At 68.3% G+C, this 109,457-nt stretch carries 112 protein-coding genes, 2 tRNA genes and 1 pseudogene (2 of these 115 cut by a window edge); 56 read left to right on the top strand and 59 right to left on the bottom strand.

Translation table 11 applies throughout. The annotated features are described in order from the left end of the window. Positions 1-172, top strand: the final stretch of a protein-coding gene (locus AC6CR5_RS18480) for an aminotransferase-like domain-containing protein (RefSeq protein WP_498084803.1). The gene continues 1,070 nt to the left of window position 1, outside the view; only the last 172 of its 1,242 coding nucleotides appear in the window; its start codon lies beyond the left edge, outside the window; it ends in the stop codon at positions 170-172. Between the two features lie 101 nt (positions 173-273). Next, on the top strand, positions 274-1,290 hold the full coding sequence (locus AC6CR5_RS18475; RefSeq protein ID WP_006389907.1) for an amino acid ABC transporter substrate-binding protein: 1,017 nt from the start codon (positions 274-276) through the stop codon (positions 1,288-1,290). 121 nt (positions 1,291-1,411) lie between these two features. On the opposite strand, the gene AC6CR5_RS18470 is transcribed toward AC6CR5_RS18475, so the two are convergent. The 3 genes from AC6CR5_RS18470 to dprA all read right to left on the bottom strand — a co-directional run bounded on the left by AC6CR5_RS18470 (position 1,412) and on the right by dprA (position 4,167). Beyond that, positions 1,412-1,885: a hypothetical protein gene (locus AC6CR5_RS18470; protein ID WP_006389908.1), complete on the bottom strand. Its 474-nt coding sequence runs from the start codon at positions 1,883-1,885 to the stop codon at positions 1,412-1,414. A gap of 97 nt (positions 1,886-1,982) precedes the next feature. Next, complete coding sequence (locus tag AC6CR5_RS18465) at positions 1,983-2,891, bottom strand: hydroxymethylglutaryl-CoA lyase (RefSeq protein ID WP_006389909.1); 909 nt, start codon at positions 2,889-2,891, stop codon at positions 1,983-1,985. Between the two features lie 148 nt (positions 2,892-3,039). Next, a complete protein-coding gene (gene dprA / locus AC6CR5_RS18460) occupies positions 3,040-4,167 on the bottom strand; it encodes a DNA-processing protein DprA (protein ID WP_498084802.1) in 1,128 nt (375 codons plus the stop codon). Between the two features lie 256 nt (positions 4,168-4,423). Here dprA and def point away from each other — a divergent pair, with 256 nt between their 5' ends. Together def and fmt are read left to right on the top strand one after the other, a co-directional pair. Beyond that, positions 4,424-4,936 carry a peptide deformylase gene (def, locus tag AC6CR5_RS18455; protein ID WP_498084801.1) on the top strand — a complete coding sequence of 171 codons (513 nt, stop codon included), beginning with the start codon at positions 4,424-4,426 and terminating at the stop codon, positions 4,934-4,936. A 31-nt stretch (positions 4,937-4,967) separates the two neighbouring features. After that, positions 4,968-5,909: a methionyl-tRNA formyltransferase gene (gene fmt / locus AC6CR5_RS18450; RefSeq protein WP_020925995.1), complete on the top strand. Its 942-nt coding sequence runs from the start codon at positions 4,968-4,970 to the stop codon at positions 5,907-5,909. 47 nt (positions 5,910-5,956) lie between these two features. Here fmt and AC6CR5_RS18445 read toward each other — a convergent pair whose 3' ends face one another. The 4 genes from AC6CR5_RS18445 to AC6CR5_RS18430 are packed head-to-tail and all read right to left on the bottom strand — an operon-like array spanning position 5,957 to position 8,330. After that, positions 5,957-6,472, bottom strand: coding sequence for a class IV adenylate cyclase (locus tag AC6CR5_RS18445; RefSeq protein ID WP_024070651.1), 516 nt, complete (start codon positions 6,470-6,472; stop codon positions 5,957-5,959). 25 nt (positions 6,473-6,497) lie between these two features. Next, complete coding sequence (locus tag AC6CR5_RS18440; RefSeq protein ID WP_054446841.1) at positions 6,498-7,124, bottom strand: HAD hydrolase-like protein; 627 nt, start codon at positions 7,122-7,124, stop codon at positions 6,498-6,500. Positions 7,125-7,144: 20 nt separating this feature from the next. Further along, positions 7,145-7,705: a hypothetical protein gene (locus tag AC6CR5_RS18435; protein WP_006389918.1), complete on the bottom strand. Its 561-nt coding sequence runs from the start codon at positions 7,703-7,705 to the stop codon at positions 7,145-7,147. 22 nt (positions 7,706-7,727) lie between these two features. Further along, positions 7,728-8,330: an LOG family protein gene (locus tag AC6CR5_RS18430; RefSeq protein WP_006389919.1), complete on the bottom strand. Its 603-nt coding sequence runs from the start codon at positions 8,328-8,330 to the stop codon at positions 7,728-7,730. Between the two features lie 227 nt (positions 8,331-8,557). Here AC6CR5_RS18430 and AC6CR5_RS18425 point away from each other — a divergent pair, with 227 nt between their 5' ends. Further along, positions 8,558-9,118 (top strand): ferritin-like domain-containing protein, encoded by a 561-nt coding sequence (locus AC6CR5_RS18425; RefSeq protein WP_020925998.1) that lies wholly within the window; start codon positions 8,558-8,560, stop codon positions 9,116-9,118. A 55-nt stretch (positions 9,119-9,173) separates the two neighbouring features. Here AC6CR5_RS18425 and AC6CR5_RS18420 read toward each other — a convergent pair whose 3' ends face one another. Further along, positions 9,174-9,560: a winged helix-turn-helix transcriptional regulator gene (locus AC6CR5_RS18420; protein WP_047992072.1), complete on the bottom strand. Its 387-nt coding sequence runs from the start codon at positions 9,558-9,560 to the stop codon at positions 9,174-9,176. Between the two features lie 95 nt (positions 9,561-9,655). Between AC6CR5_RS18420 and AC6CR5_RS18415 the strand changes: the two genes are divergently transcribed. Beyond that, complete coding sequence (locus AC6CR5_RS18415) at positions 9,656-9,973, top strand: DMT family transporter (RefSeq protein WP_173000078.1); 318 nt, start codon at positions 9,656-9,658, stop codon at positions 9,971-9,973. Positions 9,974-10,027: 54 nt separating this feature from the next. On the opposite strand, the gene rimO is transcribed toward AC6CR5_RS18415, so the two are convergent. Continuing rightward, the gene (gene rimO, locus AC6CR5_RS18410) at positions 10,028-11,344 is read right to left on the bottom strand and encodes a 30S ribosomal protein S12 methylthiotransferase RimO (protein WP_020925999.1); all 1,317 of its coding nucleotides are present in this window, start codon (positions 11,342-11,344) and stop codon (positions 10,028-10,030) included. Between the two features lie 158 nt (positions 11,345-11,502). After that, positions 11,503-12,135 carry a LysE family translocator gene (locus tag AC6CR5_RS18405; protein WP_006389927.1) on the bottom strand — a complete coding sequence of 211 codons (633 nt, stop codon included), beginning with the start codon at positions 12,133-12,135 and terminating at the stop codon, positions 11,503-11,505. A gap of 130 nt (positions 12,136-12,265) precedes the next feature. Between AC6CR5_RS18405 and rsmB the strand changes: the two genes are divergently transcribed. The 7 genes from rsmB (at position 12,266) to AC6CR5_RS18370 (ending at position 21,787) form a co-directional block, all read left to right on the top strand. Then, positions 12,266-13,603: a 16S rRNA (cytosine(967)-C(5))-methyltransferase RsmB gene (gene rsmB, locus AC6CR5_RS18400; RefSeq protein ID WP_150101139.1), complete on the top strand. Its 1,338-nt coding sequence runs from the start codon at positions 12,266-12,268 to the stop codon at positions 13,601-13,603. A gap of 41 nt (positions 13,604-13,644) precedes the next feature. Beyond that, a complete protein-coding gene (locus tag AC6CR5_RS18395; protein ID WP_150101140.1) occupies positions 13,645-14,235 on the top strand; it encodes a DUF4390 domain-containing protein in 591 nt (196 codons plus the stop codon). Further along, a complete protein-coding gene (locus AC6CR5_RS18390; protein WP_024070648.1) occupies positions 14,232-16,553 on the top strand; it encodes a sensor histidine kinase in 2,322 nt (773 codons plus the stop codon). Before AC6CR5_RS18395 ends, AC6CR5_RS18390 begins: the two co-directional genes overlap by 4 nt. Positions 16,554-16,564: 11 nt before the next feature. Continuing rightward, a complete protein-coding gene (locus AC6CR5_RS18385; protein ID WP_006389931.1) occupies positions 16,565-17,254 on the top strand; it encodes a response regulator in 690 nt (229 codons plus the stop codon). After that, positions 17,251-18,630, top strand: coding sequence for a Trk system potassium transporter TrkA (trkA, locus tag AC6CR5_RS18380; protein ID WP_020926002.1), 1,380 nt, complete (start codon positions 17,251-17,253; stop codon positions 18,628-18,630). The genes AC6CR5_RS18385 and trkA overlap by 4 nt, the downstream gene beginning before the upstream one ends. A gap of 55 nt (positions 18,631-18,685) precedes the next feature. Beyond that, positions 18,686-20,155, top strand: coding sequence for a TrkH family potassium uptake protein (locus AC6CR5_RS18375; RefSeq protein WP_020926003.1), 1,470 nt, complete (start codon positions 18,686-18,688; stop codon positions 20,153-20,155). A 387-nt stretch (positions 20,156-20,542) separates the two neighbouring features. Further along, complete coding sequence (locus tag AC6CR5_RS18370) at positions 20,543-21,787, top strand: YbdK family carboxylate-amine ligase (RefSeq protein ID WP_049052980.1); 1,245 nt, start codon at positions 20,543-20,545, stop codon at positions 21,785-21,787. Positions 21,788-21,856: 69 nt separating this feature from the next. Here the strand turns inward: AC6CR5_RS18370 and AC6CR5_RS18365 are convergent, their stop codons facing one another. Continuing rightward, positions 21,857-22,789, bottom strand: a complete 933-nt coding sequence (locus AC6CR5_RS18365; protein WP_020926005.1) for a methyltransferase domain-containing protein — start codon at positions 22,787-22,789, stop codon at positions 21,857-21,859. Positions 22,790-22,840: 51 nt separating this feature from the next. On the opposite strand from AC6CR5_RS18365, the gene AC6CR5_RS18360 reads away from it, so the two are divergent. Then, on the top strand, positions 22,841-23,590 hold the full coding sequence (locus AC6CR5_RS18360) for a ComF family protein (protein WP_498084800.1): 750 nt from the start codon (positions 22,841-22,843) through the stop codon (positions 23,588-23,590). 131 nt (positions 23,591-23,721) lie between these two features. Further along, positions 23,722-24,192, top strand: a complete 471-nt coding sequence (locus AC6CR5_RS18355; protein ID WP_006389938.1) for a tRNA (cytidine(34)-2'-O)-methyltransferase — start codon at positions 23,722-23,724, stop codon at positions 24,190-24,192. A gap of 85 nt (positions 24,193-24,277) precedes the next feature. Here the strand turns inward: AC6CR5_RS18355 and AC6CR5_RS18350 are convergent, their stop codons facing one another. The 5 genes from AC6CR5_RS18350 to AC6CR5_RS18330 form a co-directional block, all read right to left on the bottom strand. Then, positions 24,278-25,273, bottom strand: coding sequence for a Bug family tripartite tricarboxylate transporter substrate binding protein (locus tag AC6CR5_RS18350; protein ID WP_498084799.1), 996 nt, complete (start codon positions 25,271-25,273; stop codon positions 24,278-24,280). Between the two features lie 72 nt (positions 25,274-25,345). After that, positions 25,346-26,395 (bottom strand): NAD(P)H-dependent glycerol-3-phosphate dehydrogenase, encoded by a 1,050-nt coding sequence (locus tag AC6CR5_RS18345; RefSeq protein WP_047992067.1) that lies wholly within the window; start codon positions 26,393-26,395, stop codon positions 25,346-25,348. Between the two features lie 18 nt (positions 26,396-26,413). Continuing rightward, positions 26,414-26,956 (bottom strand): protein-export chaperone SecB, encoded by a 543-nt coding sequence (secB, locus tag AC6CR5_RS18340; protein ID WP_026382145.1) that lies wholly within the window; start codon positions 26,954-26,956, stop codon positions 26,414-26,416. Positions 26,957-27,005: 49 nt separating this feature from the next. Then, positions 27,006-27,275, bottom strand: coding sequence for a glutaredoxin 3 (gene grxC, locus AC6CR5_RS18335; RefSeq protein WP_006389942.1), 270 nt, complete (start codon positions 27,273-27,275; stop codon positions 27,006-27,008). Between the two features lie 50 nt (positions 27,276-27,325). Beyond that, entirely contained in the window at positions 27,326-27,748 is a 423-nt protein-coding gene (locus AC6CR5_RS18330) for a rhodanese-like domain-containing protein (protein ID WP_006389943.1), read from the bottom strand. Positions 27,749-27,909: 161 nt separating this feature from the next. On the opposite strand from AC6CR5_RS18330, the gene gpmA reads away from it, so the two are divergent. From gpmA to AC6CR5_RS18295, 7 genes are all read left to right on the top strand, one after another. Further along, positions 27,910-28,662, top strand: coding sequence for a 2,3-diphosphoglycerate-dependent phosphoglycerate mutase (gene gpmA, locus AC6CR5_RS18325; protein WP_006389944.1), 753 nt, complete (start codon positions 27,910-27,912; stop codon positions 28,660-28,662). A gap of 5 nt (positions 28,663-28,667) precedes the next feature. Further along, a complete protein-coding gene (locus AC6CR5_RS18320; protein ID WP_421721693.1) occupies positions 28,668-30,257 on the top strand; it encodes a murein hydrolase activator EnvC family protein in 1,590 nt (529 codons plus the stop codon). Positions 30,258-30,318: 61 nt separating this feature from the next. Then, positions 30,319-31,764 (top strand): S41 family peptidase, encoded by a 1,446-nt coding sequence (locus AC6CR5_RS18315; RefSeq protein ID WP_006389947.1) that lies wholly within the window; start codon positions 30,319-30,321, stop codon positions 31,762-31,764. Then, complete coding sequence (locus AC6CR5_RS18310; protein WP_006389948.1) at positions 31,761-32,516, top strand: HesA/MoeB/ThiF family protein; 756 nt, start codon at positions 31,761-31,763, stop codon at positions 32,514-32,516. The genes AC6CR5_RS18315 and AC6CR5_RS18310 overlap by 4 nt, the downstream gene beginning before the upstream one ends. Positions 32,517-32,655: 139 nt before the next feature. Then, a complete protein-coding gene (locus AC6CR5_RS18305; protein ID WP_045952950.1) occupies positions 32,656-33,846 on the top strand; it encodes a GGDEF domain-containing protein in 1,191 nt (396 codons plus the stop codon). Positions 33,847-33,934: 88 nt separating this feature from the next. Next, on the top strand, positions 33,935-34,654 hold the full coding sequence (locus AC6CR5_RS18300) for a FadR/GntR family transcriptional regulator (RefSeq protein WP_020926015.1): 720 nt from the start codon (positions 33,935-33,937) through the stop codon (positions 34,652-34,654). Next, positions 34,651-36,063, top strand: a complete 1,413-nt coding sequence (locus tag AC6CR5_RS18295; protein WP_006389951.1) for an FAD-binding oxidoreductase — start codon at positions 34,651-34,653, stop codon at positions 36,061-36,063. The genes AC6CR5_RS18300 and AC6CR5_RS18295 overlap by 4 nt, the downstream gene beginning before the upstream one ends. Positions 36,064-36,261: 198 nt before the next feature. On the opposite strand, the gene thiC is transcribed toward AC6CR5_RS18295, so the two are convergent. Next, positions 36,262-38,175, bottom strand: coding sequence for a phosphomethylpyrimidine synthase ThiC (gene thiC, locus AC6CR5_RS18290; RefSeq protein WP_006389952.1), 1,914 nt, complete (start codon positions 38,173-38,175; stop codon positions 36,262-36,264). A 359-nt stretch (positions 38,176-38,534) separates the two neighbouring features. Here thiC and AC6CR5_RS18285 point away from each other — a divergent pair, with 359 nt between their 5' ends. Continuing rightward, positions 38,535-39,107, top strand: coding sequence for a SecDF P1 head subdomain-containing protein (locus AC6CR5_RS18285; protein ID WP_006389953.1), 573 nt, complete (start codon positions 38,535-38,537; stop codon positions 39,105-39,107). Positions 39,108-39,186: 79 nt separating this feature from the next. Here AC6CR5_RS18285 and AC6CR5_RS18280 read toward each other — a convergent pair whose 3' ends face one another. Further along, positions 39,187-39,636, bottom strand: coding sequence for a helix-turn-helix domain-containing protein (locus tag AC6CR5_RS18280; RefSeq protein ID WP_026382153.1), 450 nt, complete (start codon positions 39,634-39,636; stop codon positions 39,187-39,189). A 78-nt stretch (positions 39,637-39,714) separates the two neighbouring features. On the opposite strand from AC6CR5_RS18280, the gene AC6CR5_RS18275 reads away from it, so the two are divergent. Next, a complete protein-coding gene (locus AC6CR5_RS18275; protein ID WP_269877363.1) occupies positions 39,715-40,404 on the top strand; it encodes a response regulator transcription factor in 690 nt (229 codons plus the stop codon). Between the two features lie 168 nt (positions 40,405-40,572). Here AC6CR5_RS18275 and proB read toward each other — a convergent pair whose 3' ends face one another. The 4 genes from proB to rplU all read right to left on the bottom strand — a co-directional run bounded on the left by proB (position 40,573) and on the right by rplU (position 43,687). Further along, on the bottom strand, positions 40,573-41,709 hold the full coding sequence (gene proB, locus AC6CR5_RS18270) for a glutamate 5-kinase (RefSeq protein ID WP_006389957.1): 1,137 nt from the start codon (positions 41,707-41,709) through the stop codon (positions 40,573-40,575). Positions 41,710-41,767: 58 nt separating this feature from the next. Further along, positions 41,768-42,904: a GTPase ObgE gene (gene obgE, locus AC6CR5_RS18265; RefSeq protein WP_020926019.1), complete on the bottom strand. Its 1,137-nt coding sequence runs from the start codon at positions 42,902-42,904 to the stop codon at positions 41,768-41,770. 175 nt (positions 42,905-43,079) lie between these two features. Further along, the gene (gene rpmA / locus AC6CR5_RS18260) at positions 43,080-43,340 is read right to left on the bottom strand and encodes a 50S ribosomal protein L27 (RefSeq protein ID WP_006389959.1); all 261 of its coding nucleotides are present in this window, start codon (positions 43,338-43,340) and stop codon (positions 43,080-43,082) included. Between the two features lie 35 nt (positions 43,341-43,375). Further along, on the bottom strand, positions 43,376-43,687 hold the full coding sequence (rplU, locus tag AC6CR5_RS18255; RefSeq protein WP_006389960.1) for a 50S ribosomal protein L21: 312 nt from the start codon (positions 43,685-43,687) through the stop codon (positions 43,376-43,378). Positions 43,688-44,131: 444 nt separating this feature from the next. Between rplU and ispB the strand changes: the two genes are divergently transcribed. The 4 genes from ispB to AC6CR5_RS18235 all read left to right on the top strand — a co-directional run bounded on the left by ispB (position 44,132) and on the right by AC6CR5_RS18235 (position 47,326). Beyond that, positions 44,132-45,097: an octaprenyl diphosphate synthase gene (gene ispB / locus AC6CR5_RS18250; protein ID WP_006389961.1), complete on the top strand. Its 966-nt coding sequence runs from the start codon at positions 44,132-44,134 to the stop codon at positions 45,095-45,097. A gap of 161 nt (positions 45,098-45,258) precedes the next feature. After that, positions 45,259-45,335, top strand: a tRNA-Pro gene (locus tag AC6CR5_RS18245). Between the two features lie 115 nt (positions 45,336-45,450). Then, a complete protein-coding gene (locus AC6CR5_RS18240) occupies positions 45,451-46,581 on the top strand; it encodes a DUF3182 family protein (protein ID WP_327761215.1) in 1,131 nt (376 codons plus the stop codon). Beyond that, entirely contained in the window at positions 46,568-47,326 is a 759-nt protein-coding gene (locus AC6CR5_RS18235) for an alpha/beta hydrolase family protein (RefSeq protein WP_054485459.1), read from the top strand. The genes AC6CR5_RS18240 and AC6CR5_RS18235 overlap by 14 nt, the downstream gene beginning before the upstream one ends. A gap of 75 nt (positions 47,327-47,401) precedes the next feature. On the opposite strand, the gene AC6CR5_RS18230 is transcribed toward AC6CR5_RS18235, so the two are convergent. From AC6CR5_RS18230 to AC6CR5_RS18215, 4 genes are all read right to left on the bottom strand, one after another. Then, positions 47,402-48,217: a carbon-nitrogen hydrolase family protein gene (locus AC6CR5_RS18230; RefSeq protein WP_200221941.1), complete on the bottom strand. Its 816-nt coding sequence runs from the start codon at positions 48,215-48,217 to the stop codon at positions 47,402-47,404. A 12-nt stretch (positions 48,218-48,229) separates the two neighbouring features. Next, complete coding sequence (locus tag AC6CR5_RS18225) at positions 48,230-49,093, bottom strand: serine hydrolase (RefSeq protein WP_150101148.1); 864 nt, start codon at positions 49,091-49,093, stop codon at positions 48,230-48,232. A gap of 11 nt (positions 49,094-49,104) precedes the next feature. Beyond that, complete coding sequence (locus AC6CR5_RS18220) at positions 49,105-50,550, bottom strand: GntT/GntP/DsdX family permease (protein WP_150101149.1); 1,446 nt, start codon at positions 50,548-50,550, stop codon at positions 49,105-49,107. A 231-nt stretch (positions 50,551-50,781) separates the two neighbouring features. Further along, positions 50,782-51,789: a quinone oxidoreductase family protein gene (locus AC6CR5_RS18215; RefSeq protein ID WP_150101150.1), complete on the bottom strand. Its 1,008-nt coding sequence runs from the start codon at positions 51,787-51,789 to the stop codon at positions 50,782-50,784. A 252-nt stretch (positions 51,790-52,041) separates the two neighbouring features. On the opposite strand from AC6CR5_RS18215, the gene AC6CR5_RS18210 reads away from it, so the two are divergent. Both AC6CR5_RS18210 and AC6CR5_RS18205 read left to right on the top strand, forming a co-directional pair. After that, the gene (locus AC6CR5_RS18210) at positions 52,042-53,070 is read left to right on the top strand and encodes an alpha/beta hydrolase (protein WP_024070627.1); all 1,029 of its coding nucleotides are present in this window, start codon (positions 52,042-52,044) and stop codon (positions 53,068-53,070) included. A gap of 113 nt (positions 53,071-53,183) precedes the next feature. Continuing rightward, on the top strand, positions 53,184-54,047 hold the full coding sequence (locus tag AC6CR5_RS18205) for a LysR family transcriptional regulator (protein WP_498084798.1): 864 nt from the start codon (positions 53,184-53,186) through the stop codon (positions 54,045-54,047). Between the two features lie 15 nt (positions 54,048-54,062). Here AC6CR5_RS18205 and AC6CR5_RS18200 read toward each other — a convergent pair whose 3' ends face one another. Next, entirely contained in the window at positions 54,063-54,449 is a 387-nt protein-coding gene (locus AC6CR5_RS18200) for a MerR family transcriptional regulator (protein ID WP_024070625.1), read from the bottom strand. 90 nt (positions 54,450-54,539) lie between these two features. On the opposite strand from AC6CR5_RS18200, the gene AC6CR5_RS18195 reads away from it, so the two are divergent. After that, on the top strand, positions 54,540-55,445 hold the full coding sequence (locus AC6CR5_RS18195; RefSeq protein ID WP_498084797.1) for an alpha/beta fold hydrolase: 906 nt from the start codon (positions 54,540-54,542) through the stop codon (positions 55,443-55,445). A gap of 38 nt (positions 55,446-55,483) precedes the next feature. Here the strand turns inward: AC6CR5_RS18195 and AC6CR5_RS18190 are convergent, their stop codons facing one another. Beyond that, positions 55,484-55,918, bottom strand: coding sequence for a SecDF P1 head subdomain-containing protein (locus AC6CR5_RS18190; protein WP_020926034.1), 435 nt, complete (start codon positions 55,916-55,918; stop codon positions 55,484-55,486). A gap of 186 nt (positions 55,919-56,104) precedes the next feature. Between AC6CR5_RS18190 and AC6CR5_RS18185 the strand changes: the two genes are divergently transcribed. The 6 genes from AC6CR5_RS18185 (at position 56,105) to otnK (ending at position 61,354) form a co-directional block, all read left to right on the top strand. Next, positions 56,105-56,551: a hypothetical protein gene (locus tag AC6CR5_RS18185; protein WP_020926035.1), complete on the top strand. Its 447-nt coding sequence runs from the start codon at positions 56,105-56,107 to the stop codon at positions 56,549-56,551. Between the two features lie 186 nt (positions 56,552-56,737). Next, positions 56,738-57,376, top strand: a complete 639-nt coding sequence (gene otnC, locus AC6CR5_RS18180) for a 3-oxo-tetronate 4-phosphate decarboxylase (protein ID WP_498084796.1) — start codon at positions 56,738-56,740, stop codon at positions 57,374-57,376. A 51-nt stretch (positions 57,377-57,427) separates the two neighbouring features. Next, entirely contained in the window at positions 57,428-58,219 is a 792-nt protein-coding gene (otnI, locus tag AC6CR5_RS18175; RefSeq protein ID WP_049050810.1) for a 2-oxo-tetronate isomerase, read from the top strand. Further along, the gene (gene denD, locus AC6CR5_RS18170; protein WP_498084795.1) at positions 58,216-59,193 is read left to right on the top strand and encodes a D-erythronate dehydrogenase; all 978 of its coding nucleotides are present in this window, start codon (positions 58,216-58,218) and stop codon (positions 59,191-59,193) included. Before otnI (AC6CR5_RS18175) ends, denD begins: the two co-directional genes overlap by 4 nt. Then, a complete protein-coding gene (ltnD, locus tag AC6CR5_RS18165) occupies positions 59,190-60,095 on the top strand; it encodes an L-threonate dehydrogenase (protein WP_496572537.1) in 906 nt (301 codons plus the stop codon). The genes denD and ltnD overlap by 4 nt, the downstream gene beginning before the upstream one ends. Further along, positions 60,092-61,354 (top strand): 3-oxo-tetronate kinase, encoded by a 1,263-nt coding sequence (gene otnK / locus AC6CR5_RS18160; RefSeq protein ID WP_498084794.1) that lies wholly within the window; start codon positions 60,092-60,094, stop codon positions 61,352-61,354. The genes ltnD and otnK overlap by 4 nt, the downstream gene beginning before the upstream one ends. Positions 61,355-61,400: 46 nt before the next feature. On the opposite strand, the gene AC6CR5_RS18155 is transcribed toward otnK, so the two are convergent. Both AC6CR5_RS18155 and AC6CR5_RS18150 read right to left on the bottom strand, forming a co-directional pair. Further along, the gene (locus AC6CR5_RS18155; RefSeq protein WP_020926041.1) at positions 61,401-62,108 is read right to left on the bottom strand and encodes a FadR/GntR family transcriptional regulator; all 708 of its coding nucleotides are present in this window, start codon (positions 62,106-62,108) and stop codon (positions 61,401-61,403) included. A 67-nt stretch (positions 62,109-62,175) separates the two neighbouring features. Beyond that, positions 62,176-63,078 carry a LysR substrate-binding domain-containing protein gene (locus AC6CR5_RS18150; protein ID WP_223203263.1) on the bottom strand — a complete coding sequence of 301 codons (903 nt, stop codon included), beginning with the start codon at positions 63,076-63,078 and terminating at the stop codon, positions 62,176-62,178. A gap of 133 nt (positions 63,079-63,211) precedes the next feature. Between AC6CR5_RS18150 and AC6CR5_RS18145 the strand changes: the two genes are divergently transcribed. The 5 genes from AC6CR5_RS18145 (at position 63,212) to AC6CR5_RS18125 (ending at position 69,832) form a co-directional block, all read left to right on the top strand. Beyond that, positions 63,212-64,543 carry an MFS transporter gene (locus tag AC6CR5_RS18145; protein ID WP_498084793.1) on the top strand — a complete coding sequence of 444 codons (1,332 nt, stop codon included), beginning with the start codon at positions 63,212-63,214 and terminating at the stop codon, positions 64,541-64,543. After that, a complete protein-coding gene (locus AC6CR5_RS18140; RefSeq protein WP_498084792.1) occupies positions 64,543-65,634 on the top strand; it encodes a M14 family metallopeptidase in 1,092 nt (363 codons plus the stop codon). The genes AC6CR5_RS18145 and AC6CR5_RS18140 overlap by 1 nt, the downstream gene beginning before the upstream one ends. A gap of 212 nt (positions 65,635-65,846) precedes the next feature. Further along, positions 65,847-67,868, top strand: a complete 2,022-nt coding sequence (locus AC6CR5_RS18135) for a TonB-dependent receptor domain-containing protein (protein WP_223821518.1) — start codon at positions 65,847-65,849, stop codon at positions 67,866-67,868. A 74-nt stretch (positions 67,869-67,942) separates the two neighbouring features. Then, positions 67,943-68,728 carry a 2-oxo-tetronate isomerase gene (gene otnI, locus AC6CR5_RS18130; RefSeq protein WP_020926045.1) on the top strand — a complete coding sequence of 262 codons (786 nt, stop codon included), beginning with the start codon at positions 67,943-67,945 and terminating at the stop codon, positions 68,726-68,728. A gap of 120 nt (positions 68,729-68,848) precedes the next feature. Beyond that, entirely contained in the window at positions 68,849-69,832 is a 984-nt protein-coding gene (locus AC6CR5_RS18125; protein WP_047992045.1) for a Bug family tripartite tricarboxylate transporter substrate binding protein, read from the top strand. 42 nt (positions 69,833-69,874) lie between these two features. On the opposite strand, the gene AC6CR5_RS18120 is transcribed toward AC6CR5_RS18125, so the two are convergent. Together AC6CR5_RS18120 and AC6CR5_RS18115 are read right to left on the bottom strand one after the other, a co-directional pair. Further along, entirely contained in the window at positions 69,875-70,774 is a 900-nt protein-coding gene (locus tag AC6CR5_RS18120; protein WP_006389986.1) for an EamA family transporter, read from the bottom strand. Positions 70,775-70,796: 22 nt separating this feature from the next. After that, positions 70,797-71,441: a LysE family translocator gene (locus AC6CR5_RS18115; RefSeq protein WP_006389987.1), complete on the bottom strand. Its 645-nt coding sequence runs from the start codon at positions 71,439-71,441 to the stop codon at positions 70,797-70,799. Positions 71,442-71,634: 193 nt separating this feature from the next. Here AC6CR5_RS18115 and AC6CR5_RS18110 point away from each other — a divergent pair, with 193 nt between their 5' ends. Together AC6CR5_RS18110 and AC6CR5_RS18105 are read left to right on the top strand one after the other, a co-directional pair. Next, complete coding sequence (locus tag AC6CR5_RS18110) at positions 71,635-72,111, top strand: Lrp/AsnC family transcriptional regulator (RefSeq protein ID WP_150101152.1); 477 nt, start codon at positions 71,635-71,637, stop codon at positions 72,109-72,111. A gap of 78 nt (positions 72,112-72,189) precedes the next feature. Then, positions 72,190-72,798 carry a LysE family translocator gene (locus AC6CR5_RS18105; protein ID WP_238920542.1) on the top strand — a complete coding sequence of 203 codons (609 nt, stop codon included), beginning with the start codon at positions 72,190-72,192 and terminating at the stop codon, positions 72,796-72,798. A 112-nt stretch (positions 72,799-72,910) separates the two neighbouring features. On the opposite strand, the gene AC6CR5_RS18100 is transcribed toward AC6CR5_RS18105, so the two are convergent. After that, positions 72,911-72,986, bottom strand: a tRNA-Phe gene (locus AC6CR5_RS18100). A gap of 327 nt (positions 72,987-73,313) precedes the next feature. Between AC6CR5_RS18100 and hemA the strand changes: the two genes are divergently transcribed. The 5 genes from hemA (at position 73,314) to AC6CR5_RS18075 (ending at position 77,652) form a co-directional block, all read left to right on the top strand. Then, entirely contained in the window at positions 73,314-74,588 is a 1,275-nt protein-coding gene (hemA, locus tag AC6CR5_RS18095) for a glutamyl-tRNA reductase (protein ID WP_006391699.1), read from the top strand. A gap of 82 nt (positions 74,589-74,670) precedes the next feature. Then, positions 74,671-75,753 (top strand): peptide chain release factor 1, encoded by a 1,083-nt coding sequence (prfA, locus tag AC6CR5_RS18090; protein ID WP_006389996.1) that lies wholly within the window; start codon positions 74,671-74,673, stop codon positions 75,751-75,753. Positions 75,754-75,790: 37 nt separating this feature from the next. Then, positions 75,791-76,618 carry a peptide chain release factor N(5)-glutamine methyltransferase gene (prmC, locus tag AC6CR5_RS18085; RefSeq protein WP_006389997.1) on the top strand — a complete coding sequence of 276 codons (828 nt, stop codon included), beginning with the start codon at positions 75,791-75,793 and terminating at the stop codon, positions 76,616-76,618. 139 nt (positions 76,619-76,757) lie between these two features. Then, complete coding sequence (gene grxD, locus AC6CR5_RS18080; protein WP_006389998.1) at positions 76,758-77,084, top strand: Grx4 family monothiol glutaredoxin; 327 nt, start codon at positions 76,758-76,760, stop codon at positions 77,082-77,084. A gap of 4 nt (positions 77,085-77,088) precedes the next feature. Next, positions 77,089-77,652 (top strand): UbiX family flavin prenyltransferase, encoded by a 564-nt coding sequence (locus AC6CR5_RS18075; RefSeq protein ID WP_006389999.1) that lies wholly within the window; start codon positions 77,089-77,091, stop codon positions 77,650-77,652. A 111-nt stretch (positions 77,653-77,763) separates the two neighbouring features. Here AC6CR5_RS18075 and AC6CR5_RS18070 read toward each other — a convergent pair whose 3' ends face one another. Continuing rightward, complete coding sequence (locus tag AC6CR5_RS18070; RefSeq protein WP_498084791.1) at positions 77,764-78,837, bottom strand: DUF6817 domain-containing protein; 1,074 nt, start codon at positions 78,835-78,837, stop codon at positions 77,764-77,766. Positions 78,838-79,017: 180 nt separating this feature from the next. Here AC6CR5_RS18070 and AC6CR5_RS18065 point away from each other — a divergent pair, with 180 nt between their 5' ends. Both AC6CR5_RS18065 and AC6CR5_RS18060 read left to right on the top strand, forming a co-directional pair. Then, positions 79,018-79,815 carry a MetQ/NlpA family ABC transporter substrate-binding protein gene (locus AC6CR5_RS18065; RefSeq protein WP_020926058.1) on the top strand — a complete coding sequence of 266 codons (798 nt, stop codon included), beginning with the start codon at positions 79,018-79,020 and terminating at the stop codon, positions 79,813-79,815. 3 nt (positions 79,816-79,818) lie between these two features. Beyond that, positions 79,819-80,358 (top strand): annotated as a pseudogene (locus AC6CR5_RS18060) (1,2-dihydroxy-3-keto-5-methylthiopentene dioxygenase). A 96-nt stretch (positions 80,359-80,454) separates the two neighbouring features. Here AC6CR5_RS18060 and AC6CR5_RS18055 read toward each other — a convergent pair. The 4 genes from AC6CR5_RS18055 to AC6CR5_RS18040 are packed head-to-tail and all read right to left on the bottom strand — an operon-like array spanning position 80,455 to position 84,558. Continuing rightward, the gene (locus tag AC6CR5_RS18055) at positions 80,455-81,270 is read right to left on the bottom strand and encodes an SDR family NAD(P)-dependent oxidoreductase (RefSeq protein ID WP_498084790.1); all 816 of its coding nucleotides are present in this window, start codon (positions 81,268-81,270) and stop codon (positions 80,455-80,457) included. Beyond that, complete coding sequence (locus tag AC6CR5_RS18050; RefSeq protein WP_241116269.1) at positions 81,267-82,055, bottom strand: citryl-CoA lyase; 789 nt, start codon at positions 82,053-82,055, stop codon at positions 81,267-81,269. The genes AC6CR5_RS18055 and AC6CR5_RS18050 overlap by 4 nt, the downstream gene beginning before the upstream one ends. After that, on the bottom strand, positions 82,052-83,557 hold the full coding sequence (locus AC6CR5_RS18045) for a class I adenylate-forming enzyme family protein (RefSeq protein ID WP_498084789.1): 1,506 nt from the start codon (positions 83,555-83,557) through the stop codon (positions 82,052-82,054). Before AC6CR5_RS18045 ends, AC6CR5_RS18050 begins: the two co-directional genes overlap by 4 nt. An 11-nt stretch (positions 83,558-83,568) precedes the next feature. After that, entirely contained in the window at positions 83,569-84,558 is a 990-nt protein-coding gene (locus AC6CR5_RS18040) for a Bug family tripartite tricarboxylate transporter substrate binding protein (RefSeq protein WP_026382233.1), read from the bottom strand. A 102-nt stretch (positions 84,559-84,660) separates the two neighbouring features. Between AC6CR5_RS18040 and AC6CR5_RS18035 the strand changes: the two genes are divergently transcribed. Continuing rightward, positions 84,661-85,464 carry an IclR family transcriptional regulator gene (locus AC6CR5_RS18035; protein WP_024070597.1) on the top strand — a complete coding sequence of 268 codons (804 nt, stop codon included), beginning with the start codon at positions 84,661-84,663 and terminating at the stop codon, positions 85,462-85,464. A 50-nt stretch (positions 85,465-85,514) separates the two neighbouring features. On the opposite strand, the gene AC6CR5_RS18030 is transcribed toward AC6CR5_RS18035, so the two are convergent. From AC6CR5_RS18030 to AC6CR5_RS18020, 3 genes are all read right to left on the bottom strand, one after another. Then, a complete protein-coding gene (locus tag AC6CR5_RS18030; RefSeq protein ID WP_020926065.1) occupies positions 85,515-86,060 on the bottom strand; it encodes a DUF934 domain-containing protein in 546 nt (181 codons plus the stop codon). Further along, complete coding sequence (locus AC6CR5_RS18025) at positions 86,053-87,789, bottom strand: nitrite/sulfite reductase (RefSeq protein WP_024070596.1); 1,737 nt, start codon at positions 87,787-87,789, stop codon at positions 86,053-86,055. The genes AC6CR5_RS18030 and AC6CR5_RS18025 overlap by 8 nt, the downstream gene beginning before the upstream one ends. 159 nt (positions 87,790-87,948) lie before the next feature. Then, positions 87,949-89,478: an MFS transporter gene (locus AC6CR5_RS18020; RefSeq protein WP_498084788.1), complete on the bottom strand. Its 1,530-nt coding sequence runs from the start codon at positions 89,476-89,478 to the stop codon at positions 87,949-87,951. Between the two features lie 124 nt (positions 89,479-89,602). Between AC6CR5_RS18020 and AC6CR5_RS18015 the strand changes: the two genes are divergently transcribed. Then, complete coding sequence (locus AC6CR5_RS18015; protein WP_498084787.1) at positions 89,603-90,466, top strand: LysR substrate-binding domain-containing protein; 864 nt, start codon at positions 89,603-89,605, stop codon at positions 90,464-90,466. A 75-nt stretch (positions 90,467-90,541) separates the two neighbouring features. On the opposite strand, the gene AC6CR5_RS18010 is transcribed toward AC6CR5_RS18015, so the two are convergent. Both AC6CR5_RS18010 and AC6CR5_RS18005 read right to left on the bottom strand, forming a co-directional pair. Then, positions 90,542-90,733 carry a DUF2970 domain-containing protein gene (locus tag AC6CR5_RS18010; protein WP_006390012.1) on the bottom strand — a complete coding sequence of 64 codons (192 nt, stop codon included), beginning with the start codon at positions 90,731-90,733 and terminating at the stop codon, positions 90,542-90,544. Between the two features lie 84 nt (positions 90,734-90,817). Continuing rightward, the gene (locus AC6CR5_RS18005) at positions 90,818-91,738 is read right to left on the bottom strand and encodes a LysR family transcriptional regulator (RefSeq protein ID WP_024070593.1); all 921 of its coding nucleotides are present in this window, start codon (positions 91,736-91,738) and stop codon (positions 90,818-90,820) included. Positions 91,739-92,058: 320 nt separating this feature from the next. Here AC6CR5_RS18005 and AC6CR5_RS18000 point away from each other — a divergent pair, with 320 nt between their 5' ends. Beyond that, the gene (locus AC6CR5_RS18000; RefSeq protein ID WP_498084786.1) at positions 92,059-93,393 is read left to right on the top strand and encodes a DUF3100 domain-containing protein; all 1,335 of its coding nucleotides are present in this window, start codon (positions 92,059-92,061) and stop codon (positions 93,391-93,393) included. A 162-nt stretch (positions 93,394-93,555) separates the two neighbouring features. Here AC6CR5_RS18000 and AC6CR5_RS17995 read toward each other — a convergent pair whose 3' ends face one another. The 11 genes from AC6CR5_RS17995 to AC6CR5_RS17945 form a co-directional block, all read right to left on the bottom strand. After that, positions 93,556-94,140, bottom strand: a complete 585-nt coding sequence (locus tag AC6CR5_RS17995) for a hypothetical protein (RefSeq protein ID WP_241116202.1) — start codon at positions 94,138-94,140, stop codon at positions 93,556-93,558. A gap of 228 nt (positions 94,141-94,368) precedes the next feature. Next, positions 94,369-94,974 carry a glutathione S-transferase gene (locus AC6CR5_RS17990; protein WP_006390017.1) on the bottom strand — a complete coding sequence of 202 codons (606 nt, stop codon included), beginning with the start codon at positions 94,972-94,974 and terminating at the stop codon, positions 94,369-94,371. A 25-nt stretch (positions 94,975-94,999) separates the two neighbouring features. After that, positions 95,000-96,706, bottom strand: a complete 1,707-nt coding sequence (locus AC6CR5_RS17985) for an FAD-dependent oxidoreductase (RefSeq protein ID WP_498084785.1) — start codon at positions 96,704-96,706, stop codon at positions 95,000-95,002. A gap of 5 nt (positions 96,707-96,711) precedes the next feature. Then, the gene (locus AC6CR5_RS17980; protein WP_498084784.1) at positions 96,712-97,452 is read right to left on the bottom strand and encodes an SDR family NAD(P)-dependent oxidoreductase; all 741 of its coding nucleotides are present in this window, start codon (positions 97,450-97,452) and stop codon (positions 96,712-96,714) included. A gap of 8 nt (positions 97,453-97,460) precedes the next feature. Next, positions 97,461-98,216 (bottom strand): SDR family NAD(P)-dependent oxidoreductase, encoded by a 756-nt coding sequence (locus AC6CR5_RS17975; protein WP_498084783.1) that lies wholly within the window; start codon positions 98,214-98,216, stop codon positions 97,461-97,463. A 9-nt stretch (positions 98,217-98,225) separates the two neighbouring features. Next, complete coding sequence (locus AC6CR5_RS17970) at positions 98,226-98,945, bottom strand: ABC transporter ATP-binding protein (protein WP_024070589.1); 720 nt, start codon at positions 98,943-98,945, stop codon at positions 98,226-98,228. Then, positions 98,938-99,702, bottom strand: coding sequence for an ABC transporter ATP-binding protein (locus AC6CR5_RS17965; RefSeq protein ID WP_058665611.1), 765 nt, complete (start codon positions 99,700-99,702; stop codon positions 98,938-98,940). The genes AC6CR5_RS17970 and AC6CR5_RS17965 overlap by 8 nt, the downstream gene beginning before the upstream one ends. After that, positions 99,699-100,703, bottom strand: a complete 1,005-nt coding sequence (locus AC6CR5_RS17960; RefSeq protein ID WP_038504514.1) for a branched-chain amino acid ABC transporter permease — start codon at positions 100,701-100,703, stop codon at positions 99,699-99,701. The genes AC6CR5_RS17965 and AC6CR5_RS17960 overlap by 4 nt, the downstream gene beginning before the upstream one ends. Next, positions 100,700-101,602 carry a branched-chain amino acid ABC transporter permease gene (locus tag AC6CR5_RS17955; RefSeq protein WP_020926089.1) on the bottom strand — a complete coding sequence of 301 codons (903 nt, stop codon included), beginning with the start codon at positions 101,600-101,602 and terminating at the stop codon, positions 100,700-100,702. Before AC6CR5_RS17955 ends, AC6CR5_RS17960 begins: the two co-directional genes overlap by 4 nt. A 61-nt stretch (positions 101,603-101,663) precedes the next feature. Then, a complete protein-coding gene (locus AC6CR5_RS17950) occupies positions 101,664-102,875 on the bottom strand; it encodes an ABC transporter substrate-binding protein (RefSeq protein ID WP_498084782.1) in 1,212 nt (403 codons plus the stop codon). Positions 102,876-102,967: 92 nt separating this feature from the next. Beyond that, entirely contained in the window at positions 102,968-103,759 is a 792-nt protein-coding gene (locus AC6CR5_RS17945; protein WP_006390026.1) for an SDR family NAD(P)-dependent oxidoreductase, read from the bottom strand. Between the two features lie 226 nt (positions 103,760-103,985). Between AC6CR5_RS17945 and AC6CR5_RS17940 the strand changes: the two genes are divergently transcribed. Next, positions 103,986-104,642, top strand: coding sequence for a GntR family transcriptional regulator (locus tag AC6CR5_RS17940; protein ID WP_230846684.1), 657 nt, complete (start codon positions 103,986-103,988; stop codon positions 104,640-104,642). Between the two features lie 509 nt (positions 104,643-105,151). Here the strand turns inward: AC6CR5_RS17940 and AC6CR5_RS17935 are convergent. Beyond that, the gene (locus AC6CR5_RS17935) at positions 105,152-105,802 is read right to left on the bottom strand and encodes a carbonic anhydrase (protein ID WP_006390028.1); all 651 of its coding nucleotides are present in this window, start codon (positions 105,800-105,802) and stop codon (positions 105,152-105,154) included. A gap of 414 nt (positions 105,803-106,216) precedes the next feature. After that, entirely contained in the window at positions 106,217-106,552 is a 336-nt protein-coding gene (locus tag AC6CR5_RS17930) for an FxLYD domain-containing protein (protein WP_006390029.1), read from the bottom strand. Positions 106,553-106,930: 378 nt separating this feature from the next. Between AC6CR5_RS17930 and AC6CR5_RS17925 the strand changes: the two genes are divergently transcribed. Next, positions 106,931-107,299 carry a PsiF family protein gene (locus AC6CR5_RS17925; protein ID WP_024070582.1) on the top strand — a complete coding sequence of 123 codons (369 nt, stop codon included), beginning with the start codon at positions 106,931-106,933 and terminating at the stop codon, positions 107,297-107,299. A gap of 180 nt (positions 107,300-107,479) precedes the next feature. Here AC6CR5_RS17925 and AC6CR5_RS17920 read toward each other — a convergent pair whose 3' ends face one another. The 3 genes in view from AC6CR5_RS17920 to AC6CR5_RS17910 are tightly spaced (at most 55 nt apart) and all read right to left on the bottom strand, a layout consistent with a single transcriptional unit that may run on beyond the window. Next, entirely contained in the window at positions 107,480-108,520 is a 1,041-nt protein-coding gene (locus tag AC6CR5_RS17920) for a cyclase family protein (protein ID WP_498084781.1), read from the bottom strand. Between the two features lie 3 nt (positions 108,521-108,523). Beyond that, positions 108,524-109,303 carry a 3-oxoadipate enol-lactonase gene (gene pcaD, locus AC6CR5_RS17915; protein ID WP_155867591.1) on the bottom strand — a complete coding sequence of 260 codons (780 nt, stop codon included), beginning with the start codon at positions 109,301-109,303 and terminating at the stop codon, positions 108,524-108,526. A gap of 55 nt (positions 109,304-109,358) precedes the next feature. Next, on the bottom strand, positions 109,359-109,457 hold the 3' end of the coding sequence (locus AC6CR5_RS17910; RefSeq protein ID WP_024070579.1) for a YciI family protein. Its footprint extends 198 nt past the window's final position; only the last 99 of its 297 coding nucleotides appear in the window; its start codon lies off the right edge, out of view; it ends in the stop codon at positions 109,359-109,361.

Raw genomic sequence — 109,457 nt, 5'->3', positions numbered from 1 at the left:
CGTGCCGGGCAAGGCGTTCTACGCCGACCCGGCGCAGGCCGACCTGCATGCCATGCGCATGTCGTTCGCCACCATGAACGAAGTCCAGATCGCCCAGGGCATGCAGCGGCTCAGCCGCGCCCTGGACGCGTGCGAGGCCAACCAGCCGGTGTCGATCTCGCTGGCGGCGTGATATACCCAAATAAGCGCTGGTTATTTTGCGCGGGCGCTTCATGTCTATAAGCTTCTCGCCGTGGCGCGCTCGCGCGTCCCGGTACAACAGGAAAAACAGTCATGAACATTGCAAAAGGGTTGGTGGGCGCGGCGTTGTTGCTGGCCGTGGCACAAGGCGCGCAGGCGGCGACGTTGGACGTCGTGCGCCAGCGCGGGGCGGTGGCTTGTGGCACCACCACGGGTTTCGCGGGCTTTTCCGCGCCGGACGCGCAGGGCAAGTGGCAAGGGCTGGACGTGGACCTGTGCCGCGCGATCGCCGCGGCCGTGTTCGGCGATGCCAACAAGATCAAGGTGGTGCCGCTCAATTCGCAGCAGCGCTTCACCGCGCTGCAATCGGGCGAAGTCGACGTGCTGACCCGCAACACGACCGTGACGCAGCAGCGCGACACGGCGCTGGGCATCATCCACGCCGGCATCAATTTCTATGACGGCCAGGGCTTTCTGGTGCCCAAGTCGCTGGGCGTCAAGAGCGCCAAGGAAATCAACGGCGCCACGATCTGCCTGCAGACCGGCACTTCCAACGAGAACACGCTGGCCGACTGGGCGCGCGCCAACAACGTCACCTACAAGCCAGTGGTGATCGAGACCTTCAACGAAGTGGTCAATGCGTTTGCCGCGGGCCGCTGCGACGTGTTCTCCACCGACGCCTCGGGCCTGGCATCGATCCGCATCTCCAAGCTGCAGAACCCCGACGACTACGTGGTGCTGCCCGAGATCATCTCGAAGGAACCGCTGGGTCCGTTCGTGCGCCAGGGCGACGACGCCTGGCTGAACATCGTGCGCTGGTCGCTGTCGGCCATGATCGAGGCCGAGGAATATGGCGTCACCTCCAGGAACGTCGACGAACAGGCCAAGAGCAGCAATCCCAACATCAAGCGCATCCTGGGCGTGACGCCCGGCGGCGGCGCCAACCTGGGGCTGGACGAAAAGTGGGCCTACAACATCGTCAAGCAGGTCGGCAATTACGGCGAGAGCTTCGAGCGCAACGTCGGCCAGGGCAGTCCGCTGAAGATCAAGCGCGGCCTGAATGCGCAGTGGACGCAGGGCGGCCTGATGTACGCGCTGCCGATCCGCTGAGCGCGGCCTGGGTCCGGGCGGCGCCGTTCGGGCCCGCCAATGAAAAACCGATGCCGCGGCATCGGTTTTTTTTGGGGCCGTTGGTGGCGGCGGTGGCGGCGGTGGCGCCTGGTCCGGATCGTCAGCGGCGCCGGTACACCTCGGCAATCCGGGTGAACGCCGCGCGCAGTTCGCGCGTGCCGCCCTGGAAGATCACGGGCCGCCCGCGATGCGTGAACACCACCAGCCGCTTGGAAAAGATCATCGGCACGAAGCGGACTTCGCGCACGTCCTCCCAGGCGACTTCGCGCCGCGAGAACCAGGTCTGGCGCAGGCCGTGTTCGTCGATGGTGGTGATGGAGGTCTGCATGTGCCATGACACGAACAGCAGGCCGATGAAGCACAGGCCCACCACGACGGCCATCATGCCGTCCAGCGACTGGCCCGGGGCGCGGATGGCGGTGGTGACGACCTGGACGCCCAGCACGGCCAGGATGACCCAGGTCAGGATGCGCACCCAATCGGGCCAGGCCTGCCCCGACAGGGGCAGCGGGCCGATGGCGCGCAGCAGGGCGGCGTGATCCTCGGGCGAGGGGGAGGGGGCGGGGGACGTCATGCGGCTGCGGAGTTCCGGTAGCGTTGCGAGAAGACGTGCGCCGGGTGGCCCCGGCGCTCACGCGAAACGCGCGCAGCCATTCTACGAGTTTTTCGCGTCAGGCGGCCCGCTTGGCGGCAATGGCGTTGCCGGCGCGGCTGGAACCCTTGCGATTCAGGTTGGCTGACATCCATTGGCCGATGTCGACCACCGCGTCGAAGTCCACGCCGGTGTCGATGTCCAGGCCGCGCAGCATGTACAGCACGTCTTCGGTGGCGACGTTGCCGGTCGCGCCCTTGGCGTAGGGGCAGCCGCCCAGGCCGGCCACCGAGGCGTGGAAGATCGAGATGCCGGTTTCCAGCGACGCCAGGATGTTGGCCAGCGCCTGGCCGTAGGTGTCGTGGAAGTGGCCGGAGACGCGCGCCGGGTCCACCACGCGTGTGACCGCGGCCATCACGTCGCGCACGCGCTGCGGCGTGCCCACGCCGATGGTGTCGGCCACGTCGATCTCGTCGACCTGCATGGCCAGGTAGCGCTGCGCGACGTCGACCACGGATTCGATGGGCACCTCGCCCTGGTAGGGACAGCCCAGCGCGCAGCTGATGCTGCCGCGCACGCGGATGCCGGCTTCGCGGGCGGCCTGCACCACGGGCTCGAAGCGCGCGATGGACTCGGCGATGGAGCAGTTGATGTTCTTTTGCGAAAAGGCCTCGCTGGCCGCGCCGAAGATGACGATCTCGTCCGCGCCGGCGGCCAGCGCGCCCTCGAAGCCCTTCATGTTGGGCGTAAGCACGGAATAGATGGTGCCGGGGCGGCGCTGGATCCGCGCCATCACGTCGGCGCCGTCGGCCATTTGCGGCACCCACTTGGGCGACACGAACGAGGCCGCCTCGACGTTGGGGAAGCCGGCGGCCGCAAGGCGGTCGATCAGTTCCACCTTGATGTCGGTGGGCACGAATTCCTTTTCATTCTGCAGGCCGTCGCGGGGCGAAACCTCGACGATCTTGACGCGTGTGGGCAATGCCATGTCTCTTCCTGTATCGGTATCGGGGGCGGCCGCGATGGCGGCCCGGTGCCAGGGACAATATTAGCGCCATCGCATCCGGCCCCGTCCGTGGCCGGTCCCAGCCCTGTCCATGCCCTGGCCGGCGCGTCGGACGGCAGGGGGCCGCAGCCTATTTCAGGCGCTGGAAGCGGCCATCGTCCAGGCGCGCGACACGCGCGGCCAGTTCGAGTTCGAGCAATTGCGCTTGCAGCGTGGCGGTGTCCAGCCCGCAGCGTGCCTGCAGTGCATCCAGGTGCAGGGGGTCGAAGCCCAGGGCTTCGAGCACCGGATGGGTCGGGTTGTCGGCGTCGCCCGAATCGTCGGCCGGCTCGGGCGGTCGGCGCGTGCCCGGTTGGGGGCCGCCGCCAAGTTCGTCGGTGATGTCGGCCGCGGTCTCCACCAGCTTGGCGCCCTGGCGGATCAGCGCATGGCAGCCGCGCGACAGTGGCGAATGGATCGAGCCGGGGATGGCGAACACTTCGCGTCCGCTCTCGCCCGCCAGGCGCGCGGTGATCAGCGAGCCGCTCTGCCGGGCCGCTTCCACCACCAGCACGCCCCGCGCCAGGCCTGCCACGATGCGGTTGCGCTTGGGGAAATGCTGCGGCAAGGCGCCGGTGCCCAGCGGCAGCTCGGATACCAGCGCGCCCTGCGCGGCGATGCGGTGCGCCAGGTCGCGGTGGCGCGCCGGGTAGATGCGGTCGATGCCGGTGCCCATCACGGCGACCGTGCCGGCGCCGCCCGGGCCGGCGTCCAGCGCGCCTTCGTGGGCCGCGGCGTCGATGCCCAGCGCCAGGCCGCTGACCACGCGCCAGCCGCTGCCGGCCAGGTGGCGGGCGAAGGCGCGGGCGTTTTCCTGGCCGCCGGGCGTGGCGTTGCGCGCGCCCACCACCGCCAGCGCGGGGCCTTGCAGATAGGCCGGATCGCCATTCACGTAGAGCAGGATGGGGGGATCGGCGATGGTGAGCAGGCTTTGTGGATAACCCGGATCTGACAGCGTCAGGATGTGATGGCCGGGCGCGTCGACCCACTGCAGGGCGCTGTCGACCTGGGCCGCCATGTCGGCGGGCATGGGGGCGGCCAGCTGGCGGGCCAGCGCGTCTGGCAGCTGGCGCGCCAGGGCGGTGGCGCGCTGGGCGTAGATCTGTTCCGGCAGCCCCAGGGCGCCCAGCAGCGTGCAGGCGGTGGCGGAACCTATGCCCGGTTCCAGGGACAGGCGCAGCCAGGCGGACAATTCAGCGGCGGTATGGGTGAGCGGCATGGGCGAAGAGCGCGGGATGGGCCGGCGCGGGAAAGGCGCGGAGGCGGGGCGCGCGCGGCGCGCCGGACGTCCGAGAGTGTCTCATGACGGTGGGGCCGGGGCGGGCGGGGCGGACCGAATCGTCCCGGCCGCCATCGGGCAAAACGGTGCCGGACAGCGCTTCGACAATCCCGGATTTAGCCGAAAACTATTAGAAATCAAGACTCTAATGAATTAAACTGTTGGTCAGATACCAATTACCAACGATCCCTATTCAATGGCTTTACTTCCCATTCTTCGCTACCCGGATCCGCGCTTGCACAAGAAGGCCAAGCCGGTCGCCGAGGTCGATGACCGCATCCGCCAACTGGTGCGCGACATGACCGAGACCATGTACGACGCGCCGGGGGTGGGCCTGGCCGCGACCCAGGTGGACGTGCACGAGCGCGTGGTCGTCATCGACGTCTCCGAAGAAAGCAACCAGCTGCTGGTGCTGATCAACCCCGAGATCACCTGGCGCAGCGACGATTACAAGATCTACGAGGAAGGCTGCCTGTCGGTTCCGGGCATCTACGACGAAGTCGAGCGCGCCTCGCGCATCCGTTGCAAGGCGCTGGACATCGACGGCAAGCCGTTCGAGTTCGACGCCGACGGCCTGCTGGCCGTTTGCGTGCAGCACGAGCTTGACCACCTGGAAGGCAAGGTGTTCGTCGAATACCTGTCCAACCTGAAGCAGAATCGCATCAAGACCAAGCTGAAAAAGGCCGAGCGCGAAGCGCTGCGCGCCTGACGCCCGTCCCATCCTTCCCGGTCCGACCCTCATGCGCCTTGTTTTTGCCGGCACGCCGGAATTCGCCCGTATCGCCTTCGACGCCCTGCGGGCGGCAGGGCACGACATTCCCCTGGTCATGACCCAGCCCGACCGTCCGGCCGGGCGCGGACTCAAGCTGACGCCCAGCCCCGTCAAGCAGGCCGCGCTCGACGCCGGTATCGAGGTGGCCCAGCCGCGCAGCCTGCGGCTGGATGGCCGCTATCCCGATGAAGCCGCCGAGGCGCGTGCCCTGCTCGAACGCGTGGCGCCCGACGTCATGGTGGTCGCGGCCTACGGCCTGATCCTGCCGCAGTGGGTGCTGGACCTGCCGCGCCTGGGCTGCCTGAACATCCACGCCAGCCTGCTGCCGCGCTGGCGCGGCGCGGCGCCGATCCAGCGCGCCATCGAGGCCGGCGATGACCGCACCGGCGTCACCATCATGCAGATGGACGCGGGCCTGGACACCGGCGACATGCTGCTCGAACGTATCGTGCCAATCGGCGCCGACACCAATGCCGCGCAGTTGCACGACGCGTTGGCGCTGGCCGGTGGCGAGGCGATCGTGGCGGCCCTGGCCGCGCTGGCGCAGGGCGGCCTGGCGCCACGCAAGCAGCCCGAGGAAGGCGTGACCTACGCCGCCAAGCTCGACAAGGCCGAGGCGGCGCTCGACTGCAGCCAGCCCGCCGCGCTGCTGGCGCGCCGCGTGCGCGCGTTCAATCCGGTGCCCGGCGCCAGCATCCGCCTGCCCGGCCTGGCCGATCCCGTGAAGGTGTGGCGCGCCGAGGCCGTGGCGCAGGCCGTGACGGCCGCGCCCGCAAGCGTGTTGCGCACCGCTGCCGACGGCATCGACATCGCCACCGGCGATGGCGTGCTGCGCTTGCTGGAACTGCAGAAGGCGGGCGGCAAGCGCCAGCCGGTGGACGTGTTCGTGCGAGGCTGGCAGCCGGACTGACGCCGGCCGGTGCTATCCCGGCCGTGCCGCCGCCCTTGGCGCCGGGTTCAGCCCCGTTGGGCCAGCAGATCCAGATAGGCGCCGGACACCAGTTGTTCCGGGGTGATCCGCAGGCTGGCCAGCAGTTCCCGCGCTTCGGCCATGCCGGCCGCGGCGCTTTCCCCGTCGCGCAGCACCACTTCGAGTTCCAGGAATTCCCCCAGTCCCTCGACCCGGTCCAGATGGATGCGGGTGCGGCCGGCCATGAACAGCAGGCGCTGCTTGCGCACGCGGCCGATGACGCCGTAGGCCAGCCCCAGCGCATCGCGCAGCGTGTCCGGCGACGACGTCGGCGAGATGACGTAGAAGCTTTCCTTGGGCCCGGTGTCGTCGGCGCGGCGGTAGAAGATCAGTTCGCCCGTGCCGTCGCTGAAAGCGCGCAGCTTGAGACGGCCATCGGGACAGGCGAAGAAGGTGTCGTCCTGCGCGATGGCGACCGGCTCCTTGCCGGACAGCGCCGCCGCCAGGGATTCGACGGCGGCCAGGCTGGCCACCCGCGCCTTGATCTCGATGTTGCGTGCCATGGGTGCCTCCGGGGCGAAAGCCGCGTCAAGCGAGCACGGCGGGCAGATCGGCGACCTGCATGATCAATTCGTCGGGGCCGCGCTCGCGCAACGCGTCCACGTGGTTGTAGCCCCAGGCCACGGAACCGACCCTGACCCCCGCCTTGCGCGCGGCGTCGATGTCGCGCATTTCGTCTCCGACCAGCAAGAAACGTTCCGGCGCGGTGTCGTGGCGCTTGAGCAGCCGCTCGATCTTGGCCGCCTTGCCGAACAGGTCGGTGCCACATTCGTAGTCGTCGAACAGGGCCGCGGTGTCGGGCCCCAGCACGCGCCGCACGTTTTCCAGCGAATTGGAGCTGACCACCGCCAGCCGCACCCCGGCGGCCTTCAGGCGGACCAGCGCGTCGGGAATGCCGTCGAACATGTGCACGCTGGGATCGATCTCCTGCATCAGGGTGCGCACGTGCGCCATGATGGCGGGCAGCTTCCACAGCGGGATGCCGAGGAATTTGAGGATCTCGGCGGCGTCGCGGTGACGCAGCTGGTCGCGTTCGGCGGCGTCGATCTTGCGAAAACCGTACTTGTCCGCGACCGTGTTCAGGATGGAATTGAACCAGGGCATGGTATCGGCCAGGGTTCCGTCGAAGTCGAAGGCTGCGATGTCGTATTTCAAGTAAACAATCCGATGCCGAGCTACATGGGGTGAAGCAGATACTGCACCACTGGCGCCAGGTCTTCAAGCGGCGGGGCGCCGGCGACCACGCGCTGCGCGTTGGTCCAGGGGTAGTCCAGCGCCAGCAGCCAGCCGAAGACGGCGTCGGCGTCGCCGGGCGGCAGGGTCACCATGGTCTCGATAGTGATGGTCAGGCGCGAAGCGCGGTAGGGTTCGGGCTGGAACGTCCAGTCGTAGCGACCGCAACCCACGCGCACGTTGCCCGTGGCTTTTTCGGTCATGCCGACGATCCAGTCACAGGAATAGTCGGACAGACGCGCATCGGCGTCGGGCCGCGCCAGGTAGAAGGTGTAGACGTTGTCGTAGGTCTGGCCGAACTTGCGCACCAGTGTGTCGGTGATCGCGGCCAGGCCGTGGGATTCGGGCGGAAACGCGATGGCCTGCGTGCGCAGCGCCATCTTCAGCACGGCCTGCGGCGCGAAGGCGCGGGCCATGTAGTGCGGACGGTTTTCGTCCTTGGCGTGGAAGTAATCGCGCAATACGGACTCGGTGCTGGCGGGGAACGACGAACCGTTGGACATTGCGGGCTTTCCTTGGGGCGGGTTAGGGGGCGCGATGCTCGGGCTTGACCGGCTCGAACCACTTGGAGACGTTGGGCGGCTCGTAGATGGCGTAGCGGTCCAGCAGCGTGGCGGGATCGCTTTCCACCACCAGCATGTCGCGGTGCTGGGGGCGCATGAAGGCTTCGTCGACGGCGTGGTCGACGAACTGCATCAGCGCGTCGTAGTAGCCGGCTATGTTGAGCAGGCCGCAGGGCTTCTGGTGCATGCTGAGCTGGGCCCAGGTCCAGACCTCGAAGAATTCCTCCAGCGTGCCGGCGCCGCCGGGCAGCGCGATGAAGCCATCGGCCTTCTCCATCATCATGGCCTTGCGCTCGTGCATGCTTTGCACCAGGTGCAATTCGGTCAGGCCGCGATGGGCCTGTTCCTTCTTTTGCAGCAGTTCAGGGATCACGCCGATCACCCGGCCGCCGCCCGCCAGCACCTCGTTGGCGATCACGCCCATGATGCCGACGATCGAGCCGCCGTAGACCAGGCCCAGGTCACGCTTGACCAGTTCTCGGGCCAGCACGCGGGCCTGTTCCAGATAGTCGGGGCGCGCGCCGGGATTGGAGCCGCAATACACGCAGATGTTCTTCAGGGTCATATGAAGCTACTTATTGCCGGGCCCGTTACAGATTGCGTCACGGGCCGTCCGGGAAGCCGATAGTTTACGAGAAGCGCCGGACGCGTTTTTGCGCGGCGCGTGAAAGGCCGATCCGGGGCCATGGGCAATGTTTGGACACAGCATCTTTTTGCATGGCCGGTAGACTGGGTTGTTCGGAACGACTGGAAATCCAGCGTCGTATTGCTAACCCAAAAGGAGCTAACGATATGGAAAACACGACCCGTAACCGCGAACAGGCAAGCCGCCCCTTCGACATGGATGTGAAGGCGATCCGCGCCAAGGCGCGCCAGGACATCGAGTCCGGCGCCGTCACCGACACCTACCGCGCCGACCGCGAGACCGTGCTCAAGCTGTTGAACGAAGCGCTGGCCACGGAAATCGTCTGTGTGCTGCGCTACAAGCGCCACTTCTTCATGGCCCGCGGCCTGAACGCCGAGCCGGTGGCGGCGGAATTCGCCGAGCACGCCACCCAGGAACAGGAGCACGCCGACAAGCTGGCCGAACGCATCGTGCAGCTGGGCGGCGAGCCCAACCTGTCGCCCAAGGGCCTTCTCGAACGCAGCCATTCCGAGTACGTCGAGGGCAGCACGCTCGAAGAAATGATCAAGGAAAACCTGATCGCCGAGCGTATTGCCATTGACAGCTACCGCCAGATGATCGAGTACATCGGCGAGCAGGATTCGACCACGCGTCGCCTGCTGGAGGAAATCCTGGCGGTCGAGGAAGAGCACGCCGACGACATGTCTGATTTTCTGGCCAAGCATTAAGGCCGACGCCGGCCGAGGGCGGGCCGTCCGCCCGGGACGTGCCGGCTGGCTGTGATCAGCCGGCGCGCGCGGCCGCAGCGTCATGGCGGCGCGCCGCCGCGTCCAGTTGCGCATGGTGCCTTTCGGCCCAGCGATCCAGCGCCACCAGCGCCACATTCAACGATTTCCCCAGGTCGGTCAGGTGATAGCGCACATGCGGCGGTACGGTGCGCATGTCCTCGCGCCGCACCAGCCCGTGGCGTTCCAGGTCGCGCAGCGTCTGCGTCATCATCTTCTGCGAGATGCCGCCCAGTTTGCGCAGCAGTTCGTTGTTGCGCAGCGGGCCGCGCGCCAGGGCCGGAAGCACCAGCGGCACCCACTTGCCGGAAATCAGTTCGAGCGCGCGGCGCGACGGACAGGCGGCGTCGAAGACGTCCGCCGATGAAGAGGAAGAGACAGCCATGGTGAGCCTTTTATAGTTACCAAAAGGTGCGTACTTGTGCCTGGGTAACTATAGGCCCTAAGCTTGCCGCATTCCAATATCGAAGGGAGGCCGCGATGGCCTGGTGGATCCTGTTGGCCGCGAGCGCGGTGGAAATCGTGATGGCGCTGGCGTTGAAGTACGCAGACGGCTGGACGCGGTTCTGGCCCAGCGCCATCGGCATCGCCGCGGCCTTGGGCAGCATCTTCCTGTTGACCCTGGCGATGCGGCACCTGCCCGCCGGCACCGCCTATGCGGTGTGGACCGGCATCGGTTCCGTGGGCATCACGGTGCTGGGGATCGTGTTGTTCGGCGATTCGCCGTCCGTCGCGCGCCTGGCGTGCATCACCCTGATCGTGGGCGGCGTGGCGGGCCTGAAGCTGCTGGAGGCCTAGCCGCAGCGGACTGGGGTTTCCTGCCGGCGGCGGGCGCCGCCGGCAACATGGCGCTCAGACCGTGTCGGCCCAGAGGTCGTATTCGTCGGAGTCGGTGACGCGGGCGCGCACCAGGTCGCCGGCTTTGAGCTTGCGGTCGGAACTGACGTAGACGCAGCCGTCGATTTCCGGCGCGTCGCCGGCGCTGCGGCCCACGGCGCCGTCTTCGTCCACCTCGTCGATCAGCACCTCGATCTCGCGGCCGACCTTGCGCGCCAGACGGGCGGTCGAAATCGACTGCTGCATTTCCATGAAACGTTCCCAGCGTTCCTGCTTGACCTCGTCAGGCACCGGGTTGTCGAGCAGGTTGGCGGGCGCGCCTTCGACCGGCGAATACTGGAAGCAGCCGACGCGGTCGAGCTGGGCTTCCTGCATCCAGTCCAGCAGGTATTGGAAGTCTTCCTCGGTCTCGCCGGGGAAGCCGACGATGAAGGTCGAACGGATGGTCAGGTCGGGGCAGGTCTCGCGCCACTGCTTGATGCGCGCCAGCGTCTTGTCCTCGAACGCCGGGCGTTTCATGGCCTTGAGGATGCGCGGGCTGGCGTGCTGGAACGGGATGTCCAGATAGGGCAGGATCTTGCCTTCGGCCATCAGCGGAATCACTTCGTCCACGTGCGGGTAGGGGTAGACGTAGTGCAGGCGCGTCCAGACGCCCATTTCGGACAAGGCCGTACAGAGCTCGGTCATGCGGGTGCGCACCGGGCGGCCGTTCCAGAAGCCGCTGCGGTACTTGACGTCGACGCCATAGGCGCTGGTGTCCTGCGAGATCACCAGCAGTTCCTTGACGCCGGCCTTGACCAGGCGCTCGGCTTCGCTGAGCACGTCGCCCACCGGGCGGCTGACCAGGTCGCCGCGCATCGACGGGATGATGCAGAAGCTGCAGCGGTGGTTGCAGCCTTCCGAAATCTTCAGGTAGGCGTAGTGGCGCGGGGTCAGCTTGACGCCCTGCGGCGGCACCAGGTCCAGGTAGGGGTTGTGGTCCTTCTTGGGCGGCGCGGCGTCATGCACGGCGCGCACCACTTCCTCGTACTGCTGCGGGCCGGTCACGGCCAGCACGCTGGGGTGCACGTTGCGGATCACCGATTCCTCGACGCCCATGCAGCCGGTGACGATGACCTTGCCGTTCTCGGCCAGCGCTTCGCCGATGGCTTCCAGCGACTCGGCCTTGGCGCTGTCGATGAAACCACAGGTGTTGACCACCACGACGTCGGCGTCGTTGTATTCGGGCGTGACTTGATACCCTTCGGTGCGCAGTTGGGTCAGGATGCGTTCGGAGTCGACCAGGGCTTTGGGACAGCCCAGGCTGACGAAGCCGACTTTGGGGGAAGACATGGAATACCTCGGTGGGCGCGAGCCGGCGCCAGTGATCAAATACTGCGCAAGTTTAGCGCGGCAGGGCGGGGGGCCGTTATTTTAGCGGGTCGCCGGGCCGGGCTGGCTGACCAGGTGTGTCCCCAAATTAAATCCGCCGGCAGGACGCCGCCACGGAGTCAGGCGCCGCTGCGGCGGTACAGCGCCAGGGTGCCGGCCAGCCCGATCATCAGCGAGCCGCAGACCCGGTTCAGCCAGCGCAGGCCCGAGCCGCGAAAGGCTCGCACCAGCTGCGCGCCCAGGGTGGCGTAGGCCAGCATGGTCAGGATGTTCATCAGCGCCAGCACGGCGGCCACGGTGGCGTATTGCGGCAGCAGGGGCGCCTGGGTATTGATGAACTGCGGCAGGAAGGCCGACATGAACAGCAGCGCCTTCGGGTTGGTGAGCGCCACCACGAAGCTGCGCAGGCCCAGCTTGAGGCCCACCGGCCGGGCGGCGCCGGGTTCGGCGGCCGGCAGCACCAGCGCGGCGTCGGAGCGCAGCATCTTCCAGCCGAGATAGGCCAGGTAGGCGGCGCCCGCCCACTTGATGACGTGGAAGGCCACTTCGGAGGCGGCCAGCACCACGCCCAGGCCGGAAGCGACCGCGCCCACCAGGATGAAATCCGCCAGCACCGCGCCGCCCATGCCCCAGCAGGCGGTGCGCACGCCGTGGCGCGAGCCGTTGCTCATGGCGAGCAGCACGGTCGGGCCGGGCGTCACGATGGCGACGGCCGAGGCCAGGATGAACAGCAGCAGCGTGGCGGTGGACATGGCGGGCTCCGTGGCAAGCGGCCAGTGTGACGCGCCCGGCCGGGTTCGTCCAGCGCTCCGGGGCCGGCCGTCGCGGGGAGGAAAGGCCGCGCCGGGCTACCATAGCGGTCTTGTCCTTTGATTTCCTGCCATGTCCACGCGTTCCGCCCCCCCTCATCTGGCCCCCCCGCTGTCCACCGTCCTGCTTGCCAGCGCGGGCGTCGTGGAGCAAGTCCTGGACGGGCGGTCGCTGACCGAGGCGCTGGCCGACGTCGACGGACCGCTGCGACCGGCCGTGCAGGCGGTGTCGTTCCACGCCATGCGCTATCTGGGTTGGGCCGACGCGGTCGGCCGCGAGTTGGTGCAGCGCTATCCCAACGTGCTGTTCGAATCGCTGCTGCTGGTCTCCCTGACCCTGCTGCGGGCCGAGGGAGAGGCCGCGGCAGCGCTGCCGGGCATGCCCGTGTACGCGCCGCACACCGTCGTGGACCAGGCCGTCACGGCAGCCTCCAGGAACCGCAGCCTGGCCTCGTTCAAGGGCCTGCTCAATGGCTGCCTGCGCCGCTTCCTGCGGGAACGCGAGGCGCTGACGGCCGCGGTGGCCGACAGCCCCGAGGCCGAATGGAACCATCCGGGCTGGTGGGTCAAGCAACTGCGCGTGGCCTATCCGCAGCAATGGCAGGACATCCTGCGTGCCGCCAACCTGCCGGCGCCGCTGACCCTGCGCGTCAACCGCCGCCGCGCCAGCCGCGAGCAGGTGCTGGCCGCGTTCCGGGACGCAGGCCTGGCGGCCGAGCCCGTCGGCGTGGCGGGCCTGGTGCTGGCCACGCCCCGGCCCGTGGCGCAACTGCCCGGCTTCGCCGAGGGCTGGTGGTCAGTGCAGGACGCCGGCGCCCAGCTGGCGGCCGAACTGCTGGCGCCGGTCGACGGCATGCGCGTGCTGGACGCCTGCGCGGCGCCCGGCGGCAAGACGGCGCACCTGCTGGAGCTGGCGGACATCGACCTGCTGGCGCTGGACGCCGATGCCGGGCGCTTGGCGCGGGTCGGCCAGAACCTGGACCGGCTGGGCCTGGCCGGCGAGCGGGCGCGGTTGCAGGCGGCCGACGCCGCCGATCTGGACGCCTGGTGGGACGGCCGGCCGTTCGATGCGGTGCTGGCGGACGTGCCCTGCACCGCATCGGGCATCGTGCGACGCCACCCCGACATCCGCTGGCTGCGTCGCGAAAACGACCTGCGCCGCACCGCCACGCTGCAGACCCGCATCCTGGACGCGCTCTGGCAGACCGTGGCGCCTGGCGGCCGGCTGCTGTACGTGACCTGCTCGGTATTCCCGATCGAAGGCACGCGCCAGGCGCTGGAATTCCTGCAGCGCCACCCCGACGCCCGGCGCCTGGAGGCGCCGGGGCAATTGTTGCCAGTTGCTGTCGACGCAACACCCGCGGCGCAGCACGATGGGTTTTTCTACGCCTTGTTTGCCAAGCAGTCGTGAATCGCCAAGAATAGGGGGCATGACGGGGGTTCTGGTGTCGTATGTCCATCATTTCACGCTTATTTCTCGGGTTGTTGTTCGCATCTGCCGCGCTGTCATTGGTGCCGGCCGGCCAGGCGCATGGATCCGAGCCGAAAGTGGCGCGGATCGAACCGGTGGTGCGTGGCGACAAACTTGAAATCGATGCCGACATCGAATTCGAACTGAACCCGCAATTGCGCGACGCCGCCCAGCGCGGTGTGCCCCTGTATTTCACCGCCGACCTGACCATCACGCGCGAGCGCTGGTGGTGGTTCGACAAATCCCTGGTGGATACCTCGCGCACCTGGCGCGTGATCTACAACGCGCTGACGCGCCAGTGGCGCGCCGGGGTGGGCGAGCTTTCCTTCCCCGTGGCATCGCTGGACGATGCCATGAGCGTCATCCGCCACGTCCGCAACTGGCAGGTGGCCGACGCCGACGATTTCGATGAAGGCGTGGTCTATGGCGGCCAGCTGCGGCTGCGGCTGGACACGTCGCTGCTGCCGCGGCCCTTCCAGGTCAATGCCCTGAACAGCAGTTCCTGGATCCAGGCGACGCCGTGGACCGATTTTTCGTTCACGCTGGGTGACAAGGAGAAAGACCCCTCATGAGGCTGCTGCTTCGGCTGGCCTTGATGGTCGGCGCCGTGAGCGGCCTGGCGTTGCTGGGCCTGCTGGCGTGGTCCACCGGCAATGCTTCGCGCTTTGCCCGCTATTACGACACGCTGTTGATCCTGAACGGCATTTTCGCCCTGGCGCTGTTCGTCTGGGTGGTGGCGCTGACGGTGCGGCTGGCGCGGCAGATCCGCCGCCGGCAGTTCGGCGCCCGGCTTACCGCGCGGTTTTCGCTGGCCTTTGCCCTGATCGGCGTGGTGCCCGGCGCGCTGATCTACACGGTCTCGGTGCAGTTCATGTCGCGCTCGATCGAGTCGTGGTTCAACGTGCGGGTCGATAGCGCGCTCGAGGCCGGCCTGAACCTCGGCCGCGCCGCGCTCGACTCGCTGCTGGCCGACCTGGACGCGCGGGCGCGCTCCATGGCCGCGGAACTGAACCGCAATTCCGACACCGGCGTGACGCTTGCCCTGACCCGCCTGCGCGAAGCCAACGGCGTGCAGGAAGCCATGGTCTTCACCGGCAGCGGCCGCATGGTGGCATTCTCCACCAGCCAGTATGGCCAACTGCTGCCGGCCATGCCGCCGCCCACCGTCATGAACCAGTTGCGCCTGTCGCGGGGTTACTCGGCCGCCGAGGCCGACGATCCGGTCAAGCCGGGCGTGGACGGCGGCCTGCATCTGCGCGTGGTGATCCCGCTGACCGGGCCCGACCGCTACGACAACCTGCTGGGCGCCGCCTCCGAGCCGCGCTGGCTGCAGCTGCTGCAGCCGGTGCCCGAGCAGATCGCGCACAACGCCAACCTGGTGCAGCAGGGCTTTCGCGACTACCAGGAATTGGCCCTGTCGCGGCTGGGCCTGCGCAAGCTCTATGGCATCACGCTCACCCTGGCGCTGCTGCTGGCCGCATTCGGCGCCATCGCCGTGGCGCTGTCGCTGTCCAAGCGGCTGGTGCGGCCGCTGCTCAGCCTGGCCGGCGGCACCCAGGCCGTGGGCGTGGGCGATTACCGGCCGCTGCCGGAGCCGCCCGAACGCGACGAGGTCGGCCAGCTCACCCGTTCATTCAACGCCATGACGCGCCAGCTCGACGAGGCCCGCCGCATGGTCGAAAGCAACCGCCAGCAGCTCGAGCGCTCCAACGTCTACCTGGAAAGCGTGCTGTCGAACCTGTCTTCCGGGGTGCTGGTGTTCGACGAGTCCTTCCGCGTCACCACCGTCAACCAGGGCGCCCAGACCATCCTGCAGGCCGACCTGCGCTCGGTGATCGGGCGGCCGCTGGAAACCGTGGACGGCATGCTCGAATTCGCGAATGTCGTGCGGCAGGCGTTTTCCACCCACGCGGCGGTGGGTTCGGAACGCCAGCACTGGCAGCAGCAGTTCGAGATCGCCCCCAAGCAGGGCGACACGCCCAACGGGCCGCAGGCGCTGACGCTGCTGGCGCGCGGCACCCACCTGCGGGTCGATGGCCGTGGCAACGGCTACCTGGTGGTGTTCGACGACATCACCGAGGTCATTTCGGCCAACCGCACGGTGGCCTGGGGCGAGGTGGCGCGCCGCCTGGCCCACGAAATCAAGAATCCGCTGACGCCGATCCAGCTCTCCGCCGAGCGCCTGGCGATGAAGCTGGAGGGCAAGCTGCAACCGGCCGAGGCCCAGATCGTCGAGCGGTCCACCAACACCATCGTCAACCAGGTGGCGTCGCTCAAGCAGATGGTGGACGATTTCCGCGAATACGCCCGCACGCCGCCGGCGGTGATGCAGCGCATCGATTTCAACGCCCTGGTGGCGGACGTGCTGTCCTTGTACGGCTGGGAGCCCGACGGCGCCCCCTCGGTGCGTTCGGCGTCGGGCAAGGCGCTGAACCTGGACGTCAGCCTGGGCGCCGACCTGCCGGCCATCGAGGGCGATCCGACCCAGCTGCGCCAGGTGATCCACAACCTGCTGTCCAACGCCCGCGACGCCATCGCCGAGAAGGGCGGCGAGGGCCGGGTCAGCGTCACCACCCAGCTGATGCGCAGCGAGCAGCCCGACCGCGCCGACCAGCAGGCCCTGCGTTTCACGGTCGCCGACACCGGCCCGGGCTTCCCGCCGCAGGTCATGCAGCGCGCCTTCGAGCCCTACGTAACCACCAAGTCCCACGGGACTGGGTTAGGATTGGCAATCGTACGCAAGATCGTGGAAGAGCATGGCGGTCGGATCGACCTTGCCAATCGCAAGGAAGGCGGCGCGCGGATCTCCATCTTGTTGACCCGGCTTGCGCCCGGGGCCGATACTATGGACGCGACCGCGCAAGAAAAGGATAATGCGGCTACGCAATAGGTGGATGCTTTATGGCCAGAATTCTGGTGGTTGACGACGAAGTCGGTATTCGCGAGCTTTTGTCGGAAATCCTTTACGACGAAGGGCATACGGTCGAACTGGCCGAAAACGCGGCGCAAGCGCGCGCCGCGCGCCTTCGCATGCGTCCCGATCTGGTGCTGCTGGACATCTGGATGCCGGACACCGATGGCGTCAGCCTGCTCAAGGAATGGGGCTCGCAAGGCCTGCTGGACATGCCGGTCATCATGATGAGCGGCCACGCCACCATCGACACGGCGGTCGAGGCCACGCGCATCGGCGCCATGGACTTCCTTGAAAAGCCCATCACGCTGCAACGCCTGCTCAAGACCGTGGCGGCCGGCCTGGCCCGCGGCCGGGTGCCGCATCCGGCGCCCGTGGCGGCGCCGGCGACGGCCAGCGCCACCGTGGCCCTCGAAGACGAACTCGATCCGCCGGCGTTGTCGGCTGCCCCCGCCAACGAGGTTCCGGTCACCGCCAACGGCCAGCTGGGCAGCATCTCGCTGGACCAACCGCTGCGCGAGGCGCGCGATGAATTCGAGCGTATCTACTTCGAATACCACCTGGTCCGCGAAAGCCACAGCATGACGCGCGTTTCCGAACGCACCGGCCTCGAGCGCACCCACCTGTATCGCAAGCTCAAGCAATTGGGCATTGAATCGGCGCGCAAACGGGGCGCATGAAGATCCTGATCATCGGCGCTGGTCGCGTAGGCACCAGCGTGGCTGAAAACCTGGTGTCCGAGCAGAACGACATCACGGTGATCGATTCGGATCCGGCCCAGCTGCAATACCTGCAAGAACATTTCGACCTGCGCGTCGTCCACGGCGACGGCTCGCAGGTATCGGTGCTGGAGGGCGCGGGCGCCGCCGATACCGACCTGCTGATCGCCTGCGCCGCCTCCGACGCGGCCAACATGGTGGCTTGCAAGATCGCCCGCCAGTTGTTCAACATCCCACGCCGCATCGCCCGCATCCGATCAGGCGAAATCGCCGAATATCCCGAACTGATGAGCGAAGAGGGCTTCTGCATCGACGCCATCATCAGCCCCGAGCGCAGCGTCACCACCTACCTGCACAGCCTGATCGAGTTTCCCGAGGCGCTGCAGGTGGTCGAATTCGCCGAGGGCCGCGTCAGCGTCGTGACCGTCCGCGTCGGGCATGGCAGCCCGATGGCGCATCATCCCGTCGACAAGCTGCGCGAGGTCTGGCCCGACGTCACCGCCCGCGTGATCGACGTGCTGCGCGGCGGCCGGCCGCTGCGGGCCGGCTCCGGCACCGTGATCGCGCCCGGCGACGAAGTAGTGCTGGTGGTGGACACGCGCCATGCCCGCCGCGCCGTGCGCCAGCTGCGCGAGGCCGAGAAGGCCGTGCGCCGCGTGATGATCGCCGGCGGAGGCAATATCGGCCTGCGGCTGGCGCGCGCGCTGGCCGAAGAGAATTACAGCGTGCGCATCATCGAGCGCGACCTCAAGCGCTGCGAATACCTGGCCACGCAGTTGCCCGACAGCGTGCTGGTGCTGCATGGCAGCGGCACTGACGAGGCGCTGCTGGAACGCGAGAACATCGAGGACATGGACACCTGGCTGGCCCTGACCAGCGACGACGAGGACAACATCATGTCGTCGCTGCTGGCCAAGCGGCTGGGCGCGCGCAAGGTGATCGCGCTGATCAACCGCCAGGCCTATGGCGAACTGATGCAGGGCAGCCATATCGACATCGCCGTGTCGCCGTCGCAAGCCACCATGAGCGAACTGCTGCGCCACGTGCGCCGCGGCGACGTGGCGGCGGTGCACCGCCTGCGCCAGGGCGTGGCCGAGGCGCTGGAGGCGATCGCCCACGGCGACCGCTCCAATTCCAAGGTGGTGGGCCGGCCGGTGGGCGAGATCAGCCTGCCCAAGGGCGCCAGCATCGGCGCCCTGGTGCGCGAGGACGAAATCATCCTGCCCGACGCCGATACCGTGATCGAGACCGACGACCACGTCATCGTCTTCGTGCCCTCGCGCAAGCAGATGCCGCGCGTGGAAAAGCTGTTCCAAGTGTCGGCGTCGTTCTTCTGATGGATCCGCGCGCCCAGCTTCCCGGCGGGCCGGCGGCGGCCGGAGGGCTTCCCGCATGAAGCGCGTCCTGGCCACCCTGCATATCCTCGGCCTGACCATGGTGATGTTCGCCCTCACCATGCTGATCCCGCTGGGCGTGGCCTACGTGGGCGGCGACGCGGCGCGCGACGCCTTCCTGCATGGCTTCCTGATTTCCGTCGGCATCGGCGTGGCGCTCGCGGCACTGACGCGGCGTTCGCGCAGCGAGCTGCGCGCGCGCGACGGATTCGTGCTGGTGTCGGCGGTTTGGGCCGGGCTGCCGCTGCTGGCGGCGATTCCGTTGCTGATCTATTTCCACCGCGCCGGCCTGCCGCTGTCGTTCACCGGCGCGTATTTCGAGGCCATGTCGGGACTGACGACCACTGGCGCCACCGTCCTGACCAATCTGGATGCGCTGCCCGCCTCGATCAACCTGTGGCGCGCCACCCTGATCTGGATCGGCGGCATGGGGATCCTGGTGCTGGCGGTGGCCATCCTGCCGCTGCTGGGCGTGGGCGGCCACCAGGTGGTCCGGGCCGAAACGCCCGGCCCCATGAAGGACGAGCGGCTGACGCCCCGCATCGCCAGCACCGCCAAGGCGCTGTACGCGGTGTACTTCGCGTTTTCGATCCTGTGCTTCCTGGCGTACCGGGCCGTCGGCCTGTCCTGGTTCGAGGCCTGGTGCCACATGGCCACGACCATGGGGCTGGGCGGTTTTTCCACCTGGGATGACGGCTTCGCCCATTTCGATTCGGTGGCCGTGGAAATGGTGGCCATGGTGTTCATGCTGATCGCCGGCATCAACTTCGCCACGCATTTCAACGCTTTCCGCCAGCGCAGCCCGCGCGCCTACCTGCGTTGCCCGGAAGCCATTCCCTACCTGGTGGTGGTGCTGGGCGTGGGCCTGGTGATCTCGGTGTTCCTGTACGTCAAAGGCGTCTACCAGGAGCCGCTGCAGGCGCTGCGCTATGGCATGTTCAACACCATCTCCATGGCCACCACCACCGGCTATGCCAACACCGATTTCGCCCAGTGGCCGTTGTTTGCGCCGCTTACGATGCTGCTGCTGTCGGGGTTTGCCACCTCGGCCGGGTCGACGGGCGGTGGCATCAAGATGATCCGGGCGATCCTGCTGGTCAAGCAGGCTCGCAATGAGTTGGTAACAATGTTGCACCCGCATGCGGTCAGCCCGGTGCGCATCAATGGCCGCGCGGTGGAAGCGCGGACCATGTCGTCGGTGCTGGCATTCATGCTGTTCTACGGCCTGTCCATCGCCGTTTTCACCAGCCTGCTGCTGTTGTCCGGGCTGGACCCGATCACGGCCTTCTCGGCCGTGTTCGCCAGCGTCAACAACACCGGTCCCGGCCTGGGCCCGGTCGGGCCCATGGGCAATTTCGCCGTGCTGTCCGACTTCCAGATCTGGGTGTGCACCTTCGCCATGCTGATCGGCCGTCTGGAATTGCTGACGGTGCTGGTGCTGTTCACGCCCATTTTCTGGCGCAAATAGCGGCGCATTCCGAATCCGGCCCGACGGCGGCGTGCCCTCGGGCGCGAGTGAGCTGACGCCCGGCCGAAGCGAGCGAATTTTGTTGGGGATAACCCTTATAAGGGTTATCCCACCCCTAACGAAAAGCCCCGTCCAGCCTGCGCCTGCGGCCTTCACGGGCCGGCGAGCCCCGCCATCCGTACGTTGTGAGTGCTCGCTCACTTTGTCGTATAGGGCAAAACCGAATGCATCGCGATGTTGCACACAAATGTCACGATTTACATTCGTTTTGCCACAAACCTGCGGCTATTATGCAGTCACAAGCCGCCGTCTAGCGCCCCCCGGGAAGTTACCGGGCTTCAAGGTCGAACGGCGCATCCCCTCATCACATATCCGAAGGAGTCCGAGATGGAACAGATCCCGTTCATTTCGTCGGCCCCCAACACCCTGGGCATCGAACTCGAGCTGCAACTGATCGACCCCCGCAGTTTTGACCTGACCGCAGCTTCTGACGAACTGCTGGCTCAAATGGCCAACCATCCCATTGCCGACCGCGTCAAACCGGAAATCACGCGGTCCATGATTGAATTGAATTCCTCGGTGCACGAGCACCCCATGGGCCTGCTGGCCGAAATGCGCGAAATGCGCGATGCCCTGGTCGAAGCGGCCGATGCCGTCGGCGTTTCGGTGGCGGGCGGCGGCGCCCACCCCTTCATGCGCTGGCAGGAACGCTCCATTTCGGATACGCCGCGCTTCCAGTACCTGGCCGAAATGTATGGTTACCTGGCGCGTCAATTTACGGTTTTCGGCCAGCACATCCACCTGGGCGTGAAAAGCGGCGACGAAGCTATCAAACTGTTGCGCCGGCTTTCGCCCTATGTGCCTCACTTCATCGCCTTGTCCGCCTCGTCGCCGTATTGCGAAGGCGTGGATACCCTGTTCTCGTGCTCACGCCTGAACGCGGTCAACAGTTTCCCGCTGGCTGGCCACATGCCGGCCGAGGTCAAGGACTGGTACCAGTTCGAGGCGCACCTGGCGCAGCTGCGCGCCTACGGCCTGGCCGAGAGCATCAAGGACCTGTACTGGGACATCCGTCCCAAACCGGAATTCGGCACCGTGGAAATCCGGGTCTGCGACACGCCGTTGACCGTCGAGCGCGCCTGCCAGATCGCGGCGTTCGCCCAGGCGCTCGCGGTGCTGCTGATGCGCGAGGACGATCCCAGCGACAAGGCCTGGCTGTCCTACCGCAGCAATCATTTCCAGGCCTGCCGTTTCGGCCTGCAAGGCAGCTACGTGACGCCGGATGGCCAGCGCCTGCGCCTGATGGACCACCTGCGCGCCTTGTTCCAGCGGCTGATGCCGGTGGCCGAAGAACTGGGAACCGGGGACATGATCGCGGCGTTGCGCGATGAGGCCATGCGCAGCGGCAACGATGCGCGCTGGTTGCGCAGCCAGTTCCATCGCCTGCGCGATCTGCCGCTGGTGGTGGAGTCGATGTCGCAAGCCTGGCGCGGCGAGTCAAGCCAGGCGGCGGCGCCGGCCGAGCCGACCGCGGTGTTGCGGCGGCGCATCCGCGCCAACTCCGAGCCCATGCAACCCTTGTCGGCGGCGGAACCGGGCGTGACGGTGACGCTGCCCGAACGGCTGCACTAAAGGGGTAGTTCTGGCTTTACCGGCCCCGGCAGGCGCCCCTTCCCGGGGTTGCCGCCGGGGCGGTGTCTTTCAAGGCGTGCCGCGCTGCCGGCCGCCGATGGCGCTGACCGACAGGCGGGTCTCTCCCGCCACGCCGCGATGGGTGGCGGCCCGCCACGCATGGCCATAGGCCACTTCGATGCTCAGGGCGATGACCCCGTCCGGCCGCCGCTGCGCTTCGAGCGCCGCGCACAGGCGATCGCGCCAGTCCCGTCCCACCAGGCCGCCGCGGCGGCCGGCAGCGGGGTTGCCGCCCAGCGCCCGCACGTCCTGCAGCAGTTTTTCCGGCGTGCGGTAGGTCAGCGTCAGGATTTCCTGGTCCATGACCGGATCGGCGAAGCCATTCTCCACCAGCAGGTCACCGAAGTCGTGCATGTCGACGAAGGCCGGCGTGGCCGTGCGCAGGCCGGCGTCGTCCAGCGCCTGGCGCAGTTCGCGCAGGGTGGCGGGCCCAAGACAGGAGAACATCGCCAGTCCCCCCACCTTGAGGATGCGGCGCCATTCGGCCAGGACGGCGTGCGGCTCGCGATGCCAGTGCAGGGCAAGGTTCGACCACACCAATTCCAGCGATTCGGGCGCCAGGCCGCTCGCGGCCAGGTCGGCGTTGACGAAGGCGTTGGCCGGGCCGCGCCGCGCCAGCTTGCCGATCCAGGCGGACAGTCCGCCGGGCGCATGGCGCTTGCGGGCGACTTCCAGCAAGGCTTCGCAATTGTCCAGCCCGGTGTACGCGGCCTCGGCATAGCGTTCGCGCAACAGCGGCAGGTTGTCACCGGCGCCACAGCCGGCGTCGAGCATGGCCTGGGGCTGGACGCGGATGTACTGCAGCCGTCCCAGCATGCGACGGGCGACCTCGCCGTACAGGAACTGGGCCTCCGACAGGTCGCCGCGGCGGGCGAACTGCCGCGGCACGTCGGCGGCGACCAGGGGGAGCGAAGGCGGGGTGGCGGGTGCTGGCAGGGACATTTCGGTCGCGCCCGGGTCGGCGCCGCGGGCGGATCATGATTTCATGGGGGGATGGCTCACATTATTGCCCATCCCGGCCGCGGCGGCCGATTGTCCCTACAGGCCATGGGGCGGCGCCTGCTGGCCCGGGTGCCTTGCGACTGCCCGCTGTGCGGAGCGCGTGTCGCGGGCGCCAGGCTGTGCGAGGGCTGCGAAACCGACCTCGCCGATGCGTCGTTCGCGCCGCGCTGCCCGCGCTGCGCCTTGCGGTTGGAGCCGGATGCCTTGCATTGCGCCGCTTGCCTGGCGCGGCCGCCGGCTTTCGTGCGCACGATCGCCGCGTTCGATTACGAGGCGCCGGCCGATACGCTGATCGGCCAGCTCAAGACCCAGTTGCGACTCAGCGCTGCGCCGGTGCTGGCGCGCCTGCTGGCACATGCGGTGTGGTGCGAGCCGCCGGCGCAAGCGCTGCTGTTGGTGGCGGTGCCGTCCAGCCGTGCCTCGCTGCGCCGGCGCGGGATGAACCCGGCGGCCGAGATCGCCCGTAGTCTCGCGGCGCAACTGGGTTGGCCATGGTTGCGGGCGGCGCTGCGGCGGCGGCGCGAAACGCCCCGGCAGACGGCCCAGGGGCGCCAGGCGCGGCTGGCCGGCGCGCGCGGGGTGTTCCATTGTCCGCGCGATCTGCGCGGCCGCCATGTCGGCCTGGTGGATGACGTCATGACCACGGCCAGCACCGCGGATGCCGCCGCCCGCGCCTTGCTGGCGGCGGGGGCGGCCAGCGTGACGGTGCTGGTGGCGGCGCGCACGCCGCGCGGCCGCTGACCCGCCGCGTGGTTGCGCCGGCTTACGCGCGCGGCCAAGCGCCGGGGGAAGCGGGCCGCCAAATCGGCGACAATCGCTCCAACGCGGCTCCGGCCGCCAGCCCGTCTTCAACGTCTTTCCGCTCGTTCACCATGTTCCACGTCATCCTCGTCTGTCCCGAGATCCCGCCCAACACGGGCAATGCGATCCGCCTGTGCGCCAATACCGGTGCGCAGTTGCACCTGGTGCGTCCGCTGGGATTCGAGCTCGACGATGCCCGCATGCGGCGGGCGGGGCTGGATTACCACGAATGGCAGCCGGTGCGAGTGCACGACACCTTGCAGGAGGCGCTGGACGACACCGGCGCGTCCGCCTCGCATATCTACGCGTTGACGACCCAGGCGCAGCGCAGTGTGGGCGACGTCCGCTTCGAACCGGGCGATGTGTTCGTGTTCGGGCGGGAAAGCGCCGGGTTGTCGGCCGAGCACCACGCGCTGTTTGCGCCGCAGCAGCGGCTGCGATTGCCGATGCGGACCGGCCAGCGGAGCCTGAACCTGTCGAACGCGGTGGCGGTGACGGTATTCGAGGCCTGGCGGCAGCAGGGGTATGAAGGCGGCGTTTAGGCCTGGATGAGCCTGGCAGCCCCGCCGTCTGGCGGGGGCAGGTTATCGAGCCGCGCCTTGGCATGCGCGCGGGATGGCGGCGGGGTCAGTCCAGCGACAGGTTGAGTTTCTGGATGACCTGGTCCCAGCGGGCCTTTTCGTCGCGGATGCGGACGGTGAGGGCTTCGGGGGTGGAGGCGGCGGGGGTGAAGTACTGCAGCGCCATCTGCTTGCGGACCGTGTCGCTGTTGATGATGCGGGTCAGTTCGCTGTTCAGGCGCTCGATGATGGGCGTCGGGGTATCGGCGGGGGCCAGGATGGCATTCCAGGAGATGGCCTCGAAGCCCGGGTAGCCCTGCGCGGCCATGGTCGGGATGCCCGGCAGGGTGTCGCTGGGTTGCAGGCTGGTGACGGCCAGGACCTTGACCTTGCCGTCGCGGGTCTGCGGTACGGCGATGGCGGGGACCATGAAACCGGCCTGGATGTCGCCGCCGATGATGGCGCTGATCACCTGCGGGAAGCCGGCGTAGGGGATGTGCGCCATGTCGATGTCGGCGCGTTCCTTGAACATTTCCATGGCGAGATGGGCCGAGCTGCCGGGGCCGACGGAACCGTAATTCAGCGAGCTGCCGTGCTCCTTCACCATGCGAACGAAGTCCTGCACCGAGTCCACGTTCCTGAGGTTGCCGGGCACGGTCAGCACATTGGGGCTGGTGCCGACCAGCGTCACGGGCGCCAGGTCGTGCAGCGGGTCATAGCCCAGCGTCTTCTTGTAGAGCGTGGGGGCGGTGACCAGCGGGCCGTTGATCGTATAGAGCAGGGTGTAGCCGTCGGGCTTGGCCTGGGACACGATGCGGGTGCCGATGTTGCCTCCGGCGCCGGGCTTGTTGTCGATGACGATGGGTTGTCCCAGGGCCTGGGCCAGGGGTTCGGAAATGGTGCGCGCCAGGATGTCCGGCGACGACCCGGGCGGGAATGGCACCACCATGTGGATGGGGCGATCTGGCCAGTCGGCGTGAGCGGCGGCTGGCAGGACGGCCGCCAGGCTCAGGCAGAGGCCGCGCAACAGGCGGCCGACCCGGAACTTGCGGGTGTGCGTCATGGGGTGTCTCCAGGGTGTCGTGCGTGGTGTTGTTATGGAAGACTGGGAATGGGGCCCGGCGGCTCGGGCGATTCAGCCGCCGTCGCCGTGCTCGTCGCGGGCATTGCGCGCCAGCAGCGCGGAGACGGCCGTCATGGGCGCCACGCCTTCGAACAGCACGGCGCAGACGGCCTCGGTGATGGGCAGCTCCACGCCGATGGCGCGGGCGCGTTCGAGCGCGGCGCGCGCGCAGCGTACGCCCTCGGCCGTGACGCCGCTGGCCAGGATGTCGGCCAGCTTGCGGCCGGCGCCGATTTCCAGGCCCACGCGGCGGTTGCGCGACAGTTCGCCGGTCGCGGTCAATACCAGGTCGCCCAGGCCGGTCAGGCCGGCGAAGGTTTCGGCCTGCGCGCCCAGGGCGACGCCGAAACGGGTCATTTCGGCCAGGCCGCGCGTGATCAGCGCGGCGCGGGCGTTGGTGCCCAGCGCCAGGCCGTCGCCGATGCCGCAGGCCACGGCGATGACGTTCTTGAGCGCGCCCCCGACTTCCACGCCGACCAGGTCGGCGCTGGCGTAGACGCGCAGCGCGGCGCCGTGCAGGGCCTGGGTGGTGGCGGCGCGCAGGGCAGCGTTGCCGCTGGCGACGGTCAGCGCCACGGGCAGGCCCTGCGCGACTTCGCGGGCAAACGACGGGCCCGATAGCGCGCCGCCGATGGCGCCCGGCAGGGCTTCGCGCACGATTTCATGCGGCAGCCGGGCCGTGTCGGCCTCGAAGCCCTTGCAGGTCCAGACGATGGGTGTGTCCTGCAGGCCCAGGGCGGGCAGGCGGTGCGCCAGTTCGGCGCAGGTGGCGGCAAGGCCTGCCACCGGTACGCCCAGGATGATCAATCCCGCCGCGCCGTCCTGCTTGAGGCTGCGCAGGGTCGCGTCGAGATCGGAGGAAAGGGTCAGGGTCTGCGGCAGCGCAATGCCGGGCAGATAGCGCGCGTTTTCATGGCGGGCGGCCATGTCGGCGGCCTGCGCCGGATCGCGCGCCCAGAGTACGGTGGGCTGGCGGCGGCTCGCGGCCGCCGCCAGCGCGGTGCCCCAGCTGCCCGCGCCCAGGACGGCGACGCGCAGGCCGGGCGGAGTGGGTTGGTTCATGGGGCGCCGCGGATCGCCTTATTGGCGGGTGGCGCTGGCGGGCAGGATGATGCCCGAGTCGCTGCCATTGCCATTGCCGTTGGCATTGCCTTGCTGTTGTTGCTGCAGTTCCGCCAGGCGTTGCTCGTACAGGGCCTGGAAGTTCACTTCGGTCAGGTGCAGCGGCGGCATCGAGGTGCGGGTGATCGCATCGGCGATGTTGGCGCGCAGGTACGGGTACAGCATCGTCGGGCAGACGATGCCCAGCAGCGGATCGAGCTGCTCTTCGGGGATGTTGGCGGCTTCGAAGATGCCGGCCTGAGTGCCTTCGACCAGGTACACGACCTTGTCGTTGACGCGGGTGGTGACGGTGACGGTGACCGTGGTTTCGAACACGGTTTCGGCCAGGCGCTGGCCGCCCACGGTGATGCTCACCTCGACCTGGGGCGCTTCCTGCTCCAGGAAGACGTGGGGCGCGTTCGGCATTTCCAGCGAAAGGTCTTTCAGGTAGACGCGCTGCAGATTGAACGAGGGCGCGTCGTTGCCGCCTTCTTGCTGGGTGTTTTGGTCTTGATCAGCCATGAGTGTTTCCGTTGGTGGGAGGGGCAAAAAGGGGCGAATGGCCAGGCGGTCAGCCGGGGCCTGAGCCGTTGAGCATGGGCACCAGGCCGCCCGAGCGGTCCAGCGCCATCAGGTCGTCGCAACCGCCGACGTGGGTATCGCCGATGAAGATCTGCGGCACCGTGCGCCGGCCGGTGCGTTCGATCATGCGATCGCGCTGGCCGGGTTCACGGTCGATCTGGATGATCTCCAGGTCGGTCACGCCGCGCTGCTCCAGCAGCGCCTTGGCGCGGGCGCAATAGGGACAATAGTCCTTGCTGTACATGACAACTTTGTTCATAGGCGCTCCAGGCGGATTCTGTCAGTAATATGGGGGCGCGCCGCGCCGGTTCAACCCTTCTGGGTGACCGGCAGGCTGGCGGCCAGCCAGGCGCGCATGCCGCCTTCGAGCGGCACGACGTCGGCAAAGCCCTGCGCGCGTAGCTTGGCGGCGGCGCGGGCGGAATCGCGGCCATTGTCGCAAACCACGACCAGCGGCTTGTTCTTGGGCAGCGAGGCGGCTTTCTGTTCCAGGTCGGCAACCGGCAAGCTGCGTGCCTGGGCAATGTGGCCGGCCTGGAACTGCTCGGCGGGACGCACGTCGACCCACACGGCTTGGCGCTGGTTGACCATCTGGATGGCTTCCGTGGTGCTGACGGCCGAGCCGGTGCGGCCCTTGCGCAGGGCGGGAATGGCCAGCATGACGCCGGAAACGAGGGTTACGGCGACAATGAAGATGTTGTTTTTATCGAGCAAGAATTGCAGAAGGTCCACGGGGCATCCTGAAGTGCGGCGTCTAGCCTGGTAAGGGCGAACCCTGACGCGCCGCGCCGCGAAATCGACGGGTGCGCCGGGGCAAAATCAAGGGCAAAATCGCTCAATTATAAAATGAGCGCATTCCGCAACTTTAACCCGCGTTACACGCCTGCCAAACCATGCACAAACTCGTTCTGATGCGCCACGGCGAAAGCCAGTGGAATCTGGAAAACCGCTTCACCGGTTGGACCGACGTCGACCTGACCGAAACCGGCCGCGAACAGGCCCGCAAGGCGGGCGAACTGCTCAAGAAGGAAGGCTACACCTTCGACCTGGCCTACTCGTCGGTGCTCAAGCGCGCCATCCGCACCCTGTGGATCGCCCTGGACGCCATGGACGCCATGTACACGCCGGTGGGCGTGAACTGGCGCCTGAACGAGCGCCACTACGGCGCCCTGCAGGGCCTGAACAAGGCCGAGACCGCCGCCAAGTACGGCGACGAGCAGGTGTTGATCTGGCGCCGCGCCTACGCCATCGCGCCGGAACCCCTGTCGCTGGACGACGAGCGCCATCCGCGCTTCGACAGCCGCTACGCCCGGATCCCGGCCGACCAGCTGCCGGCCACCGAGTGCCTCAAGGACACCGTGGCGCGCGTGCTGCCGTTCTGGAACGAATCCATCGCCCCGGCCATCCGCGCCGGCCGCAAGGTGCTCATCGCCGCCCACGGCAACAGCCTGCGCGCCCTGATCAAGCACCTGGACAACGTCTCGGACGACGATATCGTCAACCTCAACATCCCCACCGGCCAGCCGCTGGTGTATGAACTGGATGATGACCTGCGCCCCATCCGCCACTATTATCTGGGCGATGCCGCCGAGATCGAGGCGGCCATGGCCGCCGTCGCGGCCCAGGGCAAGGCTAAGAAGGACTGATATCCATGGTGCGCATGGCGGGGTGGTTGTTGGCGGTCATGCTGGCCGGTGGAGTGCTGCCGGCGGGCGCCGTGTCCAACGATCTCGCCGGCCGCCAGTCCGATGCCGAGAAGCAGCAGGCGCAGCTGCGCGACCGTATCGAGAACCTGCAGAAGGACATCGATACGCGCGAAGCCGCCCGCAAGGAAGCCGCCGATGCCTTGAAACAGTCGGAATCGGCGATTTCCAGGATCAACCTGCGCCTGAAGGAACTGGCCGAGGCCAACCGCCAGGCGGCGGCCGACCTGTCCGGCCTGGAAAAACAGATCACGGCCCAGCAGGCCGTGCTGGCCAAGCGCCGGGTCGAGCTGGCCGACCAGCTGCGCACCCAATACACCAGTGGCCTGTCGCCCTGGACCGCGCTGCTGTCCGGCGATGATCCCCAGGTGCTGGGGCGCAACCTGGGCTACCTGGATTATGTCTCCCAGGCCCGGGCCCGCGCGGTCGAGGCGCTGCGCGCCGATATCGACCGCCTGGCGGCCCTGCAGGGCCGCGCCGATGCCCGCCGCGCCGAGATCGAAAAGCTGGTCGCCGAAACCTCCGAACAAAAGACCGCGTTGGTGGCCCAGCAGAAAGAGCGCGCCACGCTGCTGGCGCAGCTGGAAGGCCAGATCGCCGCCCAGCGCGCCGAAGCGAACAAGCTGGGGCGGGACGACCAGCGCCTGTCGCGCCTGATCACCGACCTGGACGCGGCCATCATCAAGCAGGCCGAAGAGGCCCGCAAGGCCGAAGAGGCGCGGCGTCGCGCCGAGGAAGCCCGCAAGGCCGAGGAAGCCCGGCGCGCCGAAGAGGCCCGCAAGAAGGCCGAGGCCGACCGTCGTGCCGAGGAAGCCCGCCGGAAGGCGGAAGCCGACCGCAAGGCGGCCGCCGGCAAGGCCGCGGCCGACAGCGCCCGGCGCGACCGCGACGCGCGCGAGGCCGCCGCCGCCCGCGAACAGGTCGAGGCCGCGTCGCGCCAGGGCCGTGGCCCGGTCGCCGTGGCCGATCCCGACGCCGCCGGCCTGCGCCCGGCCGATTCGCGCCATCCCCGCCTGACCGGCCCGGCCGAGACGCCGCCGGCAAAACCCGCGGAGCCCCCCAAAAAGGCGGAACCCGTGGAAGAGCCCGCCACTCAAACCCGCAGCGCGCCCAGCCAACAGGCGACGCGCGCCGCGCCGGTCGGCGGCGGCAATGGCCTGCGCCATGGCCTGGCGGCACCCGTGCGCGGCCAGGTGCAGGGCCGTTTCGGGGTCGACCGTCCGGATGGCGGCGTCTGGCGCGGTATCGTGCTGCGCGCGCCCGAAGGAACGCCGGTGAAGGTGGTGGCGCCCGGCACGGTGGTCTACGCCGATTGGCTGCGGGGTTTCGGCAATCTCATCATTGTGGATCATGGCCAGCAATATCTGACCGTCTATGCTTACAACCAAAGTCTGCTCAAACGGGTGGGCGATTCCGTCGCGGCGGGGGATACTATTGCTTCGGTAGGCGCAACCGGCGGCCAAGTGGAATCCGGCCTATACTTTGAAATTCGCCATCGCGGCGCTCCTGTGGATCCAGCCCAGTGGCTGGCCCAGTAAAGCCAGACGGCCAAACGCTCCGGGGCCAACCCAAGGGCGAAAACCAATTCGGGAAGTGTGCATGGGCACTCGCAAGTTTCGTGGTTTCGGTCTGATTGCCATCGGTGCGGTGGCAGGTGTCTTGCTCAGCGTGGGTGTGACGGCTGTCGCCCAGCGCGGCAGTCCCTTGCCGCTGGATGAGCTCAGGCAGCTGAGCAACGTCTTTGCGGCCATCAAGAACAACTACGTCGAATCGGTCGACGACAAGACCCTGATCGACAACGCCATTTCCGGCATGGTGTCGAACCTGGACCCCCACTCGGCGTATCTGGATGCCGACGCCTTCCGTGAAATGCAGACGGCCACCCAAGGCGAGTTCGGCGGCCTCGGTATCGAAGTCGGCGCCGAGGACGGCTTCGTCAAGGTCATCTCCCCCATCGAAGACACCCCCGCCGCGCGCGCGGGCGTCATGGCCGGCGACCTCATCATCAAGATCGACGACACGCCCACCAAGGGCATGTCGCTGAACGACGCCGTCAAGCTCATGCGCGGCGCTCCCAAGTCGCCCATCACGCTGACCATCATGCGCGCCGACCGGCCGCAGCCGATCGTGCTCAAGATCGTGCGCGACATCATCAAGGTGCGCAGCGTGCGCAGCAAGATGCTGGACAACGGCGTGGCCTATGTGCGCATCGCCCAGTTCCAGGAAAAGACCGGTGCCGACCTGGCCAAGCAGCTCAAGGACCTGGGCGCCAAGGAAGCCCCCAAGGGCCTGGTGCTCGACCTGCGCAATGACCCGGGCGGCCTGCTGACCAGCGCCATCGGCGTGTCCGGCGCGTTCCTGCCGGCCGACGCCCTGGTGGTCTCGACCGACGGCCGTACCCCCGACGCCCGCCACAAGTACCTGGCGACCCCGTCGGAATACGCCCGCGGCGAAAGCAATTACCTGTCGGGCCTGCCGGCCTGGACCAAGACCGTGCCGATGGTGGTGCTGGTCAACGTCGGTTCGGCCTCGGCCTCCGAGATCGTGGCCGGCGCGCTGCAGGACCACAAGCGCGCCAAGGTGCTGGGCAACCGCACCTTCGGCAAGGGTTCGGTGCAGGTGATCCTGCCGCTGTCGGAAACCACCGCGGTCAAGCTCACCACCTCGCGCTACTTCACGCCCAGCGGCCGTTCAATCCAGGCCACCGGCATCGAGCCCGACTACGTCGTGGCCGATACCGCCGACGGCGACCTGTTCCGCCTGCCGCGCGAAGCCGACCTGCAGCGCCACCTGTCGAACCCGGGCACGGCCAACGAAGTGAAGTCCAACTCCGAGCAGGACAACGTCGACGTGCCGACCAAGGTGTTCGAGTTCGGCGGCAAGGATGACTTCCAGCTGCAGCAGGCGATCAACCTGCTGGCGGGCAAGCCGGTGCAGAAGGGCTCGGCCCGCGCCCAGGCCAAGGCCGACGCCAAGCCCGGCGCCGGCAACGCCCAGCGCATGAAGATCACGCCGACCGGAGTCGAGCCCAGCAAGGACAAATGAACGACGAGCAACTGCTGCGCTACGCCCGCCACATCCTGCTCGACGAGCTGGGTATCGAAGGGCAGGAAAGACTGCTGGCGGCGCGTGTGCTTGTCGTAGGGGCGGGTGGGCTGGGTTCGCCCGCCGCGCTCTACCTGGCCACCGCTGGCGTCGGCGAGATCACGCTGGCCGACGACGACGTCGTCGAGCTCAGCAACCTGCAGCGCCAGATCCTCCACACCACCGCGAGCGTGGGCCGGCCCAAGGCCGAGTCCGGGCGCGACATGCTGGCGGCTTTCAATCCCCAGACCCGCGTGCATGCCCGCGTCGAGCGGCTGCAGGGCCAGGCCCTGTCCGACGCGGTGGCGCAGGCCGACCTGGTGCTGGACTGCACCGACAACTTCACCACCCGCCACGCCATCAACCGCGCCTGTGTGCAGCACCGCAAGCCGCTGGTGTCTGGCGCCGCCATCCGTTTCGATGGCCAGGTCAGCGTCTACGACCTGCGCGATCCGGACGCGCCGTGCTACCACTGCCTGTTTCCCGAGGCGGACGACGTCGAAGAGGCCAACTGCGCCACCATGGGCGTGTTTGCGCCGGTGGTTGGCATCATCGGCAGCATGCAGGCGGCCGAGGCCCTCAAGCTGCTGTCCGGCGTGGGCGAGAGCCTGTCGGGGCGCCTGCTATGGCTGGACGTGCGCACCATGCAGTGGCGCAGCGTCAATGTCCAGCGTGATCCCGAGTGCGCGGTCTGTGGCGCGCGCGGGCACTGATCCGACCGTCATCGGCATATCCCGACCCCTTTTAAAGCGGCCCGTCATTGCCCTCGCGGACAATATTAAAGGCTTGAAATACCTGCTATAACGCCAGCCAGCCTGCCGCTCCGTGGCAGCCAGCTTTGGACGTAACGGTGTGGACACAGGATTGAGCTTCAGCCTGCCCAAGTGGCGGCTGACCCGTTGGTTGACGCATTCCGGGCAGGACACGCCCGCGGACATCCGCGCCGCCTTGATCGCCAGTCTGTTCGGCACGTTGCCGATCTTTGCCGGCGGCGTCATCAATACCCTGATGATCTCGGGCGTGGTCGCCTGGCGCCGGCCCGAGCCGCTCTATATTTCCTGGCTGATCCTGGAGATCCTGCTGGCCGTGGTGCGCGTCACCGTCCTGCGTTCGGCGTTGCGCAATGCCGCCCGCGGCGGCAGCACCCATACCGACGTCTACATCGTGCTGGCGCTGCTGTGGGCGTTCAGCGTCGGCTATGGGGTCTTCGTCACGTTCCTCAACCATGACTGGCTGGCCGCCACGCTGGCCGGCGTGTCCTGCGGCGCCATGGCGGGCGGCATCTGTTTTCGCAACTACGGCGCGCCGCGGCTGGTGGCGGCGATGATATTCCTGAGCCTGGGGCCGATGTGCCTGGGCGCGCTGTTCGCCGGCGAATACGTCACCGCCATCGTCTTCATCCAGATCCCGTTCTACCTGGTCAGCATGAGCATCGCTTCGCAACGGCTGCGGCGCATCCTGGTGTCCACCATGCTGGCCGAGCGCGAGAACGAGCGCCGCGCCAGCCAGGACGCGCTGACCGGCCTTGCCAACCGCGCCGGCCTGGAAGCGGCGCTCGAGCGCATCTGCACCAGCGCGCGCGAGCATGACAGCGCCGCCGCGCTGTTCTACATGGACATGGACGACTTCAAGATCATCAACGACACCCACGGCCATGCCGCGGGCGACCAAGTGCTCAAGACCATCGCACAGCGCATGCGCGCCATGTTGCGGGTGGACGACGTGGCCGCCCGCATCGGCGGCGACGAATTCATCGTGCTGGCCACCGGCATCGACGCCACCGCCGCGCTGCGGCTAGGCAACCACTTGCTGCATGATGCCAGCCAGCCCATCGTGCTGGCCGACGGCACGCGCGTCAGCGTCGGGCTGTCGATCGGCATTTCGATCATCTCCGGCGCCAACCGCAAGGCGCAGGCGGTGCTGGATTCCGCCGATGCCGCGCTGTACCGCGCCAAGGCCCGCGGCGGCCGCCGCTGTTCCGTCGCCGGCCTGCCGGATGCCGAGGACGCGCTGCGGCCCGGCGACGCCGCCGCGGCCGCCTGAAGCGCGGCGGGTCCGCACCGACCGGACACGGAAGGGACTGCCAAAAGTTATCAGATAACCTGAAAAGTACGGGTTATACTTCGCCCCTATGCTGACCAAGAGCCTGACCCTCACCGAACAGGTCGCCCGCCAGATCGCGGGCGACATCGCCCATGGCGTCTATCCCGTGGGCGCCAAGCTGCCGTCCGGCCGCATCCTGGCCGAGCAGTACGGCGTCAGCGCCGCCGTCATCCGCGAAGTCACCGAGCGCCTGCGGGCCCAGGGCCTGATCCAGAGCCGCCAGGGGTCGGGTTGCGTGGTGTTGGCGCGCACCGGTGCGCAGGGCTTCCAGGTGCCGGTCGACATCGCCGTCAGCCGCGAACAACTTGCCAGCGTCTACGAACTGCGCATGGAACTCGAAGGCGGCGCCGCCGCGCTGGCGGCCGAGCGCCGCAACGCCGCCGACCTGGACGCCCTGGCTCGCGCCCTGGCCGACCTGGAACGGCACCAGCACCATCCTGAACATGGAGTCGAACACGACATCGCCTTCCACCTGGCGATCGCGGCCGCGACCCACAATCCGTTCTACCAGGACCTGCTGCAGTACCTGAATCTGCAATTGCGCCTGGCTGTCAGCACCGCGCGCGCCAACAGCCGCCAACTGGCCGGCATGACGGATGCCGTGCACCACGAACACGTCGCCGTGTTCGAGGCCATCCGCGACCGCGATGCGGCGCGCGCGCGGCTGACGGCCGAACGCCACCTGCGCCAGGCTGCCGGCCGCCTGCGCCTCGATTCCCTCTTTCCCGCCTCCAGGCAGACATCATGACCACAACCGACATCGCCCAGCGCCTGGTCCAGGCTTTGGGCCCCGACACCGTCTTCACCGCCAGCGACGACATCGCGCCCTGGCTGTCCGACTGGCGTGGCTTGTACAACGGCCACGCCCAGGCGGTGGTCCGCCCGCGCACCACCGCCGAGGTCGCCACCTGCCTGGCGCTCTGCAACGAGGCCGGCGTGCCGGTGGTGCCGCGCGGCGGCAACACCGGCCTGTGTGGCGGCGCCACGCCCGATGCCGCGCCCATCAACGTGGTCCTCAGCCTGGACCGCATGAACGCCGTGCGTGCCATCGACACCGTCGCCAACACGATGGTCGCCGAAGCCGGCTGCATCCTCGGCAACCTGCGCCGCGCGGCGCAGGACGCCGGCCGGCTGCTGCCCTTGAGCCTGGCCGCCGAGGACTCCAGCCAGATCGGCGGCAACGTCGCCACCAATGCCGGCGGCGTCAACGTGGTGCGCTACGGCATGGCGCGCGAACTGGTGCTGGGCCTGGAAGCGGTGCTGCCCAACGGCGAGATCTTCAACGGCCTGCGCACCCTGCGCAAGGACAACACCGGCTACGACCTCAAGCAGCTGCTGATCGGCTCCGAAGGCACGCTCGGCGTCATCACCGCCGTGGCGCTGCGCCTGTTCCCGCGCACCGACGTGCGTTCCGTGGTGCTGGCCGCCGTCGAATCCCCGGCCCAGGCCCTGCAATTGTTCGAAATCCTGTTCGAACAATGCGGCGCCCGCTTGCAGGCTTTCGAGTATTTTTCCGGTGACTGCCTCGACCTGGTCCTGGCCCATGCCGCGGGCGTGCAGGAGCCGTTCGACCAACGTTATCCGGCCTACGTGCTGGTCGAACTGGCCGACACCGCCGACGAAGCCGCCCTGACCGCGCTGCTGGAAAACGTGATCGGCACCGCGCTCGAACGCGGCCTGTGCCTGGATGCCGCCGTCTCGGCCTCGCTGGCCCAGTTGCAGGCGCTGTGGAAACTGCGCGAGGAAATCTCCGAAGCGCAGCGCGCCGACGGTCCGCATCTCAAGCATGACGTGTCGCTGCCGATCGAACGCATCCCCGACTTCATGGTTTCCGCCGAAGCGCGCGTACGCGCGCTGTACCCGGACATCCGCCCCTTCATCTTCGGCCACTTCGGCGACGGCAACCTGCATTACAACCTCTCGCGTCCCGCCGGCGCCGAGCGCGGCTGGGTGGCCGAACACGGCGCCGCGATCACCGACGCGGTGCTCGACGAGGTCAACCGGTACGGGGGCAGCATCAGCGCGGAACACGGCATCGGGCAGCTCAAGCGCGACCACTTCCTGCATAGCAAGGATGCGGTGGAGTTGCGGTTGATGCGGGAGATCAAGCGGGTGCTGGATCCCAAGGGGATCATGAACCCCGGGAAGCTGCTGTAGTTTTTCTTGCGCTTGTCGGCGGGCGTTTCAAGGACCTCACCGCGCGCGATCAAAGATCGGACCAACTCCGCAAAAAAGCACCGCGGATAATAAAAAAGGCCTGGAGCAGCGCTTCCAGGCCTTTTTCATCTCCCCCCACGGCTGCCGGACCACCGCCATCAGCGGCCAGTCCGGCAAATGGGGAATCCGTTCAGAACATCACTGCCGGTGGTAAACCTCGGCGCCTTTCTTCACGAACTCGATCGACTTCTCCTGCATGCCTTTCTGCAGGGCGTCTTTTTCGCTCACGCCCTGCGACGCCGCGTAATCGCGCACATCCTGCGTGATCTTCATGCTGCAGAAGTGCGGCCCGCACATCGAGCAGAAGTGCGCCACTTTCATCGAGTCTTTCGGCAGCGTCTCGTCGTGGAACTCCTTGGCCGTATCCGGATCCAGGCCCAGGTTGAACTGGTCGTCCCAGCGGAACTCGAAGCGCGCCTTGGACAGCGCGTTGTCGCGGATCGCCGCGCCCGGATGGCCCTTGGCCAAGTCCGCCGCATGCGCCGCGATCTTGTACGTGATGATGCCGTCCTTCACGTCCTTCTTATTCGGCAGCCCCAGGTGTTCCTTGGGCGTCACGTAACAGAGCATCGCCGTGCCGTACCAGCCGATCAGCGCCGCGCCGATGCCCGAGGTGATGTGGTCGTAGCCCGGCGCGATGTCGGTCGTCAGGGGGCCCAGCGTGTAGAACGGCGCCTCGTGGCAGTGTTCCAGCTGCAGCTCCATGTTTTCCTTGATCATCTGCATCGGCACGTGGCCGGGGCCTTCGATCATCACCTGCACGTCGTGCTTCCAGGCCACCTGCGTCAGCTCGCCCAGCGTCTTCAGTTCCGCGAACTGGGCTTCGTCATTGGCGTCATAGCCCGAGCCCGGGCGCAGGCCGTCGCCCAGCGAGAAGCTGACGTCGTAGGCCTTCATGATTTCGCAGATTTCCTCGAAGCGCTCGTACAGGAAGCTTTCCTTGTGGTGCGCCAGACACCACTTGGCCATGATCGAGCCGCCGCGCGAAACGATGCCCGTCATGCGGTCCGCCGTCATCGGAATGAACGGCAGGCGCACGCCGGCGTGGATCGTGAAGTAATCCACGCCCTGTTCGGCCTGCTCGATCAGCGTGTCGCGGAAGATCTCCCAGGTCAGTTCCTCGGCCTTGCCGTCCACCTTCTCCAGCGCCTGGTAGATCGGCACCGTGCCGATCGGCACCGGCGAATTGCGGATGATCCATTCACGCGTTTCGTGGATGTGCTTGCCCGTCGACAGGTCCATGACCGTGTCGCCGCCCCAGCGGATCGCCCAGGTCATCTTCTCGACTTCCTCGCCGATGCCTGAACTGACGGCCGAGTTGCCGATGTTGGCGTTGATCTTGACCAGGAAATTGCGGCCGATCGCCATCGGCTCGACTTCCGGGTGGTTGATGTTGGCGGGAATGATGGCGCGGCCGCGCGCGATCTCGTCGCGCACGAATTCCGGCGTGATGGCGGCAGGGATGGCGGCGCCGAACGACTGGCCCGGGTGCTGGCGCAGCAGGCGCTTGACCATCTTCTCGCCGTCCGGACCGCTGTCGCGCAGCGTCTGGAGGTAGTGCTCGCGGCGCAGGCTTTCGCGGATCGCCACGTATTCCATCTCGGGCGTGATGATGCCGCGGCGCGCGTAGTGCATCTGCGAGACGTTGGCGCCGGCCACCGCGCGGCGCGGCGGGCGTTGCAGGTCGAAGCGCATGGCCGTCAGCTTGGGATCGGTCAGGCGCTGCTTGCCGTACTCGCTGGTCGGACCCGACAGCACTTCGGTGTCGCCGCGCTCGTCGATCCAGGCGCGGCGCACTTCCGGCAGGCCGCGGCGGATGTCGATCTTGACGTCGGGGTCGGTGTAGGGGCCGCTGCAATCGTAGACGGTCAGCGGCGGGTTCTTTTCGCCACCGAACATGGTGGGCGTGTCGTCCTGCTCGATCTCGCGGAACGGGACGCGGATGTCGGGACGGGAGCCGACCTCGTAGACCCGGCGGGATTTGGGCAACGGGGCGACCGCGGCCGCGTCGACTTCGGCGGTGGCGGCCAGGAATTTGGGATTGGCGTTCATGGAAAGCTCCAAGCGAATGGTTTGGAGCCGATCGGGAATGGACTCCCGCCATGCGGGCATGGCGGGAATACGGCTCCCAGCATCGGCATTATCCGTACTGGTACGAAGGGACTCTCTCAACACGTCGGGCCGTTCTGGCGCGACGAGTACCCCTGCGCGAAAGCGAAGTATAGAGCCTGCCCGGCCGCCAGGCGAATAGCGGCCATGCTGCGCCGCCGCAGCGGGGCGGCGCACGCTGGTAGTACCGGTTTACATTTGGAATCAGTCTGCGGAGACAGTGCCATACAGGTTCTGTACACTTTTTCACGTCAGCCGGCGGTCCGCCCACCGGCCCCAGTCCACTCAAGAAGGAAACGAGCATGCAACTGACCCTACGCAAACTGGCGCCCGCCCTGGTTGTCATGACCCTTGCGCTTGCGGGTTGCAAGACCGCCCCGACCAAATCCGGCGCCGCCGCCACGCCCGACGCGGCCGGACAGCAGCAATCCTCCACGCAACCGGCCACCGCCGCGGTGGTCGAGTTCTACGTCGCCCAGACCCAATCGGGCCCCGGTCTGGTCGAGGTGAACCTGCCCGACGGCAAGATCTACATGCAGCAGCAGCCGGTGCTGACCCGCGCCGACCTGACCGAGGCGGCCGCCCTGGTCGATCGCCAGGGCGCCAACTTCGTCGGCCTGCGCTTCTCCGACGCCGGCGCGCGCAAGCTCAATGACGTCAGCAGCAAGAACGTCGGCAACATGCTGGCGCTGGTGATCGACCGTGAACTGATCGCGGCGCCGCGCATCGGCGAACCCCTGAACCGCGGCGTGCTGGCTTTCGGCGTGCCGTCGGCCCAGGCTGCTTCCGATATCGCCGCCAAGATCCGTGGCGAAAGCGCCCCGGCCGCGGGCGGCGCCGCCCCGGCCACCGCACCGGCTCCCGCCAAGCCCTGAGCGGCGATTCACGGCCATGAAAAAAGCCCGGCAGCGCCGGGCTTTTTTCATCCTGCCATCGCAATCGCGGCGGCCATCCTCAACCCTTGCGGCCACGCGGTTTGATGCCGCGGCGCGCCTGGGAGGCTTCGATAAAGGTCTGGTTCAGCGCTTCGAGCACCAACCGGTCGTCCGCCGTCAGCGTATCGAACTGCGCCGGCGCAATATTGGGGAAGGGCCACGGCGCCAGGGGACGCCCGCGGCGGGCAATGGCGCGCGGCAACGGCTCGGACACGCCGGTCGCCGGCAATGTGTCGCTCAGGTCATAGCCTTCCATGGGCAATTCCATGGGGCCCTTGCCCGTCTCCAGCCATTCGAGTTCCACCTTCAATACCTGCGCCAGTTTGCGCAGTGAACGGCTCGAATGCCTCAGCCCGCTCTCATAACTGCCGATCGCGCTTTGCGACAGTCGGGCCATGCGAGCGAGCGCTTTCTGCGTGTGGCCACGCAAAAGACGGGCGTGCTTCAGTCGGTCTGAAAAAGTTTTCACGCGTCGATTGAAGCTTGCACTGTAGGCACTTTGGTAGATATAAATATTACTTAAGTGATAAGTTCGGAGAGGCAGCACATGCAGGAAAGAGGTTACGTCCTCGTCGTGCAACTTGGTGGAATGGCGTGCAACAAGTTTGTGCACACCTTGCGTCAACTTCAGTGGGAGGTCGGCCTGTGCCGGTCCCCAGACAGCCTGTTGGCACGGCTGCGCAGCGAACCGGCCGACATCGTCGTGTTGCGCGGCACGAGCGACAATCTGTCGCAACTCATTGCCGAACTGCGTCGGGCCGCATCTGGTAGCGCAGTCGTGTGGCAATCCCCCGAAGATTCCCCCACGGCCCGCATCGCGGCGCTCGACGCCGGCGCCCATGCCTGCGTGCCGTTGCAGGCGAACATCGCGGAATGGGATGCGGTGCTGCGCAACCTGATCCGTTGCCGGCGCGCCGAGACCGACACATTGCCGTGCTGGCGTGTCGATGGCCGCGGCCGGATGCTGGCCGGCCCCGCGGGCGAACGATTGCCGCTGACCAACACTGAACGCGCCTTCTTTGTCAGCCTGCTAAACGCCCCGCATCAGTGCCTGCCCCGCGAAGGCTTCTTCCCCGAGGCCACACGCGACCCCATGGACGGCGCGCGGCGCGTGGATGTGCTGGTGTCGCGCCTGCGCAGCAAGGCCCGCCGCCTCAACATCGACCTGCCGGTGCTGGCGGTGCGCGGGTGGGGGTACATGTTGATGCCGCAAGGCGTGCCGGCGCCCCACGACTAGATACGGTCCCGCGCGTGCTCCAACACCATGCCGCGGAAATTCCTACTAATGTGATATTCGAATTACATAGGTGGGAGAGCATCGCGCCGGTACAGGCGCGCATGCGATTGCGCTAACGGGCGGCGGATGCCGCCTTGTTCGGGAAGATGGAGGGGCGCTCGCGCGCTGTCAGAGCACGACCAGGTTGTCGCGGTGCATCAGCTCGGGGTCGGTCATGCTGCCCAGGATGCGGGCGATCTGCGATGACGGCTGGCGCAGGATGCGGCGGGTGTCCACCGAGGAATAGTTGATCAGGCCGCGGGCGCATTCGCGGCCCTGGCTGTCGACGCAGGCGACCACGTCGCCGCGGCCGAATTCGCCTTCTACATCGACCACGCCGATTGGCAGCAGGCTCTTGCCTTCACGCAGCAGGGCCTGCACGGCGCCGTCATCGAGCACCACGCGGCCGCGCAGCCGCAGGTGGTCGGCCAGCCACTGCTTGCGCGCCGACCACACCGGCAGCACGGCGCGCAGTTCGCTGCCGATGCATTCGCCTTGCGCCAGGCGCGTCAGCACGTTGCGTTCGCGGCCGGAGGCGATCACGGTGTGCGCGCCGCTGTGCGCGGCGCGCTTGGCCGCCAGCACCTTGGTCAGCATGCCGCCGGTGCCGATGCCGCTGCCGGCGCCGCCAGCCATGGCTTCCAGTGCCGGATCGCCGGCTTGGACGTGCGCCATGAATTTGGCGTCGGGATTCTTGCGGGGGTCGGAGTCGTACAGGCCGCGCTGGTCGGTCAGGATGATCAGCGTGTCGGCTTCGATCAGGTTGGTGACCAGCGCGCCCAGCGTGTCGTTGTCGCCCAGCCGGATCTCGTCGGTGACCACCGTGTCGTTTTCATTCACGATCGGCACCACGCCCAGGCGCAGCAGCGCGAACAGCGTGCTGCGCGCGTTCAGGTAGCGGTGGCGGTCGGCCAGGTCTTCGTGGGTCAGCAGGATCTGCGCGGTGCGCAGGCCGTATTCGGCGAAGGCTGCCTCGTAGGCCTGGCACAGGCCCATCTGGCCTACCGCCGCCGCGGCCTGGAGTTCGTGCATCACCGACGGGCGCTTGCGCCAGCCCAGGCGGGCCATGCCTTCGGCGATGGCGCCGCTGGAGACCAGCACGACCTGCTTGCCCTGCTTGTGCAGCGCGGCGATCTGGGCCGCCCAGTGCGCCACGGCGGCGCGATCCAGGCCTCGGCCTTCATTGGTGACCAGCGATGAGCCGACCTTGGCGACGAGGCGCTGGGCATTGGCGACGACGGAAACGGCGGGTGATTCGGCAGACATGATGGCGGCGGGCTGCGGCGCGAAAAAAGGCGTAATCGAACGAGATTGCGATTATGGCTTATTCGTCGCCGCGCGGCGCGGCCGGCTTGTTGTCGGCGTCGCTGCGGGTGTCGTCGAAACGCGGATCTTCGGCCACGTAGGTGCCATCGGCCTGGTCCTGCGCCAGTTGTTCCTTTTCGCGTTCGGCGTCAAGGTAGTCCTGCAGCGCGTAGATCAGGTCCTGGGTGCCGTCGCCGGACAGGCCGGAGATGCCGAACACCGGGCCCTTCCAGTCGTACAGCTCGATGAAGCGGCGCTTGGTGTCCTCGGGATCGGCCACCATGTCCAGTTTGTTCAGCACGAGCCAGCGCGGCTTGGCGGCCAGCTCGGGATCGTAGCGGCGCAGTTCCTCGACGATGGCGCGGGCGTCGACCACGGCCTGCTCCACCGGATCGGCGTCGGGATCGGGCGTGGACACGTCCACCAGGTGCAGCAGCACGCGGGTGCGCGCCAAGTGGCGCAGGAACAGGTGGCCCAGGCCGGCGCCTTCGGAGGCGCCTTCGATCAGGCCGGGAATGTCGGCCACGACGAAGCTGCGCGACGGCGAGGTGCGCACCACGCCCAGGTTCGGGTGCAGCGTCGTGAACGGGTAGTCGGCGATCTTCGGCTTGGCGTTCGAGATGCGGGTGATCAGCGTGGACTTGCCGGCGTTGGGCAGGCCCAGCAGGCCGACGTCGGCCAGCACCTTCAGTTCCATGCGCAGGTAGCGGTGTTCGCCTTCCTTGCCGGGCGTCCACTGGCGCGGGGCGCGGTTGACGCTGGACTTGAAATGCATGTTGCCCATGCCGCCCTGGCCGCCGGCTGCCAGCACGACCTTCTGGTCGTGGCGGTTCAGGTCGAACAGGACTTCGCCGGTCTCGGCGTCATGGATGATGGTGCCGACGGGCACGCGCAGCGTGATGTCCGGGGCGGCGGCGCCGTACTGGTCCGAGCCGCGGCCGTTTTCGCCGTTCTTGGCGCGGTGCAGGCGCGCGTAGCGGAAGTCGATCAGCGTGTTGATGTTGCGATCAGCCACGGCAAAGATGCTGCCGCCGCGTCCGCCGTCGCCGCCGTCCGGGCCGCCCTTGGGGATGAATTTTTCGCGGCGAAAGCTCGCCACGCCATTGCCGCCTTTGCCGGCGACGACTTCGATGGTGGCTTCGTCTACGAATTTCATGATGTCTGCGCGTGTATGAGATAGGGAGTCGCCGCAGCGCGGCGAGGGCCGCCACGCATTTGCGGTGGCCCGAAGGAAAAAAAGCCCTGCCGCGTGCGACAGGGCTTTGCCGTTCTGGCTGGCGGCGGGTCGCTGAGGCAACCGCGCCGCTGGCCTGACCGTGCTGCGTCGAGGATTACTCGGCGGCGACGATCGAAACGGTTTGCTTGTTCAACGCGCCCTTGAAGCCGAATTGAACCTTGCCGTCGACCAGCGCGAACAGGGTGTGGTCCTTGCCCATGCCGACGTTCACGCCAGCGTGGAAACGGGTACCGCGCTGACGCACGATGATCGAACCAGCGGGAATCAGTTCACCGCCGAAAGCCTTGACGCCCAGACGCTTCGATTCTGAGTCGCGTCCGTTTCGCGTAGAGCCGCCGCCCTTTTTCTGTGCCATGTTTAGCTCCTGCTAATGTGGTGCCGAGTCGCGTCTTAGGCCGTGATGGCTTCGATGCGGATTTCGGTGTAGTTCTGACGGTGGCCCTGACGCTTCTGATAGTGCTTGCGACGGCGCATCTTGAAGATCTTGACCTTGTCGTGGCGGCCTTGCGCAAGAACCGTTGCCTTGATCACGGCGCCGGCGACGAGGGGCGTACCAACTTTCAGTTGGTCGCCTTCGCCCACGGACAGCACTTGATCCAGGGTGATTTCTTGCCCAATGTCAGCCGGTATCTGTTCTACCTTGAGTTTTTCGCCAATGGCAACACGGTACTGCTTGCCACCGGTTTTTACGACCGCGTACATGGGGTATTCCTTAAATAGGTAAATGGGTTCATTCGCTTGCCGGCCCTGCTGGGCTGGCAGTGCTTGCCTGGGGTTGCCAAGATTGGGGTTGCCAAGATTGGGGTTGCCAAGACCAAGCGCGCGTAATTCACCGACGTAATTCGGCCATCTCTGACCGAATCCGGGATATTAGCCCGCGGCTGGGGAAAAGTCAAAAAGCGCTTGCAGGCTAAGGGCTTAGGTGTGGCCGGGGCGCCGCGTCGGGGTGGCGCGCAACCGAAAAAACGGGGGCGGGGCGGTTCGGATGGGATGGCGGAGGGGGATTCCGCGCCCCGGGCAGGGGCGTCGCTACGTCCGGCTCCGGTTCCTGGCAGCCCGTATAATCGCTGGTCGAATCCCCCGCCATCCCGGCGGCCCAGCGGTAAGAGCTGTTACATATGGCTCGTTTCACTCTCCGGATACGTCTTGAATCTCCCCGCGCTCATTGCTCCCATAGTTGACGATATGAAAGCCGTCGATGCGGTTATCCGCGAGCGGCTGAATTCCGATGTGGTGCTCATCCGTACGATCGGCGACTACATCATTGGCGCGGGCGGCAAGCGCATGCGCCCGGCGATGGTGCTGATGGTGGCGCGCGCGCTGGGGTATCAGGGGACGCACCACCAGTTGCTGGCCGCCGTGGTGGAGTTCATCCATACCGCGACGCTGCTGCATGACGACGTGGTCGACGAGTCCGACCTGCGCCGCGGGCGCGAAACCGCCAACGCGGTGTTCGGCAACGCGGCCAGCGTGCTGGTGGGCGACTATCTGTATTCGCGCTCGTTCGAGATGATGGTCGAGGCCGACTCGATGCGCATCATGAGCATCCTGTCCGAAGCCACCACGGTCATCGCCGAGGGCGAGGTGCTGCAGTTGCTGAACGTGCACGATCCGGACGTCTCGCAGGAGCGCTACCTGCAGGTCGTGCGCTACAAGACCGCCAAGCTGTTCGAGGCCGCCGCCCAGGTCGGCGCGGTGCTGGCGGGCGCCACGCCCGAGCAGGAAGCCGCGGCCGCCGCCTATGGCCGCCACGTGGGCACGGCCTTCCAGTTGGTCGACGACGTGCTGGACTACAGCGGAGACGCCGCCGCGCTGGGCAAGAACGTGGGCGACGATCTGCGCGAGGGCAAGCCCACGCTGCCGCTGATCCGCGTGATGGAAGTGGGAACGCCGCAGCAGCAGCAATTGATCCGCGACGCCATCAAGACGGGCGACGCCGACTTTGCCGCCGTGGCCGCCGCCATCCAGGCGACGGACGCGTTGGAACACGCCCGCCAGGCCGCCGTGGCCGAGGCGGATCGGGCCCGCGAAGCACTTTCTGCATATCCCGTTTCCCCTTTTCTAAATTCTCTGTTAGAATTCTGCGCTTTCGCGGTGAATCGAGATCGCTAGCTGAAAACAGCACTGCAAGCGCTGCTTTGAGCAAGGTTGGAATTCACGAGGCGGGAAGGGCAAAACCTTCAAGCCGAAGCGAAAAGATGATTTGGTTGCACTGAGCGCAACGAAGTCAGTAGCTGTAGGGTGTGGGAGATGTATAAGCCCATGCCCAGACTCGGGGCGTAGCTCAGCCTGGTAGAGTACTGCGTTCGGGACGCAGGAGTCGGAGGTTCGAATCCTCTCGCCCCGACCACTTATCTGTGGTCGAATTCTTGAAGGTGTTTCCCGACGCCTTTGGCTGAAAGCCGGTACCGCGCAAGCGTTGCCGGCTTTTTTGCGTGGGCACGCCGTTTGCTGGCGTGGCGCCCATGAACTCGTTTTCTCTCGCAGACGGCCCGCTCGTGGTCGCTTATCCTCGCCGCGCCCGGGCGTCCGAGCACGAAGTGGCGTCGCATGACGCCCTGGCGGCGCGCCTGGCCGCGCTGTTGGGCGGGCGCCATGTTCGCGATTACCGGCCCAGTCGCCATCGCGGCGCCCCGGTTCCGTATTACGTGCCCGACCGCAGCATCGCCGGGGCGGCGCGCGCGGCCATCCTGGGCATCGCGGGCATCGCCGACCTCTATGGTGGCGTCGTGCCGCATGCCTTCGTCGCCACCAAATCCATCAGCCATGGCCTGGCGCGGCCGGATGCACCGGCGCCAGCGGGTTGGGTCGCCTCGCTGGCGGATGCATTGGGTGACGCGGTGCTTGCCGGCTACACGGCGTTCCGCCCGGAAGACGCGCTGGCCGGTGGCCTGCGGCTGTTGCAACGCGGGCCGGTGCGGTTGAAACCTGCCGATGCGACCGCCGGGCGCGGGCAGGAGGTCGCCTCGGATGCGGATGCGCTGCGGCAGGCCTTGGAGCGCCAATGCGCGCGGACGATGGGACGGCTCGGCCTGGTGATCGAGGAAGACCTGGACGAAGTCGAAACCTGCAGCGTGGGCTGGTCCAAGGTGGGAAAAATGGAGATCGCCTATGTCGGCACGCAGTCGCTGACGCCCGACAATGCGGGCTGCCTCGTGTACGGCGGCTCGGAACTGCGCGTGGCGCGGGGCGGCTTCGATGCCTTGCGCAGGCTGGATCTCGCCGACCGTGAACGCCGCGCGATCGACCTGGCGTGCCAGTATGACGCGGCTGTATCGGCCGCCTATCCCGCGCTGATTGCTTCGCGGCGCAATTACGATGTGGCGTTTGGTCTCGGCGCCGATGGCCGGCCGCGCGCGGGCGTGCTGGAACAATCGTGGCGCGCGGGCGGTGCCAGCATCGCGGAACTGGCCGCCATGCAGGCCTTTGCGCTCTCGCCCGCGCTGCGCGAAGTGCGCGCCGCGACCCGCGAGCGCTATGGCGCCGACGAACCGGCGCCAATCACGCAACGCCTGGTGTTCCACGGCCACGACGCGGCGGTCGGGCCCATCAGCAAGTCGGGCGGCATCCTGGAGGCGGCCGATGGCGGCGCATAGCAGTCCGCTCGCGCTCGACGTGGATGGCGTGTCGCTGGACGCCACGTTCCTTACCCCGGAAGACAAGGTGCCGGGGGTGCTGTTCATTCATGGCTGGGGCGGCAGCCAGCAGTTCGACCTGTCGCGCGCCAAGGGCATTGCCGCGCTGGGTTGCGTCTGCCTGACCTTCGATCTGCGCGGACACGCCGCCACGCAGGCGCGGCAACGCGAGGTGACGCGCGAGGACAATCTGCGCGACGTGGTGGCGGCCTATGACCGGCTGGCGCAGCATCCGTCGCTGGACTCCGGTTCGATCGCCGTGGTGGGCAGCAGCTACGGCGGTTACCTGGCGGCGCTTTTGAGTACGCTGCGTCCGGTGCGCTGGCTGGCGCTGCATGTGCCTGCCTTGTATCGTGACGACGAATGGCTGGTGCCCAAGAACCAGCTCGATCGCGAGATCCTGCGCGCCTATCGCAGCGTCTACGTCGCGCCGGAAGAGAACCGCGCGTTGAAGGCGTGCACGGCGTTCGCCGGCGACGTGCTGTTGGTCGAGGCGGAACACGACAGCTATATCCCGCATTCGACCATCATGAGCTATCGCTCCGCGTTTCGCCGATCGCACTCGTTGACGCACCGGATCATCGACGGCGCCGACCACGCGCTGACGGAAAAACCGGCGCAACGCGCCTATACCTCGATACTGGTGAACTGGGTGACCGAAATGGTCATGGGCGCCCGCATGGGCGAGGGTAGGGCGCGCTACTGAGCGGCCGCGGTCGGGCTGGCGCGTTGCGCGCAAGGCCCGCAACGATGCCGGCCCTGGCGCTTTCCGCCGCGCGGGTCAACCCGGGTAGAGATCGGTGCGGCGATGCTCCCAGGCCGGCAGGCCGGCGCGCAGCGTGGCCACGCGCTGCGGGTCGAGGTCGGCCAGGATGTAGCCGGTGCGGTCCGGCATGCAGGCCAGCACCGTGCCCCAGGGGTCGATGATCATGCTGCGGCCGAGGCAGGGCAGGCCCGGGCCGTCGCCGCCGATCTGGGCGGCGGCGATCACGTAGCACTGGTTCTCGATGGCGCGGGCGCGCAGCAGGGTTTCCCAATGATCGCGCCCGGTGTGCAGGTTGAAGGCCGCGGGCACCACCAGCACGTTGGCGCCGCGTGCGCGCAGCGCGCGGTAGAGTTCGGCGAAGCGCAGGTCGTAGCAGATGCTCAGGCCCAGCGTCAGGCCCGCCGCCTCGACGGTCCGCAGGTGCGCGCCGGGCGCGAAGTCGGCGGATTCGCGGTAGGGGATGCCGTCGACCACCGCGTCGTACAGGTGGACTTTGCGGTAGGAGGCGGCGATGCTGCCGTCCGGGGCGAAGGTGACGCCGGTGTTGCCGAGCCGGTCCTGGTCCGCCAGGCGTTCATGCATCGAGCCCAGGTGGATCCAGCAAGCGTGGCGTTGCGCCAGCGCGGCGATGCGCGCCGTGACCTCGCCGGGGATCGGACTGGCGGCGGCGCGCAGCGTTGGTGTGTCGCCGCGCACATCGCTGTACTCGGGCGTGACGATCAGTTTCGCGCCGTCGTTGGCCGCGGCCGTTATCCAATGTTCCAGCGCCGCCAGGTTGACATCGCGGTCACGGCGGCTATCGAGCTGGATGGCTGCCACTCTGATGGACATGCGGGCTCCTTGTCAGTGTGTGTGCGCCTGGGCTTTCAGGCCAAGCGCGACCGCGCGCGCGATCTGCCCCAGCAGGGCGGCGCCTTCGCCGCCCTGGAGCGTCTGCGCGGTCTGCCAGTCGGTGAAGCCGTCGGCCAGCACCGCCAGCACCACGCTGCGGTCCGCCACGGTGAGGATGCCGGCGTCATGGCGCAGGCCCGGCAGCTGGCCGGCCTTGCTGGCCAGATGCGCAGGCGCCGGCAGCGCGGCGCCGAAGTGGGCGCGCTCGCGCTGGTCGGCCAGCAGGTCGAGCGCGAAGGTCCGCAAGGGCGGCGGCAGCATGCCGTCGCGCAGCATCCAGCAGAGCGCGGCGGTGGCATCGTCGGCGCTGGTGAAGTTGTCGCGGCCGGCTTCGCGCGCGGCGGCGTCCATCATGCGGCGTTGCAGACGGCTTGCCGCCAGTCCGGCGCGCTGGCTCCATTGGTTGATCGCGTCAAAGCCCAACAGATCAATCAGCGCGTTGGTGGCGACGTTGTCGCTGAGCACGATCATCAACCGCGCCAGCTCGGCCAGCGACAGGCTGGCGACGCTGGGCAGTTGGGCCAGGATGCCGGTGCCGCCGGCGCGGTCGCCGCAAGCGGGCAGGGCCAGCGGCTGTTCGAGCGCGTAGCGGCCGTTGGCCACCGCTTCGAGCAGCGCCAGCAGGATGGGCACCTTGATGATGCTGGCCGATGGCTGCACGCGGTCGGCGTGGTGCGCCAGTACGATGTTGCCGTCCAGGTCGCGCAGGCTCAGCGAGACCCGCGCGGGCGTGGCCGCCAGCAAGGGCGCCAGCGCCGCGTCGACGTGCTGGCGCAAGGCGTTGCGGTCCAGCGGTTGCGATCCCAAGGGGAACATGGTCGATCTCCTCAGACCAGGAAGAAGAACAGGGACGAGAACAGGCAGAGGTTCACCAGGATCACCGCCCAGCCGTTGTAGAGCATGTATTTGAGCTCGCCAGAGCGCGCCAGGCCCATCTGGCCGAACATGTCCGAGGTGGGGAACGGGCCGAACCAGTCGATCTGCGAACTGCCCAGGATAACCGCCGTGGTGGCCGCGGGGCCGACGCCGGCGGCCGCCAGCAGCGGTCCGAAGATCTTGGCGGTGAAGGTCATCTGCGCCACCGCCGCGCCGGGGATGTGGCCGATCACGTTGAACCACAGGACGATGACGCACAGCATGGCGCCGCTGATGCCGGCCAGGTGCGGCTTCGCCAGTTCCAGCACGGCGTGGTAGGCGTTGAGCTGGTCCACCAGCACCAGCACCGGATTGAACAGCCAGAACAGGAAGAAGATCCAGATCAGCTTGCCGGTGCCCGCATACATCGCCTGCAGGATCGCGCGCGGGCCCATGCCGCCGGCCAGGCCGGTGGTGGCCGCCAGCGACACCATGACGATGATGGCGAAGGCGTAGCCGGCCTTGGCGAGCACGCCGGCGACCGCCATGATGATGATGGTCAGGCAGAACGCCCACGCCGAGCGCAGGGCCGTGGGGGACGGCGCGGCGTCCAGGTCGAGGGCGGCCATGCTGGCGCCGGCTTCCTCGTATTGATGAGTCGCCTCGCTCATCTTCTGGATGCGGCCCGACATGAACCAGCCGGCCAGCAGCGTCGCCACGGCCATCGGGATGCCCGCCACCAGCAGGTACTGCGGATAGCTCAAGCCGGTCAGGCCGGTCACGGTGACCACGTTGGGCGTGAAGGGCCCCAGCACCAGTCCGGCCGAGCCGGCGGTCTGGAACAGCGCGGCCACCGCGGGCGGCGACAGGCGCACCGCCGCCGCGATGGGGATCACCACCGCCGCGATGATGGCGTTGCCGCCGGCCAGGGTGCCCAGCGCGCCGCAGATCAGGGTCGAGGTCACCATGATGCCCAGGCGCACGCGCACCTGGTTCGACAGGCCGATGCGGCGCACGATGGCGCGCACCATCTGTTCCGCGGCGCCGGTGCGCGAGGCGACTTCGCCCACGCCGGCGCCGAGCACGATGATCAGGCCGACCACCGCGATGAACGACCCCAGTGATTCCGCCAGCAGCTTGCTCATGGCGATGGGCGTGGTGCCCGTCATGATGGCGCCGAGCACGATGGCGGCGATGGTGGACAGCACGATGTCCACGCCCAGCAGCGCGATGATGGCGAACACCAGCACGGGCGTCAGGCCCCACAGGCTGGTCTGGCCTGGCAGCGCGTAGTGGGTGTAGAGCGCGATGGCCAGCCCGACCAGGAATACCGCGATGGCGGCATTGCGCCGGCGTGGGTGCAACGAGCCGCCGGCGGGCGGGCGTGGCGCCGCCGCCGTTTGTGCCAATGAGGTCATGTCTTCTCCGTCCCTATCCAATCCGTGGCCAGGCCGTGACGCGCGGCGCGTCCGGCGGTTATCGGCCTATTGTTGTGATCCCGCCTTGTGGGTGCTGCAGGCGTGGATTCCCAGCGGTCCAATGTCCAGGCCGCCGGGCCGCATCGGACGGCCTGGCGCTGGACGGTGAGAGTGTGGGCGTGACGGGCGACAGGTTCAAATGAGTGGTGCGGGTGCGGCCATAACCAAAGGTTATGCGTTCGGCGCGGCGCCGATGCGCATGACCGACTTGCCGATCTGTTCGCGCGCTTCCAGCCGCGCATGGATGCGCTGCACGTCTTCCATTTCGTAGCGGCCCTCGATGGCGATGTCCAGCGACCCTTCGAGCAGCGCGCCGAACACGGCGTCGGCGCGGCGCTGCACGGTGACGCCGTCCCGCATGTGGTCGGCCAGCCGCGGCCGCGTCAGGAACAGCGAACCGGCCTCGCCCAGTTCGATCGGATCCAGGTCGGTGACCGAGCCCGAGACATTGCCGTAGTTGATGACCAGGCCGCGCGCGCGGCAGGCGCGCAAGCTGTCGCGCAGGGTAGCCTTGCCGACCGCGTCGAACACCACGTCCACGCCCGCGCCGCCGGTGGCCTCGCGGATGCGGTCGGCGAAGCGGCCGTCGTCGTAGGGCAGGGCGTGGTGGGCGCCGCGCGCGCTGGCGACGGCGCGCTTTTGCGCGCTGCTGGCGGTGGCGAACACGGTGGCGCCGCGCCGCGCGGCCATCTGCACCAGCAATTGGCCGATGCTGCCGGAAGCCGCGTGGATCAGGCAGGTGCTGCCCGGGCCCAGCCGGGCGATGTCTTCAACCAGGTAGTGCGCGGTGGCGCCCTGGAAGATCGCGGCGGCGGCCAGGTCGAATGGGATGGCGTCGGGGATCCTGGCGACCTTGGCCGCCGGCACGCTGGCGTACTCGGCGTAGCTGCCCCAGGCGATGCACCAGGCGACGCGGTCGCCGGGCGCCAGATGCGTGACGCCGGCGCCGACCGCGACGATCTCGCCGGCGCCTTCCATGCCGAGGGTGCAGGGCAGGCGGACGGGATAGGTGGTGGAGGCCGCGTACTTGCCCTGGCGGGTGTGCACGTCCATGAAGTTGATGCCGGCGTAGGCGACCCGCGCCACTACGTGGCCGGGCGCGGCATCCGGCATGGGATGGTCCGCGCGCATCTGCAGGACTTCGGGGCCGCCGTAGCGTTCTATCAGGATGGCTTTCACTGCGAAGGATTCCTTGTTGAGGGAGGGACGGCGCGCCGTGGCATCGATCGATGGCGGCCATCGTAGAAGGCGTGAATCGGTCTGGGAATTCCCCAGGAATTCACCGGGGGCGTGAGGAAATTGCCGGAACGGACGCGCCAATGCGCGGCGGCCGCGTGCAATCGCGGCGGGTGTTGGTCGACAAACAGGATTAAGTCCCATTCCGGTTTGGGCTATGCTGCGGCAGGCGCCGCCGTTGCGGCGTGCCGAACCGTGTTCCATTCCGCCGACGGGCTGGCGCCCTGCGGCACGCGCAATCCCGAGAAGCCGATGTCCTCCCGTATCCTGTTCCGCCTTTGCCAAGCCGCCTTGTTCAGCGGCGTTCTCTGGAGCGCCGGCGCGCAGGCGCAGGCTCCGACGCCGAACGATGCGGGCGCGCCGGTCGCGCGCGGCGCGCAGCTTGTCGGCGAGACCGTGGCGGACCGGCCGTCGACGGTCTATCGCTTTGAAACACACCGGCTCGATTCGGCCGATGGCAAGCGCCACTACCGCATCCAGATCGCCGTGCCGCGCCAGGCCGCGCCGGCCGGCGGCAGCGCGGTGTTGTACATGCTCGACGGCAACGCGGCGCTGGCCACGCTGACCGATGCCGACCTGCTGCGGTTGGGCGCGGGCGGCGCGCCGGTGCTGGTGGCCGTGGGCTACGACGTGCCGACGCGCAACGACGTGGTGGCGCGTGCCTATGACTACACGCCGCCCGTGTTCGAGCAGGGCGCGCGCCAGCCGAATCCGGTGGTGCTGGGCCGCGAGGGAGGCGGCGCGGACGAGTTCCTGGCCCTCTTGCGAGAACGGGTCAAGCCGCTGGTGCGCGGCCGCGCCGCGGTCGACGACAGACGCGAATACCTGTGGGGGCATTCCTATGGCGGCCTGTTCGCGCTGCACGTGCTGTTCACGCGGCCGGACACGTTCGCGCGCTACATCACGGGCGACCCGTCGGCCTGGTGGGCCGATGGCGCCCTGTTGCAGGAGTGGCGGCGCTTCGACGCGCGGCGCGCGGCCGGCAAGCGCGTGCTTGTGCTGGCGGGCACCAAGCCGCGCGATCCGGCGCGCCAGCGGCCCAATGCGCCGTCGACGCGGCCGGATGGCACGCCGATCGACCTGCAGCCTGCCGTGCGCGCGATGGTGGAAGGCCTGCGCGAAGGCGGCGCGGATGCCCGCTACGAGGCGTTTGCGCAGTTCGGCCACGGCGAGATGCTGCGGGTGTCGCTGGAGCGCGCGCTGCAGGTCGCGCTTGAACCCTAGAAGGCCATGGAAGCCGGGACCGGCTCGGCGCCGCGCCGGCGCATGGTAAAAGCGGCATCAGGATCCGGGAGTTTTCTCCCGCACGATCATCCCCGGCGTGAGTGGACAATCCGATGTTCGACTGGCAGGACCTGTATTACTTCACCGTCTTGGCGCGTACCCAATCGTTGTCGGCGGCCGCCCGTGAACTGCGGGTCGAGCATGCCACCGTGGGGCGCCGCATCGACGCGCTGGAAAAATCCCTGGGCCTGCGGCTGGTGGACCGGCTGCCGCGCAGCCGTCCGCTGACCGGGGACGGACGCGCGCTGGCGCGGCTGGCCGGCGCCATGAACGAGATCGCCACGGGAGTCGAACAGTTGTCGCGCATTGCCTCGATCGAGGTCGCCGGCACGGTCCGCGTCAGCGCGCCGCCGTCGCTGGCCAGCCACTGCATCGCGCCGCGGATCGCCGCGCTGCGCGAGCGGCATCCGAAGCTGAACGTGGTTCTGCTGCCGTCGCTGTCGCTGGTGGCGCTGGACCGCGGCGAGGCCGACATCGCCCTGCGTACCGTGCGCCCGGAAGAGGATGCGCTGGTGCGCAGGAAAATCGGCGTGGTGCGATTCGCGCTGTATGGCGGCGCCGGATACGCGGAGCAGCCCGCCGAGCAGTGGCGCTTCATCGCGTATGACGCGAGCGGCGACGCCCTGCCGCAACAGGCCTGGCTGCATCAGGTCCGCCGCCACCGGCCGGTGGTCTTTGCCGCCAGCGACCTGGCGGCGCAGCAGATGGCCGCGCGGTCAGGGCTGGGCGCCGTGGTGCTGCCCACGATCGTGGGCGACAGCGACGCCATGCTGCAACGGCTGGCGGTGGCGGGCGAGGCGCCGTCCCGCGATCTGTGGCTGGCGGTGTTTCCGGATTTGCGCCGGTCGCCGTCGGTCAAGGCGGTGATGGACTTCCTGGTGGAGTGCGTGCAGCAGGAACCACGGCTGCGCCCGTGACCGTCCTGCTCGCGGCTATTCGCGGGAGGTTGCGGCGCCCTCGGCCAGCATCTGGCGCAGGCGGGCGCGGCGACGTTCGAGGTCGGCGATCTGCCGTTCGACCGAGGCCAGGCGCTGGCGTTGCACTTCGGAGGTCTGCGGGCAGGCGGCCGCGCCCTCGATCATGCGCATGCAATCGGGAAAGCCCTGGATCTCGGCGAGACTGAAACCGGTTGCGATCAGGCGCTGGATCTGCCGCACCTGGCTGACCGCGGCGGGGGCAAAGTGGCGATAGCCGTTGTCGGCGCGCGAGGAGGCCAGCAGGCCGTGCGCGTCGTAATGGCGAATCGAGCGCAGGCTGGCGCCGGTGGCGCGGGCAAGGGCGCCGATCGACATCGGCTTGGCGGCGGGCGGGAGTGTCATGGCGAAGTTTCACGAGCCGGGCGCTTGACTCTAACACCGGTGTGAGGGTCGAGACTGCGATTCCCCTTTTGCCATCCAGGAGTCAGCCCCATGCCCGGCCAGCCTTTGTTCCGTCAATTCCGTCGCCTGCTGGCGATGATCGCCCTGCTGTCGGCGAGCGCCGCGGCATTGGCCGATGATCGCCAGTACACCGCCGTCGCGCCGGATGGCGTGACGCTTGCCATCCAGGAGTCCGGCGATCCGGCCGGCCCCGCCATCGTCTTCATCCACGGCCTGCTGGGCAGCCGCCTCAGCTGGGAGGCGCAGTTGTCCAGCCCCCTGTTGCAGCGCTATCGCCTGATCGCCTACGACCTGCGCGGCCACGGCCAGTCGGGCAAACCGACCGCGCCGCAGGCCTACACCGATGGCCGGCGCTGGGCCGATGACCTGGCGGCCGTGATCGCCGCGTCGGGCGCGCGCCAGCCGGTGCTGGTGGGCTGGTCGCTGGGCGCCGCCGTGACGACCAACTACCTGGCCGCGTACGGCGACGGCGATGTCGCCGGCGCGGTCTACGTGGGCGGCGTGATCGAACTGGACGCCAGCCAGATCGCGCCGCATCCCGAGGTGTATCGCGGCATGGCGTCGACCGACCTGAAGACGCACTTGGACGCCGAACGCGCCTTCCTGGCGCTGTGCTTCGAGACGCAGCCGGACACGGCCACGTTCGAGCGGCTGCTGGCCAACGCCGCCCTGGCGTCGCCCGGGATGCAGGCCGCGGTGCCGCGGATGACGATCGCGGCCCGCCAGGGCCTGGGCGCGATGCGCAAGCCGCTATGGCTGATCTATGGCGCGCGCGATGCGCTGGTGCGCGCCGAGCCGTCGCTGGAACGCGCCAGGCAGTTGAATCCGCGCGTGCGCGGCTCGGTATATGCGGCGTCGGGACACGCGCCGTTCGTGGAAGAGGCCGAGCGGTTCAACCGCGATCTGGCCGCGTTCGTCGACGCGGCGGGGCGCTGACGCCCGCCGGGGGCACGCGGTCGGTCGCGAGGACCGGTTCAGTTGCTCCCGGCCGGGGCGGACCGCTTGCTGGGCCGGGTGCCGATGTCGCCCGGGGTCGAGCCTTCGTCATCCACCGTGAGGCCGCCGCCACGCATGATGCCCTTGGCGATCTCGTCGGCGGACTTGCCGGCGAAGCCATGCTCGCCCGCGACGATGCGGAAGCTGTCGCCTTCTAGCGGGCTTTGCAGCGTGGCCGAGGACAGCAGCACGCCGTTCGAACGCAGCTGGATGCGCTTGCCGACGCGGTCGCGGGTGAAGTCCGCCAGGGCCTGGCGGCTGTCGGGATGCAGCACCACGTCGACATAGCGCATCGAGGTTTGCGGGTCGACGCCAGCGGTGGCTTTGTCGGCCCGCAGGGCCACGCTTTCGGCGTGGGAGGCGGCGGCCGCCAGCAGCAGCGCGGCGCAGGCGAGGGATCGAACAACGGTCATGGGCGGGCTCCGGGAAGCGGCGGATCGATGACGGCATCCTAGCCTCATCGACGGCGATGCGTATTACGACTTGTATGCGAAGCTGGCATTGCCTGCCGACGGTGGGCTCGCGGGCATTTGGCCGCTAATATGGCGGCTCGATGATCGCCCCCGGCCGCGTCCGGCCGCCGCAAGGAATCCCGTCACATGAAGCTGTCCGCCCCCTGGTTTCTGTCCTGCCTGCTGCTGGCCGGCGCGGCCCATGCCGGCTCTGCGCCGGCCGAGCTGTCGTGCGTTTCGGAAAGCGGCAAGGTGGCGCTGCGCGGCGCCATTCCGTCGCCGTCGTCGGAGGAGCTCAACCTGACGCTGACCTATGGAAACGCGACGCAGGGCTTCGACTCGGGCGATGCCCCGGCCTACGTGGTGGCGGATTTCCCGCTGGGCGTCTTCACCCTTGTCGCTCCCGACGACGCCTGGCCGCTGACGCTGTACGCCTTGCCGGGCACCGTCGCGGTCAGGAAGGTTGCCAACGGGGATGTGGCCGGCACTTTCCAGGCCAAGCTGACCGGGCCGCGGCCGGGCGGCCCGACCGCCTCGGGAGCGGGCAATCCGCTCAAGGCGACCTTGAATTGCGACTACCGCTATTCGCTGTGAGGGCCGTCGCTCGCTAACGGGCGACGGACGAGGGGGCGACGGACCAGGCAAGGCTCGCGCTACCGGGTAATCCCGCTACCGGTTTTTTCGGCAAAATTTGTATGATGACCATATGACTATGCCGAGGGGGGCGCGCATGCCGCAAGACTATTCCGCTGTCCGTCACCGCCCTGCGCGGGGCGCGCCATGAGCCTGGAAACCCGTATCCGCGAGGAGATCTGCACCGTCGGGGCCAGTCTCTACCAACGCGGCTATACCGTCGGCGCGGCCGGCAACATCAGTGCGCGCCTGGATGACGGCTGGCTGATCACGCCCACCGACGCCTGCCTGGGCCGACTCGATCCGGCCGAGCTGGCCAAGGTGGACCTGGCCGGCAATCCGGTTTCGGGCGGCAAGCCTTCCAAGACCCTGGCGCTGCACCAGGGCATCTACCAGGCCGATCCCGCCGCGCGCGGCGTGGTGCATACGCATTCGACGCACCTGGTGGCGCTGACGCTGGCCGGCGTCTGGCGCCAGGACGAGGTATTGCCGCCGATCACGCCCTACCAGGTGATGAAGGTGGGCCGCATTCCGCTGATCCCCTATCGGCGGCCGGGCGATCCGGTCGCGGCCGCGCAGGTGGCGGCGGTGGCGGCGCAGGTCCGGGGGGTGCTGTTCGAGCGCCTGGGGCCCGTGGTGTGGGAGCGGTCGGTGTCCCACGCGTCCCATGCGCTGGAGGAACTGGAAGAGACCGCGCGCCTGTGGCTGATGTCCGAGCCCCGGCCCGCGCCCCTGTCCGAGACGGCGGTCGAGGAATTGCGCGCCGTGTTCGGGGCGCACTATTGATCCGCGCATTGCGCGGGCCGACGGCGCCCGCCACGACCTGAAGGAGCCGACATGCCGCGCCTGGCCGCGAACCTGAGCATGATGTATGCGGAACACCCGTTCCTGGAGCGCTTCGCCGCCGCTGCGCGCGATGGTTTCCAGGGCGTGGAGTTCCTGTTTCCCTATGACCATCCGGCCGCCGAGATCCGGACGCGGCTGCAGGCGCACGGCCTGACGCAGGCGCTGTTCAACGCGCCGCCGGGCGACTGGGCGGCCGGCGAGCGCGGTATCGCCGCGCTGCCGGGGCGCGAGGACGAGTTTCGCCGGGGCCTGGACCGGGCGCTGGAGTATGCCGCGGCGCTGGGCAACCGCAGCCTGCACGTGATGGCGGGACGGGTCCCGGCCGGGCAGGAGCGCGCCGCGCATCGCCAGGCCTACCTGCGCAACCTGGAAAGCGCCGCGCGCGCGGCCGCCAGCGCTGGCGTGACTATCGTGATCGAGCCGATCAATCCGCGCGACATGCCCGGCTATTTCCTGACGCGCCAGGACGAGGCCCAGGCCATCCGCGCCGAGGTCGGCGCCGACAACCTGCGGGTGCAGTTCGATTGCTACCACTGCCAGATCGTCGAGGGCGACCTGGCGGTGAAGCTGCGGCGCGACATGGCGGGCATCGGCCATATCCAGATCGCCGGCGTGCCGGACCGCCACGAGCCCGACCTGGGCGAACTGAACTACCCGTACCTGCTGGCGCTGGTCGACACGCTGGGCTACGCGGGCTGGATCGGCTGCGAATACCGGCCCAAGGGCGCCACGACGGCGGGGCTAGGCTGGGCCAAACCCTATCTCGCGGGAGGCGAGCGATGAAGATACTGATTACCGGCGGCGCCGGCTTCCTGGGCCAGCGCCTGGCGCGCAAGCTGTTGGAACAGGGGCGATTGGCCCTGGGTGGCGAGCGCGTGCCGATCTCCCAGATCGACTTGCTCGACGTGACCCGGACCGACGCCATCAACGACACGCGCGTGCGTTCGGTCGAGGGCGACGTCGCCGATCCCGATTGCCTGCGATCCCTGATCGGCGCCGATACCGCGGTGATCTTCCACCTGGCCGCCATCGTCAGCGGCCAGGCCGAGGCCGATTTCGACCTGGGCATGCGCATCAACCTGGATGCCTCGCGCGCCTTGCTGGAGGCCTGCCGTCGGCAAGGCCATCGGCCGCGCGTGGTGTTCACCAGCTCGGTCGCGGTCTACGGCGGCGCCCTGCCGGAAACGGTGCGTGACGACACCGCGCTCAATCCGCAATCCTCCTATGGCACGCAGAAGGCCATCGCCGAACTGCTGCTGGCCGACTACACGCGCCGCGGCTTCGTCGACGGCCGCGCGCTGCGCCTGCCCACCATCAGTGTGCGGCCGGGCCGGCCCAACGCGGCGGCCTCGTCGTTCGCCAGCGGCATCATCCGCGAGCCGCTCAATGGCGAGCCGGCGGCATGCCCGGTGGCCGCCGACACGCGTCTGTGGCTGCTGTCGCCGCGCCGGGCGGTGCAGGCCTTGATCGCCGGTTGCGAACTGGACGCCGGAGCGGTGGCGGATCGCCGGCCGATCAACCTGCCGGGCGTCTCGGTGACGGCGGCCGAGATGGTGCGGGCCTTGCGCGAGATCGCGGGCGACGCGGTGGCCGACCGCATCCGCTGGCAGGCGGATGCGCGGGTGCAGGCCATCGTCGGCAGCTGGCCGGGCCGCTGGGACACGGCGCGGGCGGCGCGCCTGGGGCTGGAGGGCGACAGCGATTTCGCCGAGATCATCCGCGCCTACATCGGCGACGAGTTGCGGGGGCAGGCATGAGCGACGTCAACGAAATGCGCCCGGTCGGCGTGATCGGCCTGGGCGCGATGGGGGCGGGCATCGCGCAGAGCCTGCGCCGCGCCGGTTGCCGGGTGCATGCCTACGATATCCGGCCGGGCGTCGCGGCGGCGTTCGCCGAAGAAGGCGGCGTGGCCTGCGCGACGCTGGCCGACATGGCCGCCGCCTGCGAGGTGGTGGTCAGCGTGGTGGTGAACGCGCAGCAGACCGAGAGCGTGCTGTTCGGCGAGGGCGGCATCGCGGCGGCCATGCGGCCCGGCAGCGTATTCGTGATGTGCTCGACGGTGGACCCGGCCTGGTCTAGCGGGCTGGAGGCGCGCTTGGCGACGTTGGGCATCCACTACCTGGATGCGCCGATCTCGGGCGGCGCGGCCAAGGCCGCGGCCGGCCAGATGACCATGATGACCGCCGGCACCGTAGCCGCCTATGCCGCCTGCGGCAACGTGCTGGAGTCGATGGCGGGCAAGGTCTACCGGCTGGGCGAGCGCGCCGGGGCGGGCAGCAAGGTCAAGATCATCAACCAGCTGCTGGCCGGCGTGCACATTGCCGTTGCGGCCGAGGCCATGGCGCTGGGCCTGCGCGAAGGCGTCGACGCCGATGCCTTGTACGAGGTCATCACCCACAGCGCCGGCAACAGCTGGATGTTCGAGAACCGCATGGCGCACGTGCTGGCGGGCGACTACACGCCACTGTCGGCGGTGGACATCTTCGTGAAGGACCTGGGGCTGGTGCTGGACACGGCGCGCCACAGCAGCTTTCCCTTGCCGCTGGCGTCCACCGCGCACCAGATGTTCATGCAGGCGTCGGCCGCCGGGCACGGGCGCGAAGACGACAGCGCGGTCATCAAGATCTTCCCCGGAATCACTTTGCCGGAGTCCGCATGACGATCAAACTGGGCTGCATCGCCGACGACTTCACTGGCGCCACCGACCTGGCCAACAACCTGGTGCACGCCGGCATGCGCACCGTGCAGGCCATCGGCGTGCCGGCCGGACCGCTCGAGACGCCGGCGGACGCGGTGGTGGTGGCGCTCAAGACCCGCACGCTGCCGGCCGCCGAAGCGGTGGCGCAATCGCTGGCGGCGCTGGCCTGGCTGCGGGCGCAGGGCGCCGGGCAGATCTATTTCAAGTACTGCTCGACCTTCGACAGCACGCCCGCGGGCAATATCGGTCCGGTCGCCGATGCGCTGATGACGGCGCTGGATACGGATTTCACCATTGCCACGCCGGCCTTTCCCGACAACCAGCGCACGGTGTTCAAGGGCTATCTGTTCGCCGGCGACGTGCCGTTGAACGAATCGGGCATGCGGGATCATCCCTTGACGCCGATGACCGACGCGAACCTGGTGCGCGTGCTGGCGGCGCAGACGCGGCGCAAGGTCGGCCTGATCGACTACGCGGTGGTGGCGCGTGGCGCCCGCGCGATTCATGATCGCATCGACGAACTGCGGCAGGCGGGGGTGGAGATCGCCATCGTCGATGCCATCTCCAACGACGACCTGCTGGCGCTGGGCTCGGCGGCCAAGGATATGCCGCTGGTGACCGGGGGATCGGGCGTGGCCATCGGCCTGCCTGGCAATTGGGGGCTGGCGCCGGGCGTCGTCGCCGGGCTGCCGCGCGCAGCGGGCGCGCAGGCCGTGGTGGCGGGCAGCTGCTCGACCGCCACCCAGGGGCAGGTGGGCGCGTTCATCGCGACCGGCCGGCCCGCGCTGGCGCTGGACCCGCTGCGTATCGACGCGGGCAATGACGTCGTGGCGCAGGCGCTGGCCTGGGCCGCGCCGCGCTTGCCCGATGGTCCCATCCTGATCTATTCGACCGCCCGGCCCGACGCGGTGCAGGCGGCGCAGGCCAGCCTGGGCGCGGCCCGCGCCGGCGCCCTGGTCGAGGACGCGATCGCGCGGATCGCGGTGGGCCTGGCGCGGCTCGGGGTGCGGCAGCTGATCGTGGCGGGCGGCGAGACCTCGGGCGCGGTGGTGCGGGCGCTGGGCCTGGCGCAACTGGCCATCGGCGAGCAGATCGATCCCGGGGTGCCGTGGTGCGCCGGGTACGCGCAGGCGGTGCAGGCGCGCATCAGCATCGCTTTGAAGTCGGGCAATTTCGGGGGCGCCGATTTCTTCACGCGGGCGTTCCGCCCGACTGCCTGAGGACCGATCGCCGGCCCTTGCGCCGCGCCTTCGAAGGCGGGCGCGTTCAGCGATGCGCCAGGCGCAGGCGCTTGGCCGCGTTGACCATGTGGATGCGGGCGGCTTCGCGCGCCGCGTCCTCGTCCTGGCGCCGGATGGCCTCGGCGATGGCTTCGTGTTCGCGCAGCACCGCGCGCATCTGGTCGGCGTGGCGCGCCTCGTTGCCGCGCGTGACGCGGGTGGCGGCTTCGAGATACTGGCTGACGAACGCCAGCGTGGCGAGGAAGTACGGATTGCCGGTGGCGCGCGCGATGCTGCGGTGGAAGGCCACGTCTTCCTTGACGCCGTCGCCACCGTTGTCGACCGCGGTGGCGATGGCCGCCAGCGCGTCGTCGATGGCCGCCATGTCGCGCTTGCCGCGCCGGGCGGCGGCTTGCGCCGCGATTTCGGTTTCCAGCGCGCGCCGCAGGTCGACGATGTGCAGCACCGCGTCCAGCGAGGCCAGCTCGGCCGCATCGATGCGCAGCGCGCGGTTGCCGTCGTGGCCGGTGACGAACACCCCGCTGCCCTGGCGCGCCTCGACGATGCCGTCCTGGCGCAGCCGCGACACCGCTTCGCGGATGACGGTGCGGCTGACGCCGAACTGCTCGGCCAAGCGGGTTTCGGTGGGCAGCTTTTCGCCGGGCAGCACGCGGCCCGCGTCGATCTCGGCGAGCAACCGCTTGGCCACCGTATCGGTCAGCGTGGGGGGCGTGTTGAGTCGGGGAAACGCCATGGCATGGGGCCGCGTAAGCAAGGCGGGTCACCGCCCTGGGAGTGGGGGCTCATGATAACCCGCCGCATCAGGCCGGCGCGCGGGCGCGGTTCAGGCACTCGATGAAAAACTGCGCGGCCGGCGTCGGCGGCGAATCCGCCCGGGTCAGGATCGACACCCGCGCCGCCGGCAGCGGATGCGCCAGCGGCAATATGCACAAGGACGTCGGCGCCAGCACGCGGTGCAGGCCGTTGCGCACGAAAAAGCCCACCGCGTCGCTCTGGTCCAGTATCGCCAGCGCGATGGCGATGGACTGGCACGGAATCACGTCGGTGGGCGGCGGCAGGCCGCGTTCCGCATAGGCCAGGCGCAGCAGATTGGTGGGCGTCTGGGTATTGCCGGGCATCAGCCACAGCAGGTCGCGCAGTTCGGCCAGGTCGGTGGCGTGACGCAGCGGATGATCGGCGCGCGCGCCCACCGCCAGCGGCAGGGTGAACAGCGTGGTGCGGGCAAAGCCGTCGTAGATGTCGCCGTCGTATTCGGTCTGCACCACCAGGTCGTAGCGGCCGGTTTCCAGCTGTTCGTGGCTGTAGGGTGGCGCGACTTCATGGAAGGCCACGGCAACGCGCGCCATGCGGGCGCGAAACGCGGCCAGCGCGGCCGGCAGTATCGGCAAGACCGATGAGCTGATGGCCAGGTTGAGCGTGCCGCCTTCGCCATCGCGCATCTGGTCGATGTCTTCCTGCGCCCGCCGGGCTTCCTGCAGGATCAGCACGGCGCGCTTGTGCAGCGCCTGGCCGTAGGGCGTCAGTTCGACCCCCTTGGCGCTGCGCCGCACCAGCTCGGCGCCCAGGCTCTGTTCCAGTTCGCGCAGGCTGCGCGTGGCCGCCGGCTGGGTCACGCACAGGGCGCGGGCGGCGGCGCGGATGCTGCCGTGTTCGGCGATCAGCACGAAGGCGCGCAACTGGCGCAGGTTCATCGGAGCGGGCACGGCGGGCTATAAGTAAAAGTCATCACTGCGCCAAAAATACTGTCTTTTGCGTTTCGGCGGCCATCCGTATATTCACTAGGCACGGCTTCCGGAAACACGGGCCGGCACAGAGATCGGACATCAAGGGGAAAACATGTCTATCGCCATCGCGGCCGGCGCCGGCGCGCACAGCCTGCATACGCCTTCCATGCGCCGGCGGGTCATCGCCGGCACCACCATCGGCAACGCGCTCGAGTTCTTCGACTTCACCGTATTCACTTTTCTGATGCTGGTCATCGGGCCGCTGTTCTTTCCGGCGGCCTCCGGTTACGGCCAGCTGCTGCTGACCACCGCCACGTTCGGCGTCGGCTTCCTGATGCGGCCGGTGGGCGGCATGCTGATCGGCTCCTACGCCGACCGCCATGGCCGCCGCGCCGCCATGACGCTGACACTGTGGCTGATGGGCCTGGGCTGTGCGCTGATCGCCGCCGCGCCCACGCACGCGCAGATGGGCCTGCTGGGGCCGGTCATGATGGTGCTGGCGCGGCTGATCCAGGGCTTTGCCGCCGGCGGCGAGGTCGGCGCCTCGACCACGCTGCTGGTCGAGCACGCGCCGCCGTCGCGTCGCGGCTTCTATTCCAGCTGGCAGTTCGGCAGCCAGTCGCTCGGTGTGGCGCTGGGGGCGGTGGTGGTGGGCACGTTGACCGCCGCGCTCAGCGCCGAGCAGATGCAGGCCTGGGGCTGGCGGGTGCCGTTCGTGATCGGCATCCTGACGGTGCCGGTGGGCGCCTACATCCGCCGCAACCTGGAAGAGACGCTGCATGTCGACGAGGCCGCAGCGCGCCGGCCGAGCGCCGCTGGCCACCAGCCGCTGCGCCGCGTCTTCGCCGAGCACAAAACCGAAGTGGCCAAGGGCATCTTGCTGATGATCGGCGGCATGGTGTGCGCGCAGATCATCGGCTTCTACATGCCGTCGTACGCCCACCGCGAGCTGGGCCTGCCGGCGACCTCGACCCTGTCGGCCAGCGTGGTGGTGGGCGTGGTCGGTTTTGCGTGCGCGCCGCTGGTCGGCATGCTGGCCGACCGGGTGGGGCGCAAGCGCGTGATCTTCTGGTCGCGGGTGACGACCGTGGCGGTGCTGCTGCCGTGCTTCCAGTGGCTGGTGGCGGCGCCCAGCAGCGCGCGGCTGATGCTGGTGGTGGCGCTGCTCTCGGTGCTGCTGGCGATGCAGTCGGCGCCGGGCATCACCATGCTGCCTGAATTGTTCCCCAAATCCGTGCGCACCACCGGCATGTCGGTGGTGTACGGCCTGGGGATTTCCGTGTTCGGCGGTTTCGCGCAGTTCTTCGTGACCTGGCTGCTGCACGTGACCGGCAATCCCATGGCGCCCGCCTGGTACCTGATGGTGGCGGTGGCGCTTTCCACGGTGGTGCTGTTCTGGATCCGCGACCGCACCGGCGACGATATCGACAACCAGGAGGCCTGATGCAATCCGCTAGCCCTTACTTTTCCCGCAGCTATGCTCTGGCGCGCGAGCGCTTTACCGCCGCGGCCCGGCCGCTGGCCACGCGCTTCGCGTCCTATGCCATCGAGCCCAAGGGGCGCGAAGGCGAAGACCTGGCCACCGACGTCGCCCTGATCGGCGATGCCCACGCCAAGCGGTTGCTGATCATGACCTCCGCCACCCATGGCGTGGAAGGCTTCTGTGGCTCGGGTTGCCAGCTGGCCCTGCTGGACGACGCCGAGATGCTCGAACGCGCGCGCCAGGCCGGCGTGGCGCTGTTGCTGGTGCATGCGGTGAATCCGCATGGATTCTCGTGGATCGCGCGCACCGACGAAGGCAATGTCGACCTGAACCGCAACGCCCAGCCGTTCGACGGCCAGCCGCTGCCCGCCAATCCCGGCTACGGACAGATCCATGAACTGCTGCTGCCGGCGCAATGGCCGCCGTCGGACGCCAATCGCGCGCAGATCGCCGCCCATATCGACGAGCACGGCCTGCCGGCCTTCAAGCAGGCCGTGACACGCGGCCAGTACACGCACGCCGACGGCCTGTTCTATGGCGGCGACCGCCCGGCCGCGTCGCTGCTGAACTTGCGCCGCATCCTCCAGGAACATGCCGCCGGCTTTGCGCGGATCGGCTGGATCGATGTGCATACGGGGCTGGGACCGCGCGGACATGGCGAAAAGATCTACGCTGGCCGCCGCGATGCTGCCGAGGTGGAGCGCGCCCGCCGCTGGTGGGGGACCGACATCGCCGTGCCCTACCAGGGCACGTCGGCCTCGGTGGACATCACCGGGCACCTGGCGGGCCTGATCTATCAGGCTTGTCCGAATTCAGTGCCCACCTTGATGGCGCTGGAGTACGGCACGCAGCCCTCCGAACAGGTGATCGATGCCCTGCGGGGCCGCAACTGGCTGCGCGCGCATGCCGACGCGGCGCCGACGTTGCGCGACCAGATCCTGCGCACGACGCTGGAGGCCTTCTATTGCGACGCGCCCGACTGGCATGGCGCGGTGCTGGGCCAGAGCCGCGTGGCGGTGCTGCAGGCGGTGCTTGGCTTGGCGGCTGGCTGAGTGTTGCCGGCAGGGCCGATTCCCGGGAATCGGCTTGTCTTGTCTCTGAGATGTTATATCATCCTTGAGTTTTTTGTAATGATATAACATCAATGAGGGTAAAGATGAAAGGCAAGACGCAGGACAAGCAGGCGTTGCGCGGCAGGTGGAACGCGGCCGGGGCGGGCAGGAGCCGGGGCGCGCGGGCGCTCAAGCCGCTGGTTTGCTCGCTGATGCTGGCCGCGCCGGTGGCGCAGGCCGAAACCGAGGCCGACCCGTCGCGCAACCGCACGCTGGCGCCGATCACCGTGTCGGCCAATCCGCTGGGGCTGGACCTGAACAGCACCATGCTGCCGGCTTCCGTGCTGGAAGGCGATGAACTGGTCGAGCGGCGCGCCGGCACGCTGGGCGAAACCCTGAAAAGCCAGCCGGGCGTGAACAGCGACACCTTCGGCGGCGGCGCCAGCCGCCCCGTGATCCGCGGCCAGACCGCGCCTCGTGTGAAAGTGCTGTCCGACGGTTCCGAGGTGATGGACGCGTCCGGCATCTCGCCAGACCACGCGGTGACGGTGGAACCGCTGTTGGCCGAGCGCATCGAGGTGCTGCGCGGCCCGGCCACGCTGCTGTACGGCGGCGGTGCGATCGGCGGCGTGGTGAACGTGGTGGACAAGAAGATCCCCACCGCCGTGCCGGAGAAGGGCGTGGAAATGGAAGCCGAGTTGCGCGGGGCCACCGGCACCAAGGAGCGCGCCGGCGCCGTGGGCATCACCGCCGGCGAGGGCCAGTTCGCCGTGCGGGTGGAAGGCATGAAGCGGCGCACCAGCGATTACGACGTGCCGGACTGGCCCGGCGGCAAGCTGGAGGGTTCGTACAGCGAATCCTCCCAGGGCACGGTCGGCATGTCGTGGATCACGCCGCGCGGTTATGTGGGCCTGGCGTTCACGCACCTGGAAAGCACGTACGGCCTGCCCGGCCACAACCACGAGTATGAAGGCTGCCATCCGCACGGCACCCATCTGCATTGCGGTGGCCACGACCACGACCATGGCGACGAAGGCGAGGAAGGCCACGACCATGACCACGATCACGAACACGGCGGCGTGCCTTACGTCAAGCTGCGCAGCAACCGCCTGGACCTGCGCGCCGAATACCAGGATCCCTTCGCCGGCTTCGAGAAGATCCGCGTGCGTGGCGGACTGACCGACTACCAGCATGACGAGATCGAGGGCGGCCAGGTCGGCACCCGCTTCAAGAACAAGGGCTACGACCTGCGCGTGGAACTGCAGCACAAGCCCGTGGCCGGCTGGCGCGGGGTGATCGGCCTGCAGAATGCCTACAGCGACTTCCGCGCCGATGGCGAGGAAGCCTTCCTGCCGCGCAGCCGGACCCGTTCGAACGGCCTGTTCGTGCTGGAGGAATACCAGTTGAACGACTGGCGCTTCGAAGTCGGCGCGCGCCAGGACTGGCAGCGCATCGCGCCGTCCGGCGGCGCCTCGCGTAGCAGCCTGTCGGGCACTTCGCTGTCGGCCGCCGCCATCTGGGACTTCGCGCCGCAGTATTCCGTGGCGCTGTCGCTGTCGCGTTCGCAGCGCCTGCCGAGCGCGCAGGAGCTGTACGCCGATGGCGTGCACCTGGCCACCAACACCTACGAACTGGGCAACTCGGGCCTGGGCCGCGAGACCTCGCACAACATCGACCTGACCCTGCGCAAGCACGCCGGCGACACCACCTTCTCGGCCAGCGTGTTCCACAACCGCGTCAAGAACTACATCTACGCCGACACGCTCGACCGCTACGAGGACTTCCGCCTGATCGAGTACACCCAGCGCGACGCCGAATTCACCGGCGTGGAAGGCGAGCTGCGGCACCAGTTCACGCCGGTGTTCTCGGCCGCGGTGTTCGGCGACTATGTGCGCGGCAAGCTGACCGGCGGCGACGGCAACCTGCCGCGCATCCCGGCGGCGCGCGCCGGCCTGCGCGGCAACGTCAAGTGGCAGCAATGGTCGGGCGGCATCGAATACGCCCGCGTGTTTTCGCAGAAGGACATTGCCGCCTACGAAAGCAGCACGCCGGGCTACAACCTGGTCAACGCGGTGGTGGCGTATCGCGGCCGCTACGGCGCGACCGGCTATGAAGTCTATCTGCGCGGCACCAACCTGCTGAACAAGCTGGCGTACAACCACGCTTCGTTCATCTCCTCGGTGGCGCCGCTGCCGGGCCGCAGCGTGATGCTGGGCGTGCGCATGACCTATTGAGGCGTGCCGGCGAGGCCGGATTCCGCGGGCGGATATGCTAAGTTCCAGCCATGCCGTCCGCCCCGGAGTCCGCCATGCTGAAGTTCGCCGCCAATCTGTCGATGATGTACCCGGAACATGCGTTCCTGGACCGCTATGCGGCCGCCGCGGCCGACGGTTTCGCGGGCGTGGAATGCATGTTTCCCTACGAGGCGCCTGCGGCCTTCGTGCGCGAGCGCATGGATGACGCGGGCGTGTCGCAGGTCCTGTTCAATGCCCCGCCGGGCGTGAGCGCGCGCGGCGAACGCGGGCTGGCCGCGCTGCCGGACCGCCAGGACGAATTCCGCGCCGGTATCGAGCAGGCGCTGGGCTATGCGACTGTGCTGGCCTGCTCGCAGGTGCATGTGATGGCTGGCGTGGCGCCGGATGGCGTCGCGCGCGCCGCCATGCTGGACTGCTACCGCGAGAACCTCGACTGGGCCGCGCGCCAGGCGCGCTCGGCCGGCGTGACGCTGCTGATCGAACCCATCAACACGCGCGACATTCCCGGTTATTTCCTCAATCGGCAGGACGAGGCCCACCAGGTGGTGCAGGCTGTCAACGCGCCCAACCTGAAGGTGCAGATGGACCTGTACCACTGCCAGATCGTCGAGGGCGACGTCACCGCCAAATTGCGTCAGTACCTGCCCACCGGACGCGTCGGGCACCTGCAGATCGCCGGCGTGCCGCTGCGCCAGGAGCCCGACCGCGGCGAGCTGGACTACGGCTGGATCTTCTCGGTGCTGCGCGAACTGGACTATGCCGGCTGGATCGGCTGCGAGTATCGCCCGGCGGCCGCCACATCCGGCGGCCTGCGCTGGCTGGCGGCGGCCCGCGCTTGAGCGGCAACCGGCGTATCGCCATGATGCTGTCCCCATGATCGGCCCCGCATGCCATGCTCGCCGCCTGCCGAAAATATAGTTAATATGTTAATTAAATAAAGAACACCAGGAGACAACCGCATGTCCAGAAGAGGTTTCATCCACCGCGCGCTGGGGACGCTGGTCGCCGCCGCGCTCGCGGCGAGCGCCATGCCCGCGTGGGCCGGCGATTTTCCCGACCATCCGATCCGCTGGCTGGTGCCTTTCAGCGCTGGCGGCGGCAGCGACCTGGCCACCCGCATCGTCGCCAAGCATGTCAGCCAGACACTGGGCCAGCCGGTGGTGGTGGAGAACCGGCCCGGCGCCGCCACCATCGTGGCGGCCCAGGAAACCGCGCGCGCCGCGCCCGACGGCTATACGGTGATGACCGCGGGCATGAGCACGCTGGCCCTGAATCCGTGGCTGTACAAGCAACTGCCCTATGACCCGTGGAAGGACCTGACGCCGGTCTCCACCCTGGTGGCGCTGCCTATCGTGCTGGTGGCCTCGCCGGCTTCCGACCTGGACAACATGCCCGACGTGATGGACTACCTGTCGCGCAACAAGACGGCCAGCTATGCGTCGCTGGGCGTGGGCAGCCCGCACCATCTGGCGATGGAGTTGTTCCTGTCGATGTTCGGCGCCAAGGCCACCGCGATTCCCTACAAGGGCACGCCGCCGGCCTTGCAGGACGTGGCCGCGGGCGTGGTGCCGCTGATGATGGCGGACCTCGCCGCGGCGCGGCCGTTGATCGAGGCAGGCAAGCTGCGTGCCATCGCGGTGCCGGCGTACGAGCGTTCGGAGCAGTTGCCCGAGGTGCCGACCTTCGGCGAGAGCGGCGGGCCGCCGCTGGAGGCCGCCGCCTGGCAAGGGGTGGTGGCCCCGGCGCGCACGCCGCGCGAGGTGGTGGACAAGCTCAGCGGCGCGATCCAGGCGGCGTTGAAGTCACCCGAGGTGGTCAAGCAGCTCAAGTTGCAAGGCATGGAGCCCATGGGCAGTTCGTCCAACGAATTCTATGACTACGCGCGCCGTCAGTACGACAGCTGGGGCGCGGTGATCCGGCAGAAGAACATTTCGGTGGATTGACGCGGCGCGCTCGCCGCGGGCGCCGCCGCCGTGGCCCGCGGCCTACCCGGCCGCGGCGGCGCGGTTCTGGCGGCGCGCGGTGGCGGCGCAGCCCGCCGAGGCGATGATGATGCCGCAGATCGCCAGCCACTGCGTGCCGGACAGGTGCTCGTTCAGCACGATGACGCCGGCCAGCGCGCCCATGGCGGGTTCCATGCTCAGCAGCACGCCGAAGGTCTTCTGCGGCAGGCGCCGCAGGGCCACCATTTCCAGCGAATAGGGCAGGGCGCTCGACAGGATGCCGACCGCGACGCCGGCCAGGATCAGCTTCGGGTCCAGCAGCGCCATGCCGGCATGGGCCGCGCCCACCGGCAGCGCCACCATGGTGGCCGCCAGCAATCCCAGGGAAGTGGCCTGCCCGCCATGCACGTTGCCGGCCATCTTGCCGAAGATGATGTACAGCGCCCAGCAGACCGCCGCGCCCAGCGCATAAGCGATACCGACGGGATCGAGGTCGTGCATCGACTGGCCGGTCGGGATCAGCAGCACCAGCCCGGCCAGCGCGCAGGCGATCCAGACGAAGTCGATGGCGCGCCGCGACAGCACCACCGCCAGCGTCAGCGGGCCGGTGAACTCGATGGCGATGGCCACGCCCAGCGGCAGGGTCCGCAGCGCCATGTAGAACAGCAGGTTCATGCAGGCCAGCGTCACGCCATATAGCGCGATCTTGGCGGCATTGCGAGCGGTCAGGGGAAAGCGCCATGGGCGCCAGAACGCGATCAGGATGATGGCGCCGATGACGATGCGATAGGCCGTCGTGCCCTGCGCGCCCACCTCGGGAAACAGCGATTTGGCGAACGACGTGCCGATGCACAGCGAGGCCATGGCGCCGATCAGCGACAAGGTCGGCATCAGGGTGGAAGCGGAGGCATCGCGTCCGGAGGGGAGAGTGGCGGCGGTCATGGTGCTGCGTCTGCGCGAGAAATCAGGGGGTGAGGGTCGAGGCGGTGGAGTAGAGCACGTAAAGGGCCAGCGCCAGCATGATCGCGCCCAGCAATCCCTGCTGCATGCGCAGGAACCACGGGTTGCGGCCGACCCAGCCGCGGATGCGCGACGCGCCGTAGGCGAAACAGCTGCCATAGGGCAGGCTCAACGCCTTCATGGTCACGCCCAGCACCAGCATCTGGATCCAGACCGGGCCGTTGTCCGGCGTAGTGAACTGCGGCAGGAAGGCGATCATGAACAGCAGCACCTTCGGGTTCAGCAGGTTGGTCATGAAGCCCTGCCAAAAAGCGTCGCGCGCATCGCCGGGGCGCGCGGCCAGGGTGATGTCGGCGTCGCGGGCGCAGCGCAGGATGGCCTTGATGCCCAGGTAGCCCAGGTACAGGCCGCCGGCCGCCTTGATCGCCAGGAACAGCGTCGGAAACGCCTGCAGCACCGAGGCCAGCCCCAGCACCACGGCCGGCACCTGGATGAATCCGGCCGCCACGTTCCCCAGCACGCTGTGGAAGGCAGGCCGGAAGCCCTGGGTCATGCCGCGCGACAGCGTCAGCGCCATATCCGGGCCGGGGGTGAGTTTCAACGCCGCGTCGGCGGCCAGGAAAAGCAGGAAAAGCTGGAGTGACGGCATGGGAATCGGGCTGCGCCTGGCCGCGAGTGCGGCCAGAGGGTTCCCAGTGTAAGCAAGGCGGCTGATTAATTCCTGCAGCCAGCGGTCCGCAAATGAAGTTTCCCGTCGAATTTGGGGGCGGGTCATGGCGCGCACCCGTTTAGAATCATCCTACGGGCCCGCGTGGCCTGGATCGCCGCGGCGCCGAGACCTCATGGAACTAGACGATTTCGACCTTCAGATCCTGCAGAGCCTGCAGGAAGACAACCAGCGCACCAGCCAGGAGGTGGCCGAGCGCGTGAACCTGTCGCCGGTATCGTGCCTGCGCCGCATGAAGCGGTTGCGCGAGTCCGGCGCGGTGCTGGGCGACGTCTCGGTGGTGGACCCGGCGGCGGTGGGGCGCGACATCATGATGGTGGTGCTGGTGTCGCTCGAAAGCGAGCGCGCCGACAAGCTCGACACCTTCAAGCGCGCGATGCGCCAGGCGCCGGAGATCATGCAGTGCCTGGCGGTCACGGGCGAAGTGGATTTCGTCGTCACCATGACCGTGCGCGACATGGCGGAATACGACGCCTTCGCGCAGCGCCACTTCTGGGGCGATCCCAATGTGAAGCGCTTTTCGACGCTGGTGGTGATGAATCGCGTCAAGTACGGACTGGCGGTGCCAACCACGCATCCGGGCCAGGCATAGCGGACTCGCCGGCAATTGCGCGGCCCGCGTCGGCGGCGCTAGACTGGCCGCCTCCCTCTCTTTCCGTGTCTCACCGCCATGGCATTGCATAGCTGGCTCATCTATTTGGTTGCCGTGATCGGCCTGTCGATCACCCCCGGCCCCAACACCTTGCTGGCGCTGACCCACGGCGCGCTGCACGGGCATCGCAAGGCGCTGTGCACCATCGCTGGCGGCGCGGTCGGCTTCATTGCGCTGATCGCCTTGTCGATGCTGGGCATCAGCGCATTGCTCAAGGCCTGGGGGCCGGCGCTGACGGTGCTGAAGTGGGCCGGCGGCGCCTACCTGATCTGGCTCGGCATCCAGCTGTGGCGCTCGCCCGGCGTGCAACTGCGCCCGGCGCCTGACATGGCGCGGCTGCGCGGCACGCGCATGTTCAGCCAGGGTTTCTTGTCGGCGATCGCCAATCCCAAGGCGCTGCTGTTCTACGGCGCGTTCCTGCCGCAATTCATCGATCCGGGGCGCAGCCTGTTGACGCAATTCGTGATCATGGCCGCGACCTTCGTGGCCATCGAGTTCGTGGTGGAGTACGTGTTGGCGCGCCTGGCGCACCGCGTGCGGCCGTGGCTGGAGCGCGCGGGGCGGCGCTTCAACAAGGTGTGCGGGGGATTGTTCGCGGCGATGGGGGCGGCGTTGCCGGGGTCTTGATCATCGTGGGTTTTGATATCGTGCATCGCCGATGCGTTAGCCGCTGGCCGGCGCTGCGATGGGGGCCCCGCAATGCAAAAGCCCGACTCCAAGGAGCCGGGCTTTTTAATTCTGGTGGCCTGGGGCGGAATCGAACCACCGACACGCGGATTTTCAATCCGCTGCTCTACCAACTGAGCTACCAGGCCAACGAAGTCCGCAACTATACACAATTTTTTGGACTTGTGCCAGTCGCGCCGAAAAAAGTTTGAAGAATTTCCGGGGCGCCTTCCAACGTGGAAAGGGGCAAGGGGCGCATACTACCGCAAACGGCCATTGCAGGGGGGCGACGCAAGGTCATGTGGCGGGGCGACACGGGTCGCGAGGGGTGCGACGCAGGGTCGCGGTCGGGACGCCAAATGGCGTGGGGATAACCCGCGGGAGTATAATCATGGCCGGTCCGCTGTTACATGCACGCTGCACCGCATGGGCTTTGCGGAGACCACAGCTCTAATACTCACGGCCTTGTCCTTTACATGTCGGTAGCTGTCCTAGCCTTCGGTCTGAATCACACGTCCGCGCCCGTTTCGGTTCGCGAACGCGTGTCCATGCCCGTCGATCTGGTCAAGCCGGCGCTGGAAGGCCTGCGTTCCGCGTTCGGCGGATCGGTGCGCGAAGCCGCCATCCTGTCGACCTGCAACCGCACCGAAATCTATTGCGCCGCCGATGGCCACGTGGCCGACCAGCTGCCCGCGTGGCTGGCCGAGCACAACCGCCTCGATGCCGGCACGCTGCGCCCGCATCTGTACCGCCACCAGCAGGACGACGCCGTGCGCCACGCCTTCCGCGTGGCCAGCGGGCTCGATTCCATGGTGCTGGGCGAAACCCAGATCGTCGGCCAGATGAAGGACGCTGTGCGCGCGGCTGGCGAAGCCGGTTCGCTCGGCACGCTGCTGCACCAGATGTTCCAGCGCACCTTCTCGGTGGCCAAGGAAGTCCGTTCGCAGACCGCCATCGGCGCGCAGTCGGTGTCCATGGCCGCCGCCGCGGTGCGCCTGGCCGAACGCGTGTTCGGCAACCTCGATCAGGCCCGCACGCTGTTCATCGGCGCGGGCGAAATGATCGAACTGTGCGCCACCCACTTCGCCGCGCAGCGTCCGCGCAGCATGGTGGTGGCCAACCGCACGGCCGAACGCGCCGAGCTGCTGGCCAACCGCTTCTCGGCCAGCACCATGAAGCTGTCGGACCTGACCGACCGCCTGTCCGAATTCGACGTGGTCGTCTCCTGTACGGCCAGCTCCCTGCCCATCCTCGGTTTGGGGATGGTGGAACGGGCCACGCGCCTGCGCCGCCACCGCCCCATGGTGATGATCGACCTGGCCGTGCCGCGCGACATCGAACCCGAGGTCGGCCGCCTGGACGACGTCTACCTGTATTCCGTCGATGACCTGGGCCGCCTGGTCCAGACCGGCACCGACGCGCGCCGCGCCGCCGTGGTGCAGGCCGAGGCCATCATCGAAACCCGTGTCCAGGGCTTCATGCACTGGATGCAATCGCGCGAAGTGGTGCCCGTCATCCGCGACCTGCACCAGGCCGCCGAAGATGTCAGCGCCGCCGAACTGGAACGCGCCCGCCGCCTGCTGGCGCGCGGCGAATCGCCGGAGGCCGTGCTCGAGCAACTGGCCCACGGCCTGACGCAGAAATACCTGCATGGCCCGCTGGCGGCGTTGAACCGCAGCGAAGGCGAGGACCGCAAGCAACTGCTTGCCTGGATGCCGCGCCTGTTCCCCGGCCGCGACTCGCGCCGTTAGCGGCGCTGCTTCCGCCCCGCCTTGCGGCGGGCGCTCGTTGCGGGCGCCCGCCATTTCCGTTTTCCCTTGCTGAATCCCCATCATGAAATCTTCCATGCGCAGCCGGCTGGAGCATCTGTGTCACCGCCTTATCGAGGTGGACGCGCTGCTGGCCGAACCGGAAACCGCGTCCGACATGGACCGCTTCCGCAAGCTGTCGCGCGAGCGCGCCGAACTGGAACCGGTGGTCGAGGCGTTCACCGCCTTCGTGCGCGGCGAGGAAGATCTGGCGACCGCGCAGGAGATGCTGGCCGATCCCGAGCTGAAGGCGATGGCCGAGGACGAGATCAAGAGCGGCCGCGTCAAGCTCGAATCGCTGGAGGCGGCGCTGCAATTGCTGCTGCTGCCGCGCGACCCCAATGACGGCCGCAGCGTGTTCCTGGAAATCCGCGCTGGCACCGGCGGCGACGAAAGCGCGCTGTTCTCGGGCGACCTGCTGCGTATGTACACGCGCTACGCCGAACAGCGCGGCTGGCGCGTCGAGCTGATGTCGGAAAGCCCGTCGGAGCTGGGCGGCTACAAGGAAGTGATCGCGCGCATCGAGGGCGACGGCGCCTACGGCCGCCTGAAATTCGAGTCCGGCGCGCACCGCGTGCAGCGCGTGCCCGCCACCGAGGCGCAGGGCCGCATCCACACCTCGGCCTGCACGGTGGCCATCATGGCCGAAGCCGACGAGATGTCGGAGATCGTCATCAACCCGAGCGACCTGCGCATCGACACCTTCCGCGCCAGCGGCGCCGGCGGCCAGCACATCAACAAGACCGACTCGGCCGTGCGTATCACGCACTTGCCGACGGGGCTGGTGGTGGAATGCCAGGACGACCGCTCGCAGCACCGCAACAAGGACAAGGCCATGCAGGTGCTGGCCGCGCGCCTGAAGGACAAGGAAACGCGCGAGCGCCAGAGCAAGGAAGCGGCCGAGCGCAAGAGCCTGATCGGCTCCGGCGACCGTTCCGAGCGCATCCGCACCTACAACTTCCCGCAGGGCCGCGTCACCGACCATCGCATCAACCTGACGCTGTACAAGCTGCAGCAGATCATGGAAGGCGACCTGGAAGAGCTGACCGGCGCGCTGATCGCCGAGCACCAGGCCGAGCAGTTGGCGGCGCTGGGCGACGATATCTGAGCGGCTGGGCGGCCCCTTCGGCGAGAACGTTCCGACCATGACGACCCAGATCAAGAGCCTGTTGCTGGACACGCGCCTGCCCCGCCTCGAGGTGCGCATGCTGCTCGAGCACGTGCTGGCCAAGCCGCGCGCCTGGCTGCTGGCGCATGACACCGATCCGCTGGCGCCCGAAGTGGCCGCGGCCTACGAGGCGCTGGCGCAGCGCCGCCTGGCCGGCGAGCCAATGGCTTATCTGCTGGGCCAGCGCGAGTTCATGGGGCACATGTTCCGCGTCACGCCCGACGTGCTGATTCCGCGTCCGGACACCGAGGTGCTGGTGGAAACGGCGCTGGAATGCGTCGCCGGCCAAGCGGCGCCGGCGGTGCTGGATCTGGGCACCGGCAGCGGCGCCATCGCCATCTCGATCGCACTGGCGCGTCGCGATGCGCGGGTGATGGCCAGCGACGTCAGCGCCGCCGCGCTGGCGGTGGCCGCGGGCAATGCCTGGGAGCTGACGGCCTCGGTGCGCTTCGTCGAAGGCAGCTGGTACGACGCGGTGCCGGCCGGCGAGGGCTTCGACCTGATCGTGTCCAACCCGCCCTATGTCGCCAGCGACGACCCGCACCTGGGACAGGGCGACGTGCGCTTCGAGCCGCGCGGCGCGTTGACCGACGGCGCCGACGGCCTGGAAGACCTGCGCCGCATCGTGGCCGGCGCCCATCGCCACCTGAAGGCGGGCGGCGCGCTGTGGATGGAGCACGGCTGGGACCAGGCCGAAGCGGTGCGCGCCTTGCTGGCGGCGACGGGCTTCAGCGATGTCCATAGCCGACGCGACCTGGCCGGCATCGAGCGCATTTCCGGCGGACGCTGGCCCGGGCGTGGCTGACGCCGCACGGGCGATTTGTAACCGGCCGCCGCGCGGCGACCGACCGATTCCCCGGGGCGGTTCCGGGGTATCCGGGACGAAATCCCGCCTGTACCTATAATTGGCGTATTCCGTTATGCCTCCTGTCCAAGAGACCACCATGAGCGACGTTCAAGAATTCATCCGCGAAACCGTGACCCAGCACCCCGTCGTGCTGTTCATGAAGGGCACCGCCCAATTCCCGCAATGCGGCTTTTCCGGCAAGGCCATCCAGATCCTCAAGAGCTGTGGTGTCAAGAAGCTGGTCACCGTGAATGTGCTGGAGGACGACGAAGTCCGCCAGGGCATCAAGGAATTCTCCAGCTGGCCCACCATTCCGCAGCTGTACGTGGCCGGTGAATTCATCGGCGGTTCGGACATCATGAACGAGATGAACGAGTCCGGCGAACTGAAGACCCTGCTGGAGCAATCCGGCGCCACGGCCTGATTCCATGCGGCGACTGGTCGTCGGCATCACGGGCGCCACCGGCGCCCTGTACGCGGTGCGTATGCTGCAGGCGCTGCGCGGCGTGGACGATGTCGAGACGCACCTGGTGGTGTCGGCCTCGGGCGTGCTCAACATCAAGCACGAACTCGATGTCAGCCGTCATGATGTCTACGCGCTGGCCGACCACGTGCACAGCGTGCGCGATGTGGGCGCCACGCTGGCCAGCGGCGCGTTCCAGACGGCCGGCATGGTCATCGTGCCGTGCTCGATGCGCACGCTGGCGGCCGTGGCCCATGGCCTGTCCGACAATCTCATCACGCGCGCGGCCGACGTTACGCTCAAGGAGCGTCGCCGCCTGGTGATGATGGTGCGCGAAACGCCCTTCAACCTGGCGCACCTGCGCAACATGACCGCCGTCACCGAGATGGGCGGCATCGTGTTTCCGCCGCTGCCGGCGTTCTATCACCGGCCGGCCAGCATCGAGGAAATGGTGGATCACACCGTGGCCCGGGTGCTGGAGCTGTTCGACATCCATGTGCCCGGTCCGCACTGGGAAGGCATGAAATAAGCGCCGTCGCGGCCCACGGGCCGTGAAGGTCAAACGCCCCGGGGATCTACCGATTCCTGGGGCGTTTTCGTTTTACCCTGCGCGTGGGCGCCATGGCTCAGCGCGCTGCGATCACTCCACCAACCCCAGGCCGTTCAAGGCCGCCAGGTTTTCCGGCCAGCGGCGCGCCCGGGCGTTCTGCAGTTCGATGCGGGCCCAGGCCATCCAGCCGGCCCACTCGATGCGCTTGTCCCAGGCGGTGCCCCAGGCTTGCAGCGCGGCCAGGCCGGCGGCGGCGTGGCCTGCGGCGGCCTCGAAGTCGCCGGCGGTCAGCGCCAGTTGCGCCAGCAGCAGGCGCGGCTCGGCGACCCACGGGTTGTGCGCCACCGCGGCTTCCAGCATGTGGCGCGCGGTGTCCATTTCGGTCTGCGGGTGCATGCGGGTGACGACCTGCCAGTACAGCGCGCTGGCGGCGGCCTCGTCGCGCGGGCTGAGCGTGGCGCGGCAATGGTCGAAGGCCGGCGGCAGCGGGATGCCGGTATCGGCCGGCAGCGCCGACAGCGGCGCCAGCAGGTGCGACAGCATCGACAGGATGTTCGACGGCGGCTTCAGCGGTCCGGGCCACAGCGACGCGGCCCAATGCGACTTGAGGTCGCGGCGCTGCTGCTGCGGATAGCCGGCGAAGATCTCGTCCTGCCAGCTGTGCCATTGTTCGCCGATGTCAGCGGCCGACACCACGATGAAGGCGGCGACCTGGCGCGGCGTGAAGGTGAAGGCCTGGCCGTCGGCCCCTTCCAGCGTCAGGCCCTCGGGCCCCTGGCCCTGGCCTTGCAGGATGGCCTGCACGAAGCGGGTGCGCGGCATGGCGCAGAACAGGCTGACCCATTCCTCGGCTTCGGCGCCCAGCACTTCGCGCAGCGTGCTGCGTTCGCGCTCGCGGTCGAACAGCGTCAGGTCGACGTATTCGTTGCCATACACGCTGTGGAACAGGCCCAGCAGCCGCACTTCGCGCGGCTGGTTCCACAGCGCCAGGGTGCGGTAGACGCCCAGCAGGTGGTGCTTGAAGGTGCCGGCCTTGTGCCAGTCTTCGCCGGCGCTGCGGGCAAACAGCAGGTCGAGCAGGACGGGCAGGTCGGCATCGACGGCGGCATAGTGGTCGGCCAGCAGGGCGCGCGCGTGCGGATGCAGTTCGTTGGGGGTGGACATGGCAATGACGGCAAGGGGTTGGGATCCAGCCGCTATTGTGTCGTGCGCAAGCGTGCTTGTCATGGCGCGGCGCTTATATGGAAATACGCATATCAATATGAAAATTCATCGCTTCCGGTTTTGAAGGACGCTCACTAGAATCCGGAGCTTCCCTTCCCTTGTTCGATAGCCGAGATTCCCATGCGTCTACGCCACACCCTGGCCGCCCTTGCCACCCTGATCGGATTCGCCGCCGCCGCGCCGGCCATGGCGCAGGACGCCGAACTGAAAGTCGGCGTGACCGTCGGCCCGCACGCCCAGATCGGCGAAGTGGTGCAGCAGGTCGCGGCCAGGCAGGGCCTGAAGGTCAAGCTGGTCGAGTTCAGCGATTTCATCCAGCCCAACGCCGCGCTCGATGCCAAGGAATTGGACCTGAACATCTACCAGCACAAGCCCTTCCTGGAATCGCAGAACAAGGCGCGCGGCTACAAGCTGGTGCCGGTGGCCACGGCCGTGGTGCAGCAGATGGGCATCTATTCCAAGCGCGTGAAGTCGCTGGACGACCTGCAGCCGGGCGCCAAGGTGGCGATCCCCAACGACCCGACCAACGGCGCCCGCGCGCTGCTGGTGCTGCAGGCGGCCAAGCTCATCAAGCTCAAGGACGGCGTGACCGTGACGGCCTCGCTGTTCGACGTGGTCGACAACCCCAAGAAGCTCAAGTTCGTCGAGATCGAGGCCGCGCAGCTGCCGCACTCGCTGGCCGACGTGGACGCCGCCGCGGTGAATTCGGCCTACGCCATCCCGGCCGGCCTGTCGCCCGCCAAGGATGCGCTGGTGCTGGAAAGCAAGGAGGCGCCGTTCGCCGCCGTGGTCATCGCCGCGCGCGAGGACAACAAGAACGATCCGCGCATCGCGCGCTTCATCAAGGCCTACCAGTCCGACGAGGTGAAGGCCTTCGTGGCGCAGAAGTTCCCTGGCGCGTACAGCACCTCCTGGTAAGCGATGTCGACGCTGACGATCTATCCGCAGGACGATCCCGCCGCCGGCCGGCGCCTCGATGAAGTCGGCGAGATCCGGCGCGAGCTGGCCGCCATCGGCGTGACCTTCGAACGCTGGCGCGCGCAGACGCCGGTGGCGCCCGGCGCGCCGCAGGCCGAGGTGCTGGCGGCGTATCGTCCCGAGATCGACCGGCTGGTGGCCGAGCGCGGCTATCGCAGCGTCGACGTGGTCAGCCTGGACCCGGCGCACCCCGAGCGCGAGGCCTTGCGCCGCAAGTTCCTGGCCGAGCACACGCACGCCGATGACGAGGTGCGCTTCTTCGTTGCCGGCAGCGGCCTGTTCACGCTGCATGCCGCCGGCCGCGTCTACGCGGTGCTGTGCGAGTAGGACGACCTGATCTCGGTGCCGGCCGGCCTGCCGCACTGGTTCGACATGGGCTCGGCGCCCGCGTTCACCTGTATCCGGCTGTTCAATGATCCGGCGGGCTGGGTCGCGCGGTTCACGGGCGACGAGATCGCCATGCGTTTTCCGGTGCTGCCCTGACGGCGAGGGCGCGGGGCGGCCTGATCGCGTCCTCCGCGTCACGCGGTCCGGATACGCGCCCGGGCCGCGCCGCCATGTTCTTCCTTGCGGCTCGCCCTAAGCGTATTTGCCCGTCAGGCCCCCGTCCACCAGCAGTTCCGTGCCGGTGATGTACGACGCTTCATCCGACGCCAGGAACGCCACCGCGTTCGCCACTTCCCACGGCGTGCCCATGCGGCCCATCGGCACCTGCCGGTCGCGCGCCTTGCGCGCCGCCTCCAGGTCGTCCTTGGCGAACATGCCGGCCACGTTCTTCGCGACGCGCGGCGTATCGATCAGGCCCGGAATCACCGTGTTGACGCGGATGCCGTCGGCCGCGTACTGCTGCGCCGCCATGCGCGCGAAGTGAATCACCGCGGCCTTGCTGACGCTGTAGGCCAGGTGGGGATAACCGGTGTAACGGATACCGGCGATCGACGACACGGTGACGATGGCGCCGCCGCCCTGCGCGCGCATCACGGGCGCCAGCAGGCGCGTGGCGATCAGCAGGCTGGTGACGTTGACGCGCTGGATGCGATCCCAATCCACCAGGTCGATGTCTTCCGGGCCGCCGACCTTGCCGATGCCGGCGTTGGCCTGCAGCACGTCGATGCGACCGTAGTGGGCCAGTGCCGCGTCCACCGCGGCCCGCATGGCGCCCTCGTCGGCCACGTCGGCCTGCACCGGCAGCGCCTTGCCGCCGGCGCGTTCGACCTCATGGGCCGCGTCCTCGGCCGCCGACAGGTCGGCGTCCAGCGCGACGATGGCCGCGCCCTGGCGCGCCAGCGTGACACAGCTGGCCTTGCCGATGCTCCAGCCGGCGGCCGAGGAACCGGCGCCGGCCACCAGCGCGATCTTGCCCGCCAGCCGCGCGCCGGGCGCCGCGGGGATCACGACGATTCTCCGTCGCGCTGGTGCGACTTGCCCTTGCCGACGTAGGGAATGGCGTGGTCGATGGTTTCCCAGATAAAGCGGCCGCTCGGGCTCTGCTGCTCCTCGGCCACGTGCGACACCAGGCCGGCGGCGCGCGAGATGACCGCAAAGCCGCGCATCAGCGCGGTGGGCACGCCGATCTCGCTGAGCAGCGCGGCGACCGCGCCGGTGGCGTTGATGGTGATGTGCTTGCCGTAGGTCTCGTCGATCGCCGCCGCCAGCAGGCGCAGCGCCTTGAGCGAATCGCCGGGCAGGTCCGGCTCGGCCTCGGCCAGCGCCAGCAGCTTGATCGAGCGCGGGTCATCGGGCTTGTGCAGGTGATGGCCGAAGCCCGGCAGCGCCTGGCGGCTGGCGCGGAATTCCTGCGCGATCTCCAGCGCCTCGGCGCGGCCGTCGGCGGCCTGCCGGATGCGGTCCAGCAGGCGCGAGCAGTTCTCCATGGTGCCGACGAACCGGCTGCCGACCGCCATCAGGCCGGATGCCACCGCGCCCTGCAGGTTTTCGGGCGCGCTCATGTAGATCAGGCGGGTGGCGATGGCGCTGGGCGTGAGGCCATGCTCCATCAGGGTCACCAGCACCGCGTCGACGATGCGCATGTCCACCGGCCGCGCCTCGCGGCCCAGGATCTGCATGATCATGACTTCGGTGAAGGTCTTCTTGCCGATCAGGTCTTCCACCAGGTCGACGTCGCGGTACGACATGCCGGTGAGGTGATGGGCGCAGAGGCGGGTTTCGGGCGTGTTCATGGCGATTCCTTGAGGGCCGCGTCGCGCACGGCGTTCTTGAGCACCTTGCCGACGGGCGAGCGCGGCAGGCTGGCGTGGAGGTGGATCTGCTTGGGCGTGGCGACCGGGCCGAGCAGGCCGCGCACGTGGGCCTTGAGCGCGTCGGCGTCGGCCGCGACGCCGGGATGCAGTTGCACCGCGGCGTGCACGGCCTCGCCCCATTTGTCGTCGGGCAGGCCGAACACCGAGCATTCGTAGACGGCCGGATGCGACGACAGCGCGTTTTCGACGTCCACGGGGTACACGTTGAAGCCGCCGCTGATGATGACGTCGCGCAGGCGGTCCTTCAGGAACAGGTAGCCGCGCTCATCGATCAGGCCGGTGTCGCCCGTGTGCAGCCAGCCGTCGACGATGGTCTCGGCGGTCTTCTCGGGCAGGCGCCAGTAGCCCGACATCACCAGGTCGCCGCGCACCACCACTTCGCCGATGGCGCCGCGCGGCAGCAGCGCGCCGGCCGGGTCCATGATGGCGACGTCCGACAGCCAGGTGACGCGGCCGACCGAGGCGCGGTTGTCGGGCGATTCCAGGTCGGCGGGGCGCAGCACCGTGACGATCTGCGGCGCCTCGGTCTGGCCGTAGGTGGTGCCCAGCACCGGGCCGAAGAAGGCGCGGGCGCGTTCGATTTTTTCGGACGGCATGGGCGCGCCGCCGTAGATCAGGTTGCGCAGCTTGGGGAAATCGGCGCGCGACACGCCCGGCTGCGCCATGATCATGTAGATCAGCGTCGGCGGCATGAAGCTGAGGGTGCCGCCGCGCTCGCGGAAGGCGGCGGTGATGGCTGCCGGCGTGGCGCTGTCCAGCAGCACGTGCGCGCCGCCGCGCGCCAGCACCGGCAAGAGGTAGGTGCCGGTGCCATGCGTCACCGGGGCGGCGACCACGTAGCGGTCCTCGTGCGTCAGGCCCCAGCTATGGATCTGGTTGATGATGGCGGCGTTCCAGGCGTGATAGGGCTGCATCACGCCCTTGGGCAGGCCGGTGGTGCCGCCGGTGAACTTGATTGCCTGGGTGGCGTCGCGCGGCAACGCGTGGCGCAGCGGTTCGCGCCCGGCGCCGCGTTGCAGCAGGGTCTCGAAGGCAACGCCCGCGGCGTCCGCCGACAGGCTGACGCGGTGCGGCGCGCCCGCCGCCACCAGCGCGTCGCCGGCACCGTCGACCATGACGATGGACGGCTCGGTGGCATCCAGGATGCGCCCGATCTCGCGCGCGGTGCTGCGGATGTTCAGCGGCACCCAGATCTTGCCGCTGGCCAGCACCGCCAGCAGCGCCAGGATATGACGGCTGGTGTTGCCCGCGCACAGGGCGACGCGGGTCTGTGGCGCCGGGTCCAGGTCCTGCAACGCGGCGGCCAGCGCGCGCACGTCCGTGGCCAGCCGCGCATACGTCACCTGGCCCTCGGGCGCGTCCAGCGCCACGCGGTCCGGATACTGCTCGGCGGCGCGAAAAAAGAAATCTATCGGGTACACCCTGGTGCTCCTCAGTTGGCTTTGATGTCGGCGCGCTTGACCACTTCGCCCCATTTGTCGATTTCGCTGGCGATCTTCTTGCCGAAGGTCTCGGGCGTGTTGGGTTGCTGCGGCGCGTAGAAGCCCGATTGTTTGTAGGACGCCACCAGCGCGGGATCGGCCAGCGCCTTGTTCAAGGCCTGGTTCAGGCGCTCGATGACGGGTTGCGGCGTGCCGGCCGGCGCCATCAGGCCGAACCAGGATTCGACGTCGAAGCCGGGCAGGCCGGACTCGGCCAGCGTCGGCACCTCGGGCACGGCCGGAAGCCGCTGCGGCGAGGTGACGCCGATGGCGCGCAGCTTGCCAGCCTGCACGTGGGGCAATGACGAGGGCAGGTTGTCGAACATGGAATCGACCTGGCCGCCCAGCAGGTCGGCCACCGCCGGACCACTGCCGCGATAGGGCACGTGCAGGATGTCGGTGCCGGTCTGCATCTTGAACAGTTCGCAGGACAGGTGGATGGACGAGCCGCTGCCCGACGAGGCGCAGGTCAGCTTGCCGGGGTGGGCCTTGGCGTAGGCCAGGTATTCCGGCACCGTCTTGACCGGCAGCTTGGGGTTGACCACCAGGATGTTGGGGATGGTCGCCAGCAGGCCGATCGGCTCGAAGTCCTTGACGAAGTCGTAGTTGAGCTTGCTGTACAGCGTGCGGTTGATGGTGTTGGCGATCGAGCCGACGTAGAGCGTATAGCCGTCGGGCGCGGCGCGCGCGACGATTTCGGCGCCGATGTTGCTGTTGGCGCCGGTCTTGTTCTCCACCACGATGGTCTGGCCGAGTTCCTCGTTCAGGGCCTTGGCGACCAGGCGCGCCACGATGTCGGTGGCGCCGCCCGCGGCGTAACCGACCACCAGGGTCACCGGGCGTTCGGGATAGGGTTTGGCAGCCTGGCTCGGCGCGCTGAATGCAATGGCGCCCGCCAGGACCGCGACGCTGGCGGCCAGCTGCCTGCTGAATGTCTGCATGGTTGTCTCCGTCCTGTTTGTCTAATATCTGGACAGATCTTTGCCTGCCCGACTTCATATTGGGCTTTGATAGGCGCCTCATCAACGCAAGGTGTCCAGAAAATGAACAAACCGGAAAGCGACGACGGCGGGCCGCGGGTGTTGCGGCGCGGGTTGCGGGTGCTGGGCGTGCTGCGCCAGGCGGGCGCGGCCGGCATGCACGTGACCGACATCGCGCGCGCCGCCGGCATGCAGCGCTCCACCGTCTACCGGTACCTGGATGTGCTGGCGCAGGAGGGCTACGCGCTGCGCGAGCCGGACGCGCCGCACTGGCGCATGGCGGAACTGGGCGTGATGATGGCCGGCGATCCGCACGCCGAAGCGGTGCGCGGCTTGCGGCCGGTGCTGCGGCAGATCAGCGACGTCAGCGGCGATTCGGCATTCCTGATCTGCCGCGCCGGCGGCGATTCGCTATGCCTGCATCGCGAGGTCGGCAACTATCCGGTGCAGGTGCTGGCGGTGACCATCGGCCATCGCCAGCCGCTGGGCGTGGGCGCGGCTGGCCTGGCGCTGCTGGGCGCCTTGCCGCCGGCCGAGGCCGACGAGGTGATCGCACAGAACGAGCAGGCCCTGCGCGCCTACGGCGGCATGACGGTGGCGCAGATGCGGCGGCTGGCCGAGAACACGCGCGACCGGGGCTGGGCGGTGGTGGGCAATGCGGCGGTGCCGGGCGTGCTGGGGGTAGGGGTGGCGTTGTGCGACGCGGGCGGCTATCCGCGGCTGGCGGTCAGCGTCTCGAGCTTGATCGACCGCATGCAGGCGCCGCGCCAGCGCGCCATTGCCGAGTTGATCCGCACGCAGTTGGGGCAGGACGAGGTCAGGCGCCAGCGCTGGAGCTTGCCCGGCGTGGTCGACGAGGCGGATTGAACGATAAGGGTTCGGTCCGGCCTCGATGGCATCGAGGCCGGCTGCGCGCGTCAGGCCTGCGCCGGCGCGGGCGCGCGGTAGGTCTTCTGGTAGTGCACCGTGAAGGTCTTGAACGCGTCCAGCGCCTTGCGCGGGTCGTGGCCCGGCTTGACCAGGAAGCTGTCGAAGCCGACGCGCGCCTGGTAGTGGATGGTGTCGATCATCACGTCGCCGACCGCGCGCAGCTCGCCCGTCCAGTGATAGCGGGTGCGCAGCAGTTGCGCCAGCGAATAGCCGCGGCCGTCGGTGTAGACGGGGAAGTCCACCGCGATGAAGGCGATGCCCGCCGGATCGAGCGTGCCGTCGGCTTCCAGCAGGTCGCGCAGGTCGGCGTCGGGCCCCAGCAGGACCGCGACCGGATGGCGATGGCGCCGCAGCGTGGCGTGCGAGGCCTTCCAGGTGGCCAGCGGCACGATCCAGCCGGGTTCGTCGGTCGGCACCTGGCCGTCGGCCGCGACCTCGGGATCGGGCACGAAGGGGCGGGCCGCGTCGCTTTCGAGTTGCCCGTTGCGGATCAGGTGCGGGCCGGGGGCGTCGTGGGCGTAGGGCTCAGACATGGGCGGCCTCCTGGGCGGGCTTGGCAAAGGCGGGGTCGGAATACACGTCCTGCTTGAAGGGATCGATGCCGACGCGGTCCACCACATCGATGAAGCGTTCTTCCTCGCTGTCGCGCAAGCCCAGGTAGGTGCGGATCAGGCGGTCGACCACGCCCGGCACCTGGTCGCGGGCGAACGAGGGCCCGATGATGCGGCCGATGGCGGCGCCGCCGCCCTTCGTCGATTCGATATCGGGCAGCGGTTTGGCGGCGCCGTTCTGGCGGCCGCCGATGGTGACCTGGTACCACTCTTCGCCGGCCTTATCGACACCCAGGATGCCGATGTGGCCGACGTGGTGGTGGCCGCAGGAGTTGATGCAGCCGGAGATGTTCAGGTCCAGCTCGCCGATTTCGAACAGGTAGTCGAGGTTGTCGAACTGGCGCTGGATGGCCTCGGCCACGGGGATCGACACGGCGTTGGCGAGCGCGCAGAAATCCCCGCCCGGACAGGCGATGATGTTGGTCAGCAGGCCGACGTTGGGCGTGGCCAGGTTCAGCGCTTCGAGCTTGCCCCACAACTCGTGCAGGCGCGCGCGGCGCACGTCGGCCAGGATCAGGTTCTGCTCATGCGACACGCGCAGTTCGCCGAAGCCGTATTCATCGGCCAGCGCGGCCACCGCGTCCATCTGGTCGGCGGTGATGTCGCCCGGCGGCACGCCGGTGGCCTTGAGCGAGACGGTGACGGCGGCGTAGCCCGGCGTCTTGTGGGCGTGCACGTTGGTGCGGACCCAGCGCGCGAAGCGCTTGTCGGCGGCGGCCAGCGCCGCCGTGTTGTCGGTATCGTGCGCCGCGGCCGGATCGTATTGCGGCCAGATGAAGCGCGCGGCGATGGTGTCGACGAATTCCTGCGTGATGGTGTCGGGGCCGCCCTTGATCAGCTGCCACTGTTCGTCCACCTGCTGCGCGTAGACTTCCGGCGTCAGGTCCTTCACCAGGATCTTGATGCGCGCCTTGTACTTGTTGTCGCGGCGGCCATGCAGGTTGTAGACCCGCAGCGCGGCCTGCAGATAGGTCAGCAGGTCCTGCCATTCGACGAAGGGGTTGATCAGCTTGCCGACGATGGGCGTGCGGCCCATACCGCCGCCGACCCAGACGCGGAAACCGAGCTTGCCGTCGCGCTCGACCGCCTGCAGGCCGATGTCGTGCACGCCGACCGCGGCGCGGTCCTGCACGGCGCCGCTGACCGCGATCTTGAACTTGCGCGGCAGGAAGGCGAATTCGGGGTGCAGCGTGGACCACTGGCGGATGATCTCGCACCACACCAGCGGGTCGATCAGCTCGTCCGGCGCGACGCCGGCGAAGTGGTCGGTGGTGGTGTTGCGGATACAGTTGCCGCTGGTCTGGATGGCGTGCATCTGCACCGTGGCCAGTTCGGCCAGGATGTCCGGCACGTCTTCCAGCTTGGGCCAGTTGAACTGGATGTTCTGGCGCGTGCTGAAGTGGCCGTAGCCGCGGTCCCACTTGCGCGCGATGTGCGCCAGGGTGCGCAGCTGGCGCGAGGCCAGGATGCCATAGGGAATGGCCACCCGCAGCATCGGCGCGTGGCGCTGGATATACAGGCCGTTCTGCAGGCGCAGGACGCGGAATTCATCTTCGGTGAGCTGGCCATCGAGGAAGCGGCGCGTCTGGTCGGCGAACTGCGCCACGCGCTGCTCGACGAGCTGCTGGTCGACGGGGTCATACACGTACATGTCTACTGCCCTTGAGGTCTTCTCGGTCTGGTCCCCGCAAGCGTGGCCCGCCGTAGGCGGGGACTGGGGGATTCATAACCGTAACAGGCAGCCGCTTCGACCGTCTAAGTCATTCTGGTAATAAGCGTATGCCTGCGGCAGACACCCGCGTGGCGGCGTTCAGCCGCCGGACCCGGCGACCGCCCGGGGACGCGGCCGGGCGCCCCGGAAGGCGGCCAGGCTGGCCAGCGCCAGCAGGCCGACGGCCGCCGCGCCGTACAGCATCACGTCGCCAAACCCGTGCGTCAGCGCGATCCGGGCCACGTCCTCGGGGATGGCGGGCGCGGCGCCATCGCCCAGGTTGCCCGCCGACAGGGCCTCGGCCATGGCGCGCAGCGTGGCATCGGCGGGCGCCTGGGGCCAATGGCGGCGCAGCGACGCCAGGACGCTTTCGACCAGCAGGAATCCCATCAGCGCGATATTGATGGACAGGCTGATCATGCGCACGCTGATGTCGATGCCCGAGGCCATGCCGGCGCGGTCGCCGGGCACCGCGCCCGTGGTGGTGTTGGTGACGGGGGTGTTGATCAGGCCCAGGCCGGTGCCGGCCAGCAGGCAGCCAGGCAGCATCGTCAGCCAGCTGGCGTGCGCGAAGCCGCTGCCCCATTTCATCAGCGCGAAGCCCAGGCAGATGGCGAACAGGCCGGCCGGGATCACCGTGTCGGGGCGGTAGCGCAGCGCCAGTTTCTCGCCCAGCGGCGGCGCCACCAGGGTCGGCAGGGTGTAGGCCAGCAGCGACAGGCCGGTGCCCAGGCCGCCGTAGCCCAGGCCGTTCTGGAAATACAGCGGCAGGTAGATCATGAAGGGCCAGAAGCTGAAGTTCATGGCGGCCGACGCCAGCAGCGCGCCCGAGAAGCGGCGGATGCGGAAGACCGCGAAGTCGAACATCGGGTCGGCGCAGCGGCGTTCGGCGATCACGAAGACGACCAGCGCCACGATGGCCGCGCCCAGGCTGGCGAGGGTCGCCAAGCTGGCGAAGCCCGCCGATGGCCCCTGGGTGATGAACCAGGCCAGTCCGAACACCGCCACTGACAGCGAGACGATGCCGGCCACGTCCAGCCTGCGCTGGCGCGGATCGCGCGATTCGTCCACGCCTTTCCACGCCAGGCCCAGGGCGATCAACGCCAGCGGGCCGTGCGCCAGGAACACCCATTGCCAGCTCGCTACCGCCACGATGGCCGAGCCGATGACGGGGCCGAATCCCAGGCCGACGCCGAAGGCGATGCCCCAGGCGCCAAAGGCCCGGCCGCGCGCGGCGCCGTCCTGGAAGCGGTGCGACAGCACCGCCACCTGGCAGATCAGCATGGCGCCGCCGGACAGGCCCTGCAGGGCGCGGCCGGCAATCAGCACGCCGGTGTCCTGCGCCCAGCCGCAGACCAGCGAGGTCAGGCCGAACACCGCCAGGCTGGCCAGCAGCAGGCGCTTGCGGCCGTAGCGGTCGGCCAGCGTGCCCGCGGCCATCAACACCGTGGTGCAGGCGATGGTGTAGGCGTTCATGATCCATTGCAGTTCCTGGAAGCCGCTGTGCAGGGCCTGTTCCAGCGTGGGCAGGATCACCGGCACGCTGGAGATCTCCAGGCCGAACATCAGGGCGGCCAGGCAGACGGCGGCCAGCGTAAAGCTATTTTTCTGCGCTATCGAAAGCGGCATCGGGGTTCTCACGAGAGGTCGGCGGCGGGAATCCGCTGCGGGACCTCATTCTGGGAGCGTGTTAAAAATGATGGAAATGATTTAATTTCGTCGGATTCATCAATATTCATCATGAGTTGACGCCATGGACTTCGATACCGCCTTGTTGCGCACCTACGTCGCGGTCAAGGAGGCCGGCGGATTCACCCGCGCCGCCGAACGGCTGCACCTGAGCCAGTCGGCCGTCAGCCACCAGATCCGGCGCCTGGAAGCGCAGGCCGGCACCGCGCTGCTGGTCCGCACCACCCGCAGCCTGGCGCTGACCGAAGACGGCGAGGACTTCCTGCGCTACGCCGAGCAGGTACTGCGGGCGCAGGACGCGCTGACGCGGCGTTTCCAGCGGTCATCGGTGGCGGGGGCGGTGCGCCTGGGCGTGCCCGAGAATTTCATGGGCGAACGCCTGCCATTGCTGCTGGCGCGGTTCGCGCGCGCGTTTCCGGCGGTGCGCCTGGACGTGGTGGTCGGCAGCTACCTGGATCTGCGCACCCAGGTCGAGGCGGATATGCTGGATCTGGCGGTGGTGATGGCGCTGCCCAGCGAACCCGAGCGCGGCGCGATGCTGCGGCGCACGCGCTTCGTGTGGGCGGCCGCGCATGCGTTCGACTATTCCGGTGACGAGCCCATACCGCTGGCCTTCGCGCCGTCTCCCTGCGTGCATCGCCTGGTCGGCGTGGACGCGCTACGGGCGGCCGGCCTGGAATGGCGCGTGGCTTTCACCTCGCCCAGCCAGGAGGGCCTGCGCGCGGCCGTGCTGGCGGGGCTCGCGGTGACGGCGCTGCCGCAGGAAGACGTGCGGCCCGGCATGGATGTGATCGACGGCCGCTACGGCCTGCCGCCGTTGACCCATGCCGAATTCAGGCTGATTTCGCGCCAGGCGGAACAGCAGGCGCCGGCGGTGCGGGCGTTCGGCCAGTTGCTGACGGAAATGTCGGCGCTGGCGCTGCCCTAGCGTGCTGGCTCGCGGCTACGCGGGCACGCGATCCGCCCATTGACCCCATGGCGTCATTGCAGATCGCGCGGCGGTCTACAGCGCGGCGTTGACCGCCCAGCGCGCCACCAGCACCAGGATCACGACCAGGCAGGCGGCCATCAGCAGGCCGGTGAGGATCAGCGGAGCGGGCTTGTTGTGGGCGATGTCGGCGTCGTAGCCGCGGCCGCGGCGCACGCCGAAAAAGCCCCACAGCACGGATTTGACCGTGCGCAGGAAGCTGAGCATGGCGGGTCTCCAGACAGGGGATGGACCCACTGTAGCCGCCCCGGCGCGGGCGGGGCAGATGCAGATTCGCCCCTGGCGACCATATCAGATGGCGTCGGCGGGCGTGCCGATGCCGCGCACGATGTGGTCCAGCAGTTCGCGCGCGGCGGGCGAGATGTGGCGGCCGGCGCGGCTGAGCACGTGCAGGCTGCCCTGGTTGAGGATGGGGTTGGCCAGCGGCAGGCTGGCCAGGCGCAGTGCGGCCATGTCGGCGGTGACGGCGATCGGCGGCGTCAGGGCATAACCGATGCCGGTGGCGGCGAACTGCCACAGCGCCTTGAACGACGAGGTGGTCAGCACGTTGCGCAGCCGCACCTGTTCGCTGATCTCGGCGGCCTGGATGTGCTGGCGCACGCCGAAGCCTTCCTGCATTGCGGCGCCGGGATACTCGACCAGGTCGGTCAGCAGCAGCGGGCGCTGCAGGCGCGTCAGCGGATGCTCCTGGCGCACGATGGCGCGGATCGGCTCGGGGCGCGAATAGTGCGTGCGCAGCCGTGCATCGTTGGGCGGCTGGAACACCAGGCCGATGTAGGCTTGGTCGTCGACGATGCGCTGCACGATTTCCGAGGTGCGGGCCACGTCGATGTCCAGCGTGACTTCCGGATGATTGCGCCAGTAGCCGGGCAGGACGCGGTCGAACATCAGCTCGACGAAGCCTTCGCCCAGCACCAGGTCGATGTGGCCGCGTTCCGCCTTGCGCAGGCTGTCGATTTCCGAGAAGAAGCTCTCCTGGATGTTCTGCTGGCGCTTCACGTAGCGCGCCAGGATGTGGCCGGCGTCGGTCGGCACCACGCCGCGGCCGCGCCGTTCGAACAGCGCCATGCCGCAGTCGCGCTCCAGCGCCGCGATGGCGCGGCTGACGGCGGACGGGTCCATGTTCAGCACTTCGGCGGCGCCGCGCACCGAGCCGCGGCTCATGACCTGCATGAAGTAATGGGTGCGGCGGGCGTCGAGTTTTTCGTCCATGGGGAAGCTCCGTGGCGCAAAGGCATCGGTTCGGTCTGCAACATATTGAGGGTTTACCCTTATATATTGCCGGTTCTTGCAAAAAATTCCCTGCCCAGGGGCATCCGTTGCATTTTACGCAACACATTAGCCCAGGCGCTGTCATGGTTGGCGCGCCGGCCCCCGGGCGAAAATCGCCGCTGCCGCCCGCTCGCATCGCGAGCCGTCCCTACGGACCGCCCCGTGCACGCCGTCCCGCGCCAGCCGTTCAGCGGGGCTGGCCCGCCACGGACATGCCGATCGGGCCGCGCCATACCTACTCACGTACTCAGGGGAATCCGATGTCTCATGCCAGCGCCAGCCTGGCCATGCCCGCCATGTCGCTATCGAGCCGCATCCGCATGCTTGTCGCCATCTTGCTGGTGGTGCTCGTGTCCGAAGCGATCGGCAGCCTCACCTTCGCGGTGGGCCCGGGCAAGATCGTTCTGCAGCCCATGCTCTGGGCCATCTTCATCGGCGCGGTCGTGGCCGCCTTCGGCCAGCGCCTGCCGGCCAACGCGGGTATCGACACCGCCATGCAGACCCGCATCAGCGGCTACCTGCAATACGCGCTGCTGCCGTTCCTGGCCAAGCTGGGCCTGATGGTGGGCGGCTCGCTGCCGCAGGTGCGCGACGCCGGCTGGGCCCTGGTGTTCCAGGAATTCGGCCACTTCTTCGGCACCATGGCCATCGGCCTGCCGCTGGCGCTGCTGCTGGGCATCAAGCGCGAAGCCATTGGCGCGACCTTCTCGGTGGGCCGCGAGCCGAGCCTGGCGATCATCGGCGAGCGCTACGGCATGAATTCGCCCGAAGGCCGCGGCGTGATGGCCGAGTACATCACCGGCACCGTGATCGGCGCGCTGTTCGTGGCGCTGATGGCCGGCTTCATCACCAGCCTGAACATCTTCGATCCGCGCTCGCTCGCCATGGGCGCCGGCGTGGGCTCGGGCAGCATGATGGCCGCGGGCGTGGGCGCCATCGCTTCGCAGCAGACGCCGGAAGTGGCGCACCAGGTGGCCGCGCTGGCCGCCGCCGCCAACCTGCTGACCACGGTGGTGGGCGTGTACTTCACGCTGTTCATCTCGCTGCCGACGACCATCTTCCTGTACGGCAAGCTGGAGCCGGTGCTGGGCCGCTTCTCGCGCGCCAAGGCCGAAACCGCCGCCGACACCACGGCCGCGACCGACGCGCCGTCGCACGCCGTGAAGATGGGCTTCGGCGACCGCCTCACCGCCTATGCCGTGTGTGGCCTGTTCGCCCTGGTCGGCAACCAGTTCGGCTACAAGGTGCCGATCCTGGACGCGCTGCCCGGCATGCTGATCATCATCCTGCTGGTCGTGATCGCCGACCTGCTGCTGCGCGTGGTGCCCAAGCTGCCTGCCGTGGCGGTGCTGTCGCTGATCGCCATGACCGTGGGTTGCCCCGGCGCGGTGCCGTACTCGGACCAGATCATCGCCGCGGTCAACAAGGTCAACTTCCTGCCGTTCACCACGGTGATCCTGGCGATGGCCGGCCTGTCGATCCTGAAGGACCTGCCGGCCTTCCGCAAGCTGGGCTGGAAGATCGTGGTGGTGTCGCTGGCGGCCAACGCCGGCACCTTCCTGGGCGCGACGATGATCGCCGAGTTCTTCCACTGATCGGACGTCGCCGTCCGGCAAGTGACAAGCCGCCCGTGTGGGCGGCTTTTTTCTTGCCTGGATCGGCGCAGTGGTGCACGTGAGCGTTATCCGAGGCGTTTCTGCCCGAGCCTTCGTGTCGCGCGCGGGGGGCCAGGCGCGGATTGCGCCTGCGCGGTTCAATCAAGTGCGCGCGTTGGGCCGGTAGCGGGCTTGGTCGGTCACGTTCTCGGTGGGGCCGATGTTCTCGACCTTGGGAATGCCGAGGCCGGCGGCCTTCAAGGCCACGGTGGTCTGTAGTTCCTGCACTTGCGGGTTGCCCATGGCCACGCGATAAGGCTGCAGCGGCGTCAGGCCTTCGATGGTGCCGAGATCATTGGCGCTGTCGGCGCGTAGCGCCACCGGGTCGGGACGCGCCGAGAATTCGTCGATGGCGCGGCGCAGGCGGGCATCGGCGTACAGGTCGCGCAGCTGGTCGACGTTGATGGCGGGGGGCGCGGCGGCCACGAGGGCCACCGCCCGGGATGGCGTGTTGGCGACGGCGCGGCCGGCATCGGCGTCATCCGCCTGCGGTGAGGCAGCCGCGCGGGCGATGCGCTGAGCCTGCCAGGCGGCCTGCGCCTGGGCGCTGCGTTGCGCCTGGCGCGTGGCGGCGTTGCGGGCGGCCCATTCGGCTTCCCAGACGGGGCGGGTGTCGTCCAGCAACGGAATGCGCGCGGCATACGGCGCGGCGACGCGGGCGATGGGGGAGACGGCGGACACGTTCATGCGTGGGCTCCCTGGTCGGTGGGGTCTACCAGTTGGTCCGGCGGGGACCTTGGAAGTTCAATATAGACGGTCCCGCGCGGGGCGGTATGTCGATCTGTAAGAAAAAAAAGCCCCTGGCAAAAGCCAGGGGCGAGCGGCGGGCCCAAGAGGGCGCGCCGTACCGGGCGGCCGTTGCGCCGGGAGCCCGGCGGGTTCTCCAGGCTTGGCGGCCACCCAAACCGGAGCGGGTCAGGCGTGCGGCAGCGTGGCCTGCATCGAGGGGCGCTGGTTGAACGCCTTGAACCAGGCGGCGACGGCGGGATGGCCGGCGCGCCAGTCGAAATCGGGATAGCGGAAGTCCAGGTAGCCCAGGGCGCAGCCGACGGTGATGGTGCCGATGTCCAGGCGGCCTTCCAGGCGGGCGGCGGTCTTCTCGAGCAACGCCAGGCCGTCGCGCACCTTGCCCATCTGGCCTTCGTACCAACCGTCCCAGCGCAGCGGCTCGGGGCGCAGCACGGTTTCGTAGCGCGCCAGCAGCGCGGCGCCCAGCATGCCGTCGCCCAGGGATTGTTCGGCCAGCGCGGCCCAGCGGGTGGCGCCAGTGGGGAACAGCGCGCCCTTGCCCAGGTCGTTCAGGTATTCGCAGATGACGCGGCTGTCGAACAGGCGCTGGCCGTCGTCGGTGATCAGCGTCGGCACCTGGCCCAGCGGATTGTCGGGGATGATGTTCTGGTCGCGGGCCACGGGGCCGGCGGCGCTGGGCAGTTTCTCGATGCGGTCGGCCAGGCCCAGTTCGTGGGCGATGACCATGCATTTGCGCACGAAGGGCGAGGCGGGCGAGAAGTAGATCTTCATGGGAGTCCTTGTCGGTGGTGGTGCGTCAGTGTTGGGCACGGGCCAGGTGTTGTCCAGCGACCCAGCCGAAAGTCAGGGCGGGTCCGAGCGTGATGCCGGGCGCCGGATAGGCGCCGCCCATGACCGAATGCATGTCGTTGCCGGCCACGTAGAGGCCGGGAATCGGCTGGCCGGCGGCGTCCAGCGCCTGCGCGTTGCCATTGGCGGCGATGCCGCGGGCGGTGCCGATGTCGCCGGCGTACACCTTGACCGCGTAGTAGGGGCCGGCGCCGAGCGGCGCCAGGCAGGGGTTGGGCTGGTGCTCGGGGTCGCCCAGGTAGCGGTTGTAGGCGGTGCTCCCCTTGCCGAAGTCGGGGTCCAGGCCTTGCGCCGCGTATTCGTTGTAGCGCGCGACGGTCGCGTGCAGCGCATCGGGCGGCACGCCCAGTTTCTGCGCCAGCGCCTCCAGCGTTGCGCCTTGCAGCAGGTAGCCGGCATCGATGAGATGCTGGCGCGGCCGTCCGCCGGGCAGCGCCAGGCCCAGGCCCCAGGTATCGATGAAGCGCTGGTCGCACAGCAGGAAGGCCGGCATCGTCGGCACCTGCTCGTGGCTGCGGTACATGGCCTGCACGAAGGCGTGGTACGAAGTCGATTCGTTGACGAAGCGGCGGCCGGCGCCGTTGACGGCGATGAGGCCGGGCTTGGCGCGGTCCCACACCAGGTGGGGATAGTGCAGGCGCTTGCCCCCAGGTTGTTCCAGGATCGACACCGGCGCCCAGAAGGCGGGGCTGGAATGGCCCTGGCCCAGCGTTGCGCCGGCGTCCTCGGCCAGGCGGATGCCGTCGCCGGTATTGTCGCGCGGCGCCATCGACCAGTCGTCGGTGGGGTGGGGGTAGGTCTGGCGGCGGCGCGTCGAATCCCACGGAAAGCCGCCGGTGGCCATGACCACGCCACGGCGGGCGCGGATGTTCATGCGCCGGCCTTCATGCTCGACGGTGGCGCCCAGCACCGCGCCGTCGGCATCGCGCAGCAGCGTCAGCGCCGGCGTGTTGAGCCAGTAGGGCACCTTGCGCGCCAACATCGCGTGGAACAGTTGGGCGGCCAGCGCGTTGCCCAGCAGCAGGCGGGTGCCGCGGTGGTAGCCGCGCAGGCGGTCGGCGCCATAGCGCAGCACCAGCTTCATGGCGTGGCGCCACGAGGCGAACGCGCGGGTGGCGCGCAGCAGGTGGCGCACGTCGGTGATGCTGACCATCATGCCGCCCAGCACCGTGAACTCCTTCAACGGATCGCGCAGCGTCTTGAAATGGCGGCCCAGCTTGCGGCCGTCGAATTCCACTGGATCGAGCGAGCGGCCGCCCATGGCGGCGCCGGGCAGGTCGGGGTAATAGTCGGGCGAGGCGGTGCGCGCGGCCACCTGCAGGAAGCCGCGCGCGACCAGGTCATCCATCATGCGCGGGCCGGCGTCCAGATAGGCGCGCTTCATCTCGTCGGGGGCCGCCGCGCCGACGGTTTCCTGCAGATAGGTCCAGACCTTGTCGAAGCTGTCCGGATGGCCGGCGGCCTCGGTCTGCGCATTCAGCGGTATCCATAGCGCGCCGCCGGAAATGGCGGTCGAGCCGCCGATGCGGTCGGTCTTCTCGATGAGCAATACGTCCAGGCCCGCCACGCTGGCGGTCAGCGCGGCGCTCATGCCGCCCGCGCCCGAGCCGACCACGAGCGCGTCGACTTCCTTGTCCCACTTGATGCTGTCCATGCTGCCTATGCTCCCGACCCGCCCAGCGACTTGCCGCCGTCCACGAGAATCACCTGGCCGGTGATGAAGTCCATTTGCGGCGAGGCCAGGAACGACACCGCGTTGGCCACGTCTCGCGGCTGGCCGGCGCGGCCCGTGGGCTGCAGCGCCAACTGCGCCGCCAGGCGCTCGGGGCTCAGATTGCGCAGCAGCGGGGTGTCGATCAGCCCGGGGGCGATGGCGTTCACCAGGATGCCGCGTGGCGCCAGTTCCATGGCCGAGGCGCGGGTGTAACCCACCAGCGCGGCCTTCGAGGCCACGTAGTGCGGATGGTTGCGCGCGCCCAGGTAGGCGCGCGAGGCGATGTTGACGATCTTGCCGCCGGCGGCCATGTCGCGCGCGGCTTCCTGCGTCAGGGTGGCGACGGCCAGCAGGTTGACGTCGTACATGCGCCGGTAATCATCGCTGGTGACGTCGAAGAACTTGCGTTCGTCGAACAGGCCGGCGTTGTTGACCAGCGCCGCCAGCGGCGCCAGTTCGCGCACCAGGGCGCGGGTGGCGTGTTCGTCGGCCAGGTCGACCACGCGGTAGTCCACATCCAGGCCCTGCGCGCGCAGCGCCTGGGTTTCCTTGTCGGCCAGGGCCGCGTTGCGGTCGGCCATGACGACCCGAAAGCCGTCGCGCGCCAGCCGCTCGACGATCGCCAGGCCCATGCCGCTGGCGCCGCCGGTGACCAGCGCGGTGCCGAGGGAGTTGAGGGGTTCCATATCGATTCCTATACGGCCAGGTAGCCGCCGTCCACCGGCAGCACCACGCCATTGACGTAGCTGGCCATGTCCGAGGCCAGGAACAACACCGGGCCGACGATCTCGTCGGCGCGTCCGGCCCGCGCCATCGGCGCGCGCCGCATGTACCAGTCGGTGCCGTGGGCCTGGGCGCGCTGGCCGGCGGTCATCTCGGTTTCCATCAGGCCGGGGGCGACGGCGTTGACGCGCACCCCGTGCGGCGCCAGGTCGCGCGCCAGCACTTCGGTGAAGGAGCGCACGCCGCCCTTGGATACCACGTAGCCGGCGGTCGAAATGCCGCAGCCATAGGCCACGATCGAGCACAGGTTGACGATGGCGCCGCGGCGGGCCTTGAGCTGTTCGACGAAGGCGTGGGTGACGTTGAAGGTTCCCTGCAGGTTCACGTTCATCACGCGTTCCCAGATCTGCGGGGTCTGTGGATCGTCGAACGGCGCGCGCGCCGAGATGCCGGCGTTGTTGACCAGCACGTCGATGGCGCCGTGGCGCGCTTCGCATTCGGCGGCGAAGGCGCGTACCGCGGCGGCGTCGGTCACGTCCAGCGCGGCGTCGATGGCGCGGCCGCCGGCGGCCGCAATGGCCTGGGCGCTGGCGCGGGCCAGGGCGGGATCGAGGTCGGCCACGATCACGGTGGCGCCTTCGCGCGCGAAGCCCTGCGCGATGGTGGCGCCCAGGCCGCGCCCGGCGCCGGTGACGAGGACCCGCTTGTCTTGCATCATCAGGGTCATGGTTCGCTCCTAGCCGCCCAGGTAGGCGCGCTGCACGCCTTCGTCGCTGGCCAGCGCGGCCGATGCGCCTTCCAGCGCGATCTCGCCGTTTTCCAGGATGTAGGCATAGCTGGACACCGACAGCGCCAGCTTCACGTTCTGTTCCACCAGCAGGATGGTGATGCCCTGTTCGCGGTTCAGGCGCAGCACGATGTCGAATATCTGTTCCACCACCAGCGGCGACAGGCCCATGGACGGTTCGTCCAGCAGGATCATGCGCGGGCGCGCCATCATGGCGCGGCCGGTGGCCAGCATCTGCTGTTCGCCGCCCGACAGCGTGGCGGCCTTCTGCTCGAAGCGCTCGCGCAGCCGCGGGAAGGTATCGCAGACCATGTCCAGGTCGGCCTTGACCGCCTGGCGGTCCTGGCGCAGGTAGGCGCCCATCTCCAGGTTCTCGCGCACGCTCATTTCGCGGAAGATCTCGCGGCCCTCCGGCACCTGCACGATGCCGCGGCTGACGATGGCGTCGGCCGGCTGGCGATGGATGGCCTCGCCCGCAAAGCGCACGCTGCCCGCGGTGGGCGTCACCAGCCGCGAGATCACGTTGAGCGTGGTGGACTTGCCGGCGCCGTTGGCGCCCAGCAGCGCGACGATGGCGCCCTGCGGCACTTTCAGCGACACGTCCTGCAGGGCGCGGATATTGCCGTAGGCGGCGCTGACCGATTCGACTTCAAGCAGGTTCTCAGCCACCGGCGGCTCCCTTGCCCAGATAGGCTTCGATGACGCGGGGGTTGCTGCGCACCTCCGCGGGCGTGCCTTCGGCGATCTTCTCGCCGAACGACATGACGGTGATGCGATCCGAGATCGACATCACCAGCTGCATCACGTGCTCGACCAGCAGCACCGTGATGCCGTCGCGTTCGCACAGCTCGGTGAGGATGCGGTCGAGCGTCTCGATCTCGCGGTTGCGCAGGCCGGCGGCGGGCTCGTCCAGCAACAGCAGCTTGGGCGAGATGGCCAGCGCGCGCGCCAGTTCCAGCATCTTCTGGCGGCCGAAGTCCAGGCTGCACGCGGGCGTGTCGAGGAAGTCGGCCAGGCCGACGCGTTCGAGCAGGTGCTCGACGCGTTCGCGCGCCTCGGCATTGGCCGGGCGCAGCAGGCGCGCGGCCGTGCTGGCGCCGTGCGCATAGGTGCCCAGCAGCGCGTTCTCGCGCACCGTCAGCGCGCTGAACAGTTCCAGGTTCTGGAAGGTGCGGGCCACGCCCAGCGCGGCCATTTCGTGCGGCTTCTTCTTCGTGATGTCGACGCCGTCGAACAAGATGCGGCCCTGCGTCGGTCGGTAGTAGCGCGAGACGCAGTTGAAGGTGGTGGACTTGCCGGCGCCGTTGGGGCCGATCAGCGCGTGGATACGGCCGCGTTCGACCTGCATCGACAGGCCGTTGATGGCGGTCAGACCGCCGAATTTCACCGTCAGGCCCTGGACGTCGAGGTAGGGTTGGGCGCTCATGCGGCGCTCCTTTGCGTGGGTTTGGCGGTGGCGCCCTGGGCGTCCCGGCGCGCGGGCAGCGGCGCGGCTGGCGGCGGCGCGCGGCGGCGCGCCTCGCGGCCGGCGAACAGGCCCTTTGGCGCGAACATCATGAAGCCCATCAGGATCACGCCATAGATGATTTCCTGGAACGACAGCGCCTGGCGCAGCAGCTCCGAGATCAGGCCGAAGCCGATGGCGCCGGCGATGGCGCCGCGCACCGAGCCGATGCCGCCCACCACCACCATGGTGAGGATCAGGATGGTGGTCTGGAAACCCAGGCTCTCCGGATGGATGAACGAGGCGAAGGTGGTGTACATGCCGCCGGCGATGCCGGCGTAGGCCGCCGACAGCGTGAAGGCGGTGCGCTTGATGGCGTTGACGTTCACGCCCATGGCCTGCGCCGCCACGTCGCTCTCGCGCACGGCGCGAAAGGCCGAGCCCAGCTGCGAGCGCGACAGCGCCACGGTGACCCACAGCAGCAACGCGGCGATCGCTACCACGAAGGGATAGGCCTTGATGTCGGACACCAGCTCATAGCCGAACAGCGTGGCCGGCGAAATGCGGAAGCCGTTCGAGCCGTTGGTCACTGACTGCCAGTTCAGGAACACCCACTGCATCGCCTCGCCAAAGGCGAACGTGGATAGCGCCAGGTAGATGTCGCGCATGCGCAGCGCCAGCGCGCCGATCAGGTAGCCGAGCACGGCCGCCAACAGCCCGCCCGCCAGGATCGAGACGAAGAAGGGCGGATGCCACAGGTTGTTGATCAGCCCGGCGGTGTAGATGCCGACGCCGTAGAACGCGGCGTGCGACAGGGCGAACTGCCCGGTCTCGCCGATGACGATGTGCAGGCCCAGGGCCAGCACCACGAACACCATCAGCAGGTTGACGACGTAGATCACATAGCCGCTGGCGACGAACGGCAGGGCCGCCAGCGCCACGGCCATCAGCGCCAGCAGGGCGCGGTCGGTCTTGGATTTCATACTTTTTTCACCTGCAGTTTGCCGCCCAGCAGGCCTTGCGGACGCAGCAGCAGCACCACCATGATGGCGACGAAGGGCGCCACCACGATGGCGTTGGTCGAAATGAACAGGCCCACCAGGTTCTCGGCCACGCCGATCACGAAGCCGCCGACCACCGCCCCGGGCAGGCTGGTGATGCCGCCGACGATGGCGGCCGCGTAGGCCAGGATGGCGATGTGGCCGATGTCCGGCGTGATCAGGATCTTGGGCGTGATGAGCAGCGCGGCCACGGCCGAGATCAGCCCGGACAGCGCCCACACCATCATGCGGATGCGCGTCAGGTTCACGCCCACCAGGCGTGCGGCCTTGGGGTTCATGCCGACGGCGCGCATGGCCTTGCCCACGCGGGTGTAGGTGAACATCACGTACAACAGCAGCATCACGCCCACGGCCACGGCGAAGATCACCAGGTCCAGCTGTGTCAGCACGGCATCGCCGATGAGGATGGCGTCGGTGGGGGCCAGCGGCGGCAGCGAGCGCGGCGTGTCGCCCAACCCGCTCTGGCGCACCAGCCCTTTAAGGGCGTAGGCCAGGCCCAGCGTGGCGATCACCATCTGCACGCCCACGCCCCTGGAGGCGATGACGCGCTCCATGACGACGCGCTGGAACAGGCCGGAGACCACGGCCACCACCAGCAGCGTGACTGGAATGACCGCCAGGTAGGGCCAGCCCATCACCAGGGTCAGGAACAGGGCGATGTAGCCCCCGACCATGAAGATCTCGCCCTGGGCGAAGTTGGGCACGTCGGTGGTCTTGAAGATAATGACGACGGCGACCGCCAGCAGCGCGTACACGCTGCCCGTCACCAGTCCCGACAGCACCCCCTGCTGCAGGAACAACCAGATATCGGCAAAGCTCATGATGGTCTCCGGCGGTCCGCGCGGCGCTGCGCCGCGGCGCGGACCTGGCCTGTGGCGGCGGTTACGGCTGGTACTGCCAGACGCTCTTGAAGGCGCCCGGCACGAGCGACATGCTGGTGCCGTCGAACTTGATGTAGATGGCCGCTTCCTGCGCGGCGCGGTCGTTCGGGCCGAATTCGATCGGGCCGGCCATGACGCCGGAATCGAACTTCATGGTCTCCAGCGCGGCCAGCACCTTCTCGCGGGTGGGCTGCGGGCCGGCGGCCTTGAGCGCATTGACCACCGCCATGGCGGGCGGCAGGCCGTAGGGCATGTAGGTCTGCGGGTGGCCGGGCTTGGCGGCCAGGTCCGGATAGGCCTGCTTGTACATATCGTAGACCCAGGTCAGCTTGGCGCCGCCGGGCACGTCGGCCAGCACTTCCTGGATGTAGACGTTCTTAAAGGCGTCCTTGTTGCCGACGTTCTCCACCAGTTGCTTCAGGTCGGCGGTGCCGTTGACGGCCAGCACGATGGGCTTGTTCCAGCCCAGTTCCTGCGCCTTCTTGATGATCAGCGCGGCGGGGCGGGCGTAGGTCGTCAGCAGCAGCACGTCGGGATTGCCGGCGCGGATCTTGAGCATCGGCGCGGTCACGTCGGTGATGTTGGGATTGACCGATTGCACCTGCAGGTTCAGGCCGCCCAGCTGCTTGGACTGGGCCTGGGCGGCTTCCAGGTTCCAGCCGCCGTAGGCATCGTCGTGATTGATGTAGCCGATCTTCCTGGCCTTGAGGTGCTCGGCGGCGAACTGCACCATCGAGCCGCCCACGGCGTGCTGCGAGATCGAGAACGCGCCGTAGATGTACTTGGACGGCGGATACAGCGCGCCGTCACCCGAGGCGTTGAGCATGACCAGCGGCACCTTCTCGCGCTCGACGTATTCGCGCGCGGCCACCACGGCGGCCGAGCACGAGCCGCCGTTCAGCAGGAACACCTTGTCCTGCTCCGTCAGCTTCTTGACCGCCGCCACCAGGTCGTTGGCGTTGCAGCGGTCGTCCTCGATCACCAGCTCGATCTGGCGGCCGTTGATGCCGCCTTCCTTGTTGACCTTGGCGTACCACATCTTGGCGGCGTTCAGCACGTCAAAGCCATAGGCCATGCCGCTGCCCGACAGGGGCGCGAACAGGCCGATGCGGATGGTCTTGTCGGTGATGCCGGGTTCCTGCTGCGCCTGGGCGGAAGCGCCCAGGGCGAGGGCGCATAGCGCGGCGGCCGCGTGGCGGCGGAGGTGCTTCATGGTTTGTCTCCCGTTTTTTGAGTGCGCGCCTTTATCCATGGCGCGTTGCTGCTTGGCGGCGAAGCCGCCGGATTGGGTTCATTGCACAGGGTTCACTGCATGCGGTAGCCGCCGTTGACGTCGATGACGCTGCCGGTGATGTAGCCCGCTTCTTCCGAGGCCAGGAAACGCACCGCGGCGGCGACATCGTCCACCGTGCCGATGCGGCCCAGCGGAATCGCCTGGGCGGCCGCCGCGAGCGCGCCGCTGCTGGTGACGGTGCTGCGCAGCATGTCGGTGTCGATCAGCCCCGGCGCGATGCCGTTGACGGTGATGCCCAGGTGCGCGGATTCGCGCGCCATGGCCTTGGTCAGGCCCAGCACGGCCGACTTGGCGGCGATGTACGAGGCGCTGGAGCGATAGCCGCCCAGTTGCGCGGCGACCGACGTGAAGGTGACGATGCGGCCATGCTTGAGCGGCGCGGCTTCGCGCCGGCGCAGGTAGGCGCGGCCGCACAGGAACACGCCGCGCGCGTTGACGGCGAAGCTGCGTTCCCAGATGTCGAGCGTAGTGTCCTTGATGAGCGGGCGTTCGCCGTTGGGCTGGAACAGCAGCAGGCCGGCGGCGCTGACCAGCACGGCGATGGGGCCGTGGGCCTGCTCGATCTGGTCGAACGCCGTTTCGACGGCGCTTTCATCGCTGACGTCGAAGGCATGGGCGCTGTGGGGCGCGCCGAGTTCGTCGGCCACGCGGCGGGCGCGCTGGGCATCCACGTCCGACACCACCACGCGGTAGCCTGCGCGGGCCAGCTCCTGGCAGATGGTGGCGCCGATGCCGCCGCCACCGCCGGTGACGAGCGCGAGCCGCGGAGCCGGGCCTGCGGCCGGCGTGGATACATTGGACATGCTGCCTCCTGTTGCGCGGATTCGCCCGCCTTGGAAACGGCGTCCGCTGATCTGAATTTTTGGCGATTATGTATACATGATGGGGAGGCAGGTATAGGGGGTTTCCCGTAGTTGCGCATGAAGCTTGATGGTTATCATTGGGGAAAGCCCTAGCGTGATGGTATGGAGCGCTGTCGCATGTATTCTTCATGTATACAATGCGGGCATGGATACGCTATCTCAACACGTGACCGATACGCTGCGGGACTGGGTGCTGCATGGCAAGTTCAGCCCGGGCGCCCGCCTGGAGGAAATTCCGCTGGCCGAGAAGCTGGGGGTGTCGCGCACGCCGGTGCGGGCGGCCCTGGCGACGCTGGGCAACGAGGGGCTGCTGGAGCACTTGCCCAAGCGCGGCTATACGGTGCGGGCGTATGACCTGGCCGAGATCGTGGCGGCTTACGAGGTGCGCGCGGCGCTCGAAGGATTGGCCTGTCGGCAGGCGGCGCTGCGCGGTTTATCGAATGACGCGGTGGCGGTGCTGAAGAACTGCCTGGACGAAGGCGATCGCATTCTCGGCAAGGGCGTGCTGCTGGCGGAGGACCATCTGCCTTACCAGCAGGTCAACATCACCTTGCACAACGGGATCCTGGAGGCGGCGGGCAATCCGTGGGTGAAGCGGTTCGCGACGCAGGCGCAGGCGATTCCTTATGCGTCGGATCGGATCATCCTGTGGGAGGACCATGGGATCATTCTGCGGTCGCATGATGATCATCATCGGATCGTCAATGCCATTATTGCGCGGGATGGGGCGCGGGCTGAGGATCTGATGCGGGAGCATGTCTACTATGCGGGGATCATTCTTAAGAATAATTATGAGAGGTTGGCGCAGGCCTATCGGGTTTGAGGGGATTGCTGGCGCTGTTGTTGGGTTCTTTAGGCGCGGGCGCCGGGGCAGGCGGGGGATGGCGGGGCTACGATTGCGGTCCGGAGCGTTCGCTCCGGACTCCCCCTTCGTCATCTTCGTCCAGGCCTGCGGCCTTCCCTTCAGATTCCCTCGGGCGCATCTACACGCCCCGCCATCCCCCGCCTGCCCCGTCACCCGCTCGCGATGAGCCTTAACGGGGGCCGTGGGGGCTAGTTGTTTGCTTGGCGTTTTTGCCAGCGATCGGGGGTAGGGGAAGGTCTTGCGGGGTCGCCAAAGGCGGCCGCGCGGGCGGCCTTCTTTGGCGTTTGGGTGTCTGGCGTCGGGGATGACGCTGCGCGCTGGTGATGGCGCTGCGCTGGCCGTGTGATGTTGCGGCTGCGCTGTGACGGTTTGGCGTGCCAGCCGCGTTTGCATGGCGCGGATGCGTCTGCGCTATTTGTCCGTGGCGACATGCGCGCGGCGGCTGAGCCGCCGCGTTTGCGGAGCGGTCAGCCGGGCAGGCCGGTCTCCAGGCAGGGGCTGAATTCGCCGGTGGCGGGGTCGCGCAGGAACAGGACGCCGGTGGCGACGCCGAAGTAGGTGCCGTGCAGCTCCAGGTCGCCCTTTTCGACGCGGCGGCGGATGGAGGGGAAGGTCATCAGGTTGTTCAGGCTGTGGCCGATGACGGCGAGTTCCAGGCGCTTGAGGTTGGCGGCGCGGTCGTCGCCGCCGGGGCCGAGTTCGTCGGCGACGGGCGCGATCTGGGACATCCACTTGCCGATGAAGTCGCCCTTGGTCAGGGGCTTGGCGTCGTCGAAGAAGGCGCGGATGCCGCCGCAGGAGGCGTGGCCGAGGACGACGATGTGCTTGACGTTCAGGCCGTTGACGGCGAATTCGATGGCGGCGCTGGTGCCGTGGTACGAGGATTCGGAGTCGGGGTCACAGGGCGGGACCAGGTTGGCGACGTTGCGCACGACGAACATTTCGCCGGGGCCGGCGTCGAAGATGGCTTCGGGCGAGACGCGCGAGTCGCAACAGCCGATGATCAGGATTTCCGGGCTTTGCCCAGTTTCGGCCAGTTTTTCGTAGCGGCTGCGTTCCGAGTGGAAGCGGCCGGCGAGAAAGGACTGATAGCCTTCGGTGAGTCTTTTGGGAAACATGATCTTTTCACTTCCTTGATAACTGGGCCGGGCATGCCGGCGTGCCGGCGGACGCAACAAGGGGCTTCGTGTGGAAGCCCCTTTTGTCGAGTCGGCTGCGGAATTTTCCCACAATTGGACTTGCGCCGGCTTGACTAAACCCTATCCTGATAAGGGTTTTTTGCCGGAGCAATCCGTCGGGCAAGTGAGCGCAGCGTGGGAAACGCGCGGCCGTCGCGCAAGAAAAGCCGTCCGGTCGCCCGGCCGCCCGAAGGCCGGACAGCCCCCTCGGGGGGCAGCAAGCGCGCAGCGCGCAGCGTGGGAAACGCGCGGCCGTCGCGCAAGAAAAGCCGTCCGGCCGCCCGGCCGCCCGAAGGCCGGACAGCCCCCTCGGGGGGCAGCAAGCGCGCAGCGCGCAGCGTGGGGGTCAACCATTCACCTGGCCCGGATGTCCAGGGCGGTGACCTTGGCGAATTGCAGCGGCGTGATGGCGCGGATCATCTTGATCTGGCCCGGCGCCAGGGGGCCGATGTCGTCGTCGCGCACGCGGCCGATTTCGCGGCCCTGTTCGTCGTAGAGCACGAAAGTGAGCATGACGTAGTTGACGGCGCGGGCCGATTGGTTGGCCAGCGAGCCGGTGATGGTGGAGACGTTTTCGTTGGCGTCGCGGATCGCCTGGATATTGCCCAGCGTGACGCCGTACAGGTTTTGGGCATGGGCGGCACCGGTCAGGCCGGCCAGCAATGCGAGGGAGGCGAGGACGGTTTTCATGGCGGTCTCCTGTGACCCGGTTGCCGGGCGTCCCAGCCGCGGACTCTGGGGCCGCGTGTCGGGATCATGCGCCTATCTCACACCTTTCCCGCCGGGCGCACAACGGGCCAAAGGGATGAATGGGTAACAGGTTGCAGGGGATGGCCGCAGATTCATCTGTGGATGCCACAAGTGCATCGGAATGTCTCCGACTTGCGGGTATTTCCGCGCCTTTCCGCAAGCTGAACGATCGCGGCGGCGTTAGCATTTGTTGTCCTTTCGGCGCTTGCGGAGCATGCGGCTTTGTCCGATGATGACCACGCCGGCAACTTGGCCGGCGGATCTTGCGGCCCGGGTGTGCGCCAGGATGGCGTCGGCGGGCGCTCAAGGGAGGAACTCATGCTTTCCCGTACTAGCCAATTGGCTTCGGCCATCGTGTTGTCCGCCTGTTTCCTGGGCGCCGTCCATGCCCAGACGCCGGCCGCCACGCCCGCACCCGCCAAGACCCCGGCGCCTGCCGCCACGCCCGCCAAGACGCCAACCGCGCAGCAGCAGCGCATGGCCGATTGCAACAAGTCGGCCGAGGGCAAGAAGGGCGATGATCGCAAGACGTACATGAGCGCCTGCCTGAAGGGCGAGGCGCCGCCGCCCGCCAAGCAGCTGACGCCGCAGCAGCAGAAGATGAAGGACTGCAACGCCAAGGCCGGCGAGCAGAAGCTGACCGGCGACAAGCGCAAGACCTTCATGAGCACTTGCCTGAAGGGCTGAACGCGGCGTTGATTCCGCGCAGGTGAAAAGCGCCGGCCGTTGAACGGACAGGCGCTTTTTTCTGCGTGCTCCAAGTCGGCCGTCGCCCGTTGCGGCGAGCCCTGATGGCGACGGTGCCGTTGAAGAGCGTACCTGCCAGGCGCGCATTCCCGCCACGCCCGGCGCAACCGCAGGCGTCGCCTACACCGTGGCGATCGGCGTGACCGGCGAGCCGATCGCGTGCGGCAGGCGCAGCGGCGGGGCGGTCAGCATGAAGCGATGGCGGCCGTTGGCGCGAAGCCAGTCGGCCAGGTCCTTCAGGTACCACAGCTCGGCCAGCGGCAGGCCCAGCTTGAACAGGCAGTGGTGATGCAGCGGCAGCATGGCGCGCGGGCCGGTTTTCTCGCGCGCGGGATAGGCTTCCACAGCATAGTTGTCGGCGCAGATGGCGGCGATGCCGCTGTCGGTGATCCACTGCAGCAGCGCGGCGTCGGTGCCGTCGAGCGCGGCGCCGTAGGTGTGCAGCACCTCGGCGTCGGGCTTGCCGGCCATGGCGACCACGGCTTCGGCGTAGCCGGTGCGCAGCACCAGCATGTCGCCGGGCTCGATCTCGATGCCGTCCGTCTTCAGCACGTGCTGGATCTCGGCGTGGCCGATCAGGGTGCGGCCGGGGCCGTAGTGGCGCGCCAGGTCCAGCAGCACGCCGCGGCCCTGCATGCCTTTCTGCGCCAGGTTCTCGACGCCCAGCTTCAGCGCGGCCGAGGGGCCGCCGCTGTTGCAGCCGCAGCCGGTGTGGTCGCCATCGGCCGGGCCGATGACGTCGACGCCGGCCTGGAAGCCGTTGTAGTAGCGCAGCTCGGGCTGGCCGTCGCCATCGGCGTCGAACAGCGCGCCGACGTGCGCCAGCGCGTCCCATTGCGTCGAGTACTGCATCGACAGCAGCACCTGGTCGTCGCTCAGCACGTCGACCGCGTCCGGGTTGACGTTGCGCAGCGGGAAGTTCAGGTAGGGCGTGTCGGCCAGGCGCGTCGGGCTCAGTTGCGGCGGATGGCGCCGCGGGTTGAGCACGTTGCCGCCGGGCAGGTCCAGCGGCAGCGACAGGCAGAAGGTTCTGCCGGCGCGGATTTCACGCGCGCCTTTCAGGACCTGTTCTTCGGTGATGAGATTGAGGCGGCCGAGTTGGTCGTCGGGTCCGAAGTCGCCCCAGTTGGAGCCTTCGGGCCGATGGGTCCAGCGCTGCATGGTTTACTCCGTGAGGAAGTCGACCACCGCGCGGGTGAAGGCTTCCGGTTGTTCCCAGTTGGAGATATGGGAGGTGTTCAGTTCGAGGTAGCGCGCGCCGTTGATGGCGGCGGCCAGTTCCTGGCCCTGCGCGGGCGTGGCGGCCAGGTCGTGGGTGCTGCTGATGACCAGCGTCGGCGCCGTGATGGCCGACACCTGTTCGCGGAAATCGGCGTCGCGCAACGCGGCGCAGTTGCCCGAGTAGCCGGCGTCGGAGGTGCGGCGCAGCATATCGACCAGCACTTGCGACAGGCCCGGCTCGGCGGCGCGGTAGCCGTCGGTGAGCCAGCGCTCGACCAGGGTCGGGGCCATCTTTTCCAGCGTCTGTTCGGCCACGGCGGCGATGCGGGCGCTCCAGCCTTCGGCCGAGCCGATGCGCGCGGCGGTATTGCACAGGATCAGCTTGCCGATCAGTTCGGGACGGTTCAGCGCCAGCCACAGGCCGGTGGGGCCGCCCATCGACAGGCCGCAGAAGTGGGCGCGTTCGATGTTCAGGTGCGCCAGCAGTTCGGCGACGTCGTTGCCCAGCTGCGCGAAGCTGTATTCGCCGTCGGGGATCGAGGATTTGCCGTGGCCGCGGGTGTCGTAGCGCAGCACGCGGAAGTGCTTGCTCAGCGCGGGAACCTGGCGTGCCCACATGTCGGCGTTGGTGCCCAGCGAATTGGAGAGCACCAGCACCGGCGCGTCGGCGGGGCCATCGATGACGTAGAACAGCCGTGCCTGGCTGAGATCGGCGTAAGACATGCGGAAAATCCTCGGGGAATGAAAGCGCGGCCCCCCGGAGGCGGCCGCGTGGCGATTACAGGTGGCAGGTGCCGTCGACGTAGGCCTTGCGCCAGCGCGTGATGGTCACGCGCTGGAACAGCTGCGCCTGGGCGAAGGGATCGGCGTCGATGAA

The organism is Achromobacter sp. EG18 (assembly GCF_059759395.1).
The sequence above is the reverse complement of the archived record's forward strand: the minus strand, read 5'-3'. Positions and strand labels throughout refer to the sequence as shown.

Excerpts from the sequence above, each read along its gene's own strand:
- AC6CR5_RS18475 (WP_006389907.1), top strand. The coding sequence starts at position 274 with ATGAACATTGCAAAAGGGTTGGTGGGCGCGGCGTTGTTGCTGGCCGTG.
- AC6CR5_RS18470 (WP_006389908.1), bottom strand. The coding sequence starts at position 1,885 with ATGACGTCCCCCGCCCCCTCCCCCTCGCCCGAGGATCACGCCGCCCTG.
- AC6CR5_RS18465 (WP_006389909.1), bottom strand. The coding sequence starts at position 2,891 with ATGGCATTGCCCACACGCGTCAAGATCGTCGAGGTTTCGCCCCGCGAC.
- dprA (WP_498084802.1), bottom strand. The coding sequence starts at position 4,167 with ATGCCGCTCACCCATACCGCCGCTGAATTGTCCGCCTGGCTGCGCCTG.
- def (WP_498084801.1), top strand. The coding sequence starts at position 4,424 with ATGGCTTTACTTCCCATTCTTCGCTACCCGGATCCGCGCTTGCACAAG.
- fmt (WP_020925995.1), top strand. The coding sequence starts at position 4,968 with ATGCGCCTTGTTTTTGCCGGCACGCCGGAATTCGCCCGTATCGCCTTC.
- AC6CR5_RS18445 (WP_024070651.1), bottom strand. The coding sequence starts at position 6,472 with ATGGCACGCAACATCGAGATCAAGGCGCGGGTGGCCAGCCTGGCCGCC.
- AC6CR5_RS18435 (WP_006389918.1), bottom strand. The coding sequence starts at position 7,705 with ATGTCCAACGGTTCGTCGTTCCCCGCCAGCACCGAGTCCGTATTGCGC.
- AC6CR5_RS18430 (WP_006389919.1), bottom strand. The coding sequence starts at position 8,330 with ATGACCCTGAAGAACATCTGCGTGTATTGCGGCTCCAATCCCGGCGCG.
- AC6CR5_RS18425 (WP_020925998.1), top strand. The coding sequence starts at position 8,558 with ATGGAAAACACGACCCGTAACCGCGAACAGGCAAGCCGCCCCTTCGAC.
- AC6CR5_RS18420 (WP_047992072.1), bottom strand. The coding sequence starts at position 9,560 with ATGGCTGTCTCTTCCTCTTCATCGGCGGACGTCTTCGACGCCGCCTGT.
- AC6CR5_RS18415 (WP_173000078.1), top strand. The coding sequence starts at position 9,656 with ATGGCCTGGTGGATCCTGTTGGCCGCGAGCGCGGTGGAAATCGTGATG.
- rimO (WP_020925999.1), bottom strand. The coding sequence starts at position 11,344 with ATGTCTTCCCCCAAAGTCGGCTTCGTCAGCCTGGGCTGTCCCAAAGCC.
- AC6CR5_RS18405 (WP_006389927.1), bottom strand. The coding sequence starts at position 12,135 with ATGTCCACCGCCACGCTGCTGCTGTTCATCCTGGCCTCGGCCGTCGCC.
- rsmB (WP_150101139.1), top strand. The coding sequence starts at position 12,266 with ATGTCCACGCGTTCCGCCCCCCCTCATCTGGCCCCCCCGCTGTCCACC.
- AC6CR5_RS18395 (WP_150101140.1), top strand. The coding sequence starts at position 13,645 with ATGTCCATCATTTCACGCTTATTTCTCGGGTTGTTGTTCGCATCTGCC.
- AC6CR5_RS18390 (WP_024070648.1), top strand. The coding sequence starts at position 14,232 with ATGAGGCTGCTGCTTCGGCTGGCCTTGATGGTCGGCGCCGTGAGCGGC.
- AC6CR5_RS18385 (WP_006389931.1), top strand. The coding sequence starts at position 16,565 with ATGGCCAGAATTCTGGTGGTTGACGACGAAGTCGGTATTCGCGAGCTT.
- trkA (WP_020926002.1), top strand. The coding sequence starts at position 17,251 with ATGAAGATCCTGATCATCGGCGCTGGTCGCGTAGGCACCAGCGTGGCT.
- AC6CR5_RS18375 (WP_020926003.1), top strand. The coding sequence starts at position 18,686 with ATGAAGCGCGTCCTGGCCACCCTGCATATCCTCGGCCTGACCATGGTG.
- AC6CR5_RS18370 (WP_049052980.1), top strand. The coding sequence starts at position 20,543 with ATGGAACAGATCCCGTTCATTTCGTCGGCCCCCAACACCCTGGGCATC.
- AC6CR5_RS18365 (WP_020926005.1), bottom strand. The coding sequence starts at position 22,789 with ATGTCCCTGCCAGCACCCGCCACCCCGCCTTCGCTCCCCCTGGTCGCC.
- AC6CR5_RS18360 (WP_498084800.1), top strand. The coding sequence starts at position 22,841 with ATGGCTCACATTATTGCCCATCCCGGCCGCGGCGGCCGATTGTCCCTA.
- AC6CR5_RS18355 (WP_006389938.1), top strand. The coding sequence starts at position 23,722 with ATGTTCCACGTCATCCTCGTCTGTCCCGAGATCCCGCCCAACACGGGC.
- AC6CR5_RS18350 (WP_498084799.1), bottom strand. The coding sequence starts at position 25,273 with ATGACGCACACCCGCAAGTTCCGGGTCGGCCGCCTGTTGCGCGGCCTC.
- AC6CR5_RS18345 (WP_047992067.1), bottom strand. The coding sequence starts at position 26,395 with ATGAACCAACCCACTCCGCCCGGCCTGCGCGTCGCCGTCCTGGGCGCG.
- secB (WP_026382145.1), bottom strand. The coding sequence starts at position 26,956 with ATGGCTGATCAAGACCAAAACACCCAGCAAGAAGGCGGCAACGACGCG.
- grxC (WP_006389942.1), bottom strand. The coding sequence starts at position 27,275 with ATGAACAAAGTTGTCATGTACAGCAAGGACTATTGTCCCTATTGCGCC.
- gpmA (WP_006389944.1), top strand. The coding sequence starts at position 27,910 with ATGCACAAACTCGTTCTGATGCGCCACGGCGAAAGCCAGTGGAATCTG.
- AC6CR5_RS18320 (WP_421721693.1), top strand. The coding sequence starts at position 28,668 with ATGGTGCGCATGGCGGGGTGGTTGTTGGCGGTCATGCTGGCCGGTGGA.
- AC6CR5_RS18315 (WP_006389947.1), top strand. The coding sequence starts at position 30,319 with ATGGGCACTCGCAAGTTTCGTGGTTTCGGTCTGATTGCCATCGGTGCG.
- AC6CR5_RS18310 (WP_006389948.1), top strand. The coding sequence starts at position 31,761 with ATGAACGACGAGCAACTGCTGCGCTACGCCCGCCACATCCTGCTCGAC.
- AC6CR5_RS18300 (WP_020926015.1), top strand. The coding sequence starts at position 33,935 with ATGCTGACCAAGAGCCTGACCCTCACCGAACAGGTCGCCCGCCAGATC.
- AC6CR5_RS18295 (WP_006389951.1), top strand. The coding sequence starts at position 34,651 with ATGACCACAACCGACATCGCCCAGCGCCTGGTCCAGGCTTTGGGCCCC.
- thiC (WP_006389952.1), bottom strand. The coding sequence starts at position 38,175 with ATGAACGCCAATCCCAAATTCCTGGCCGCCACCGCCGAAGTCGACGCG.
- AC6CR5_RS18285 (WP_006389953.1), top strand. The coding sequence starts at position 38,535 with ATGCAACTGACCCTACGCAAACTGGCGCCCGCCCTGGTTGTCATGACC.
- AC6CR5_RS18275 (WP_269877363.1), top strand. The coding sequence starts at position 39,715 with ATGCAGGAAAGAGGTTACGTCCTCGTCGTGCAACTTGGTGGAATGGCG.
- proB (WP_006389957.1), bottom strand. The coding sequence starts at position 41,709 with ATGTCTGCCGAATCACCCGCCGTTTCCGTCGTCGCCAATGCCCAGCGC.
- obgE (WP_020926019.1), bottom strand. The coding sequence starts at position 42,904 with ATGAAATTCGTAGACGAAGCCACCATCGAAGTCGTCGCCGGCAAAGGC.
- rpmA (WP_006389959.1), bottom strand. The coding sequence starts at position 43,340 with ATGGCACAGAAAAAGGGCGGCGGCTCTACGCGAAACGGACGCGACTCA.
- rplU (WP_006389960.1), bottom strand. The coding sequence starts at position 43,687 with ATGTACGCGGTCGTAAAAACCGGTGGCAAGCAGTACCGTGTTGCCATT.
- AC6CR5_RS18240 (WP_327761215.1), top strand. The coding sequence starts at position 45,451 with ATGAACTCGTTTTCTCTCGCAGACGGCCCGCTCGTGGTCGCTTATCCT.
- AC6CR5_RS18235 (WP_054485459.1), top strand. The coding sequence starts at position 46,568 with ATGGCGGCGCATAGCAGTCCGCTCGCGCTCGACGTGGATGGCGTGTCG.
- AC6CR5_RS18230 (WP_200221941.1), bottom strand. The coding sequence starts at position 48,217 with ATGTCCATCAGAGTGGCAGCCATCCAGCTCGATAGCCGCCGTGACCGC.
- AC6CR5_RS18225 (WP_150101148.1), bottom strand. The coding sequence starts at position 49,093 with ATGTTCCCCTTGGGATCGCAACCGCTGGACCGCAACGCCTTGCGCCAG.
- AC6CR5_RS18220 (WP_150101149.1), bottom strand. The coding sequence starts at position 50,550 with ATGACCTCATTGGCACAAACGGCGGCGGCGCCACGCCCGCCCGCCGGC.
- AC6CR5_RS18205 (WP_498084798.1), top strand. The coding sequence starts at position 53,184 with ATGTTCGACTGGCAGGACCTGTATTACTTCACCGTCTTGGCGCGTACC.
- AC6CR5_RS18200 (WP_024070625.1), bottom strand. The coding sequence starts at position 54,449 with ATGACACTCCCGCCCGCCGCCAAGCCGATGTCGATCGGCGCCCTTGCC.
- AC6CR5_RS18195 (WP_498084797.1), top strand. The coding sequence starts at position 54,540 with ATGCCCGGCCAGCCTTTGTTCCGTCAATTCCGTCGCCTGCTGGCGATG.
- AC6CR5_RS18190 (WP_020926034.1), bottom strand. The coding sequence starts at position 55,918 with ATGACCGTTGTTCGATCCCTCGCCTGCGCCGCGCTGCTGCTGGCGGCC.
- AC6CR5_RS18185 (WP_020926035.1), top strand. The coding sequence starts at position 56,105 with ATGAAGCTGTCCGCCCCCTGGTTTCTGTCCTGCCTGCTGCTGGCCGGC.
- otnC (WP_498084796.1), top strand. The coding sequence starts at position 56,738 with ATGAGCCTGGAAACCCGTATCCGCGAGGAGATCTGCACCGTCGGGGCC.
- otnI (WP_049050810.1), top strand. The coding sequence starts at position 57,428 with ATGCCGCGCCTGGCCGCGAACCTGAGCATGATGTATGCGGAACACCCG.
- denD (WP_498084795.1), top strand. The coding sequence starts at position 58,216 with ATGAAGATACTGATTACCGGCGGCGCCGGCTTCCTGGGCCAGCGCCTG.
- ltnD (WP_496572537.1), top strand. The coding sequence starts at position 59,190 with ATGAGCGACGTCAACGAAATGCGCCCGGTCGGCGTGATCGGCCTGGGC.
- otnK (WP_498084794.1), top strand. The coding sequence starts at position 60,092 with ATGACGATCAAACTGGGCTGCATCGCCGACGACTTCACTGGCGCCACC.
- AC6CR5_RS18155 (WP_020926041.1), bottom strand. The coding sequence starts at position 62,108 with ATGGCGTTTCCCCGACTCAACACGCCCCCCACGCTGACCGATACGGTG.
- AC6CR5_RS18145 (WP_498084793.1), top strand. The coding sequence starts at position 63,212 with ATGTCTATCGCCATCGCGGCCGGCGCCGGCGCGCACAGCCTGCATACG.
- AC6CR5_RS18140 (WP_498084792.1), top strand. The coding sequence starts at position 64,543 with ATGCAATCCGCTAGCCCTTACTTTTCCCGCAGCTATGCTCTGGCGCGC.
- AC6CR5_RS18135 (WP_223821518.1), top strand. The coding sequence starts at position 65,847 with ATGCTGGCCGCGCCGGTGGCGCAGGCCGAAACCGAGGCCGACCCGTCG.
- otnI (WP_020926045.1), top strand. The coding sequence starts at position 67,943 with ATGCTGAAGTTCGCCGCCAATCTGTCGATGATGTACCCGGAACATGCG.
- AC6CR5_RS18125 (WP_047992045.1), top strand. The coding sequence starts at position 68,849 with ATGTCCAGAAGAGGTTTCATCCACCGCGCGCTGGGGACGCTGGTCGCC.
- AC6CR5_RS18120 (WP_006389986.1), bottom strand. The coding sequence starts at position 70,774 with ATGACCGCCGCCACTCTCCCCTCCGGACGCGATGCCTCCGCTTCCACC.
- AC6CR5_RS18115 (WP_006389987.1), bottom strand. The coding sequence starts at position 71,441 with ATGCCGTCACTCCAGCTTTTCCTGCTTTTCCTGGCCGCCGACGCGGCG.
- AC6CR5_RS18110 (WP_150101152.1), top strand. The coding sequence starts at position 71,635 with ATGGAACTAGACGATTTCGACCTTCAGATCCTGCAGAGCCTGCAGGAA.
- AC6CR5_RS18105 (WP_238920542.1), top strand. The coding sequence starts at position 72,190 with ATGGCATTGCATAGCTGGCTCATCTATTTGGTTGCCGTGATCGGCCTG.
- hemA (WP_006391699.1), top strand. The coding sequence starts at position 73,314 with ATGTCGGTAGCTGTCCTAGCCTTCGGTCTGAATCACACGTCCGCGCCC.
- prfA (WP_006389996.1), top strand. The coding sequence starts at position 74,671 with ATGAAATCTTCCATGCGCAGCCGGCTGGAGCATCTGTGTCACCGCCTT.
- prmC (WP_006389997.1), top strand. The coding sequence starts at position 75,791 with ATGACGACCCAGATCAAGAGCCTGTTGCTGGACACGCGCCTGCCCCGC.
- grxD (WP_006389998.1), top strand. The coding sequence starts at position 76,758 with ATGAGCGACGTTCAAGAATTCATCCGCGAAACCGTGACCCAGCACCCC.
- AC6CR5_RS18075 (WP_006389999.1), top strand. The coding sequence starts at position 77,089 with ATGCGGCGACTGGTCGTCGGCATCACGGGCGCCACCGGCGCCCTGTAC.
- AC6CR5_RS18070 (WP_498084791.1), bottom strand. The coding sequence starts at position 78,837 with ATGTCCACCCCCAACGAACTGCATCCGCACGCGCGCGCCCTGCTGGCC.
- AC6CR5_RS18065 (WP_020926058.1), top strand. The coding sequence starts at position 79,018 with ATGCGTCTACGCCACACCCTGGCCGCCCTTGCCACCCTGATCGGATTC.
- AC6CR5_RS18050 (WP_241116269.1), bottom strand. The coding sequence starts at position 82,055 with ATGAACACGCCCGAAACCCGCCTCTGCGCCCATCACCTCACCGGCATG.
- AC6CR5_RS18040 (WP_026382233.1), bottom strand. The coding sequence starts at position 84,558 with ATGCAGACATTCAGCAGGCAGCTGGCCGCCAGCGTCGCGGTCCTGGCG.
- AC6CR5_RS18035 (WP_024070597.1), top strand. The coding sequence starts at position 84,661 with ATGAACAAACCGGAAAGCGACGACGGCGGGCCGCGGGTGTTGCGGCGC.
- AC6CR5_RS18030 (WP_020926065.1), bottom strand. The coding sequence starts at position 86,060 with ATGTCTGAGCCCTACGCCCACGACGCCCCCGGCCCGCACCTGATCCGC.
- AC6CR5_RS18025 (WP_024070596.1), bottom strand. The coding sequence starts at position 87,789 with ATGTACGTGTATGACCCCGTCGACCAGCAGCTCGTCGAGCAGCGCGTG.
- AC6CR5_RS18020 (WP_498084788.1), bottom strand. The coding sequence starts at position 89,478 with ATGCCGCTTTCGATAGCGCAGAAAAATAGCTTTACGCTGGCCGCCGTC.
- AC6CR5_RS18015 (WP_498084787.1), top strand. The coding sequence starts at position 89,603 with ATGGACTTCGATACCGCCTTGTTGCGCACCTACGTCGCGGTCAAGGAG.
- AC6CR5_RS18010 (WP_006390012.1), bottom strand. The coding sequence starts at position 90,733 with ATGCTCAGCTTCCTGCGCACGGTCAAATCCGTGCTGTGGGGCTTTTTC.
- AC6CR5_RS18005 (WP_024070593.1), bottom strand. The coding sequence starts at position 91,738 with ATGGACGAAAAACTCGACGCCCGCCGCACCCATTACTTCATGCAGGTC.
- AC6CR5_RS18000 (WP_498084786.1), top strand. The coding sequence starts at position 92,059 with ATGTCTCATGCCAGCGCCAGCCTGGCCATGCCCGCCATGTCGCTATCG.
- AC6CR5_RS17995 (WP_241116202.1), bottom strand. The coding sequence starts at position 94,140 with ATGAACGTGTCCGCCGTCTCCCCCATCGCCCGCGTCGCCGCGCCGTAT.
- AC6CR5_RS17990 (WP_006390017.1), bottom strand. The coding sequence starts at position 94,974 with ATGAAGATCTACTTCTCGCCCGCCTCGCCCTTCGTGCGCAAATGCATG.
- AC6CR5_RS17985 (WP_498084785.1), bottom strand. The coding sequence starts at position 96,706 with ATGGACAGCATCAAGTGGGACAAGGAAGTCGACGCGCTCGTGGTCGGC.
- AC6CR5_RS17980 (WP_498084784.1), bottom strand. The coding sequence starts at position 97,452 with ATGGAACCCCTCAACTCCCTCGGCACCGCGCTGGTCACCGGCGGCGCC.
- AC6CR5_RS17975 (WP_498084783.1), bottom strand. The coding sequence starts at position 98,216 with ATGACCCTGATGATGCAAGACAAGCGGGTCCTCGTCACCGGCGCCGGG.
- AC6CR5_RS17965 (WP_058665611.1), bottom strand. The coding sequence starts at position 99,702 with ATGAGCGCCCAACCCTACCTCGACGTCCAGGGCCTGACGGTGAAATTC.
- AC6CR5_RS17960 (WP_038504514.1), bottom strand. The coding sequence starts at position 100,703 with ATGAAATCCAAGACCGACCGCGCCCTGCTGGCGCTGATGGCCGTGGCG.
- AC6CR5_RS17955 (WP_020926089.1), bottom strand. The coding sequence starts at position 101,602 with ATGAGCTTTGCCGATATCTGGTTGTTCCTGCAGCAGGGGGTGCTGTCG.
- AC6CR5_RS17950 (WP_498084782.1), bottom strand. The coding sequence starts at position 102,875 with ATGAAGCACCTCCGCCGCCACGCGGCCGCCGCGCTATGCGCCCTCGCC.
- AC6CR5_RS17945 (WP_006390026.1), bottom strand. The coding sequence starts at position 103,759 with ATGTCCAATGTATCCACGCCGGCCGCAGGCCCGGCTCCGCGGCTCGCG.
- AC6CR5_RS17935 (WP_006390028.1), bottom strand. The coding sequence starts at position 105,802 with ATGTTTCCCAAAAGACTCACCGAAGGCTATCAGTCCTTTCTCGCCGGC.
- AC6CR5_RS17930 (WP_006390029.1), bottom strand. The coding sequence starts at position 106,552 with ATGAAAACCGTCCTCGCCTCCCTCGCATTGCTGGCCGGCCTGACCGGT.
- AC6CR5_RS17925 (WP_024070582.1), top strand. The coding sequence starts at position 106,931 with ATGCTTTCCCGTACTAGCCAATTGGCTTCGGCCATCGTGTTGTCCGCC.
- AC6CR5_RS17920 (WP_498084781.1), bottom strand. The coding sequence starts at position 108,520 with ATGCAGCGCTGGACCCATCGGCCCGAAGGCTCCAACTGGGGCGACTTC.
- pcaD (WP_155867591.1), bottom strand. The coding sequence starts at position 109,303 with ATGTCTTACGCCGATCTCAGCCAGGCACGGCTGTTCTACGTCATCGAT.